Source organism: Rhizobium sp. 0TCS1.26, assembly GCF_050455525.1.
GTDB lineage: Bacteria > Pseudomonadota > Alphaproteobacteria > Rhizobiales > Rhizobiaceae > Neorhizobium.
Genome location: NZ_JBCIYV010000003.1, coordinates 683,527 through 793,569, shown reverse-complemented (window position 1 = coordinate 793,569; position 110,043 = coordinate 683,527). Strand labels below are relative to the sequence as shown.

Sequence of the window (110,043 nt, the reverse complement as noted above, 5' to 3'; positions counted from 1 at the left end):
CAAAACCATCAGGACCAAACCGTAACCCGGCCCTCAATCAGCATCAGCCAATCTTATATGATTTCTTTCCAAGAAAATCCCGAAACCTTCAGGTTTTCTCCAGAACGAAAGACTTCGTCGCTTGCAGCGCCGCCGCCCTCGTCAGTGATCGGGGTTATAGATCCACACTTCCCACACGTCAACAACCACCGTCGCAAAAACTTCAGAAAATTCGTAAGTGGCTGATTTCTAATAACTATTAGAGCTTTCGAACTGACGCTCGCTGGTTGATGCGCACGGCATTGGCCGGCAGACGCCTGTCTTTGTCATGTCGGCACCTGTTTGCGTGTCGACAAGACGGCCGGGCTCTGGTTGCTGCCGCCGTCGGGCGCCATACTCCGCGAGCCAGATGCCGAATGGCGGCCGCAAGAGGCCGCTGCGACGACATCCGCTTGACGGCCACGATCGCCGCCCGCCACAAAGGGCCGCAACACGCACCCGCCAACCTGCAAGGACTTCCCATGCCATCGCCAATCGCCTTCGTCAGCCGTATGAACCGCACCGAGGAGGATGACTGGCTCGACGTGCTGCGCAAAGCGATGCCCGACGAGCGTATCATGCCATTCCGCGATCTGACGGAGGATGAAAGGCAGATGGCCGAGATCGCCATCGTCGCCAATCCCGATCCGGCGGAGATCTCCGCCCTGCCCGGCCTTTCCTGGATCCACAGCCTGTGGGCCGGCGTCGAGCGGCTGGTGCTGGAGCTCGGAGCCACGGCGCCGCCGATCGTCCGGCTCGTCGATCCGGAACTGGCTCGCGTCATGGCTGAAGCGGTGCTTGCCTGGACATACTACCTGCAGCGCGACATGCCGGCCTATCACCGCAGCCAGGCGGCCCGCCGCTGGGATCCCCGTCCCTACCGGCATCCATCGACCGTGCGGATCGGATTGCTGGGCCTCGGTGCGCTTGGAACGGCGGCAGCGTTACGCCTGCAGCAAGCGGGGTTTCCGGTTCAGGGCTGGAGCCGGACCCGCAAGGATCTCCCGGGTCTGACGCTCCACCATGGCGAAGACGGTTTGGCCGCCCTTCTCTCCGCGAGCGACATTCTCGTCTGCCTCGTGCCCCTAACGGCGCAGACACGCGGCCTGCTCGACAGGCAGAGGCTCTCGCTGCTGCCGGAGGGCGCCTCTCTCATCAACTTCGCGCGGGGCGCGGTCATCGTCGCCGACGATGTTCTCGATGCACTGGACAACCGGCATCTGGACCATGCCGTCCTCGACGTCTTCGAACGGGAGCCGCTGGAGGCAACGGCACGCTTCTGGAGCCATCCGCATGTGACGGTACTGCCGCATATTTCGGCGCCGACCAGCCCGACGACCGCAAGCGGCATCGTCGCCGGCAACATCCGCGTCTGGCGACGCAACGGCACGCTGCCGACCACCATCGACATGCAGCGGGGGTATTGAGCGCCCGATCAAGTTGCGGCCGGACGTGTAGAGCCCCACAAATCTCGACATTGCCAAGCCTTCGACATCTGATGCATCATCGCAGGATCCAGGCCGAAAGGATCGGCGATCGGGGCGGTGCTGCAGATGTCTCTTCTTGCCAAGCTTTTCACCGTCCTCGGCGCCAAGGGCAAACGGATCGGCCGTCTCCTTGCCACGGCGGTGCTTGCCGCCTTGCCGCTCCTCATGCCCGAGCCAGAACTCCGCGCGCAAACCGACGCGGCGCCGATCACCATCATGGTCGGCCCCGGGCAGGATGCCGCCGGGATCGACGCGGCGGTCAAGGCGGCGGGCGGATCCGGCCGGCCCGTCGTCCTGCAGTGGCAGGAAACTGGTGGGACGAACAAAGCTGCCGCAGCGGAGGATCGGCCGCAGCCGGTGGTCGCCGTCGACGGGATGTGGATGCTGCGCGATCTGCTGAGCGCGCTGAACCGCGGCACCGCCCGGTCGATCGCCGGGATCGCCGGGCTGCCGGCCGCCTTCAGCTCCAGTTGGAGCATGCTGTCGGCGGAAAGCGACGGCCCAATCGGCGCACTCTTTGCAGCGTTCGGTGCAGCGGCGGGCGGGCTCACCGTCGCCTGGACGGTGCGCGCCCTTCTCGCGACCGCATTGCGGCGCTCCGTGCTGCATCACCGTTTCTGGATCGCCATGGTCCGGCTGACTTGCGACGCAGTTGCCGTCGTCGCCTATGTCGCGGTGGCCCATGCGCTGCTGCGGCAGCTTCTTGCGCCCGAGACCCTGTCCCGTCAGGTGGCTTCGTCGCTGCTCTGGGTGCTTGCCGGCACGTTGACCTATGCGGCGATCGGCCGGCTGCTGTTCACCCGCAACGGCGAGACTCTGCCGCCGCTTCTCGATATCGACCATGCGCGGTGGCATTTTCGCATGCTCGTCGCCTACGGGACGCTGAACGCCTTCATCGCCAGTTCCGTACAACTGGCGGACGTGCGCATGGTCGATCCCGTTGCTGCCGACAGCTGGCTCTTCCTCACGGCCTCCATTCTGACGGTGCTGAAGCTCTGGTGGTTCATCGCCGGCCGCCATGACATCGCGCGGGTGTTCGCCGGCCGGGAGACCGGCTCGGCGCGCCGGCTCATCGGTTCGGCGCTCGCGACCTTCTACATCGTCTCGGCCGTTGCCATCTGGATCGCCGGCCTGCTGGTCGCCGGCACGTCGCAGAACGGCGTCTGGGCGCGGGCGGCGGGGGCCATGCAGTTCATCGTCGTCGTCGTCCCGATCCTCGACCTCGGCATCGTCTCGCTGCTCGGAGCCATTGCACGCCGCCGCGAACGCAAGAGCGGCCGAGACCTTGCGACGCTCCTGCTCTGGAGCCTGCGCATGCCGATTGCCGGAGCCATCTGGATCGCCGGCCTGCACGTTGTGGTCCTCCTCTGGCAGCCGCTGATGATGGGCGCCTCCGCGCTCGTCACCGGCTGGCTCGTCTGGCTCGAACATCTGAGCCTGGCGCTGATCGTCAGCTGGAGCATCTGCAGCTTCCTGTTCGGCTATTTCGAAACCGTCGCGCCGGCAGCAATCGTTCTGCTTCCCGGCCAGCAGGAGGATCTTCCGCCGCCCGGCACCAGCCGGATCGCGACCATACTGCCAGTGGTCCGCAACCTGATCCTCGGCGCCGTCCTCGCGATCGCCGGTCTGGTCGTCATCTCTTCGGCCGGCGTCGACGTGACACCTCTGCTCGCAGGCTTCGGCGTGCTGGGGCTGGCGCTCTCCTTCGGCTCTCAAACGCTGGTGAAGGATGTCGTATCGGGCATCTTCTTCCTCGCCGAAGACGCCTTCCGGATCGGCGAATACATCGATACGGGCAAACTGATGGGAACCGTCGAACAGATCTCGCTGCGCTCCGTCCGGCTGCGGCATCACAACGGGCCGATCCACACCATCCCTTTCGGGACGATCACCTCCGTCACCAACTTCAGTCGCGACTGGGGGACGATCAAGTTCGAGCTGCGCTTCGAACCGGATGCGGATCTCGAACTTATCCGCAAGACGGCAAAGAAGGTGGGGCTTGGCCTTCTGGAGCATCCCGACTTCGGCAATGATTTTCTCGTTCCGCTGAAGATGCAGGGAATTCAGGCGGTAACGGAGAGCTCGATGGTGGTCAGGTTCAAGTTCACCTCGCGGCCCGGCAACCCAAGCCTCATCAAGCGCGAGGGAATGAAGCGGCTGCTGACGGCGCTCAAGGAGGCCGGCCTGCCGCTGGCCTCGACTGCCGTCGTCGTCCGCTCCGGCACCGGTCACGTGACCGAAAATGCCGCGACGGCCGCTGCCTCCACCGTCATCCCGATGCCCGCCAACCAGGTGTGAGCGGCTAAGGCTGTCGACGGCAGCAGGCGGGTTTTGCGGGCGCCGAGGGCTTCGACTGCGCCTCTACTGCGCAAGGCGCACGAGACGGAACATTGCCGCGCCTGCCGAGTTGCTTTCGTTCGATGCGCGGGTCCGGACCTGCCGCCGGACGATGAGCCATGCCTTCCTGCACTCATATCGGCTGCAACACTCTCCGACCCGCCTTTGCCCCGATGCGATACGAGGAGAAGCATGATGGCCGATCAGGAAACCGTTCACTACGATGGACCGGCGGGCGGATGGGGGTCGTTGCGCGGGATAACCTCGATTTTCGGCAAGGAATGGCCAACGCCCGGGGCACTTGAGACACTGGCCCGGCAGAACAAGCCGGGCGGCTTCATGTGCGTCTCCTGCGCCTGGACGAAGCCCGCCGATCATAGCGGCTTCGAATTCTGCGAGAACGGGGCGAAAGCGACGCTGTGGGAGCTGACCACACGCCGATGTCGGCCGGAGTTTTTCGCCAAGCACACGATCAGCGAACTGCGCGACTGGTCGGATCACGACCTCGAACAGGCCGGACGCCTGACGCATCCGATGCGGCTCGACCGCACGCAGGACCGCTACGTTCCCTGCTCCTGGGAGGAAGCGTTCGAGGCAATCGGCGCCGAGTTGAAGACGCTGAGGGAGCGGGATCCGAATTCGGCGGTCTTCTACGCATCGGGCCGTGCGAGCCTGGAGACATCCTATCTCTATGCCCTCTTTGCCCGCCTCTACGGCACCAACAACCTGCCCGACAGCTCGAACATGTGCCACGAGACGACGTCCGTGGCGCTCAAGAAGGTCATCGGAGCACCCGTCGGCACATCGGTCTTCGAGGATTTCTCCACCTGCGATGCAATCTTCTTCTTCGGCCAGAACACCGGGTCCAACAGCCCGCGCTTTCTTCATCCCTTGCAGGAAGCCGTCAAGCGCGGCTGCAAGATCGTCACCTTCAACCCGGTCAAGGAGAAGGGCCTGGTGGCGATGGTCAATCCGCAGAGCCCGACCGAGATGCTGACCGGTCATGAGACGCCGATCTCCTGCCAGTATCTGCAGGTGAAGGCAGGTGGCGACATCGCCGCCCTCATGGGCCTGTGCAAGCACGTGCTTTCCAGGCACGAGGAAGCGCAGCAGCAGGGCCGCAGCGTGCTGGACCGGCCGTTCATCGAGAGCCACACGTTGGGCTTCGACCAGTTTGAGCAGAAGGTGAAGGCGACGAGCTGGGAAGAGATCGAGCGCAATTCGGGCCTCACCCGCGAGGCATTGCAGGCGGCCGGACAGGTCTATGTCGAGGCGGAAAAGGTTATCGGCATCTACGGCATGGGCCTTACCCAGCAGGTGCACGGCTTTGACAACGTCGCGATGTTCGTCAACCTCCTGCTGATGAAGGGCAATATCGGTCGCGACGGAACCGGGATCTCGCCGGTGCGCGGTCACTCGAACGTCCAGGGCCAGCGAACCGTCGGTATTGCCGAAAAGCCGGAACTGGTGCCGCTCGACAAGCTGGCCGAGCTCTACGATTTCGACCCGCCGCGCGACAAGGGCGTCAACACCGTCGAAGCCTGCGAGAAGATCTTGAGCGGCGATATCAAGGCCTTCATCGGGCTCGGCGGCAACTTCGTCCGGGCCATCCCCGAGACGGAAGCGATGGAAGCGGCCTGGCAGACGATGCGGCTGACCGTGCAGATCGCCACCAAGCTGAACCGCAGCCACCTCATCAACGGCGAGACGGCGTTTCTCCTGCCGTGCCTTGGCCGCTCGGAGGAGGACATGCAAACAAGCGGTCCGCAGATCGTCAGCATGGAGGACAGCCTCAGCTGCATTCACGGATCGATCGGCAGACGCAAACCGGCGAGCGACGAACTGCTGTCGGAAATGGCAATCGTTGCCGGCATTGCCAAGGCGACGCTGCCCGCCAATCCGAAGGTGAGATGGGACGAGTGGGTCGGTGACTATTCCATAGTCCGCGACCTCATCGAAGAAACCTATCCCGAAGAGTTTCGCGCCTTCAACGAGCGGGTCTTCACGCCCGGTGGCTTCTACAAGGGGAACTCGGCGCGCGAGCGGATCTGGAAAACCGAGAGCGGACGGGCCGAATTCACCGTGCCGAAGGAGCTTTCGGCTGCGGGCTTCGAGGACCGGGCCGGTCGCTACCGGCTGATCACGCTGCGCAGCAATGATCAGTTCAACACGACTATCTACGGCTACAGCGATCGGTTGCGGGGCATCGAGGGTACCCGCTCCGTGCTGCTCATCAATCCCCAGGAGATGCAGCGCGCCGGCCTGCGCGAGGGACAGGTTGTCGGGCTCGAATCCGATGCGGATGATGGGCGCAAACGCTATGTCGGCGGCCTGAGCGTGACGCCTTTCGACCTGCCGGACGGCTGTCTCGGGGGATACTATCCGGAACTCAATGCGCTGATCGCGCTGTCGCATCACGACGTGCAGTCCAAGACCCCGGCGTCGAAGGCGGTGCCGGTGCGGATCGTCACCTAACGACGCGAGCCAAACGTGGCGGTGTCAGCCGCGCCACCGACCGACGCTGTGACCAATGCGGCGGCCGATCTGCATCATCGATCGCAGCCGGCGGAATAGCGCCGGTCGAGCCTTGATCTCCTGCTTGGTTCGGCTGGCGATGCGACGCGAGGCAACGATCAGGCGTCCCTTGGCCGTCATCGGCCGTGACAGAGAGAAGAGCTGTCGCGGCTGACCGCCGAAGCCGGGCTTGTAAGGTGCCTCGCCAACGGAAAAATCCATCGTCGAGATGCCGTTCTGGCGGGACCAGCGGATGAACCGGGCGATGGTCGCCATGCCCGGCGAGCACGCCGACCACTGACCGCCGGCCATCGTGATCACCGTCAGGTGAAAGACCGAGCCGTGGACGAGCCCGTAGGCGGTGGCGATCCACTCGCCGTCGACCGAAAGGCCGAACACGTGAGCGGGGCCCCGCCCGCCGAGGCTTGTGCCTGCCGCATTCCGATAGAAATCGCGCACCGCCGGCAGCGCCAGCAGATCGTACCGCCCAAGTTCCCGAAAGCGCTCGGCGCGCTGTTCGAACATGACGTGCATCAGTTCATCCAGTTCATCCGGAGTCGATGCGTGTCGAAAGCCGACCTCCCCCTGCTCACTCATGCGGCGGTCGGAGGTCTTCAGGATACGTCGGGTCTGGCTGTTGGCAAGTCGTGCGACGATCGTCTCGGGATCGCCGTCGATCGGCGTATCGTAGCTCGTCATCGGGCTGGCGCTTACCTGCGGCAGCAGAGCGAGCGGGTTGGGGATGCCGCCGATGCTCGCCGGGATCTGGTCGATGATGACAAAGTCGGCCTTCGGCAGGACGTCGCAGATCGCCTGCCAAAGCGCCTGCCCGTCTTCCGGCGCGATCGACAGACCGGCAGCAAGAACCGGCGCGCTGAGATCAGAAACACCGAGCGAGAGGAACTCGATGGCCTGCCAGCTGCGCCGTCGAATGCGGCAAAGCGGCAGCAGCATGAGTGGTTCGCCGGTGCTGCGGTCGCAGATCTCGATCACCAGAACTTCGGCACAGGCCGGCTGAGCGAGGTGATCGGCGATCGCCTTCATCCAGTCGTAGTGCTGGAACGCCGTCGCCCGGCCGCTCGCTTGCATGAGCCGCCACACGGTCTCCACGGATGCCAAGCTGGTGTGGCATCGCGCAACGAACGACCGTCTCGTCGGAATCTGCCGATCGCGACGGACGGTGGCCGTCTGATCCTGAAGCATGGCTCCACCTGATTATCTGGGCACGGGCATTTTCAGCCGGTAAACATCCATAGCGTGTACCGCAGGATCATTACGATACCCTTATCGTGTGGAGGTGCGGTGGTTTCGAAAGGCCTTCCAGCGCGGAGAAAAGGCGGACCCGTCGATAAACTCTAGGTTACCGGCGCTGTTCAACGAATGCAGCCGGCGGCCGGGCCAGACCGGCCCCGGTTCCAGCAGGGTCTCCACCGTCTGCTCGAAGCCACCGTCATCGAGCCGGGTCACCTGCGCCAACGCAAGTGCCGCACCGTAACCTCGACGGCAGTCCTGCACGGGGCGGTAAAGGCTTCCGCCGCGTTCCACCATTCTGCCGGCTGGCCGGGCCGAGGCGATGTCGATCATCACCGGGTTCTGCCGGTGCGGTGTCCACGGGCCGCGGAAATCTGGCGCCGACCACAGGTGCAGCGCATCGGAAAACGCGCCTCCTCCATCGCGAACGGTAGCAAACATCCACCGGGTCGCGCCGCGGCGTATGATCGTCGCGTCGCTGGCGACCACCCCGGACACCAGCACCGCCTCTCGCACCCAGCCACCCGGAAAAGCTGTCGAGCGCAGGAGCTCGATCGTGCCGTTCCCGGAGGTTTCCGGGATCATCCAGATCTCGCCCTCCTCCTCGAAGACGAACGGATAGGAAAGATGGCAGTCCATCTCCAGGACCGGCACCGGGGTACCGATGGGACCCGACGCGCCGAACGGGACGGCGGAGATAATCCCCTTGCCCAGGCTATGCTCGAAATCCTCGACGAACAGCGTCACCTGCCCCTGGTGCAGCAGCGGCACCGGGTCTGCGTAGAAGCGACGGCCGTCGTCGGGAAGATCGTGCCACCCGGTTTGCGGGTGCGCCTTGAGATCGAACAGGTCGCGGCCATCCGTCTGCCGCCAGCCGACGCGCCAGTGCGGGGAGTTGTAGCAGAGGCGGTAGATCTGCTGGACGATCCGCCGCGCCAGCTTCTTTGCCGCGATCGCCGCGAGATTGCGGGGCTTTCCGCCCGCAGCGGTCACCTGATCGACTTTCCCAGGCGGAGTCGGTAGCGACGCTTGGCAGGAGCCTTGCAGTGCGGCGACGATCATCGTGGTGCTGCGCGCCAGCATGTCCTCGAAGCTTGCGAGCGCGACGCCGCCATATTCGGTTCCCAGCCGACCGCTGGCAATGATCCTGCCATTGTCGCTGAGTTCAGCGGTTGGCGTGCGACCATCGAGGATGGCGTCGATCAGGCCGGCCTGGCCGATGATCCCGTCATAGGACAATGACCACACGGGCCGGCCATCCGCTGGCGCACCGCCGCAGAGATCGAGCACTACATCGACGGGGGCGTCCGTCAGGGACACCAAGCTCGTCAGCAGGTCGACCGGTACGCGAGACGCGTCACGATCGCGTGGTCGGCCGAAAATCGTCGCCTCCAGCAGGAACAGGCTTTCGAGCCCGGCCGGGAGTTCCGCCTGCTGCGGCAGCGCCGATGCCGGCACCAGTTCGACAGACACCGCCATATCGGGCAGAGCCTGCAGCCGCTTCACCAGCGAGACATGCCATCGTCGCACCGTCTCGCTCTCGCAGCGTATCCGCACATGCATTATCGCGTCCCCCAATCGATATGCCCGCCGCTCCCTGCGCTCAGGGTGCGGTTACTCCATCGCACGCGCCTCGACGTACCGCTGCTGTCTGCCGATCAGCCGCCGCTTGACGGTCATCCAGCAGAGGCCGAAGAAAACCGCTTCCGAGACAACCGCGCCGGCAAGCGAAAGAGCCGGCGTCGTCAGGGCCAGCAGTGTTGCGATGCAGACCAGCCCGATGACGGCTGCGACGAGGTTGATGATCGCCAGCGTCCAGAACGCGCTCATCGTCTCGAGGACGATCCGCGGCATCGAGTAGGCGATGAGCAGGATGGAAATCAGCCAGGCGGAGATGCCGATGGTCTGGATCGACGCATCCAGGAAGGTCTCGGACTTGATATAGGGGGCCAGGAAAAACACGAGGCCGCCATAGACGAGACATCCGAGCGACAGCAGACCGGACCACACCAGCGCGTGGTTCCAGACCTTCCGGTACTCCCCACGGCCGATCGAGGCTGAAATCTCCGGCTGCATCATGTTGTCGAAGGCCGTGGCAACGATGCGCAGCGGCGCGAACAACGTGATCACCGCGGCAATCGGCGCATAGGCTGCAGGGCCGGCCATGCCGGTGACAAGCAGCCCGATCGCCTGCCCCTGCAGAAGCGAGGTGCTGACATAAAATACTGTCCATCGCAGCTGTGGCCAGAGCCGCATATACCGCTGCCGGACCGTCCGCCGCAGGCTGACGCGCAGCCTCGTGCGGGGCAGCACCAGCAGCAGCAGGATCCCGACGCCATTGGCGAGCGTCAGCCCCTCGAAGATGCCGCGCAGCACGTTTTCGGCGCGAAGGACGATAAGCGCCGTCATCGCGCAGCCGAGGATGGTGAAGGACAGATCGCTGCAGCTGACGATCCACTGGCGCTTGCGCGCAAACGAGGCGGTTCGCAAATGGCTGCGCAGCGCCCAGAGCGCGACGAATGCGCCGCCGAAGATGGCGCCGTCCGCACCCCATATTTTTAGGAGGGCCCCGGCCACGAGCGCAAACAGCAGCGACAGCAGAAGCGCGCCCGAACCGAACGCCACATCGTAGGCGTCGGCCTGCCGGCGCGTCGTGCTGCGGGCGATCCAGATGCTGGCCGGCACGGCCGTCAACGATCGGATATAGGCGACGCCGACGCCGCCCATCACCATGCTGATCGCGAAGATCCCGTAGTCGCGCGCCGAAAGGACATGCAGCAGGTAGATGTTGAGGGCGAAGTGGAAGCCACTCTGAAGCGCCTCGCCACTGACCATCAGCGCCAGCCGGCGGATGAGGAGCAGGATCTGCCCGTTCATGGCGCTCTCCCCTGTACTTCGTCGGAAAGCGATGCGGCAGGGCGCCGTCTGCGCCGAGCAAGGTTCGCCGCGACGGCCGCCGTGATCCGTTCGGCAACCGCATGCTTGCTGAACAGCATCTCATAACGCCGCCGACCGGCGACAGCCATCTCGCCGAGCGGCCTCGGATCGGCGATAATCGTCTCCAGCCTCCGGCGCAGGGCGTCGACATTGCCCGGCGGCACCGTCCATCCCGTCTTGCCGTCGTCTACGACTTCCGTCAGCCCGCCGATGGCGGAGGCTACCGGCGGACGCCCCCAGGCCATGGCCTCGATTGCGACACGACCGAGCGATTCCGGCCGGCGGGAGGGAATGACAACGATATCGGCCCAGCGATAATGGTCGGATGGATCGGCGTCGAACGGCTGCAGGTCCACCCGCTCGCCAAGGCCAAGAGTGTCGATCCGCCGTTGCAGCTCACGCTCCGGCTCGTCGCTTTCGAAGGCGCTGCCGACGATCCGGAGCTGCAGCCGAGACCGCATGGCCGAGTCCATGCCGGCAACCGCGTCGAGCAGCACCTCCTGCCCCTTGATCCGGTTGATGCGACCAAGCATCAAGACCCGAAGCGGTCGGCTTCCATCATAGGTGACAGGTTCAGGCGCTGCCGGTCCCTCGACGCCATTGTAGATCACATGCGTCGGGACCGATTTCGGATCGCCAAAGGTGCGGCTGGTGGCATTCGAGTTGAAGATCAGCTCGGAATGGCTCCAGCCGAACAGCCCGCCCAGCACCTTCAGCGCCAGCCCTTCGGGGATTTCGTGGATGTGGAAGATCGCCTTGCCGGGATAGAACCGGGCCGCCAGCGCGTAGTCGACGATGACCGAGGTGTTGACGTAAACAAGATCGAAACCGGCGAGGCGCCGCGCCGCCCGCAGAATGGCAAGCGGCAGCCGCGCAGCATCGACCGTCACCAGTCGCAGAAACGCCTTGCGACGCAGGACCCAAAGGGGTTCGAAGACGATGCGCGTCGCATGCGGGGTCAACAGGTCGACGATGGGACCGCTGCGCGGCAGCACGACCTCGATCTCCGCATCCGGATAGCCGGACCGCAGGGCTTCGACACTTTCGGCAAAGCTGCGGTCGGAGCCATAAAGTTCATAGCCCTGATGGATGCATGCAATGCGCATATTGGTCTCACTTTGAAACAGCGGCTGGCGTCTTCATCTGACCCGTCGCAAAATCCGTGCCTGGTACGATCCTTGCAACTTTCTCAACCAGCAGCCGCTAATGTCCCATTGATGAACGTGTACGTGAGAAAGTTGAATCAGCCATGAACCAGTTCAAACCGTCACTGCTCATTCTTGGCACACGCGGCGTCCCGGCTTCGCATGGCGGTTTCGAGACCTTTGCCGAGAAGCTGGCGCTCTATCTTGTCGAGCGCGGCTGGCATGTCGGCGTCTACTGCCAGGACGAGGTGGAAACGGTGACGCAGGAGGTCCGCAGCGAGACCTGGCGCGGCATCGAATGCATCCATGTGCAGGTGGCGTCCTCGGGGCCGCGGGCGACGCTGGAATTCGACTGGAAGTGCGTGAGGGATGCAGCCCGGCGCACCGGTGTCTGCCTCGTGCTCGGGTATAACGGGGCGATCTTCCTGCCTTATCTTCGCGCCAAGGGCCGGCCGATCATCACCAATATGGACGGCATCGAATGGAAGCGTGCCAAGTGGAGCCTTCCGGTGAAGACCTGGTTCTGGATCAACGAGTGGATCGGCGCCTGGAGCTCCCATCGTCTTGTCGCCGATCACCCGGCCATCGCCGATCACCTTGCCACCCGCCGCAGCCGCAAGGCGGCGGTGATGATCCCCTATGGCGGCGTGGCAGTGACAGAGGCACCCGAAGATCCGGCGCGCCATCTGGGCCTGGTGCGCGGCAACTATCTGATCTCGATTGCCCGCATCGAGCCGGACAACAATATCCTGACACTCGTCGAGGCCTTTTCGCGTCGCCGACGCAACGCGCGCCTGGTGGTGCTCGGCACCTTCGTCGAAGGCAATGCCTACCATCAGGCGATCCTCGATGCCGCGAGCGACGAAGTGCTGTTCCCCGGTGCCATCTACGATGCCGGAGCGGTTCAGGCGTTGCGTTTCCATGCCCGCGCCTATGTCCACGGCCACACCGTCGGCGGCACCAATCCCTCGCTGGTCGAGGCGCTTGCGGCCGGCAACATGGTGATTGCCCACGACAACCGCTACAACCGCTGGACCGCCGGCGATGCGGCTCTCTATTTTACTGATGCCGACGCCTGCGAACGCTGTTTCGATGTTGCGTTGCAGGACGATGCTCTCGTCGCGACCTGCCAGGCAGCCGCACGAGATCGCGCCCAATCCACCTTTCAGTGGGACGACATCCTTGCCACCTACGAGCAGGAATTCTTGGCTCTGGCGGCACGCCGCAGCGTTTCCGCCGCGACGGTCGACAAGACGCAGCCGGTGGCCGAGTGACCGTCAACGCCTCGCGCCGAACCTTCGTGTCCGGCGCGGCGGCCACGCTCGCTGCGAGCATCGTCCCGGCTGACTCCTTCGCAGCAGGCGGCGCCAAGGGTTTCCCGATCCGTCGCGGCATCAACCTCTGGCCGTGGTTTTCGCTGACCCGCGAGTTCGCCGCGCCCCGGCGGGACTACGACTGGCCGCCGTTCCAGACGCAAAGGTCTGTGCCGACGCCACGTGACCTGCAGCGACTGCGCGCTGCGGGCTTCGATTTCGCCCGGCTGCCGATCGACCCCGGCCCGTTCCTGGCGATGCGCGGCCGGCAACGGCGCGACCTCCTCGACATGCTATCCAGGGCCGTCGATACGGTGCTCTCGGCAGATCTGCGCCTGGTCGTCAATCTTCAGTCGAACGAGGCCACGCACTACTGGAACTCCGGCAACCTCACGGCGAGTGTTGATGCACCTGAGTTTTTAGCCTACCGGGAACTGGTTGCCGATGTCGCCGAGATCCTGTCGCGGCATTCCGCAGACCGAGTAGCGCTGGAGCCGGTCAACGAGCCGTCGCAGGCCTGCGGTTCGGCGGAGTGGGACAAGGTGCAGCGGCAGTTGCTGACCACCGCGCGCAGTCATGGACCGAACCTGATGCTTGTCGCGACGGGAAGCTGCGGCAGCATGGTCTCGGGTCTCACGGCGCTTGACCCAGCGCCGCTCGAACTGCTGGCGCCGCTGATCTACACCTTCCATTTCTACGAGCCCTATCTGTTCTCGCACCAGGGCGCACCGTGGATGACGGAACCGGTCTACCGCGCGCTGAACCAGGTGCCCTGGCCGGCAGCGGCGGGTTCGCTGGAGGTAACGCTGGCTGCCGTCGGGGCCCAGATGGAGGCCGATGGCGAGCGGACGGCGGCTCAGAAGCGCGCAGCCTTTGCGGAGACGGAAAAGGTGCTGAAGGTCTATTTCGATGCGCAACCGGACCGCGGCTTCGTCGACGGATACCTGTCGCAGGTGGCGGCCTGGGGAACCAGCCACGGCATCACGCCGGAGCGCATCCTGATGGGCGAGTTCGGCGCCTTGCGCTCCGACGACCGTTACGTTGCAGCACCAACGCCGGATCGTGCACGCTATGTCGAGGACGTTCGCCGGAGCGCCGAAGCACTAGGATTTCCATGGGCGTTCTGGAACATGTTCGACGGCATGGGCGTCGTGTCAGATGACGTAGACCGACGATTTGACCTGCCGATCGTGAGGGCGCTGGGGCTCACCGACGCACGCTGAGCGGCGGCACCGGCCTCACCGTCGAGGCGTGGTACATGCACAGGATGATGACGCAGAACTTGGTCATCAGCGTCGTCTTCGAGGCAATGCTTTCGGCGGTGTTGATGATCAGCAGCCAGACGATCATCGGCAGCCAGACCCCACGCAGGCACTGGCGGCTGATCTCATACATGAACAGTCCGAAGCCGACCGTCAGCAGCAGCGTCACGAAGGCGCCCTGGTAGAGCGTCATGCGGATGATCGGGTTCTCGATCCCCCATTCCAGCCCGTAGATGCGCCGCAGACTTTCCAACAGGTCGAGCGGTGGGCCGATGATGATCTCGCTCACCGAGAAATGGTCGAACAGCTCGAACATCAGGATGCGGGCGTTGGCACTCCCGCCGTCAGAGACGAAGCGGCTGGCAAAGGCATCGAAAAAGCCCTGCGAGATGAGGAAGACCAGGACCACAGGCGCAAGGCTGACGAACAGGAACACCATAGCCGCTGCCGGCAGGCTGACCCGCCCACGGCGCAGTGCACGGCCCGACTGCCCCAGCGCATACACGCCACCGAAGAGCAGCGTGAGCACGAAGGCAGTCCGGCCGCCGAAGGCCACCAGTGCGGCGAGTTGCAGTCCGATCATGGCCAGCCGCCTCGCCTGCGTCAGGTCCTTGGCGCCGCTGATCAGCGACAGGACATAGCAGGCGGTGACGGCCGCATTGATAAGCGGATGGCCCTGCAGGGCGGACGATCGCAGGTCCGTTTCAAACGCCTGTCCGTCAAAGCGGAACGGAAACAGCAGGTGCTTGGTGGCGAATTCGAAGAGGCCGAGCAGCGCATTGACGGTCATGATCGCGTGGATCACCTGCCGCAGCCGCCTCATCAGCCGGTCGTCCGCGTCCGACAGCAGCAGGACGAGGAAAGTCGCGCCCATGAACGTATCGACCAACCCTGCCATGTTCGGCCGCTGGCGCAGGATGACGAAGACGAGGATCACCGTTGTCAGCGCCAGCAGCAGCGCCGTCGACGGCCGCTGGTCGGCAACGTGAGCGACATATCGCAGCGGATTGCCGAAGGTGCAGGCGCGCCAGCCAAAGATGATGAGGGTGATGTAGGTTGCCGGGTGGATCTTGGTGGCCGCGCTGCCGGAGAGGCCGTCGTAATTGTAGCCCAGCACCCAGAGCACACCGCCCGACACCGACAGCAGAACGACGACGGCGAGCGCCAGGCCCTGCCGGGTGATCGCATCGAGCCCCGACCGACGGATGCGTTCGCTACCGTAGCCCTGAACTGCCTGGACCGTCCGCTCTACCATGGCCGCATCACGACCTGATCGAGCCGTCGACCAGCAGGATACCGGTCAGCCTGTGGCCCATCAGGTCGGCTGCCTGCGCCAGGGCTTCGGCGTCTTTCAGGCTCGTCACATTCTTTTCCGCGACGAGCACTACGGCATCGACACTGGCGACGAGCGGCGCCGTCTTCAGGTTTTCAGACAGGATGCCGCCATCGATCACCACCAGATCGAACATCCGGTGTGCCTGGCTCAGCATCTTGTGGGCATTGGCGCGGCTGTCGCTCTCCTTCAGCATCTTGCGGGCACCACCGCGGCGCATGTAGGCGATGTTCTGGCCGAAGTGGAAATGGATGGCATCTGTCATCGCGCAGTCGCCGGCAAGTACGTCGAGCAGGCCGCGGTCGGCGCGGCCGTCCTGGTCCATGTTGGCGTCGATGACGAGCACACGCTCTCCACGGCTGGTGGCGTGGATGCCGAGCAGTCCGACGAGCCGCAGCCGCTCGGCCGTATCCCTTGCGCCGGAGGTTAGCAAAAGGCTCGGCGGGGTGCCGGCCGCCGAGGACGGTAAACTGCCACCGTCGAACAAGCGACGCAGCGCAAGCCCGATCGAACCTTCGAGTCTGGGGCTGATCGTTTCCTCTTCATCCCCAGCACCGCTACTGGCGCGTCGCCGCAGACTGTAGAAGCGACGGCGCCGCCTCCGGCCTTCGCCGGGGATGATGCCGATGACCGGCGCACCAAGTGCCGACTGGAGCTGCGACGGCGACAGCACGGTCGGCGAGACAAATTCCGCCATCAGAGCGAGGCCGGCGCCAAGGCCGAGACCGCCGAACATGGCGCCCGCCAGCAGCAACGGCACCGGCGGCCAGCTCTTCTTCTGGGCCGGCAGCGCCTCGGTAATGATGCGGGCATTGGTGTTGTTGATTGTCACCTGCTCGCGGGTTTCCTGTGCCCGGGTGAGGAAGGATTCGTAGATCGAACGGACGGAATCGAGATCCCGTTGCAGTTCGCTCAGGCGCACGGAGGCCTGCGACTTCGACGTCAGCTCGCCCTCGAGATCGCCAACCTTGCTCGACAGATCCTTCTCGTTGGCAAGTGCGCGCTGATAATCTGCAGACACCGACGCCGAGATGCGATCGAGCTCCCGGGAGATCAGTCGCTGGATGTTAGCGAGCTGCGACTGGACTGCGATCATCGACGGATGGGACGCACCGAGCTGCGTTCGCAGGCTCGTCGCCCGCTCCTCGAGCGCCGCCTCCTGGCTGCGCAGCTGGGTGATGACGGAGGATTGGATGGCCTCCGACGTGGCGCCGGAGGAGAGCCCCGTATCGCGCTGCGAGCGGATCTGGTCCACCTGCGCCCGAAGCAGTGCGCTACGGGCACGGGCCGCCGTCAGCTGATTGTTGAGGTCGGTCATCTCCTGCTCGCTCACCAGCCGGCCGGAAGACATGACCAGATTGTTCTGCTGCCTGTACGTCTCGACGGCATTGGCGGACTTCTGCACCTGGTTGCGCAGTTCTTCCAGCCTTGAGACGAGCGCGTCCGATGCCTGTCCCGCCGCCTGCGACCTTGCCGACGCCTGGTCCTGCAGATAGGCGCCGGCGACCGCGTTGGCGAGCCGTGCTGCCTTGCGTGCGTCGGTGGAGGTGACTGTGACGTCGATGACGAGCACCTTGTCGGCCCGCTTGACGGAGAGACGCCGGCGCAGGGCATCGATGGTCTTCACCATGGCCGCCTGCCCGTCCGTTGCCGTATCCCCGGAACCGAGGAGACGGCCAAGCAGGCCCTGGCGATTGAACTCGGGATCCTGCGTCAACTGTGTCGCCTCTACAGCGCGCATCAGCACGCCCGTCGACTGGACGACGCTCACCTGGCTTTCAACCTGCGTGATCCCGCCGTCGGCAGCGACCGAGCTCTGGTAGAGATCGTTGCGGACAACCTGCAGATCGCGCGGATCGATGAGGATTTCGGCGGTCGAGGAAAATTGGGGGGCCGTCAGCATTCCGTACAGGAGAGCGACAAGGGTCAGCATCGCCGCGGTGCCAAGGATCAGCCAGCGGCGATGGAGAAGGATGCTCTTCAGATCGTTCAGCTCGACCATCGAACTCCGGTCCGGCTCTTCCCGGACCAGAGGCGGCCTTACCGCGATGTGAAAGCTGTTTGACATGAGAGACCCTACCACGCGTCGCGTTTGCGGCATCGACACCCAGTATCGACGAGAGTTCTGAATATTTCATTGTGCCGCCCGGCAATCGTGTCGAAGCGGGACACCCTGCCGCTATTGCACTCTCGTCCGGATCCGCAGCGCCATCTCGCGAACGCGTTCCAGATAGACCGCACGTGCTGCTTGCGGGGTCAGGTTGTGGTCGGCATCTGGAATGAACTCGATCGCGACATTGCTGAAGCGGTTCAGCTGGATGCCGTCGTCGCCGAAATGGTACCGCAGGTGGTCCAGCCCGACATCGCCGCAGCTGTAGAGGAGCGAGACCTGGACGCGCCGTTCGCCCAGCGTTTCGAATGCTTCATAGACGGAGGCGCGCTCGGCCGAACGCGTCAGCGACAGGCCGAACCTCGACGACATCTGGTATTCGAGCTTGCCGAAGACCGCCGCGGCGACGTTCCGGGCCGAGTTGCGGATGTCGATCTCACCGCGCAGGATGCGGCCGATCGCTGCGCCGCTTAACATCTTGCGCCAATAGGTATCGATGCTTTGCGGCATCGACCGAAGGTCGTCCTGCAGCGGCTTCGTCTCGTCCCAGTGGAAGGCGTAAGGGTTGACTGCGACCACGCCCTCGATCCGCTTTTCCGCAAGTGCGCTACGGAACGCCAGATAGGCTCCGCTGCAGCGTCCGACGGCAACGGCCGGAAGCAGCGATCGGGCTTCGAGAAAATCGAGGGCTTCCGTGACATCCGCCTGCTGCTCGCGGGAATAGAGGACCTGCAAAGGAGCGCCCGTTGCCGCCGGACTGTCGGCGACATTGGCGCAATCGAAGCGCAGCGAGGCGATGCCGGCGGCCGCCAGGCGCCGCGCCGTCAGCGCCGTCAGCCGCCCCCATCCGGAATGGCGATCGTAGGCAGAGCCGAGAAGGATGACGGTCGCGCCGCGGCGTTCTCCAACCGGCTCGCAGAGCACGCCGCACAGCCGTTCCGCATGGCCGAAGCGCACGGGACGCTCAGAGAAGTCCGGTGCCCGGAGAACCGGCTCGGCAGGCGGATTAAACGCCGAGGCGACGGCCGCCAGAGGCGCCATCGCCGGTGCCTTGTGCCGGTCGACCCACTCCACCAGCGTCGCGATCACCTCCTGTGGAATGCGCGAGGTGGTCGGGCTTGCGATCAGCGCCTCGTAGCCGTCGAAGGTCCGTCGCTCGATATGTCGCGCTTCGGCTTGCAGATGCTCCAATAGCGCATCGCCACCGGTCTGTTCGGGCCGCTCTAGCAGAAGATAGTCGATTGGACGCGCCGGCGCCGAGTCCACGAGCTTCAGCTTTCCGACGGCAGAGGCAATGCCGGCCGGCATGACGAGCCCGGCGATGGCAACGCTCCCGGCAGGAGCGCGATCGACATCCCTCAGTTTCAGGCTGTCGTCGACCACCGTCGACCAGAGTGCCAGTTCCCGCAGATAGGCGCGGCCGTAAACGACGGGCGCCAGCAGGGCGACGCCGTCGAGGTTGTCCATCCTGTGCGACACTTGAAGCGACAAGGCGGCGCCGAGGCTCTGGCCGATCAGGAGCACGCGCTGGTGCCCGAACGATCCCAGCAGACGCGCCGCATCCAGCAGTGCCTCATGCCAGGTACCGATCGCGGTCTCCTCTTCGGCAGGGTCCAGAGCGTCGCCCGTGCCGGGATAGTCAAAGCGCAGGCTTGCCACACCGTGAAGCGCAAAGCGATCGGCGAGGATGCGGAAGAACTTTCGCGTCGACAGCTCCTCCAGCCCCCATGGCGCCGCAAACAGCACGGCGGTCGCCGATGGCGCGATGATACCGGCGGGCGGGGTGTAGAGGCCGACGGTACCGCCGAAGACGACGGGCTTTGCCGCCGACGGCTGGAAATCTGCCGCCGTGGCTGCATCCAGGCGTCCGGATGGGCCGAGAGGCCGGGCCGAAACCATCCCATCCTGTTGGTGCGGGTTGCGCCGAGAAGCAAACGTCATGTCGTTCCAGAACCTATCCCTGTTCGCCGAATTCTCACCCGAGGAAGAGCCGAGTCCTGCCGGTGGCGATACTGCAGGCCTCAGGCTAGCCGACAATCGTTAGGCGCACCTTTCGCAGACTCTTAAAATGCAGGGGACACGTGGTTTTGGGACAGGCTTGACTGCAGCATCGATGGTGAACCGAGCCCGGAAGATGATCCTCGATCGGCCATCGAACAGGCGATGACGCTCGAATAAAGCCGCAGAATAGATGCCGGCGCTTGACAGCAGCGGGCGAATTTGATGGCTACCTGCCAACGTTCAAATCGCCGCGATGGAAGTATCTCCGTCGCCGCCCGCAATGAGTGCGACATGCAGGACCAACTGGCCGAACATTCGACTTTCTACACCAGATGGCTTCACGAGGAGGCGTTGCCTCTCTGGCGACACTTCGGCTTCTCCGGTCTTGTGGGTGGCTTCTGCGAAACCATGGATCTCGACGGACAGCCTACGTCTTCTCCTCGACGGGCGCGCGTCCATCCTCGCCAGGTCTACTGCTTCGCCGAGGCCGGCTGCCGGGGCTGGAGTGGTGACTGGCAGACCGCGTCTCGGGAAGGCTTGAATCATTTCGATCGAACCTACCTTCTGCCAGACGGCTTCTACGGCGCGCTTGCGACGGCGAGTGGTGAACTGATCGATCCGAGCTTCGACCTCTACAACCAGGCTTTCGCCATTCTGGCATTTGCCTACACGGCGAAAGCCAATCCCGACACCACGGCGCTGATGGCGGATCGCGCGTCGCGGATGCTACAGGCGCTCAAGGTTAGTTATTCGCACCGGGAACTTGGCTTCGAGGAGGCAAATCCGCAGCGCCTGCCCCTCTGCTCAAATCCGCACATGCATCTTTTCGAGGCAAGCCTCGCCTGCGAAGTGCAGCCCGGCTTCGATAGCGCTGCATGGGCGGCGCTGTCCGACGAGATCGCATCTCTTTGCCTCGATCGGTTCATCGATGGCACGAATGGTGGGCTGCGGGAATTCTTCGACGCCGACTGGATGCCTTTCGGCGGGCCGAAGGGCCGGATCATGGAGCCCGGTCACCAGTTCGAATGGGCCTGGCTTCTTACTCGGTGGGCAGAGCGGCGCGGCCGGCCGGATGCATTTGCGAAGGCTCGCCGCCTCTTCGAGATCGGCGAGACCTACGGGATCTGTAACGAACGCAAGGTTGCCGTGATGGCTCTGAACGACGACTTCAGCGTCGCCGACCCGATCGCGAGGCTTTGGCCCCAGACCGAATGGATCAAAAGCGCCGTGCGACTGGCGCTGATATCCGAGGGCGAGCAGCGGGAGCGCTACCTCGCCTCGGCGGTGCGCGCTTGCCGGGCTTTCGACCAATTCCTCGCGGTTCCGATGAGCGGGCTATGGCGCGACAAGATGCGGGAAGATGGATCATTCATCGAGGAAGCCGCGCCCGCCAGTTCATTCTACCATATTCTCTGTGCGATCTACGAATTGGACGATTGCGTTCGGGCGCTCTCTTGACCTCGGCCGGCCTCTGTCGCTTTAAGGGGCGGCTCACTAACGCTAGCGACGTCGCCAGCCTCGACCCTGCGGAATCAATAAGGATAGCGTCATGAAATTCGGCACCAGCGGACTTCGCGGCCTCGTCACCGACCTGCAGGGACACGCGTCGGCACTCTACGCAACCGCTTTCGGCCGCTATCTTCTCGATGCGGGCCTGGCGAAGCCGGGTGACCGAGTGTTCGTTGCCGGTGACTACCGACCCTCGACGCCCGACATCGCGGCGACCTGCATGGGAGCCCTTGCACGAACGGGCCTGGTGGCAGTTGATTGCGGGGCCATCCCGACGCCGGCGCTTGCCTGTTACGCAATGGCTCGCGGCGCCGCCAGCCTGATGGTGACGGGATCGCACATCCCGGCCGACCGCAACGGCATAAAGTTCTATCGGCCGGACGGCGAGATCGACAAGACCGACGAACAGCGGATCAACCAGATCGCTGCGGAACTGAGCGATGCGATCAGGGACCTCACACCGGGAGGCGGTTCGGACGAATCATCCGCGGCCATGGAGAGCTTCCTCGCCCGTTACCGTACGATGCTGGGCAAGGATGGTCTCTCTGGCCTGAGGATCGGCGTCTATCAGCACAGCAGCGTGGCGCGCGACGGCCTGGTCGACATCCTCGCAGGCTTCGGAGCGGACGTTATTGCGCTCGGGCGCTCCGAAACGTTCATCCCGGTGGATACCGAGGCCGTCTCGGCCGATACCATCCAGTTGCTCGCCGGCTGGAGCGCCGAGCACCGGCTGGACGCCATCGTCTCGGCAGACGGCGACGGTGACCGGCCGCTCGTCGCAGACGAGAACGGCGCGCCGCTGCGGGGCGACCTGCTCGGCCTGATCGCGGCGAAGTTTCTCGGCGCCTCGGTGGTCGTGACCCCGGTGACATCCAATTCCGGCATCGAAGCTTCCGGCGCCTTTGAGGTCATCCGCACGAAGGTTGGATCGCCGTTCGTCATCGATGGAATGAACATGGCGACTGCCGCCGGGAAGTCGGCGATCATGGGTTTCGAGGCCAATGGCGGCGTTTTGACCGCCTCGTCGTTTCAATCGGGCGCGACGAACCTCGGCGCGCTGCCGACCCGCGACAGCTTCCTGCCGATCCTCGCCTGTCTGGCGCTGGCAAAATCCGAGGCGCGACCGCTCTCCGCCATCGCCTCCGCGTTCAACCTGCCTTTCGCTTCTGCAGACCGGCTGGAGAATTTCCCCGTCGACACGAGCGCAGCGTTCATGACGTTCCTGCGCGGCGGCGCGGACAATCTGGGCAGCTTCCTCCGTCCGTTGGGAGAGGTCCTGTCGACCAGCGACATCGACGGGTTGCGCGTCACGCTGTCGGGCGGACGGACCATTCATTTCCGCCCCTCGGGCAATGCTCCGGAGATGCGCTGTTATGTGGAAGCGGCCGACGAGACCTCATCCGCCGCCCTTCTTAGTCAGGGCTTGACGATGATCCAGCAGTGGGCCGCAAACCGGCATTGATGACACCTTTTCTTTCTTGGAGACGCTCGTGAGCCAGAAAATCATCCCCGTCATCATGGCCGGTGGCAAGGGAACGCGCCTGTGGCCTCTGTCACGTTCCAGCGCGCCCAAGCAGTTCATCAAGGTGGTGGACGACAAGACGCTGTTCCAGGAAACGCTCGAACGCGTTGCCGACCCGGCCCTCTACGAGGCGGCGGTGGTCATCACCAACCAGGACTTCCGCTTCCTCGTCGCCGAACAGGCCCGGGAAGTCGGTGCAGCACTCTCAGGCATCCTCCTGGAGCCGGTAGCGCGCAATACCGCGGCCGCCATCGCAGCGGCTGCGTTCTTCCTCAGCGACCGCTTCGGCGAGGACGCGGTTCTGCAACTTCTTGCCTCCGACCACGAAATCGACGCCGGCGAGGAATACCGGCGCTCGATCCGGATCGCCCGCGAAACGGCCCTGACCGGCAAGATCGTCACTTTCGGCATCACGCCGACGGAGCCGGCCACCGGCTACGGATACATCGAGGGCGGCGAAACGCTCACCTCGGGCGCCCGGGCGGTAAAGCGCTTCATTGAAAAGCCGCCGCTTGCGAAGGCTGAGGAAATGCTCCGCGACGGCGGCTTCTACTGGAATTCCGGCATCTTCATGTGCCGCTGCGACCTGCTGCTGAGCGAAATGCTGGAATTCGCATCGGAAGTTCATGCCGCGGCCAAGGGTGCTGTGGAACATGCCACCCTCGATCTCGATTTCGCGCGCCTCGATCTCGACTGCTTCGGCAAGAGCCCCGACATCTCCATCGACTACGCGATCATGGAGAAGACGGAGAAGGCAGCGGTCGTGCCGTCCACCTTCCCGTGGTCCGATCTCGGCAGCTGGGACGCGGTCTGGAAAGTCGGCGAGCAGGACGATGCCGGCAATGTCGTCATCGGCAATGCCACAGTCATCAACTCCTCCAATTCCCTGGTCCTGTCGAGGTCCGTGCACCTGGCGGTCCAAGGCTTGAGCGACGTCGCTGTCATCGCCAGCGAGGACGCGGTCTATGTCGGCCGGCTGGAAGACAGCCAGGAGGTTGGCAAGCTGGTCAAGCGTCTCGCCGCCGATCCATCGACGGCAGATTTGACGGAAACTCATCCTACCTCCTACCGCCCATGGGGTGGGTACACCTCGCTCCTCTCTGGCGACCGGTTCCAGGTGAAGCGTCTCTTCGTGCTGCCGGGCAAGAAGCTCTCGCTGCAGCGCCACTATCACCGCTCGGAACACTGGGTCTGCGTCAGGGGCGTGGCGGAAGTAACGATCGGCGATACGGTGACTTTCCTGCGCGAGAACGAGTCGCTCTACATCCCGCAGGGCGAGATCCACCGGCTGTTCAATCCCGGCAAGATCCTGCTCGAGATGGTGGAGGTCCAGACGGGCTCCTACCTGGCGGAAGACGATATCGTTCGCGTGGCCGACGAGTTCGGCCGATAAGTCTCGGCGGGGAGGACGCGAGCCCGACCTCGTAGGTCGGGCTGTGCATGTGCAAAGGCCCGCGCCCGCTGATTGTCAGCCGCGCCCAAGGACCTTGTTCAGCAGGTAGGATCCATAGGCGCTCTTCCCATATGCCTTACCCAGGTTTTCCAGTTGCTGGGCGTCGATAAAGCCCTCTCTATAGGCGATCTCTTCAGGGCAGGAAATCTTGAAGCCCTGCCGGCGCTCAAGCGTCGCCACGAATTCCGATGCATCCAGGAGGCTGTCCGGCGTGCCGGTATCCAGCCAGGCGTAGCCGCGCCCCATCTGTTCGACCGAAAGCTTGCCGCGTTCCAGATAGATCCTGTTGACGTCGGTGATTTCCAGCTCGCCACGCGCCGACGGTGTGAGGCCGGCGGCGATCTCGATGACGTCGCTGTCGTAGAAATAAAGCCCGGTGACAGCCCAGTTCGATTTGGGGTTGGCGGGCTTTTCCTCGATCGAGACCGCCTTCATCGTTTCGTCGAAGTCGACGACGCCATATCGCGACGGATCACTGACATGATAGGCGAACACGGTTGCACCACTCTCGCGGCGCATGGCGCTCCGGAAGAGGTCGTTGATGCCGTGACCATAGAAGATGTTGTCGCCGAGGATGAGGCAGGAGGGGCTGGAGCCGACGAAGTCAGCGCCGATGACATAGGCTTGGGCCAGCCCATCCGGCGACGGCTGCTCGGCGTAGGAGAGGGAAATTCCCCACTTCGATCCGTCTCCCAGCAGCGCTTGGAAGTTGGGCAGGTCGGCGGGCGTCGAGATGATCAGGATGTCGCGGATGCCTGCCAGCATCAGCGTCGACAAGGGATAGTAGATCATCGGCTTGTCGTAGATCGGCATCAGTTGCTTCGACGTCACCAGCGTCATCGGATGCAGGCGCGTGCCGCTGCCCCCGGCCAGGATGATCCCCTTCATGCGCTCCCCCTCAACTCGCTGACGAATTGCCTTGATCCCGCAGCAGCCGTTCGACCACCTCCGCGGTCGATTGCCGCCAGTCCGGCAGGCGGATGCCGTGCGCGCTCTGCAGCCGGCTGCAGTCGAGCCTGGAATTCGCGGGCCGGCGGGCCGGCGTCGGATAGGCGCTCGACGGGATCCGGTCGACTTTTGCCGACGGACCGCCGGACGCTGCCGAGACCCTGAATATCTCCTCGGCGAAATCGGCCCAGCTTGCCTCGCCGGCGCCCGCCATATGGAAGACGCCCCGCAGGGACGCATCGTTGCTTTCCAGAAGATTGGCGGCGACGGCCAGCACACAGTCGGCGATATCCAGCGCAGACGTGGGATTGCCGACCTGATCGGCGACCACGTTGAGCCTGTCTCGCGTGGCTGCGACCCCGATCATGGTCTTGACGAAATTGCGCCCGAACGGGCTGTAGACCCAGGCGGTGCGCAGGATCACGACGTTGTCCGAGCTTGCCAGGATACGACGTTCGCCTTCCAACTTGGTGCGCCCGTAGACGCCAAGCGGCGCGACCGGGTCGGACTCGAGGTAAGGCGCCTGCTTGCTGCCATCGAACACGTAGTCTGTCGACAGGTGAATGAGCGGAATGCCACGCGCCGATGCTATGCTGGCAAGAGCAGCCGGACCATCGGCATTGACGGCCATGGCCTGCGCCTCCTCGGTTTCCGCCTGATCGACCGCCGTGTAGGCGGCGGCCGACACGATGAGATCGGGCTCGACGCGTGAAATGACCGCCTCAAGCCTATCCGGCTGCGCGAGATCCAGCATCGGACGACCGGACGCGATGATTTCGATGTATGCGTCGACTTTGCCACGTTCGACCAGCGACTGAACCACCTGTCCCTTGCTGCCGGTGACCAGATAGCGTCTGCGGCTCATGGCGTCGCTCCAGCCAGCGTCAGGCCGAGACGTTCGCCCGCGTAGCCTTTTCGCAGGGGCGCCCACCACCATTCGTTATCGAGGTACCAGCGCACGGTTTTCTCGATGCCCGCATCGAAGTCGTGGCTCGCCTTCCAGCCAAGCTCGGTCTCCAGCTTGGTGGCGTCGATTGCATAGCGCGCATCGTGTCCCGGACGGTCGGTGACGTAGCGGATCAGGCTCTCGTGCGGACGGTTCACCGGACGCAGGTGGTCCATCAGCCCGCAGATGCTCCGTACCACGTCGATGTTGCGCCGTTCGTTGCGCCCGCCGACATTGTAGGTCTCGCCGATGCGGCCCCGCTCGGCAATGATATCGAGCGCACGGGCATGATCCTCGACGTAGAGCCAGTCGCGGATGTTGTCGCCGCTCCCGTAGACGGGCAGCGGGTTGCCATGCAGGGCGTTGACGATCACCAGAGGAATGAGCTTTTCAGGAAAATGATACGGACCGTAGTTGTTCGAGCAGTTCGAAACGACCACTGGCATGCCATAGGTGCGCGCCCATGCCTTGGCGAGATGGTCGGAAGCAGCCTTTGATGCCGAATAGGGTGAGCTTGGATCGTAGGGTGTCGTCTCGCTGAACAGGCCGTGGTCGTCCAGCGAGCCATAGACCTCGTCGGTCGAGACATGCAGGAAGCGGAAAGCGTCCCTCGCCGCGCCGCTGAGCGTCTGCCAGTAGGCACGCGCGCATTCCAGCATGGTAAAAGTGCCGATGACGTTCGTCTCGACGAACTCCCTCGCGCCCGTGATTGACCGATCGACATGGCTTTCCGCTGCCAGATGCATCACACGGTCGGGCCGGAAGTTTTCGAACGCCTCGCTCACTGACCGCCCGTCGCAGATGTCCGCCTGAAGGAAGCGGTAGCCGCTATTGCCATCGATAGCCTTCAGCGACGATAGCGTTCCGGCATAGGTTAGCTTGTCGATGTTGAGAACTTCATAGCGCTTGTCGAGCACCAGATGGCGGACGACGGCAGATCCGATGAAGCCGGCGCCGCCGGTCACAAGTACGCGCATGGCCCCTCCTCATTCTCCGTAGGTGAACAAGACCGGCAGATCGGCAAGCTGCGGCTGATGCTTGTCCTTCTCCGACAGGATTGCTGACCGGGCCTCCACCGGCCAGTCGATGCCGATCGCCGGGTCGTCCCATGACAGCCCGCGATCATGTTCGAAGCTGTAATAGTCCGTCACCTTGTAGCTGACGATCGTGTCGGGCATCAGGGTGCAGAACCCGTGCGCGAAGCCGGGCGGCAGCCATAGCTGGTGCCCATTGGCACCCGTCAGTTCCGTCGCGACATGCTGCCCGTAAGTCGGCGATCCGTGACGAATGTCGACAGCGACATCCAGAAGCGCGCCCGCAACGCAGGAAACCAGTTTGCCCTGCGCCTTCGGCGGCATTTGAAAATGCAGTCCCCGGACGGTTCCGACTTCGGCTGAGAGAGATTGATTGTCTTGCACGAAGTGGAAGGGGCCGGCCTCGAGCTGAAACAGGTTCTCGCGAAACGTTTCCATGAAATAGCCACGGCCGTCGCCGAGCTTCTTCGGCCTGACCAGCAAGATCTCTGCTATCTTCAACCTGTCGATCTGCATGGTCATCCCGGGGTCAGCAAAGTGGAGGCGCACTGGAACAGGTGCGGTTCGTCGTGCTGGACTTTAACACGCGGAACGTAGATTGGCCGGGGTTTCCCATAGTGCAACGCGGCTATCTGTCGACATGGTAAACTAGCGAGATCTCCCGCCCTCCGGGCGATGACGCTCGGCGCGCTGCCCAGCAGCATCAAACTGATGCAGATTATAGATCGCCATCGGAGGCGAGGAATCTTGCGCAATCCTGATTGATGATCGCATAAATTATGATCATCTGCATATTAATTGACCCTGACGCTCTTGCAGTCACTTGGCATCTGTGGAACACTCCAGATCGCGAGAAGCAGATGGATTTATCTTCTGCTATTTGAACCCGGCCCTTGTGGTCGGGTTCTTTTTTCCCCGAACGGGCGCATTCAATGTTGCCGGGACACGATCTCCAGTAATCCTCACTAAACTTGCCGCTGATCTGTCTATACGCAAAGCACCGCGAGGGATGTCTGGTCTTCCAAGCCTGACAATTCCTCGCCCGCGACCCAGGCGCGGTTCGCGCACACGGTGTGCCAAGCTCCCTTTATCTTTTCCTTACATCCCGGTGCTGCCTTCAGCATCGAAACCTGACCTGCTTCAGGCCTACTTCTCCGCCATCACAACTGGAGAAATGATGATGCCCGACTTCATCTTCCTGGCGATTGGCTGCGGCACGCTTGTCGTGCTGGCCGCCTATGCCCGCGCCCTCGACCGGCTCTGAGGCGATCGGCATGTTCGAACCGCTTCTCGGCCTCGCCGTTGCCGTCGCACTCGGCGGCTATCTCGTCTTCACCCTCATCCGCCCAGAACGCTTCTGAGCCCCGGGAGAATTTCCAATGACCATCATCGGGTGGCTGCAGATCAGCCTCCTTTTCGTCGCGGTGCTCCTCGTCGTGAAGCCTCTCGGGCTTTACATGGCGCGGGTGTTCGGTGGCGAACGCACCTTCCTGTCGCCGCTGCTCGCTCCCGTCGAGCGCGGCCTTTACCGCGCATCGGGCATCGATCCCGCCAGGGAGCAGAGCTGGCTTGGCTACACGATGGCAATGCTGGCCTTTTCGCTGGTCGGCGTCGCCTCGCTCTATGCCATCCTGCGCCTCCAGGCATTTCTGCCGCTCAACCCGCAAGGGTTCGCGGCAGTCCCCGCGGATCTTGCCTTCAACACCGCCGTCTCGTTCGTCACCAACACCAACTGGCAGAATTATGCCGGCGAGGCGACGATGAGCCACTTCAGCCAGATGGCCGGCCTGACGGTGCATAACTTCCTGTCTGCGGCCACCGGCATGGCGCTCGCTGTCGCCTTCACCCGCGCGCTTGCCCGCTCGAAAGTCTCGACGCTCGGCAATTTCTGGGTCGACATGACGCGTGCGACGCTGTTCGTGCTGCTGCCGCTGGCGGTGGTGGTGACGATCGCCTTCGTCGCCATGGGCCTGCCGCAGACGCTTGACGCTTCGGTTACAGCAACGACGCTCGAAGGCGCCCAACAGGTCATCTCGCTTGGCCCCGTTGCCTCGCAGGAAGCCATCAAGCAGCTCGGCACCAATGGCGGCGGCTTCTTCAACGTCAACGCCGCCCACCCGTTCGAAAACCCGACGGCCTGGTCAAACTATCTCAACATGTTTGCCATGCTGTCGGTCTCGGCAGCGATGGTCTACACCTTCGGCCAGATGGTCGGCAACCGCCGCCAGGGCTGGGCTCTGCTTGCGGCAATGAGCCTGCTGCTGGTGGGTGGGGTCGCGGTAACCTACTGGGCCGAAGCCGGCGGCAACACGATCCTGACAGCCATTGGCGTCGATCCTGCCATGGGCAATATGGAAGGCAAGGAAGTCCGCTTCGGCCAGGCGATGACCGCACTCTATGCGGCTGTCACCACCGGCCTTTCGGATGGCGGTGTCAACGGCATGCACGGCTCGTTCACCGGCATCGGCGGACTTGCACCGATGTTCCTGATCCAGCTCGGCGAGGTTCTGCCGGGTGGCGTTGGCTCCGGCCTCTACGGAATGCTGGTCTTCAGTCTTCTGGCAGTGTTCGTCGCCGGTCTGATGGTCGGCCGCACGCCGGAATTCCTCGGCAAGAAGATCGAGGGCCGCGAGATGAAGTTCGCCATGCTGGCGGTGCTCATCCTGCCGCTGGTGATCCTCGGCTTCACCGCCGTCTCCGCCCTGCTGCCCGTCGCGGTGGCAAGCGTCGGAACCGCCGGGCCGCACGGACTGTCGGAAATCCTCTACGCCTACACCTCGGCTGCCGGCAACAACGGCTCGGCCTTCGGCGGGCTCACCGGCAACACCCTCTGGTACAACACGACGCTCGGCATCGCGATGCTGCTCGGCCGCTTCGGCTACGTCGTTCCGGTGATGGCGATTGCCGGCTCGCTGGCCGCCAAGATCAAGGTACCGAACTCTTCGGGGACCTTCCCCACCGACGGACCGCTCTTCGTCGGGCTGCTGATCGGCATCATCCTCATTCTCGGTGGCCTGCAGTTCTTCCCGGCGCTCGCCCTTGGCCCGATCGTCGAGCACCTTGCCATGCTCGCCGGCCAGACCTTCTGAAGGAATACGCAATCATGTCCAAGGACCATCAGGCCCAAAGCCTGCTCGACCCCTCGATCCTGCTGCCGGCGGCACGTGATGCCGTGCTGAAGCTCGACCCGCGCCAGTTGCTGCGCAACCCGGTCATCTTCGTCACCGAGGCGGTGGCGGCGGTGGTTTCCATCCTTTTCCTGCGCGACCTTGCCGTCAATCCGGCAGAAGCAGCGTTCTCCGGCCAGATCGCTGCCTGGCTGTGGTTCACGGTGCTGTTCGCCACCTTCGCCGAAGCCGTCGCCGAAGGGCGCGGCCGAGCGCAGGCCGACAGCCTCAAGAAGACGAAGTCCGAACTCGTCGCGCGACGGCAAATTGCCGGCGGCAGGATTGAGACCGTTCCCGCCAGCAGCCTCAAGATCGGCGACATCGTGCTGGTCGCCGCCGGCGAACTCATTCCCGGCGACGGCGAAGTCGTGGAGGGTGTCGCCTCCGTGAACGAGAGCGCCATCACCGGCGAATCTGCTCCTGTCATCCGCGAATCCGGCGGCGACCGCTCTGCGGTGACCGGCGGGACGCAAGTACTGTCCGATGAAATCCGGGTGAAGATCACCGTGGCGCCGGGGTCGAGCTTCGTCGACCGGATGATCGCTCTGATCGAAGGCGCCCAGCGACAGAAGACACCCAACGAGATCGCTCTGTCGATCCTGCTGTCGGGTCTGACGCTGATCTTCCTGTTCGTCTGCGTGGCAATCTGGGGACTGGCCGGCTACTCCGGCACGATCCTGTCGGTCACGGTTCTGGCCGCGCTGCTGGTGACGCTGATCCCGACGACGATCGGCGGCCTGCTGTCGGCGATCGGCATTGCCGGCATGGACCGGCTGGTGCGCTTCAACGTCATTGCCACCTCCGGCCGTGCCGTCGAGGCCGCCGGCGACGTCGACACGCTGCTGCTCGACAAGACCGGCACGATCACCTTCGGCAACCGCATGGCAAGCGACTTCATCCCAGCTCCAGGTGCCTCGGCAGCGGAACTCGCCGAAGCGGCTCTGCTGGCAAGCCTTGCCGACGAGACGCCCGAGGGCCGGTCGGTGGTCGCCCTTGCCACGGGTGAGTTTTCGCTCCCCATGCCGGATGCGCGCTATGACGCAGTCATCGCATTCACCGCCGAGACCCGCCTGTCGGGCATCGACAAGGACGGTCGTCGCCTGCGCAAGGGTGCCGTCGATGCGGTGCTGAGATTTGCGGGCATGACCGAGCAGGATGCGCCGCAGGAGTTTCGCCGCGCCGTCGACATGGTTGCCCGCAGCGGCGGCACGCCGCTGGCCGTTGCCGATGGCGACCGCCTGCTCGGCGTCATCCACCTCAAGGATGTGGTGAAGCCCGGCATCAAGGAGCGTTTTGCCGAACTGCGCGCCATGGGGATCCGCACCGTCATGGTCACCGGCGATAATCCGGTGACGGCGGCGGCGATCGCCTCGGAAGCCGGCGTCGATGATTTCCTCGCCCAGGCGACACCGGAGGACAAGCTCGCCTATATCCGCCGCGAGCAGCAGGGTGGGCGGTTGATCGCCATGTGCGGCGACGGCACGAACGACGCTCCTGCGCTCGCCCAGGCCGATGTCGGCGTTGCGATGCAGACCGGCACGCAAGCGGCCCGCGAAGCCGCCAACATGGTGGACCTCGATTCCAGCCCGACAAAGCTGATCGAGATCGTCGAGATCGGCAAGCAGTTGCTGATGACGCGCGGATCGCTGACGACCTTCTCGATCGCCAACGACGTCGCCAAATACTTCGCTATCATCCCGGCGCTGTTCGTCGCGACCTACCCGGCACTGGCCGCCCTCAACGTCATGCAGCTTGCCTCGCCTCAATCGGCAATCCTGTCGGCGGTCATCTTCAACGCGCTGATCATCGTCGCCCTCATTCCGCTGGCGCTACGCGGCGTCTCCTACCGTCCGTCCGGCGCCGCAGCCCTGCTTCGCCGCAACCTCCTCGTCTATGGCCTCGGAGGTCTCCTTCTGCCGTTCGCCGGCATCAAGGTGATCGATCTGGCCGTCAGCGCCCTCCATTTGGTGTGATCATGCTCAACCAACTCAGACCTGCCCTCGTCCTCACCGCCGCCATGACAATCGTCACAGGCCTCGCCTACCCGTTTGCCATGACCGGCATCGCCGGAACGCTGATGCCTGCCCAGGCAAGCGGCAGCCTGGTCGAGAAGGACGGGACGGTCATCGGCTCCAGCCTCATCGGCCAGAGCTTCGCCTCCGACCGCTACTTCTGGCCGCGCCCGTCGGCCACCGGTCCCGACCCCTACAGCGCCAATGCCTCTTCCGGCTCCAACCTCGGCACGACTTCAGCCAAGCTGCGCGACCGCGTCGCAGCCGACGTCGCCAAGTTGAAGACCGCCGGGTCCCCCGCTGCCGTCCCGGGCGACGCCGTCACAACATCGGGCTCGGGCCTCGACCCGCATATCTCCCCCGACTACGCCCGGATGCAGGTTGCGCGGGTGGCCGGCGCCCGCAGCCTGGCACCCGCGGCGGTCGAGGAGCTTCTGGCTCGTCAAACGCAGGGGCGTGATCTCGGCTTCGTCGGCGAACCACGTGTTAACGTGCTGCAGCTCAATATGGCGCTCGACAGTCTTTAGACTTGAGCGGGCCGCGGCGGTAAGACTGAGCCTGAACGCAGCCAGATGTGAGGACGGGAATGGCGCAGGACGATCGCGCGGATCATCGCAGGCCTGACCCCGATGCGCTGCTTGCCCTGGCGGATCAGGGCCGCCGGGGAAAGCTTACGGTGTTTCTCGGCGCCGCCCCCGGCGTCGGCAAGACCTATGCGATGCTGTCGCGCGCCAGGCGGCTGAAGGCCGACGGCATCGATGTCGTCGTCGGCCTTGTCGAAACGCACGGCCGCAGCGAGACCGCCGGGCTGCTCGACGGCCTGGAGGTTCTGCCGCGCATGCGCGTCGCCCATCGCGGCCGGATGATGGACGAGTTCGACCTTGATGCGGCGCTCTCGCGCAAGCCGCATATCCTGATCGTCGACGAACTTGCCCACTCGAACCCGGACGGCAACCGGCATCCGAAACGGCACCAGGATATCGAGGAACTGATCGACGCCGGGATCAACGTCTGGACGGCGCTCAATATCCAGCACCTCGAAAGCCTGGCGGACCTCGTCGCGCAAATCACTGGCGTCACGGTGCGCGAGCGGGTTCCGGATATCGTGCTGAAGCGCGCCGACGAGGTTCTGCTGGTCGACCTTCCACCGACCGAACTGATCGAACGGCTGAAGGAGGGCAAGGTCTACCTGCCCGAGAGCGCGAGCCGGGCAGCCGATCGGTTTTTCCGGCTCGGCAACCTGACGGCCCTGCGCGAACTGGCGTTGCGCCGCACGGCGGACCGCGTCGACGACCAGATGGTCGACTACCTGCGGCAGAACGCCATCGAAGGACCGTGGGCGACCGGCGAGCGGCTGATCGTCTGCGTCGGGCCCGATGAGGTTTCGGAAAAGGTGGTGCGCGTCGCAAGCCGCCTCGCATCCGGCCTCAACGCCCCCTGGATCGTCGTCTGTGTCGAGCGGGCCGACCGCGAGGCGGAAAGCCGAGGCAGCCTCCAGCGCATCGACGAGATCTTCCGTCTGGCCGAACAGCTGGGTGCCGAGACACGGCGGATCATCGGCACCGACTTCGTCGAGGAAATCCTCCGGCTGGCGCGCCGGGAGCATGCCACACAGATCGTCATCGGCGCCAAGCGTCGGCGCAAGTGGGCGCGTCTCCTGTCGCCGTCGCTTCCGGAAGAGATCACCCGTCGCGCCGGCGGACTGGGCATTCACCTGGTGACACCGGACCGGCGGGAAAAGCCGATCCGAAAGTCCCCGCACCCGCGCCTCGCAATCTCTGACCTCTGGAGACCGGCTGCCATCGCCATCGCCCTGGTGGCGACGACCACGTTCGTCGGCACGACGATCGACAGGTTCGTCCATCTGCCCAACATCTCGCTGCTGTTTTTGCTGGCAGTTCTCGGGTCGGCGATGCTGTCCGGCTACATCTCGGCGCTTGTCGCCGTCGTCCTCTCGGCGATGTGCTACAACTTCTTCTTCATCGCACCATTCCACACCTTCACCATCGCCGCCCCGCACGAGGTGTTTGCGCTGTTCGTGTTCTTCGCGGTCGCGGTGATTGCCGGCGGCTTTGCGTCGCGCATCCGCGAACAGGCAGATGCTGCCCGCCTTCGGGCGACGGCGCTGCAGTCGCTGCACGATTTTTCCCGCAAGTTGTCGGGCACGGACAAGCCGGAGCAAGCGATCTGGGCCGCCGTTTCGCAACTGCAGGCAAGCCTGAGGCGCAATGTCGTGATGCTCCTGCCGGAACGTGACGACCTGCGGATAGCTGCTGCCTGGCCGCCCGATACGGAACTCGACATTGCCGACGTGACGGCCGCACGCTGGGCGTTCGACAAGCAGGAACCGGCCGGGCGCGGCACGGGCACGCTTCCCAACAGCCGCTTCGAATTCCGTCCGCTCGCCGGCCCGCATGGCTCGCTTGCGGTCTGCGGCATAGAGCAGACGGAGGCTCGGCTCGACATCACGGCGGAACGCGCCCTGTCGGCCATCCTCGACCAGACGACCATCGCCATCGACCGCGCGCTGCTTGCCGAGAAGAACCTCGCACAGGCGGCACGGATCGAAGGCGAGCGCTACCGCGAGGCGCTGCTGTCGTCGATCTCGCACGATCTCAAGACGCCGCTCGCGACAATCACCGGCGCTGTCACCAGTCTGCGGGAACTCGGCGAACGAATGACCGCGGAAAGCCGCGACGACCTGCTCCAGTCGATCGAGGAGGAAGGCGGCAGGCTCAGCCGCTTCGTCGCCAACCTGCTAGACATGACGCGCATCGAAGCCGGCACGCTGAAGCCGAAGCGCGACTGGCTGGATGTTGCCGACGTCGTGCAGTCGGCGGTCGAGCGGGCGAGGAAGTATTCTCCGGGGCACGTCATCCAGACAGGACTGGCGAGCGGCCTGCCGCTGATCGAGGGCGACAGCGTGCTGCTGGGCCAGGTGCTGTTCAATCTCCTCGATAACGCCGTCAAATACGGCGGCAGCGAGCCCGTGAATATCTATGCTCGGCTGGAAAACGGCGCCGTCGTCATCTCCGTCACCGACCTCGGCCGCGGCATTCCGGCGGATGATCTCGACCGGGTCTTCGAAAAGTTCTATCGAAGAGGCCGATCCGACGGACGCGCGCCGGGGACCGGCCTCGGGCTGTCGATCGCGCGCGGCTTCGTCGAGGCCATGGGAGGCCGCATTCATGCCGAGAGCCCCGCTGTCCGCAAGAAAGGAACCCGCATCGTGATGCGTTTCCCCGTCGAGACGACGAAAGTCGGCGGAGAGGTCGCCTGATGCTGGGTCGCATACTGGTCGTCGACGACGAACCGCAGATCCAGCGTTTCCTGAAGCCGGCGCTGGCGGCTGCCGGCTATGAGGTGGTGGAGGCGGCAACCGGTGCCGAGGCCATCAAGGCAGTCGCGACATCAGCACCGGATCTCGTCATTCTCGATCTCGGCCTGCCCGACATGGACGGCAAGGATGTCATCGCCAGCCTGCGCGGCTGGTCCGACATCCCGATCGTCATCCTCTCGGCGCGCGACCGCGAAAGCGAGAAGATCGCAGCCCTCGATCTTGGTGCCGACGACTACGTGGAGAAACCGTTCGGCATCGGCGAATTGACCGCCCGGGTCCGCACTGCCCTGCGCCACCGCGGCAAGACCGAGGCACTGCCGGCAATGATCACCAGCGACGGGCTGGTGATCGACACGCTGCGTCGCCTGGTCTCACGCGGCGAGGAGCGTATCCGCCTGACGCCGAAGGAATACGATCTGCTGACCCTGCTGGCACGTCATGCCGGGAGGGTCGTGACCCACAAGACGCTGCTCACCTCCGTCTGGGGACCTGCGCACGGCGACGACCTGCATTACCTTCGGGTATTCATCGGCCAGTTGCGGCAGAAGATCGAACGCGACCCGACGAACCCGGCAATCGTGCGCACCGAGCCCGGCGTCGGCTACCGGCTGAACGCCGATCAGGAATAGCATCAAACCTATCGACAAGCATCTTCTAAAGTTCCATTATGCGACCTCGATCGAGAGATGAAGACAGGCCGGAACCCAGGGGAGCACCCGACCGTTTTGTTCTAACCTCGTCATCGGGACGACCCGTCGTGTCGAGCGCAGGAACCAGAGCTGAACGGATGAACACGAGCTTTCGAGAAACAATTTCGCTGGAGGAGCGTCTGGCGCTCTTCGACTATGCCTTCGACAACGCCCCGATCGGCATCGCGATCGTCGATACGCAGGGCCGGATCCTGCGCGGCAACGCGAGCTTCAGCCGCATGGTCGGGCTGTCGGAGAACGAGGTCTATCTGAAGCCTTTCCGTGACTTCACGCATCCGGATGACGTCGACGCCGATCTGACGCTCTTTTCCGAGGTGATGGACGGTCTTCGAGACGGCTACACGATGGAGAAGCGCTACATCCGGCCGGATGGTGAGATCGTTCACGCGCGACTCAACGTCGTCGCGATGCGCGACAAGGCCGGCAAGGTCACCCGCTTCCTGTCGCAGATCGAAGATGTCAGCGAACAGAAACGAGTCGAACTGGAACTTGTCGAGCGGGCGGCGCAGTTGGAGCTGGCAATCACCGCGCTTCGCGGCGGCTTCTGGCACATGGATCTCGCAACGCACGTGTTCGAAACGTCGCACCGGCTGTCGCAGTTCATCACCGGTGTCGACGCCAAAAGCCTCGATCTCGATCAATATCTTGAAAGGGTGCTGCCCGAGGACATACTGGCCACCGATCTTACGCCGCTTATCTCCGGTGAGGTCGATCACTCGGTCGTCGAATATCGGCTGATCACCGAGAGCGGCGAGCGGTGGATGCGCTGCGACCGCCGTCTGCTGCGTGACAGCGCCGGAAAGCCGCTGCGCGTCGTCGGAGTGGCGATCGACATGACCGAGGAACGCCGTCGCCTCGAAAGCATGCAGCAGAACGCCGAGACCGATGCCTTGACCGGGCTTCTCAACCGCCGCGGCCTGCGCAGTTCCTACCAGCAGATGCAGTCGATCGATGGATTCGGCCTTCTGGTCGTCGACCTTGATGGCTTCAAGCAGATCAACGACCGGCATGGTCATCCGGCAGGCGATGCCGTGCTTGTCGAGGTCGCCCGCCGATTGTCCAGCCTCGTCCGCAACGGCGACGCCGTCTGCCGCACCGGCGGCGACGAATTCATCCTGATCATCCCGGGATCGGCAACGGTGATCGAAGAAATCGCCGCCCGTGTTGTCGAGGGCGTTCGCCCGCCGATCGCCATCGGCACCGCCGAGGTCAGCGTCAACGTGTCAGTCGGCGGAACTTGGAGCCCGGACAAGACGGGTGATGTCGAGGGACTGATCGGGCTTGCCGACAAGCAGCTCTACGCCGCCAAGGCAGCGGGCAAGGACACCTGGCGCATCACCGGTGCCGAATGAATGAGCTTTAACAAGGCTGGCCCTGCTGCAAGCGGGCGCGGCAAAATCAGCCGGCGCGATCGGCATTCGCCGCCGATGTCACGTAAACGCGCGAGTGGGAGTTGGCTCCCGGATCCTGCACCAGATACAGCGCGACCGCGACGCCGGCCATGATCACCATCAGGGTTGTGAGAAGAAACCCGTAGCCGTCGCTTTTGCGATCCTGATCGGCATACATCTCCCGAGCCTCCTTTAAGAACGGATAGGACGCAGGGAGCCTGCGTCCTATCCGACAGCGTCAGTTGATGACCTGAACAACCTTGCGCGACGAAGGTTCGACGATGACGCGCTGATCGTTGACGACTGCGTAGCCATAGCTCGGGTTTTCCGGAACCGGCGTCACCACGACGGCGGTCGGCAGCGGCTGGCCGACGGAGACGCGTTCCTGAACGATCACGCGTTCGGTCGGCATCGGCGCTTCGCGAACATAGGTAACGACCTGCTGCGGCGGCGGGTCGATGGCAGTCCCGGCGACGGCGCCGATTACGCCACCCACGGCAGCACCAACCGGTCCGCCGACGATAGCGCCGGTTACCGCGCCGCCCGCGGCGCCATTGACGGTCGACTGCTGAGCCTGGGCAGCACCGGCGACAAGCGCACAAGCGCCTGCAAGAATGATGAGATGCTTTTTCACGGTACAAATCCTTTCTTGGTTCGACGCTGTCACGTCGTGCGTGATGAACGGCAAAAGCCAAAAAGCGTTCCCGCAAAACCGCGCATTTTGCTCCCGACTCGACCTTTGTTCGCATGATCGATCGTGGACGCAACCCATTTCGCGCGAGGGTCCCGAAGTGTGGTTCGAACCGGCGCGAAGGCTAGCAAAGTCCCGCCGCAACTGCCGGAACAACAGCATTCGGTGCTGGTTACGAGCCAGAACAGCAGAAGGAGCCCGATCATGTCATTGAAGGCCATCGCCTTTAACGCGACGCTCAAAAGCACTGGAAACACGCCGTCCTCGACCGACCGCATGCTGTCACTGATTGCTGCGGAAATGGCAAAGGAGGGCGTGCTGACGGAGACGATCCGATTGGCAGACCACGACATCAAGCCCGGGGTCAGTTCCGACGAAGGTCCGGGCGATGCATGGCCGCAGTTGCGGCAGAAGCTGCTCGACGCCGACATCCTGATCTTCGGGACGCCGATCTGGCTCGGCCAGCCTTCCAGTATCGCCAAGCGGGCGCTGGAGCGGATGGATGCCTTCCTGTCGGAACTCGACGATCAGGACCGGATGGTCAGCTATGGACGGGTCGCAGCCGTCGCCGTCGTCGGGAACGAAGACGGTGCCCATCACGTCTCGGCGCAGCTTTACCAGGCGTTGAACGACGTCGGCTTCACGCTGGCGCCGAATGCCATTGCCTACTGGGTCGGGCAGGCGATGGAGAGCACCAACTTCGTCGATCTCCCAGAGGTGCCGGATGCTGTCAGCAGTACGGTGAAGATGCTGGCGCGAAATACCGTGCACCTGGCAAGGCTGCTCAGGGACAATCCGCTCCCCAGCCTCAAGTGATCGCTCAACGGCGATCGTCGCGCTGGCGCCAGAGCAGCCGCTCGACCATCATCAGCCCGGTGGAGACGAGCAGCGCAAGCGCCGCAACGAGGATCCCGCCCTGCAGGATGAAGGCGTAGTTATAGGTCTGCAGGCCGGCAATGATGACTTCGCCGAGCGTCTTGGCGGCGACCGTCGATCCAATGGTGGCGGTCGCCACACCGATCACCGCCGACAGCCGCACGCCGGCAGCAATCAACGGCGCGGCAAGCGGCAGCTCCACCTGCACCAGCCGTTGCCAGCCTGTCATTCCCGAGCCACGGGCGGCTTCAATCACGGCACGCGGCGGATGGCTGAGCGCCGTCAGCGCGTTTTCGAACACCGGCAGCAAACCGTAAAGAATGAGGGCGATCAGCGTCGGTTTCTCGCCGAAGCCGAACACCGGAACGGCGATCGCCAACACTGCCACCGGCGGAAAGGTCTGTCCGATCGACACGATGCTGCGCGACAGCGGCAAGAACTCGGCGCCGAACGGGCGGGTCACCAGCAGCGCCATCGATACCGCGACAAGCGTGGCGACAAGCGTCGCGACAAGAACCGTCCCGAGATGTGCCACCGTCAGCCACAGGAGACTGTCCTGATTGTAGATCGCCGGGGCGTTGGGAGGAGCAAGCGGCGCCAGCACCGGCTCAAAGCTGTTCGGCGACAGCAGGAAGGCGATCAGCAGGACCGCGACGACGCCGCGCAGCAGCCTTGGAACCCACTGCCTCATCGCTCCGCCGCCGCATGCTGCAGGAGGCTTTTCAACGTGACGCGGCCAAGCGGTGCGCCCTCCTCCGAGACCACCGGCAACGCATCGCGTCGCGACCAGATGAGCTCGGCAAGCGCATCCTGCTGGGTGCTTCCGGCGCCGATTGCCGCGCCTTCGGCTTCACCGGCCTCCACCACATCCGCGACCTTGCTGATTGCCAGCAGGCGGAACGGCCGCTGGCCGTCTCCGACCATCGTGCCGACGAAATCACTCGCCGGATGGCGGACCAGATCGACAGGCTTGGCGTACTGGATCAGCCGACCCTGATCCATGACGGCGATCATGTCGGCAAGGCGAAACGCCTCGTCCATGTCGTGCGTCACCAGCACGATCGTCGTTTTCAGATGCTTCTGGATGGCAACGAGATCGTCCTGCGCCTTGGCTCGGATCACCGGATCGAGCGCCCCGAAGGGCTCGTCCATCAAGAGCACGTTCGGCTCGGCCGCAAGCGCCCGAGCGACCCCGACCCGCTGCTGCTGGCCCCCGGAAAGTTCGTGCGGGTAGCGCCCGGCGAACACACCCGGCTCGAGCTGGAAGAGCGTCAGCAGTTCCTCGACCTTGTCCTTGATCCGGGAGGTGCCCCAGCCGAGCAGCCGCGGCACGGTCGCGATGTTCTCCGCCACCGTGCGGTGCGGAAACAGGCCGTGTCCCTGGATCGCATAGCCTATCCGACGGCGCAGCACGTATCCCGGGATAGAGCGATTGTCTTCGCCGTCGAGCCTGATCGAGCCGGCGCTCGGCTCCACCAGCCGGTTGATCATCCGCAGCAGCGTCGTCTTGCCGGAACCGGATGTCCCGACCACGGCGGCGATGCTCCGCGGCGCGATGGTCATCGAGACGTCGTCGACGGCCGGCAGCGCCCCGTAAAGCTTCGAAACCGCATCAATCTCGATCATGCTCGGACGCCCTGTTCTGGAATGCGCGAGACCGTGTCAACGATGGCATTCATGATGGTCGCTGCAGCGAAGGCAAGTGCGACGGTTGGCAGTGCGCCGAGCAGAACGAGGTCAACCGCCATCTGACCCAGCCCCTGGAAGACGAATACGCCGAAACCGCCACCGCCGATCAGTGCGGCGATGGTGGCCATGCCGGTATTCTGCACGAGAACGATCCGGACGGCGGTGAGGATCACCGGCAGCGCCAGCGGGATCTCCACCTGCAGGAGCAGTTCCGACCGGCTTAATCCGATGCCTCGCGCTGCGTCACGCGTTTCGGCGGGAATGCCGGCGAGACCCGCCACCGTGTTGGCGACGACCGGCAGCAGCGAATAGAGGAACAGCGCGAAGAAGGCCGGCGCCGCGCCGATGCCGGCGACTCCGATCGCCGACGCGCCGGGAATGTTGGCGGCGATCCAGGCGAAGGGTGCGATCAGCAAGCCGAAGAGCGCCATGGAGGGGATTGTCTGGATGACGTTGAGGAGATCCAGTATGCCCTTTCGCAGCGGCGGCACGCGGTGACAGAGAAGACCGACAGGAAAGCCGACGACAGCTGCCGCAACCAGAGAGCCGATCGCCAGGGACACGTGGCGCATTGCTTCGCCCCAGAAGCTGTCGGCGCGCGAGGCGTATTCCTTCATCACCGACAATCCGTCGAGGTCGCCGCTCAGTTTCAGACCTGCGAACGCGGCAACCGCCAGCCCGAGAAGAACAATCCGCAGCAGCGGAGACGGACGCAGTCTCGCAAGCGCGTCGATCGTCATCAGCGAGAAGGCAAACAGCAGGAGCCAGAATCCGGATGCGGGTGAGACGCGCGCATAGGGATTTCCAGCAGCCGCGAGAAAATCCGCCGCCTGACCGATGGCCATGAAGAGCGTCAGCAGTGCCGCGAGCCCCGCAGCCAGTTTGAGCCATGCCGCGGCGCGAAGAAAAGCGATCAGCGCGGCAGCGGCAAGCAGCACCGACACGAGAACCAGCGCCTGCGCAGGCAGCGCTTCGGAAAGCGCCCGCGCCTGCCCCTGGACGATCCGGTTCGGCTTCAGCGTCGCGAACGGCGCCCAAGCCATGCCGTAGATCACCAGCAGGGTGAGAAACGCACCAAGCTTGTCCGGTCTCAGCCTCAACCCGCCCTTCCCCCTGCGGTTTCAGGGTCCAGGCCGGCGCCTACGATAGGAAGCCGGCCAGGACCCTAACAGCACACGTTACTTCAGCAGACCGTTTTTGGTCAGGAAATCCTGGGCCACGGCCTTTGCCGGTTCGCCGCCCAGCTGGACCCGGCCGTTCAGATCCTGCAGCGTCTTCAGGTCGAGCTTCTCGAACACCGGCTTCAGCAGCGCTTCGATTTCCGGATGCTCCTTCAGCACCGCTTCACGGATCACGGGCGCCGGCTGATAGACCGGCTGGACGCCCTTGTCGTCTTCCATGACGAGCAGGCCGGACGGCGCGATGCCCCCATCGGTACCGTAGACCATGGCGGCGTTGGCGCCGTTCGTCTGGTTGGCCGCAGCCGCGATGGTCGCAGCCGTATCGCCGCCCGAGAGCGTGATCAACTGGTCGGGCTTGAGTGCAAAAGCATAGGTGGTCTGGAAGGCCGGCAGCGCTGCTGCCGAATTGACGAATTCGGACGAGGCAGCAAGCACCACTTTTCCGCCGCCCGCGACATACTTGCCGAAGTCCGACAGGGTCTTCAGGCTGTTCTTGTCAGCGATGTCCTGACGCACGGCGATTGCCCAGGTGTTGTTGGCGGTGGAGGGCGACAGCCAGACAAGCTTGTTCGCCTCGTAGTCCATCTTCTTGACGCTCTCATACGCCTGAGCGGCATTCTTCCAGGCGGGATCTTCCGGCTTGTTGAAGAAGAACGCGCCGTTGCCGGTGTATTCCGGGTAGATATCGATTTCGCCGGCAATGATCGCCTTGCGGACGACGGGCGTCGCGCCGAGTTGGATCTTGTCGGTGGTCTGGATTTTGTTGGCGTTGAGCACGGCGACGATGATGTTGCCGAGCACGCTGCCTTCCGTGTCGATCTTCGACGACACGACCACCTGGGCCTGTGCCTGGGCGGCGGCGAATGGAGCGACCACGCAGGCCACAGCAAGGATCTTTTTAAACGATAGCACTGTTTCTCTCCATCTGTCCTGAGCGGGTTTGATCGATTCCGGAAGCATAGGTGACGGTGATGTAGGGCGCTTCCGGCGCAAGACGAGTTCCCGTCAAAGGATTCTCTGCGTGCGCATTGGGATAGGCAATAGGTTGCTCGCAAACCCCTGCCGGAACCACCATCTATGAAGTAGCGCACGGGTCTCGCTCTTCTGCTCCGCCCGGCGCGCACAAAGCCTTTGATTCTCGCGCCGCGATAGGATTTCATCCGCCAAACCGGTCCGCAGTCTCCTTGTCACCATGGTGAGGACAGGAACGGTGAAGATCGCCGTCACGCCGTGGTCGAACTTGCAGCGCGTCTCCTTGTTGGGCCAAAGTCCGGGCCGGCTGAGGAATGGGTAAGGTTTTCTGGATAGTCTGATGGAGCGGGAGATGTGTTGAATGCGACATGACAGACAGTAGCTTTCAGATGAAGTTTTGGGGTGTCCGCGGCAGCGTGCCGGTATCGGGCCCGGAATTCGCGCGTTTCGGCGGCAACACTCCCTGCATCGAGGTTCGTTGCGGCAACAATCGCCTGCTCTTCGACGCTGGTTCCGGCATCCGGGAGGCGGGCCTCGACATGCTGGCGGACCAGACGACCGACGTCGATCTGTTCTTCACCCATTCGCACTATGATCACATCATCGGCCTGCCGTTCTTCAAGCCCATCTACAACCCGGCAATCACCGTCAACATCTGGTCGGGGCACCTCGCCGGGCAGATGACGACGCAGAAGCTGGTCAAGCAGTTCATCAGCCCGCCGTTCTTTCCGGTGCGGCTGGATATCTGCAAGGCATCCCTGGCGTTCCATGATTTTCGCGCCGGCGACATCCTGACGCCGCGGCCGGGCATCCACATCAAGACGTTTACCCTCAATCACCCCGGCGGCTGCATCGGCTACCGCATCGAATGGGGCGGCAAGTCGCTGGCGCTGGTCTTCGACATCGAACACCAGCCGGGCGTGCTCGACCCGACGGCGCTGGAGCTGATGGCCGATGCCGACGTCGCGGTCTACGATTCGGCCTTCACCGAATCCGAGATGGACCGCTATCGCGGCTTCGGTCACTCGACCTGGGAACAGGGCGTCAAGCTCGCACTGGAGGCGCGGACGAAGCGGCTGGTGCTCTTCCACCACTCGCCATCCCGCACCGATGGCGAACTGGCGCTGCTGGAGCGGCTGGCTCAGGAAGCCTTCCCCAACAGTCTCGCAGCCAGCGACGGGATGCTGCTCGACATCACCTGATCGGTGGATCACTGCGCATACGTCGTCCTTCCTGGGCGGGCGCCAATCCCGGCCTGCCCGAAATCCGCGACAATGTCGATTTACAGGCTTTCGGGAAACTGCCATTCGTGGCGGAAGATCATCGATCTTCAGAACCGGAGCACATGAGCGCATTCGCCAAATGGATACCGCTTACGGAGCGCCGGTTGCGCCGGGCACGGCTGGTTTCGGGACTGATCATCTATTCGTTCCTTCTGATGCATATGAGCAACCACGTCTTCGGGCTCATGTCCGTCGAGGCGGCCGACGACGCGCGTCCGATCTTCCTGTTCATCTGGCGAAACCCGCTCGGAACCACCGTCCTCTACGGCGCCTTCCTCATCCATATCGGCCTGACGCTTCGCTCGATCTACGTGCGGCGCAGCTTCGTGATGCCCAAGGGCGAGGCGCTGCAGATCATTCTCGGCCTGGCGATCCCGGTGATGATTATCGATCACATCCTTGCGACGCGGGTCGCCTCGCAGCTGTTCCGGCTAAGCGACAGCTACGAGACCGTCGTTCACCTGCTGTGGACGAAGTCGCCGATCAGCGGGTTGCGCCAGGCGATCGCCCTGGTGATCGTCTGGATCCACGGATGCATCGGCATTCACTTCTGGCTGCGGCACCGACACTGGTACCCCTCGGTCTGGCCGTGGTTCCTGACGCTTGCCATTTTGCTGCCGGTTCTGTCGCTGCTGGGCTTTGCGCAGATGGGCCGGTCGATGACGAACCCGACGTTCATGCTGAGCGGCTTTCCGGGCGGCTACTATGATCCGACGGTTCTGCCGGCGAATGCCGATAGCCAGCTGCAGATGATCCGTATCGCCGTCTATTGCAGCTTCGCCGGCGCGCTGCTGCTGGTCTTCGTCCTGCGCGGCATCCGCTGGTTCGGTGAGCGCGCCCATCTGGTGACCATCCACTATCCGACCGGCGAGGCGATCAGCGTGCCGCGCGGCTACACCGTACTTGAGGCAAGCCGCCTGGCCGGCAAGCCCCATTACGCGGTCTGCGGCGGCAAGGGCCGCTGCTCCACATGCCGCGTGCAGATCATCGCCGGCGAAGAGTCACTGCCGCCCGCCGAACCGCTCGAACAGAAGACCCTCGACCGGATCGGCGCCGGCAGCGGCATCCGGCTCGCCTGCCAGCTGCGGCCGAGCGCCAGCCTGACGCTTGCTCCCCTGCTGGTCGCCATGCCGGAACGGGCCGTAGTCGCCGAGGGATATGAATCCGTGCCCGGCCGCGAGCGCGAGATCGCCGTGCTGTTCTGCGACATCCGCAATTTCACCAGTCTGTCGGAAGCCCGCCTGCCCTTCGATATCGTTTTTCTGCTGAACCGCTATTTCGCCGTGGTCGGCCATGCCGTCGAGGCGTCCGGCGGGCGCATCGACAAGTTCATCGGCGATGGCGCCATGGCGCTGTTTGGCATCAGCGGTTCTGCGGCTGACGCCTGCCGGCAGGCGCTGGACGCAGCCGTCGCAATCGCCTCCGGCATAGACGAGCTGAACCGCCAACTGGCCGACGAACTGACGACGCCGTTGCGGATCGCCATGGGCATCCATGTCGGCCCGGCGGTCGTCGGAACCATCGGCTACGGCGCAACCCAGAGCCTGACGGCGATCGGCGATACCGTCAACGTCGCAAGCCGGCTGGAATCGGCGGCAAAGGAATTCGACTTGCCGCTGGTGATCTCGGAGCCGGTCGCTGAACTGTCGCAGATCGACGTCTCGTCGCTTGCGCGACGTGACATCGTCATCCGTGGGCGGTCGGTGCCGCTCAAAGTCTTCGCGTTCCACTCGGCCGGCGAACTGGCTCTGTTGCAGACATCAGCGAATAAAGTCCGGCAGCCCGACCGCGTCTGATGCGCAGCCCCCCGCGCCGTGCTAGCATCGGCACATGCGCACGATGGATGACGACGACTTCTACCAGTCCTTGCCGGTGCTTCTTCGCTTCGAGGAGCTTGCGGATGCGGCAAGCTATGCGCCTCTGCCGTCCGGATGGGTTCTAGCGCTCGCCGATATCGTCGGGTCGACCCAGGCCATCGCTCTCGGTCGGTACAAGTCCGTCAACATGGCGGGTGCCGGCGTCATCTCCGCCGTCCTCAACGCGCTCGGCACCCAGGATTATCCGTTCGTCTTCGGCGGCGACGGGGCGATGATCGCATTCCCCGGGTCGAGAACGGACGACGTGGGTGGCGCATTGAGCGCTGTTCGCGAATGGGCAGCCAGCGAGCTCGACCTGACGATGCGCGTCGCGCTGGTGCCGATCGAAGCCGTTCGAACCAATGGTTTCGACGTGGCGATCGCCCGCTTCGGCCCCAGTCAGCACATCTCCTACGCGATGTTCGACGGCGGCGGCACGAGCTGGGCGGAAGGCGAAATGAAGGCCGGCCGCTACCACGTTCCGGAAGGCCAGGCATCGGCGCCGGACCTCACCGGGCTGTCCTGCCGCTGGAGCCCGATCCCGGCGCGTAACGGCGAGATTGTGTCGATCATCGTCAAGCCCGCCTCGCCGCAGGCGGCACCGGCGTTTCAGGCACTCGCAGCCGCGCTGATTTCCGTGATGTCGGAACAGAGCCGCGACGGCCATCCGGTGCCCGAAGACGGGCCGCAGGTCGGTCTGATGGGCGGCGGGATGGCGCTCGAAACGTCAGCGGCGGCACCGACGGCCGGCGCGCGCCTGTCGAAGCGGCTCGTATACCTGCTGCAGATCGGCATCGTCTACATTTCGCATCGCTTCAACCTGTCGATCGGGCGCTTCGATGCCCGCCGCTATACGCGGGAGATCGCCGAGAACTCCGATTTCCGCAAGTTCGACGACGGTCTGAAGATGACCGTCGATGTCGACGAGCCCCACCGGCAGCGGCTGGAGGCGCTGCTGGAGCAGGCCGAACGCGACGGCATCTGCCACTACGGTCTGCATCGCCAGAACAGCGCGCTGATGACGTGCCTGGTTCTCAACCCCATGAGCCACGATCACATGCACTTCATCGATGGTGCCAGCGGCGGCTATGCCTATGCGGCAAGCAGCATCGCCGAGAAGCACTCCGGTGGCGCGAACAGGTTCAGCATGCCGGCCTGAGGCGCTCATGACACGATTGTCACAAGATCGGCGCGGCAGCCTTGTCTTTGCCACACAGAGTTCCGATCTAGATGTCCTGGCTGCCCGCCGCGGATCGTCCATCGATCGAAGCAGCGACGGTTTTCATGTCTCCGGCGCCAGGCGCCGATCGCAACGCAGGCTCCGCCGATGACCCGTACCGCTGGAAATGTCTCGACCATCTTCATGGACAATGTCGCGGACTGGCTGATCCGCAACGCGCTGGCCGGCCAGCCGCTGGAAGAGATCATCCGCGGCTTCTGCGATCGTATCGCTGCCGCCGGCATGCCGATCGTGCGCGTGCACCTGACGTTTTCGATGCTCCATCCGCTCTACGACGCCCTCGGTTTCACCTGGCGTGCCAAGAGCGGGCTGACGGTGGAAGGATACCGGCACGACGCCGGCAGCCCGGAGATCTTCCTGCGCAGCCCCTACTACCAGCTTCTGAGCAACGATCTCGACTACCTGCGTCGCCGGGTGCCGAAGGAAGGCCCTTACGAGTTTCCGGTGTTCGAGGATCTGCAGGAAGACAAGGTCACCGACTACATCGCCTTCATCCAGCCGTTCGGCGAACAATCCGTCCAGGGCATGATGGGCTCGTGGTCGACCGACGCCAAGGACGGCTTCAGCGACGACATGATCGCCGCCCTCCAGCGCATCCAGAACCATCTGGCGGTGGCGGCGAAGATGGCGGTGCTGGACAAGCTCGCCAACAACATGCTGACCACCTATCTCGGCGGCGATGCCGGCAAGCGGGTGATGAACGGCCAGATCCGCCGCGGCGACGGCGAGACCATCCGCGCCGCTCTGGTGATGGGCGACATGCGCAGCTCGACGATCCTTGCGGAGAAGGAAGGCCGGCAGGTCTATATCGATACGCTGAACGACTTCTTCGACGCCATCGCCGCACCGTTCAATCGCAACGGCGGGCAGATCCTGAGTTTCCTCGGCGACGGCTTCCTGGCCGTCTTCCCCTGCGATCGGCACAGCGAACCGTCCCGCCAAGCCTGCCAGGCGGTGATGGCCGCGGTGACCGTGGCGCGCAGCCGGGTCGCTGATCTCAACCGCCATCGCCACGAAAAGGGGCTGGCGAACATCGAATACGGGCTCGGCCTGCATGTCGGCAACGTCATGTTCGGCAATGTCGGCCTGCGCGACCGCCTGACCTTCTCTGCCTTCGGCTCCTCGGTGAACGAAGTGGTGCGCCTGCAGGAACTGACGAAGAAATACACAACCGACGTCATCGCCAGCAAGGCATTTTCCGGTTACGCGCGTGGCGACTGGTCGATGCTTGGCGTCGAAAAACTACGTGGCGTGCGCCAGAAGGTGACGATCCTCACGCCGGATACGGTGCAGAAGTCGCTCACCTCGGACGTGCGTGTAGAAGAGGCCGTCGCCGACCTGCGCCGCAATGCGCTGTCGGAAGCCGAACGGCTGATACTCCTGCACCGCGACAGCGCGCAGGGCGGCCAGAAGCGCCAGTCAGCCACCTGGTTGAACCGGCTGCTGCCCTGACCGGCGCCAGCCGCCGGGGCATTCCGCCGAGGTGGTGAGAGGCGGCCAGCTCCTTTGCCCCCGGTTGTTTTCCCGGCGGTCCGTGTGCAGCGCTTTTTTCGATTGCTTTCCCGCCCGGACGCGGCTCAAATCGGCAGGCTTGCGTCACGGGACGGAGCGGACTGAAGCACCAGGCCAACGAGGATATGTCTGACCCGGATGGAAAAAAGCCTCACGCGTTACATCTGGTCCAATACCTATAGTCAGCAAATCTGGATCCTGCTCGTCGTCGCAGCGTCGATGATTCCCTACTTCCTCGCCTTCGATCTTCCCAAGCAGATCGTCAACGGTCCGATCCAGGGCCAAGGCTTCGAGGATGTCGCCGCCACCAAGCCGTTCATGGACATTGCCTTCGACCTGCCGCTGGTCGGGCATCTTCAGCTGTTCGACGGGGTTGAGCTTGACCGTGTGGAGACGCTGATGGCACTGAGCGGCGTCTTCCTGGCGCTGGTCGTGCTCAATGGCCTGTTCAAGTTCTATATCAACACGTTCAAGGGCCAGCTCGGCGAACGCATGCTGCGGCGCATCCGCTTCGAGCTCGTCGACCGGATCCTGCGTTTCCCTCCCATCTACTTCAAGCGCGTCAAATCGGCGGAGATCTCGTCGATGATCAAGGACGAGGTGGAGCCACTCGGCGGCTTCACCGGCGACGCCTTCGTCCAGCCGGCGCTGCTCGGCGGCCAGGCGCTGACGGCGCTGTGCTTCATCATCGTGCAGAACTTCTGGCTCGGCATGATCGCCGCGGGCATCGTCTGCGTGCAGGCAATCATCATCCCGCGCATGCGCAAGCGGCTGCTGGAACTTGGCCGGCAACGCCAGCTGACGGCACGGCAGCTTTCGGGCCGCGTCGGCGAGATCGTCGACGGCATCCACACCATCCACGGGCACGATACATCAAACCTCGAACGGGCCGATATAGCCGCCCGCCTGGCGCTGATCTTCACCATCCGCTACGACCTCTACCAGTGGAAATTCCTGGTCAAGTTCATCAACAATTTCCTCGCCCAGCTGACACCGTTCCTGTTCTACGCGATCGGCGGCTACCTGGCGCTCCAGGGACGGCTCGACATCGGCCAGCTGGTGGCGGTGATCAGCGCCTACAAGGACCTGCCGGGGCCGCTCAAGGAACTCATCGACTGGGATCAGGCGCGCCAGGACGTGCAGGTGAAATATGCGCAGGTGGTCGAGCAGTTCGATGTCGACGGCCTGGTCGCACCGCAGGTGCAGGACGTGGTTGCGACAGCCATTCTGCCACTCTCGCATCCGCTGGTCGTCTCCAACCTGACGCTTGCCGACGACAGCGGCGCACGGCTCCTCAATCACGTCTCGCTGGAGATCGAACCGGACGAGACGGTCGCTTTGGTCGGACCGAATGGCGGGGGCGCCGAGGCACTGGCCGAAGCGCTCGGACGGATCGTCTGGCCGATGTCGGGAAGAATCACCATCGATGGCAAGGACATGCTGGAGCTGCCCGAATCGGTCACCGGGCGGCGCATCTCCTTCGTCTCGTCGGACGTCTACTTCTTCCACGGCACGCTTCGCGACAACCTGCTGTACGGGTTGAAACATGCGCCGCTGACCGAGGTGGAATACGGCGGCGCAAAGGCCCGCGGCTACAAGCGCGGGCTGATGGAATCGCAGCGTTCCGGCAATCCGGTGCTCGATCTCAACAGCGACTGGATCGACTACTCGGCAGCCGGCGCAAGCGGACCCGACGATCTGCTCAAGGTCATCCGGCCGGTGCTGAACGCCGTGCTGATCCTTCAGGACATCTTCGACCTGGCGCTGCGTTCGCAGGTGGACGTCGCATCGCATCAGGCGCTGACGGATCGCATCGTCGAAGTGCGCTCGGCGCTGCGGCGGCGCCTCGAGGACGAGGACCTGCAGGATGTGGTCGTGCCCTTCCAGCCGAGCGAGTACAACAGGCACGCCACGGTCGGCGAAAACCTGCTGTTCGGTACGCTGAAGCCGCTGGTGACGCGCCGGATGCTGGCGACCCATCCGCATTTCCGGGCGGTGATGGCCGAAAGCGGGCTCTCCGACGAACTCTATCAGGTCGGGCTTGCGATCGCAGAGAATGCCGTCGAGCTGTTCCGCGACCTGCCGCCCGACCACCCCTTCTTCAACCAGCTGACCTTCATGACGCCGGACGACCTGCCGACCTACGAGGCACTGCTGCAAAAGCTGCAGGGCACGACAGTCGACGAGGCATCGTCGGAGGATCGCAGCAGCATCATCCGGTTGAGCTTCTCCTACATCGAACCGCGGCATCGCTTCGGCCTGATGACCGAGGAGCTGATGGCGAAGATCGTCGCGGCACGGCAGCAGTTCTACAACGACATCCCGCAGGATCTCGCCGACAACATCGAACGCCACGACCCGCAGAAGTTCTCCGATTCCGCCTCGCTGATGGACAATGTGCTGTTCGGCCGGCTGGCCTATCAGGAGGCCGACACCTCGGACCGCATCCGCCAGATCATCCGCGACATCTTTGTCGAGCTGGATCTCGAGGACAATGTCCTGTCGATCGGCCTCGATTTCGACGTCGGCGCTCAGGGACGCAGGTTGACCAACGTCCAGCGGCAGAAGCTCAATCTGGCACGGGCTCTCTTGAAGCGCTCCGACTACTTCATCTTCAACCGGCCGCTGTCGGCACTCGACCAGCGCGTCCAGAACGGCATCGTCTCCCACATCCTCAACGACCTGCACGAGGACGGAAAGCGTCCGTCGATCATCTGGGTGCTGCCGAATACGGACTGCGCAGAACTTTTCGACCGTATTGTTGTTCTTGAAGGTGGCAATCTTGTCGAAACCGGCAGTTTCGAGGAGCTGAAGCATCAAAATGGGATGTTCAAGCAGCTACTATCGTAATATCGTTTCTTGGGGCAGGGAAAGGTAGAGTGCGATGCTATTGAAGGATGAGGTCGACATGCTGCGGCGCGTGCCGCTGTTTTCGCAGATCGCGCCGGCCAAGTTGAAGCTGCTTGCATTTGCTTCGGAACGTCTGAGCTGCCGCGAAGGCCAGAACCTCTTCCGCCAGGGCGATGCCGGCGATGCGGCCTATGTCATCCTGTCAGGCCATGCCGATGTGCTCGTACAGGCGCCGAGCGGCGAGTTGAAAGTCGCCGAACTTGAGCAGAACTCGATTGTCGGCGAGATCGCCATCCTTTGCGACGTGTCGCGTACGGCGACCGTGCGTGCGACGACCCGGCTTGAGGTGCTGAAAATCAGCAAGGAGAACTTTCTCGAGCTGATGAGCGACTTCCCCGACATGGCGGTCGAGATCATGCGGGTACTGGCCGACCGTCTCAACCAGACCACCGCCGAACTGACGGTTGCCCGAAGCCGCGAACCCAGCCTGGCGACCTGAACGTATCGACCCGCCGACGCCGCCGTTGATCCGCTGGATCCGCCGGAGGCTTGTCCACGAGCTTTGAAGCGCGTTGCCCGTCGATCGGTTCTCCCCCAGGATTTCCAAGCCTTGTAGATCTGCGTGTTGATCACGTTCCTTTTATGTTCTAATCCTCGTCCGATGATGCGGATGCAGGAACAGCAATGAGCGCGGCCTATCTCGACAAACTCAACGACCGGCAGCGGCTGGCCGTCGAGCATGGCATTTCCGAAGGCGGCGGCGCCAGCGCAAGACCGCTGCTCATCATCGCCGGCGCCGGCTCCGGCAAGACCAATACGCTGGCGCACCGGGTGGCCCACCTGATCGTCAACGGCGCCGATCCGCGCCGCATCCTGCTGATGACCTTCTCGCGCCGGGCCGCTTCCGAAATGAGCGGGCGCGTACAGCGCATCTGCCGGCAGGTGCTCGGCGCCAATGCGTCAGTCATGACGGACGCGCTCGCCTGGGCCGGCACGTTTCACGGCATCGGCGCGCGGCTGCTGCGCATGTATGCCGAGCAAATCGGGCTCGACGTGGATTTCACCATCCACGACCGCGAAGACAGCGCCGACCTGATGAACCTCGTCCGTCACGAACTCGGTCTGTCGAAGACCGACAGCCGCTTTCCGACCAAGGGTACGTGCCTGGCGATCTATTCGCGCGTCGTCAATTCCGAGAGCAGCATCCACGAGGTGCTGAAGACCTCCTATCCCTGGGTTGCCGGCTGGGAGGCGCAGCTGAAGGAGCTGTTCGCCGCCTATGTGGAGGCCAAGCAGATCCAGAACGTCCTCGATTACGACGACCTCCTCCTCTACTGGGCGCAGATGGTGTCGGATCCCGATCTCGCCGAAGATATCGGTGCCCGCTTCGACCACGTGATGGTCGACGAATATCAGGACACCAACCGGCTGCAGGCGTCCATCCTGCTGGCGCTGAAGCCAGATGGTCGCGGCCTGACGGTGGTCGGCGACGACGCGCAGTCGATCTACTCCTTCCGTGCCGCAACCGTCCGCAACATCCTCGATTTTCCAAAGTCGTTCCCGGCAGACCATGCGGACATCGTGACGCTCGACCGGAACTACCGCTCGACCCAACCGATCCTCGCCGCCGCCAACGGCGTGATCGATCTGGCACGCGAGCGCTTCACGAAGAACCTCTGGACGGAGCGCGAATCCGAACAGCGGCCGCTGCTGGTCACGGTGAAGGACGAGACCGAGCAAGGCGCCTACATCGTCGAGCAGGTGCTCGCCAACCGCGAGATCGGCATGACGCTGAAGAACCAGGCGGTGCTGTTCCGCTCTTCCAATCACAGCGGCGCACTGGAAGTGGAACTGACGCGCCGCAACATTCCCTTCGTCAAGTTCGGCGGCCTCAAATTCCTCGACAGCGCGCATGTGAAGGATCTGCTGGCAACGCTGCGGTTCGCCCAGAACCCGCGCGACCGGGTGGCCGGCTTCCGGCTCCTGCAGATGCTGCCCGGCATCGGGCCGCAGACCGCCGGCAAGATCCTCGACACGATCACCGCCGATGCCGAGCCGCTGATGTCGCTTGCCGAAATCCCGCCGCCGCCGAAGACCGGCGAGGCCTGGACCTCCTTCGTCGAACTGGTCACGACGCTGCGCAAGGCCGATGCCGGCTGGCCCGGCGAGATGGAGGCGGCGCGCCTCTGGTACGAGCCGCATCTCGATCGCATCCACGAGGATGCCGATACGCGCAAGGCCGATCTGCTGCAGCTGGAACAGATCGCCGCCGGCTACCATAACCGCGAGCGTTTCCTCACCGAGCTGACGCTCGATCCGCCAGATGCGACGAGCGACCAGGCGGGCGTGCCGCTTCTCGACGAGGACTACCTCATCCTGTCGACGATCCATTCCGCCAAGGGCCAAGAGTGGCGCGCGGTGTTCATGCTCAACTGCGTCGATGGCTGCATCCCCTCCGACCTCGGCACCGGCACGACGGCGGAGCTCGAAGAGGAACGCCGGCTGCTCTATGTAGGAATGACGCGCGCCCGCGACAGCCTGACACTGATCACCCCGCAGCGCTTCTTCACCCACGGCCAGAACAGTCAGGGTGACCGCCACGTCTATGCTTCGCGGACCCGTTTCATCCCGGCCACCTTGCTACAGTTCTTCGAAACGACGAGCTGGCCGAAAGTCAGCGCCGCCGCGTCCGAGCGTAACGCCCGACAGATCCGTATCGATGTCGGCGCCCGCATGCGGTCGATGTGGAAGTAGCACCATGGGGTCTGCAGCCGCTCCCATGACGAATGACGCGCAGACGCCGACCACAGACGTAGGCGGCGGCCGGCAGAGAAAGATCATCCATGTCGATATGGATGCCTTCTATGCATCCGTCGAGCAGCGCGATGATCCGAGCCTTCGCGGCCGGCCTGTCGCCGTCGGCGGCGGAGAGGCACGCGGCGTCGTCGCGGCAGCCAGCTACGAGGCACGCACGTTCGGCGTCCACTCTGCAATGGCCTCCGTCACCGCCAAGCGCCGCTGCCCCGACCTCATCTTCGTGCGGCCGCGCTTTTCCGTCTACAAGGAGATATCCGAACAGATCAGGGCGATCTTTGCAGAATACACGCCGCTGATCGAGCCGCTGTCGCTGGACGAGGCCTATCTCGACGTGACGGCGAACCTGAAAGGCATGGAGTTCGCCACCGAGATCGCCGAGGAAATCCGCGCCAAGATCAAGGCCGAGACCGGCCTCACCGCCTCGGCTGGCGTCTCCTACAACAAGTTCCTCGCCAAGATGGCCAGCGACCAGCGCAAGCCGGATGGGCTGTTCGTCATCACGCCGCGAAACGGCCCGGCTTTCGTCGAGGCCCTGCCGGTCAAGAAATTCCACGGTGTCGGTCCGGCGACCGCCGAAAAGATGAAGCGTCACGGGATCGAGACCGGCCTCGACCTGAAGTCGAAGCCGCTTGCCTTTCTGAGCCAACATTTCGGCAAGGCCGGACCCTATTTCTACGGCATCGCGCGGGCGATCGACGAACGGCAGGTCAGGCCCGACCGGGTGCGCAAATCGGTCGGTGCGGAAGACACGTTCGCCGAAGACATCCATGGTCTGGAGGAGGCTGTCGAGCGCATCGCACCGCTGATCGCCAAGATATGGGGCATTGCCGAGCAGAAGGCATTTCGCGGCCGGACGATCACCGTGAAGATCAAGTATGCCGACTTCCGCCAGGTAACCCGCAGCCGCTCGAGTGAACTGGCCTTCGCCGGTCCCGATGAAATCGCAGAGATCTGCCGGCGGATCCTCGAACAGGAATTTCCGGTGGAGAAAGGTGTCCGGCTGCTCGGCGTGACACTCTCCCACCTCACCGCGATCGAGCCCGGTGAGCCGCAGCAGTTCCGCCTCTTGCTATAGCCGGGACCTGACGCGGAATTGAGGAGACGGCGATCCGCTAGCTGCCGATCTCGATCACCACACGGCCGCGGATCCGTCCCTCGACGATCTCTTCGGCGACCCGCGGCAAGGCCGACATCGGCTCCACAACCATCAACTCTCGCAGGTGATCGTGATCCAGGTGCCGGCTCAGCATGTCCCAGGCTTTCAGACGTTTGGCGATCGGCGTCATCACAGAGTTGATGCCAAGCAGCGCCACGCCGCGCAGGATATGCGGCAGCACGGTTCCCGGCAGATCGGCTCCGCCTGCCAGTCCGCAGGCGGCAACGGCGCCACCGTAGACGGTCTGCGACAGAATGTTGGCTAGCGTTGTCGATCCGACCGAGTCGACCGCGCCGATCCACCGCTCCTTCTGCAGCGGCGGCCCTTTTTCGCTCAATGACGCACGATCGATGAAGCCTGCCGCACCGAGCTTGCGGAGATAGTTGTGCGTCTCAGGTCGGCCCGTCGACGCCGTAACATTGTATCCCTTGGCGGCCAGCAGGCTGATCGCGATCGAACCGACGCCTCCGGCGGCCCCCGTCACCAGGACCTCGCCACCCTCCGTGCCAGCCATGCCCCAGTCCTCGAGTGCATCGACGCAGAGGGCGGCGGTATAGCCGGCCGTGCCGATTGCCATGGCCTCCTCCAGGGAAAATGCCTCCGGCAGGGAGATCAGCCATTCCGGCTTGAGGCGCTGGAAGCGGCTGAAGCCGCCGGCCTCGGTTTCCGACAGACCCCATCCGTTGACCAGCACCTTGGTCCCCGGCTTCCAGGCATCGCTGCGGGATTCGACGACCGTGCCCGCAAGATCGATCCCCGCGATCATCGGCAGCGTCCGGGCAATCTTGCCCTTGCCGGTGATCGCAAGGCCATCCTTGTAGTTGACGGTCGAGTAGGCGACCTCGACCAGCACGTCGTTGTCCGGAAGATCGGAGAGCGTCAGGTCGCGAAATCGCCCCTGCGGTCGCCCCTCGACCATATCGATCACCATGGCCTGGAATGTCTGTGGCACCGTCTGATCTCCTCCATCATCTCGCGGTCGTGGCGCGCCGATGTGCGGCAGCCGCCAGCTGCATGATCGTCAATCCCGATGCATCCGTCCATGGCCGACCAACGAGATATAGACGGGCGCCTTTCCGGTGATGACGGACACGAAAAAGGCGGCCGGGTTAGCCGGCCGCCTTCGTTGGTTTTCAGTTACAGCAGATGGCCTTAAGCCAGCTCGAACCGGTCGGCGTTCATCACCTTGGTCCAGGCGGCAACGAAGTCGTCGACGAACTTCTTCTCGTTGTCCGACTGGGCGTAGACTTCCGCCAGGCCGCGCAGCTGCGAGTTCGAACCGAACACCAGGTCAACGCGGGTTGCCGACCACTTTACCGCACCGGTCTTGCGGTCGCGGGCCTCGAAGAGGTTCTCGGCCGGGGTGACAGGCGCCCATGCGGTGCCCATGTCGAGCAGGTTCACGAAGAAGTCGTTGGTGAGCTGGCCCGGGCGGCTGGTGAACACGCCGTGCTGCGTGCCGCCGTAGTTGCCGCCGAGAACGCGCAGGCCACCGACGAGGACGGTCATTTCCGGCGCGGTCAGGGTCAGCAGCTGCGCCTTGTCGATTAGCAGTTCCTCCGGCGAAATGGTGAACTCCGCCCTCTGGTAGTTGCGGAAACCATCGACGACCGGCTCCAGAACGTCGAAGGAATCGACATCCGTCTGCTCCTGGGTGGCATCCGTGCGGCCCGCCGTGAAGGGAACCTCGACCACGTGACCGGCGGCGCGAGCGGCACTTTCGACCGCAGCAGAACCGCCCAGCACGATCAGATCGGCAAGCGACACCTTCTTGCCACCGGCCTGCGCCGCGTTGAACGCAGACTGGATCTCTTCAAGCTTGGCCAAAACCCGGGCGAGCTGCTCCGGCTGGTTGGCCTGCCAGTCCTTCTGCGGCGCCAGGCGGATCCGTGCGCCGTTGGCACCGCCGCGTTTGTCGGAACCGCGGAAGGTCGAGGCCGAAGCCCAAGCCGTCTGCACGAGTTCGGCAGAGGTCAGACCGCTTGCCAGGATCTGCGCCTTGAGGTTGGCGATATCCTGCGCATCGATGAGCGAATGATCGACGGCCGGGATCGGGTCCTGCCAGATCAGATCTTCGGCCGGCACTTCCGCGCCGAGGTAGAGAACCTTCGGGCCCATGTCGCGGTGGGTCAGCTTGAACCAGGCGCGGGCGAAAGCGTCAGCAAACGCAGCCGGATCCTGATGGAAGCGGCGGGAGATGGCTTCGTAGGCGGGATCCATGCGCATCGCCATGTCGGCAGTGGACATCATGATCGGCACCTTCTTCGAAGGATCCTGGGCATCGGGTGCCATGTCCTTCTCGGCAAGGTTCCGCGCGTGCCACTGGAAAGCGCCGGCCGGGCTCTTGACGAGTTCCCACTCGTAGCCGAACAGCACGTCGAAATAGCCCATGTCCCAGGCGATCGGGTTCGACGTCCAGGCGCCTTCGAGGCCGCTGGTGATGGTGTCGGATCCCTTGCCGCTCTTGTAGGTGCTCATCCAGCCGAGGCCGAGTTCGGCAATGCCCGCACCTTCCGGCTCCGGACCGACATGGGCGGCGTCGCCCGCGCCATGCGTCTTGCCGAAGGTGTGACCGCCGGCAACCAGAGCGACGGTCTCCTCGTCGTTCATCGCCATGCGGGCAAAGGTGTCGCGGATGTCGCGCGCCGATGCCAGCGGGTCGGGATGGCCGTCGGGGCCTTCCGGGTTGACGTAGATCAGGCCCATCTGCACGGCAGCGAGCGGATTTTCGAGCTCACGATCACCGCTGTAGCGGCTGTGTTCCTTGTCGCTGGTCGCCAGCCATTCGCGCTCGGCACCCCAATAGATGTCCTCTTCCGGTTCCCAGACGTCGGCGCGGCCGCCGCCGAAACCGAAGGTCTTGAAGCCCATCGATTCGAGAGCGCAATTGCCGGCGAGGATCATCAGGTCGGCCCAGGACAGCGAGTTGCCGTACTTCTGCTTGATCGGCCACAGCAGGCGACGTGCCTTGTCGAGGTTGGCGTTATCCGGCCAGCTGTTGAGCGGAGCGAAACGCTGCGTACCCGAGGTCGCGCCACCGCGACCGTCCGCCGTGCGGTAGGTACCGGCGCTGTGCCACGCCATCCGGATGAAGAACGGCCCGTAGTGACCGTAGTCGGCCGGCCACCAATCCTGGCTGTCGGTCATCAGCGCCACGAGGTCCTGCTTGACGGCCGCAAGATCGAGACCCTCGAAGGCCTTGCCGTAGTTGAAGGCGGTGCCCATCGGGTTCGACAGCGCCGTGTTCTGGTGCAGGATGCGAAGGTTGAGCTGGTTGGGCCACCAGTCGCGGTTCGACCGCATCGAAACGCTCGTTGCCCCGTGAACGACCGGACATTTGCCGGCAGCACTCGTCTTGGTTACATCCATCTCAATCTCCAATGGTTGTCTTGATTGTCCGACCATCCATCACGCGGGTGACGGTCGTGTGAAACATTTCATCGCACCGGAGGCCCCCGCCCCGCAGTCGATCATCTTCATCAACCCAGCTATAGCAAAGCCCCATGATTAGTGTAAGCAGGATAAACTGATCGCCTTGATAGGCTGAGGTTATGAGAAACCTGACACTCCGGCAGCTCCGTTATTTCGAGGCGCTTGCCCGGCACCGGCACTTCGGCCGGGCAGCAGAGGCCTGCGCGATATCGCAGCCCGCGCTTTCCGTGCAGGTAAAAGAGCTCGAGGAAAGTCTTGGCGTGGACCTCCTGGAACGCGGCGCCCGACAAATCCGCCTCAGCCGCTTCGGCGAGGAGTTCGTCGGCCGGGTACGGGATATCCTCCGCTCGGTGGACGAACTGGAAGACCTGGCGCGCGCCTCGCGGCACCGTCTGCTGGGGCGCCTGCGCATCGGCGTCATTCCGACGATAGCGCCCTACCTGCTGCCAAGGATGATCGCCGACCTGATGGCCGAGCATCCGGGGCTCGACATCCACGTTCGCGAGACCGTGACGACCAGACTGATCGAGGAGCTCTCCGAGGGCAGGCTCGATACGGCAATCGTCGCGCTGCCGGTCTCCGAGCCGTCACTGATGGAAGTTCCGCTCTTCGAGGAACCCTTTCTGCTGGTCCGGCCGGTTGCCGATGCGGACAAGCCGGTGCCGAGCCGGGCAAAGCTGCGCGAGATGCGGCTGCTGCTGCTCGAGGAGGGTCACTGTTTTCGCGAGCAGGCTTTGTCCTTCTGCACTGCCGAGGCGGGCGTGTCCAAGCCGAGAGAATTGCTCGACGGCAGTTCGCTGTCGACCCTCGTCCAGATGGTCGGGGCGGGCATCGGCATCACGCTCATTCCGGAAATCGCCGTCTCCGTCGAAACACGGTCTGCCGCGGTGGCGACCGCGCGGTTCGACGATCCCCAGCCGTCACGGCGGATCGGCATGATCTGGCGGCGCACCAGCCCCATCGCCCGCCAGCTCGGCGAGATCGCAGATCTCGTGCGGACATCCGCCGCAACCCTGCAGGCGTCGGCGACACCTCATCCGTAGCGGGTGCGGCCAGGCCCTCACGCAGTTTCGCCAGAAGGGCTTTCGGGAACGCGTTTCGGTTGTAAACCTGCCACACCTCAATAAGCATTGTTAACTGTGGAACGGGTTTTTCCCGCCTTGGCACACTGTGTCAATTTTTTGTCAACGCGTTCTCCCTGACAATTCGCCCGCGAGCTTTCGAGTGTCGCAGGGGAAGGGTTTGGGCAATGCAGTCCAGGTTAAATGCCGACCGAACCAGACGCAGCGGCGCCTCGCTTCCGTGGCGCGGGTCGCTGTTCGGCAAGGTGACAGCCTTCCTGCTGGCAGCCGTTGCGCTCGCCTATGTGTCCGGCGCGGCAACGGGCTGGCTGATGATGGAGCGCAGCCAGCGCGAGGAGTGGCGCCGTCAGGCTGAGATGAATGCCCAGGTGGCAAGCTCGGCACTTCGGAGCATCTACACCTTCGTCACCGTCGACTTGGCCGGCAGCGGGCAGATCATGCGGATCATCTCGGATCGTATGATCGGCGACGACCAGTCGGTACTGGATACCGGCTTCATCCCCGCCGATGTCCTGGCGCTTGCCAGCATCCAGACGAAGAACGATGTCTGGCTGTTCCGTTATGAGGCAACCGACCAGACCTTCTACAGCATTGCCGAAAGCAGTGGCGCCGAACAGGATCTTCCGCTTCTCGATCCGGGGGCCGTGCGAAGCAACTCCCTCGGACGGATCTTCACCGGCTTCGCGACCATTGGCGACGAGGAGAGCTTCATTGCCTTCCTGCCGATCGAGACCACCGATGGCAAGCTTCTAGGCGCGGTCGCAGCGAGTATCGGCACCGCCGACCAGTTACTGGCGACGCGCAGCGCTTTCTATCGCAACTCGCTGATGCTGCTGGCGATCATCATGCTGGCCACCGGCGCGACGATCGTGCTCGTCATGCGCCACATCTTCCGGCCGGTGCCGGCGCTCATCGACGCGCTGAAGCGGATCGCCCGGGACGATACCGGCACCGTCACGCCGTTCAGGCGGCGCAAGGACGAGATCGGCCAGCTGGCCAGCGCCATCGAGACGCTGCGCGAGGCCGTCGTCGAGCGCGAACACCTGCGCAAGGTGCGTGAGACGGCCGCGCAGATGGAACATCTCGCCCATCACGACCCGTTGACCGGACTGCCGAACCGCAGCTACCTGCAAAAGGCACTGCTGTCCGCACTGGCGGAGATTGCCGCCGACGGCACGGCGCTCAACGTCATCCTGTTCGATCTCGACCGGTTCAAGCCGGTCAACGACACCTATGGCCATGCCGTCGGCGACCAGGTCCTGATCATGACCAGCGAACGCGTCCGTTCGCTGATCGGTGACGACGACGTGCTGGCACGTCTAGGCGGCGACGAGTTCGCCCTCATCCAGAGGCTTCCGGCCAACACCCGGGCTGGACAACGGCTGGCGCGACGGATCCTCGAAGCCGTGTCGCAACCTTACCGGATCGGAGACCTGACGCTGGAAATCGGCACCAGCATCGGCATCGCCTCGGCGCCGGTGCATGGCAACAACCCGGCCATTCTCCTCAACAATGCCGACCTTGCGCTCTATGCCTCCAAGGCCGCCGGTCGCGGCACCTACAGCGTCTTCCAGAAGGGCATGACGATGCCCAGTTCGGCGCGCGCGACGCTGGAGGCAGAACTGGTTCAGGCTCTGGCGCAGGAACAATTCGAAGTTCACTACCAGCCGATCATGGATCTGAGAAGCGGCGTCACCAGCGGCTACGAGGCGCTGGTTCGCTGGCGACACCCTGAGAAGGGGCTCGTTCCGCCAGGCCTGTTCATCTCCGTTGCCGAGGAGTGCGGCCTGATCGCCGAACTCGATCGATGGGTGATGAAGCGCGCCTGTATGACGGCAGCCAGGTGGGACAACGGCCAAACGGTCGCCGTCAACGTCTCGGCCATGGAGATGCGGCAGGAAGACCTGCCGCAGCGCATCCGCGCGGCGCTGGATGCCAGCGGCCTGCCCGCCCATCGCCTGGAGATCGAGCTGACCGAATCGCTGCTGCTCGACCATGCCCAGGCCTTGCCGACGATGAACGCGATCCGTGCGATGGGCGTCGGTATCGCCGTCGACGATTTCGGCACCGGCTATGCGACGCTCGCCTACCTGGCCGACCTCCCCTTCACGCGCATCAAGCTCGACCGGCGTTTCGTTTCGGCCATTGAGACCAGCAGCGACTGCCGCAGCATCGTCACGAGCACGATCAGTCTTGCACATCAGCTCGGGATGAAGACGACAGCCGAAGGCGTCGAAACAAGGGGCCAGGTCGAACTCCTCAAGGTCTTCGGCTGCCACTCTGCGCAGGGATATTATTTCGGACGACCGGAAATCATGCCGATCAGCACCAATCCAGTACTTTCCCAGGCGGCGGCTGCCGCTATCCGATAGCGAAGGATCGAATGCCATGCTTTGCCAGACACTTCGACTGCTTTATCGCTTGTCCCCAACCCTCCGGCACCGCGACCTCAGCAGGGCGTGGGGGTTCTGTCTCTCCCTCATCTTCCCGATGATGTTCAGCGCCGGCATCGCCAGCCCCTCCGCTGCCGACCAGCATCCGGACACCCTGAAAAAGATCCGCGAGAAGGGCGTCATCGTCATCGGCCACAGGCTGACCGAGGTTCCCTTTTCCTACGTCATCGACGGCAAGCCGGCCGGCTACTCCATCGAACTGTGCCATCGCATCGTCGATGGACTGAAGGCGAGCCTCAAAGTGCCGGAGATCGCCATCGAGTATGTTCCGGTGACCGCGGCCACCCGCTTCGTGCTGATCAAGGCCGGGAAGATCGACATGGAATGCGCCGCGACAACCAATAATGCCGAGCGCCGCAAACTTGCCGAGTTCACCTACCCGCACTTCATCACGGCGACACGTTTCGTCGCCAAGGCGAACGCGCATCTCGACAAGGTCGCCGATCTTGCCGGCCGAAGCGTCGCGGCAACCACCGGCACCATCAACCTCGAGCAGCTGAACGCCGTCAACCGGAGCCGCGGCCTCAACGTCTCGGTGCTTCTCAACAAGGGGCACAAGGAGGCCTTCGACATGGTCGAGAACGGCCGCGCCTCGGCATTCGTGATGGACGACATCCTGCTCGCGGGGCTGGTAGCGGCCGCCAGCGACCCGAGCGCCTTCACCATTTCCAGCGAGACGCTCAGTCCGCCCGAACCCTATGGGATCATGCTGCCGTCCGGCGACCTGGCCTTCAAGACCGAGGTCAACGCCATCCTGAAGCGCATCTACACAAACGGCGAAATCACCGCCATCTACGATCGCTGGTTCCAGTCGCCGGTGCCGCCGGATGGTTTCAACATGAAGCTGCCGATGTCCGACGAGCTGAAGTCCTTCATCCGGGAGCCGCGCGAATATGATCATTGAGCGTCTCTTAGCAAAACCATCCAGCAGCGGCGGCATCCGCCCGGCGATGCGCCTGATGCTTCTACTGCTCCTCGGAGCGATTGCCGGCGCTGACAGTGCCGGCGCACAGGCACCGACCTCGACGATCGACCGGATCCGGGAAACCGGCGTGATGCGCGTCGGCTACGGCACCACTGCGCCGTTCTCCTTCAAAGAGCCCGACGGCAGCATCGCCGGCTACTCGATCGATCTCTGCAACGAGCTCGCCCGCGAAATCGCCGGCCCGATCGGAGTCGGCACGGTGCGCGTCGAATACGTGCCGCGAACGCCGGCCAACCGCATCCAGCTTCTCAACGATGGCGACATCGACATCGAATGCAACGCCAGCACCAGTTCGCCGGATCGCCGCAAGGTGGCCTCGTTCGCGCCGCCGCACTTTATCGCCCAGACCCACTTCGTGACGCTGAAGAAATCCGGCATCCACACGATCGACGATCTGCGCGGCAAGACGGTGAGTGTCGTGCTGGGCACCGTCAATGTCGGGCAGATCCTGCAGTTTTCGCGCGACAAGAAGCTGGGGCTCGCAGCCGTACCGGTGGCGGATGTCCAGGCTGCCTTCGATCTCGTCGAGGACGGCAGCGTATCGGCCTTCGCCATGGATGACGTGCTTCTGAGGAGCATGGCGATCCGTACCGGCAACCCGGATGACTACGTCATCTCGGACGAACCCCTGGGGGATCCGGCGCCTTACGGTTTCATGACGCGCATCAACGACCCGGCCTTTGCCACGCTGGTCGCCGACAGCCTCGTTCGCATCTACAGGGGAGCGAAGATGATGGAGATCTATGACAAGTGGTTCATGCGGCCCATTCGTGGCGGGCGCTACAGCCTCGACCTTCCGATGTCGGACGACCTGAAGGCGGCAATGGGCATTTCCGCACGCTAGAAGTAGCGGCGACGGCTGCACCCTTCGCTTGGAAGGATGCAGCCGTGGTGCTCAGCCTTCCGGCGTCAGGGTAACCGAGGTACCGGTTGCCGCGACGTTGAGGCCCAGCTGGCCGGTGACGCTGACTGTCTGCAGGTGGATCGAGCCCGAGGTTCCGCCGACCAGGATGTTGGTGCCGACACCGGCGCCGACGGTCGCTTCAACGGAGGCGCCCTGGTAGAGGCCACCGAGCGAGCCCTGGTGATAGCCTGCAGTCGGTGCAAACACAGCCCAGATCAGCCGGCTGCGGGTGGTGAAGCCAAGATCGACGCCCATCTTGCGCACGACGCCCGAGTAACGATCTAGCGGCTCACCGCCCATCGTCGAGGTGAAGACGCATTCGGCTTCCTTGGCCGAGCCAAGCACGTAGCCGACGCCACCGCCGACCGAGCAATCCAGATAGCCGATCCGGACGCCGCCGCGCTGATCCGATTCAGCATATCTGGGTGCGCGGTCGCGCGAAACGAGATCTGCGGAAATAGCAGCGCCAGCGCTGGTCATGACAGGCAGTGCACAAACTGCTGCTGCGAGAATCCTGTTCATCGAAAAACTCCTTTGATGCTGTCGCTGCCTGAAGGCGGCGGTTGTCCAAGCCCGCAGCGACGTGTTCATTAACGCGCATGGCAAAAAAATGATCCATGACTTTCGACTCCGGGGCAAAAGCTGCCTGTTTTCCCTGTCACGCAGAGGCCGGAAGATCAGTTCCGGATCCGCAGATCGGGCTCGGCGCTGCCCTCCATGATCGCCATTCCATTCGGCAGGTCGTTGCCGTCCAGCTTGTGGCGGATGTCCTCCTCGGAAAGCCCGAAGCCGTCCCAGCGGGCGCGCAGACGGCGGCGCAGATCCTCCACGTCCACCTCGACCAGCACTGTCATGTCGAAGATCGGCTTCAACCGGTCCCACGGCGCCTGACGCATCAGCAGGTAATTGCCCTCGCAGACGATGATGCCCGTCTCCCGGCGGATCAGCCGCCCACCGGCTCGGGCAATCTCGATCGCCCGATCGAACACCGGCACCGCCACGACATCGTCGCGATTGTCCTTCAGCCGTTCGAGCATGTGGCGCAGGCCGTGAGCGTCGAAGGTATCGATCGCGCCCTTGTGCGACAGCCGACCCATCTCGGTCAGAACCGCGTCGTCGAAGTGGAACCCGTCCATCGGAAACACGGCGGCAAGCCCGGGCCGCTCGCAGTTGATTTCCTCGACAACCGCGTCGGCAAGCGTCGACTTGCCGGATCCGGGCGGGCCGGCGATCCCCATCATCAGTCGATCGCCGTGATAGCGGTTCAAGAGACTACTCGCGAGCGTCCGCGCATTCCGATCAAGTTCTGCCACGATGCCATCCAATTCGATTGTCCGCGCCCGGATCATCTGGGGTTCGGAACGTTTCCCTGCAAGGCAGAGCCGCCGTCACAGATCAAGCGCCAAGCCGATCTGCAGGCGCCCGAGCCGGCAACGCCACGCCCTCACCGCGCGGATCATGGGCGCCGCTCAGGCTCCCGTCGTCCTCTATGCGGATAACGCCGGCCTGGCCGAAGAGCGGCGACAGAGCCGGCAGCTCGACAACCGAGTGCCCTCGTCTTTCCAGTTCCTGCTGGGTCCCGCAGCCCATCGAGGCTTCGAGCTTCAAACTGTCGCGCGCGTCGGAAAACGTCTTGCCGAGCAGGAAACGCGGCTCGGCCAGCGCCTGCTCCGGCGTCATCTGCCCGTCGATCAGCGCTGTCAGGACCACCGCAAGCGTCTGCGGCTGGCCGTCGGCGCCCTGCGTTCCGTAGAGGAGATGCGGCCGATCCTGCTTCAGCGCTATGCCGGGATTGAGCGTGTAGAACGGACGCTTGCCCGGAGCCGCCACATTGGGATGTCCCGAACGAGTGGAGAAGGCGGCGCCGCGGTTCTGCCAGAGGATCCCCGTATCGCCGATCACCGTACCGCTTCCCCAGTCGAAGTAGGTGCTTTGCAGCACGCTGGCTGAGCGACCGTCGCGGTCGGTCACGGCGAAGAACACCGTATCGCCGTGCCGATGGGCGTGCGGCCATGGCATTGCGGCGTGCATGTCGATCCGGCCGGCGCGCTCCGCCAGGTGGTCGGGCTCGAGCCGTTCGGAATAGTCGATGTCGCTGCCGTCCGGATCGGCGATGGTATCCCGATCGAGAAACGCCTGCTTCACCGCCTCGACCAGCAGATGGATCCGATCCGTGCGGCCGCCGGGCATGTTCTTGAGGTCGAAATTCTGGAGGATGCCAAGGATCGACAGGGTCGACAGTCCTTGCGTGGGCGGTGGCGGTGCCAGCAGCGTAAGGCCGCGATACACGATCGACAGCGGCATTTCCTCGCGTGTGGCGGTCGCGGCGAGATCGGCAAGTCTGAGTGGCGAGCCTGCATCGGCAAGACCCTCCGCAATACGGCGAGCGAGGGGACCGTCGTAGAATGAGCGCAGCCCGTCCGCCTGCATCTGGCGCAACACCGAGGCAAGCTCCGGCTGGCAGAAAGGGCCTGACTTCCGCCGATGATCGAAGACATCGGAAAAACCGCGCCAGGCATCAATCTCCGACGCACGAAACTCCAGCCAGAAGGTCTGCGACCGCGTCGGACGATAGCCGTTCTCGGCAAGATCGATCGCCGTGCGCAGAAGGTCACGGATATCAAATGACTGCGACCAGTGTCTCGCCGCGTAGCGCAGCGCATGGTCCCAGCTGTCGACGGCGCATGCGGTGGTGAGGGTCGAGCCGGCGCCCCGCAGCGGGATCGGCGATGAGAGATCGGGCAGCCGGGTCGCTGCCTGACCGATACCAAGCAGCGAGGCACGTCGTCCCTCGCGGTCCGCTACCAGCCAAACGGCATCGCCGCCAAGCCCGCAGAAATGCGGCATGACGACGGTCAGGGTCGCGGCGGTCGCCACTGCCGCTTCGATCGCATTGCCACCCTTCTTCAGGACGTCGACGCCGGCCTGCGTCGCCAGCGGATGTGGACTGGTGACCATTCCGGCTGCTGCGTCGAGCGGACGAGGAGAGATGTGCATGCGAAAAGGCTTTCGTTGATTTCGGCGACGGTCATCGGCCGTCCGGCGGTCCATGCGGTTGTGCGCGACATCCGGCGGGCTGCCAAGCACGGATCGAAGCTCGCGCGTCAGGCGACGCAAAACTTGTGCTTCCGCAATCGGCGGCGAGCGGGTTACAGAAGAAGCGGCCCCTCGTTCTGTCCAGCGGATCCCTGCATGTCGATCACCCCGCTCTTCGATGTCATTCTCAGCCATGCCCGCCTGTGGCCCGAGACGATCTTGCGTGATATCGGCATATACGATGGACGCATCGCCGGTCTGGCGCCTCCCGGCTCGCTCACCGCCCGCGACAGCCACGATCTCGGCGGACGGGTCGTCGTGCCGGGTCTCGTCGACACCCATGTGCATCTGGACAAGGCATGCCTCATATGCCGCTGTCTCGATGCTGGTGGCGGCCTGAAGGGGGCTATCGCCGCCGTATCGCAGTTGAAGCGAGAATTCACCGTCGAGGACGTGTATCAGCGCGGCGCCCGCGTGCTGGAAATGGCGATAGCCAAGGGGACGATGCACATGCGCACGCATGTGGAGGTGGATCAGCGGGCCGGCCTGCGCAGCTTCGAGGCAATCCGGCAGTTGAAGCGCGATTATGCCTTCGCGCTCGACCTGTCGATCTGCGTCTTTCCGCAGGAAGGCCTCACCAACGATCCGGGCACGGAGGCGCTTCTGGAACAGGCGCTGGCGGACGGCGCAGATCTGCTGGGCGGATGCCCTTATACGGATAGCGATCCGTCGGCGCAGATGGAGCGGCTGTTTGCGATGGCCAAGGCCCACGATGTCGATCTCGACTTCCATCTCGATTTCGATCTCAGTCCGGATGGCTCACATCTGGAAGAGATCTGCCGCCGCACGATCCGACAGGGCTATGGCGGCCGGGTCGCCGTCGGCCATGCGACCAAGCTTGCGGCGATGGACACAGCGGGCTTCGAGAGAAATGCTGCACTGCTACGCGATGCGGGCGTGGCGGTGACCGCCCTGCCCTCCACCGACCTCTACCTCAACGGCCGAGATCAGGGGTTCCGTGCGGTTCGTGGCGTGGCACCGGTGCACCTGCTGGCCGAGCGCGGCATCACCGCCTCGATCGCAACGAACAACGTCCTCAATCCGTTCACGCCCTTCGGTGATGCTTCGCTGCTCAGGATGGCCAATCTCTACGCCAACATCATGCATCTCGGCCCAACGGATTTCTGGATGTGCATGGATCTGGTGACGAGGCTTCCGGCACGGCTGATGAGACTTTCGAATTACGGCCTGGACATCGGCGCCTCGGCCGATCTCGTGGTGCTCGATGCCACGGATCCGATCGAGGCGTTCGGCGGGCTCGCCGAGCCGCTGGCCGGCTTCAAGCGCGGGATCAAGACCTTCGAACGTACGGCGGCGCGCCTCATCCGGCCGTGAGCGCTCGCTGCGACTATGCCCGCGTCCGCAGGCCGTCCATCAGCAGCCCGATGAGGCGGTGGGCGCGCGGCTTCCAGTCGGGAAGGTCCGACATCGAATATATACCGGACAGGGCGTGCAAGAGGTCGGTGGTGTCCATGTCGCTGCGAATGAGGCCTTCAGCGGAGGCCTTGGCGCGCAGCCCCTCCATCGCTTCGCGGATCCGCGACGTCCCTTCGGTAAACAGGTCGGAATTGGCGCTCATCAGCGCCTTCAGGCTTTCGGCCATGCCGCGCTTGGCGGCGATGTAGAGGACGAAGCGGGCCATCCACTCCTCAAGCGCCACGTCCGCCGGGCGCGTGGCGGCAAGATGTTCGGCCGCCGCCGCCAAGCTCTCCAACTCACGCCGATAGACGGCCTCCACCAGATGCTCGCGCGTCGGAAAGTGCCGGTAGAGCGTGCCGATACCGACACCCGACTGCCGCGCGATATCCTCCAGCGAGGCGTTCGTGCCTTGCGCGGGGAACACCTTCGCCGCAGTTGCCATCAGCTTCTCACGGTTGCGCAGTGCATCGGCGCGCGGCGCCTTGACTTGACCGCCATGCGTGACAGGCTTGCGCTCCGAGCCGGGTTGGTCTGACGACAATAAATGTTCCGGTCACGGTTGAGGGACTTGACGCACGCGTCGCAGTCCCTAGGTTAATCGGAGGCGCCTCCGTTTGTTGAGGCGCTCTGTCCGCTTTTAATGCATGCGGCAGCGGCATTCCATGAAAACCTTCCAAGGCCACGGCTCTGGCGAAGGATACCCCGAATTCAGAATGACGAACCACTCAACGGCTAACCGCGATCAAGGCAGGAACCGTCATGACACGAACCATTCCTCTGACCCTCAACATCAACGGCAGCCCCCATGAGCTGCAGGTCGAGCCGCGCGTCACGCTGCTGGATGCGTTGCGCGAACATCTGAACCTCACAGGCACCAAGAAGGGCTGCGACCAGGGTCAGTGCGGCGCCTGCACCTGCCACGTGGATGGCGAGCGCGTCCTCTCCTGCCTGACGCTGGCAGCCCAGGTCGAGGGGCACCAGATCACCACGATCGAGGGATTGTCCACCGGCGACGGCGCGCTGCACCCGGTCCAGGAAGCCTTCCTGCAGCATGATGCCTTCCAGTGCGGCTACTGCACGTCGGGCCAGATCATGTCCGCCGTCGCCTGCATCCGCGAAGGTCATGCCAGCTCCGACGACGACATCCGCGAATACATGTCCGGCAATCTCTGTCGGTGCGGAGCCTATAACAGCATCGTGTCCGCGGTGCGCGAAGCAGCGGAGGCAGCCCGATGAGAGATTTTTCATACCAGCGCGCTTCTTCGATAGACGAAGCCCGTCAGGCAAGCCTCCAGGCAGGCGCCATGCTGCTCGCGGGCGGCACGACGCTGCTCGACCTTGCAAAATGCGGCGTCACCGAACCGGATGCCGTCATCGACATCAGCCATCTCGACGGTCTCGACCTGATCACGTTTGACGGAAATGGCGCGACCATCGGCGCGCTGGCCAAGATGAGCGCCGTCGCGGATCACGCCGATATCCGGTCGCGGTTCCCGGCCGTTGCGCAGTCGCTGTCGCTCGCCGCATCCGCCCAGCTTCGCAATATGGCGACGATCGGCGGCAATATCCTGCAGCGGACGCGCTGTACCTATTTCCGCGATCCGGTTGCCTTCCCCGCCTGCAACAAGCGCAGTCCCGGCTCCGGCTGCTCGGCGCTCGGCGGCATCACCCGCAACCACGCCGTCCTCGGCACGAGCGACGCCTGCATCGCCAGCTATCCGGGTGATCTGGCGGTGGCTCTCGTGGCTCTCGATGCCACCATCCACATCGGCGACCGTCGCGTAGCGGCCGAAGACTTCTTCCTGCTGCCCGGCGATACGCCGGATCGCGAGACGGTGCTCGGGCGCGGCGAGATCATCACCGCCGTCGGCATCCCGTCTTCCGCCGCTGCGCACAATTCGGTCTACCTGAAGGTGCGTGACCGTCAGTCCTACGAGTTCGCCGCCGCCAGTGCGGCGGTCGGCCTGGAGCTGGACGCAGACGGCGTGACGATCCGCGACCTGCGCGTCGCTCTCGGCGGCGTCGCGACCGTTCCCTGGCGGGCCCGCGCCGTCGAAAGAGCCTTGACCGGCCAGCGTCTGGACGCTGAAGCGGTCAATGCCGCCAGTCTTCTCGCCATGGAGGGGGCCGTCAGCCACGGCGACAACCGCTACAAGATCGATCTGGCACCGCGTGTCGTCGCACGCGCCATCCTCAGCCTGGGAGGCATCGCATGACCATCATGGAACCCCGCAAGCATGGCGACGCATCGGATGGCATGGTCGGCGGGCGCATGTCGCGCTTTGAAGGCAGCCTGAAGATCACCGGCGCCGCCACCTATGCGCTCGAATATCCGTTCGACAATCTTGCCCACGCGGTGCTGCTGCAGAGCACGATTGCCGCGGGCCGGGTCGTGTCGGTCGAGACGACAGCAGCGCGTGCCGCACCCGGCGTGCTGATGGTGCTGACTCCGGAGGATGATCTCGGCCTGAAGATGGCCGGCGACTGGTTCGGCACGCCGCCGGAAGACAAGCCCTACCAGCCGCTGCCGCGCGAGGTGCAGTTCAACGGCCAGTCCATCGTTGCCGTCGTCGCCGAAACGCGCGAGCAGGCTGTCGAGGCCGCAAAGCTGATCACCATTACCTACGATGAGACTGCGTCGGTCAAAAGCATCGACGACCCGAATGCCGGCGAAGGCAAGCTGATGGACAATCTGACCGTCGGCTGGGGCGATGCGGAGGCGGCGCTTGCCGCAGCCCCCGTCAGCATCGAGGCGGAATATGCGACGCCGCGCGAATATCACGTGGCGATGGAACCGCACGGCCTGACGGCGGAGTGGAACGGCTCCGAGTTGACCATCTGGGAACCGAGCCAGTGGTCGCACGGCATGGCGCGCATGTATGCCGAATGGTGCGGGCTGCCGAACGAAAACGTCCGGATCATTTCGCCCTTCATCGGCGGCGGCTTCGGATCCAAGGGGCAGCCGCTGGCCTATGGCGCGGTGGCCGTTGCGGCAGCAAAGCGGCTTGGCCGTCCGGTCCGGCTTGCTGTTACCCGGCCGCAGAACTTCACCAGCTATGGCGGGCGCGCCGCGACCCGGCAGAAGATCGCGCTCGGTGCCACGCGCGACGGCATCCTGCAGGCGATCGTCCACCGCGGCGCCAGCGAAACCTCGATCTATGCGGACTATCCCGAGCAGACCGGCGCTGCGACGCCGATCCTCTACAAGGTCGAGAATTTCTCCTCGCAACACCGCATCGTGCCGGTCAACAGCGTCACGCCCGGCGCGCTTCGCGGCCCCGGCAAGAACCCCAGCGCCTACGGCATCGAATGCGCCATGGAAGAGCTGGCCTACAAGCTCGACATGGACCCGCTGGAACTGCGCCTGAAGAACTATGCCGACCATGACTACCAGTCCGGAAAACCCTGGTCGACGCGCCGTCTGCGGGAAGCCCTCACCGAAGGCGCTGAAGCCTTCGGCTGGTCGCGGCGCAGTCACGCACCGCGCTCCATGCGCAAGGGCAAGCAGCTGATCGGCTGGGGCATCGGTTGCGGCACCTTCCCGGTCATCCGCGCGCCGAGCGATGCCATCATCCGCATCCTTGGCAACGGTCGGGTGGAGGTCGTAAGTGGCTCCATCGACATGGGCCAGGGCACCTATACCATCCTTGCCCAGACGGCTTCCGAAGTGCTCGGCGTGCCGACCGACCAGATCGACGTCAAGCTCGGCGATTCCCGCCTGCCGGGTTCGGCAATCGCCGGTGGCTCGATGCTGGCCGGCTCGATCACCGGCGCCGTCCACAAGGCGGCGACGGCGGCACGTGACGAACTGATCGGACTTGCACTCAGCGACGCCAACTCGCCGTTCCGCGATACCGGCTCGAACACGCTCAGCCTCACCGGCGGCCGCATCGAGGCGGCGCGCGGCGAAGGACCGTCGCTCAGCCTTGGTGATCTCATGGCGGCACTCGGCCGTGACGAGATCGAAGTCCGCCGAAACACGCTGCCCGCCGGCGCGCAGAGTGCCCAGGAACAGCAGCAGGCCTGGACAACGATGGCCAAGGTGCAAGGGCCGACGATGGGCGACTATTCGATGCACAGCTGGTGCGCGCATTTCGCCGAAGTCGTGGTCGACGAGGACTTTGGGACGGTGCGTGTGTCGCGCATGGTCTCTGCCTTCGACTGCGGACGGCTCTACAATCCAAAGCTGGTCGAGAGCCAGTGGAAGGGCGGCATCATCATGGGCATCGGCCAGGCGCTCCTGGAAGAAGGCCTTATCGACCCGCGCAACGGCCGGACCGTCAACAACAATGTCGGCGATTACCTGGTGCCAACCAATGCCGACATCCCCGACCTGCAGGTGATCTCGGTCGGCGTGCCGGATTACGAGGCGTCCGTTCTCGGCGGAAAGGGCGTCGGCGAGGTGGGGATTGTCGGGGTCGCCCCGGCGATCGCCAACGCCGTGTTCCACGCCACCGGCAAGCGCATCCGCGACCTGCCTATCACGCTCGAAAAGCTGCTGTAAGACAACAAAAAGGGGCGGTGCCCGACCGGCACCGCCCCTTTCTTCATTAAAGCTGAGACTGAGCGCTCAGGCGCCGGCGCCGGCCTGCTTGCGGGCAAGCCGCGCGCGGATCGATTCGACGTCGGCGCGCGGCGTCGCGGCAAACAAGGTGCGCGTATATTCGTGCTTGGGGTCGGCGAAGACCTCTTCCCGCGTCCCGTATTCGACGGCTTCCCCGTAGTACATCACCATCACCTCGTCGGCGATGTAGCGCACGACCGACAGGTCGTGGCTGATGAATACGTAGGTGAGGTTGAATTCCTCCTGCAGGTCGGCCAGCAGGTTCAGCACCTGGGCCTGGATCGACAGGTCGAGCGCCGAAACCGGCTCGTCGAGCACCAGCAGCTTCGGGTTCATCATCAGCGCACGGGCAATCGCGATACGCTGGCGCTGGCCACCGGAGAACATGTGCGGGTAGCGGTTGTAGTGTTCCGGCGCCAAGCCGACCTTCTTCAGCATGTCGCGCGCACGGTCGCGGCGTTCCGCACTCGAAAGGTCGGTGTTGATTGCCAGCGGTTCGCCCAGAACGTCGCCGACCTTCTGGCGCGGGTTGAGCGAGCCATAGGGGTTCTGGAAGACGATCTGCACCTTGCGGCGCATTTCCGCCGTCAGATGACCGGGGCGCGTATCGACGGTCTTGCCTTCGATCAACAGTTCACCCGCCGTCGGCGGATCGATGAAGGTCAGGATGCGGGCGAGCGTCGACTTGCCGCAGCCGCTTTCACCGACAATGGCGAGCGTCTTGCCGGCGTCGAGCTTGAAGGATACGCCCTTGACCGCATGCACGACCCTCTCCGGTTTGAACAGGCCCTGCGGTACATGATAATCCTGCTTGATGTTGCGGATTTCCAGCATCGGCGTGGCAGTGGTCTGGCTCGTGGTGGCGTTCATCGTGCATCTCCGGCCAGTTCTTCGGCGGCCATGAAATCGGAGACCGTGCTCAGGCGGTCACCCTTGGCATTGTCCGGCAGGGCCGAAAGCAGCGCGCGCGTGTAGGGGTTCTTCGGCGCTTCGAAGAGGGTCAGCACGTCGGCTTCCTCCATCTTGCGGCCCTTGTACTGGACGATGACCCGGTCGGCGGTTTCGGCGACGACGCCCATGTCGTGGGTGATCATGATCAGGCCCATGCCATGCTCCGCCTGCAGCGCCATCAGCAGGTCGAGGATCTGCTTCTGGATCGTCACGTCGAGCGCGGTGGTTGGTTCGTCGGCAATCAAGAGCTTCGGATTGCAGGCGATCGCCATGGCGATCATCACGCGCTGACACTGACCGCCGGACATCTGGTGCGGGAAGTGGTTGAGCCGCTCGGCCGGGTTCGGCAGGCCGACCAGGTTGAACAGTTCGACGGCGCGGGCGCGTCGCTCCCTCTTGCCCAGCCCCATGTGGATGCGCAGGACTTCCTCGATCTGGAAGCCCACCGTGAAGCAGGGATTGAGGCTGGCGATCGGCTCCTGGAAGATCATCGCCATATCCTTGCCGATCAGCTTGCGCCGTTCGGAATCCGCCAGGTTGCGGATGTCGCGTCCCTGGAAGAGGATCTTGTCGGCGGTGATCTTGGCTGTCCACGGCAAGAGGCCCATGACGGCGAGCATCGACACGGACTTGCCGGAGCCGCTTTCGCCGACGATCGCCAGCACGTCGCCTTCGTTGACCGTCAGCGATACGCCGTCGACTGCCTTGAACCAGCCGGTTGCCGTCTCGAATTCGACGGTGAGGTTTTCAATCTCGAGAAGTGCCATGATCAGGACCTCTTCATCTTCGGGTCGAGCGCGTCACGCAGCCCGTCGCCCATCAGGTTGATCGCCAGCACGGTGATGAGGATGGCAAGCCCCGGGAAGGTCACGACCCACCAGGCGCGCAGGATGAACTCGCGTGCTTCGGCAAGCATCGTGCCCCATTCCGGCGCGGGAGGCTGCGCACCCATGCCGAGAAAGCCGAGTGCTGCCGCATCGAGGATGGCGTTGGAGAAGGACAGCGTCGCCTGGACGATCAGCGGCGCGGTGCAGTTCGGTAGGATGGTGCGGAACATCAGTCGGATCGGACCGGCGCCGGCAAGCCGCGCGGCGGTGACGTAGTCGCGGGATTTCTCGGCCATCACGGCTGCGCGCGTCAGGCGGACGAAATGCGGCTGCAGCGTCAGCGCAATGGCGATCATGCCGTTGGTCAGGCTCGGCCCGAGGATGGCGACCAGAACCAGTGCCAGCAGCAGCGACGGGAAGGCCAGGACGATATCCATCAGGCGCATGATGACGGTGTCGACCCAGCCGCGGAAATAGCCCGCAATAAGGCCGACGAGGATGCCGCCGGTGAGCGACAGCGTCGTCACGAAGAGACCGATGAACAGCGAATACTGGGCGCCGTAGATGAGCCGCGAAAGGATATCGCGGCCGACCGGATCGGTTCCGAGCAGATAGGAGATGCGACCACCTTCCAGCCATGACGGCGGCAGAAGCACGGCATCGCGATACTGCTGGAACGGCGAGTGCGGAGCGATCAGCGGCGCAAAGACAGCGACGATGACCAGCGCGACGAAGACAAAGAGGCCGATGACGGCGCCGCGGTTTTCAGAAAAGTAGTACCAGAATTCGGCGAGCATCTGGCGGCGCATCGCACCGCTGCTGACCGGCTGGTTCTGAGTTGTGTCTGCCATGGGATTTTCTCCTTCTTAGTGGCGGATACGCGGGTTGATGAGACCGTAGAGCAGGTCGACGATCAGGTTCACGATCATGATGATGCCGGCGATCATCAACAGGCCGCCCTGGATGACCGGGTAGTCGCGGCGGAAGACACTGTCGACCATCCACTTGCCGATACCCGGCCAGGAGAAGATGGTTTCCGTCAGGATGGCACCGGCGAGCATGACGCCGATCTGCAGCCCGATGGTGGTGATGACAGGGATCAGCGCATTGCGCAGCGCGTGCAGGCTGACGACGCGCAGCGGCGACAGGCCCTTGGCGCGGGCGGTGCGGATGTAGTCCTCCGACAGGACTTCGAGCATGGCCGAACGCGTCTGGCGGGCGATGACAGCAAGCGGAATGGTCGCCAGCACGATCGACGGCAGGATCAGGTGGCTGACGGCCGAGGTAAACGCGCCTTTCTGTCCCGACAACAGCGAGTCGATCAGCATGAAACCGGTGACCGGCGGGAAGAAGAACATCAGCGACATGCGGCCCGAGACCGGCGTCCACTGCAGGATGCCGGAAAACAGGATGATCAGCAGCAGGCCCCACCAGAAGATCGGCATCGAATAGCCGACGAGCGCGATGCCCATCATCGACTGGTCGATGGCCGAGCCGCGCTTGATGGCGGCAATCACGCCGGCCGGGATGCCGATGACGATGGCAATGAGGATGGCGCAGAAGGACAGCTCGACCGTCGCCGGGAACAGCGCCAGGAACTGCTTGAGGATCGGCGTCTTCGAAACGATCGACGTTCCGAAATCGCCGGTCAGCACGCCGCCGAGATAATCAAAATACTGGAGGAACATCGGCCGGTCGAGGCCGAGCTGGGCGCTGATCTGCGCGTGGCGCTCGGGCGACATGACGCGTTCGCCGGACAGCAGCGCCACCGGATCACCGGGCAGCAGCCGGATGAAGGCGAAGGCGATGATCGAAACCCCGATGAAAGTCGGGATCAGTACGGCGAGACGCCGCAAGAGAAAGCCAAACATGGATGGACCCATTTATTGTTATTTGTCGGGCTATGGCCAGCGACGGTCTCGTCCGTCAACCAGGCCATTCCGGGATCGACGGCGGTTCGGCGTCGATCGTGAGGAAAAGCCGCGGGGTCATGTGCCCCCGCGGCCTGCAATGCATCGGGCTGCCGATTACTCGGTGATGTCGACGTTTTCGAAGGTGAAATCGCCAAGCGGGCTCTGAACGAAGCCGGTGACTTCCTTGCGCATCGGAACGATGGACAGGGAGTGGTCGAGGGTCGCCCAGGGAGCTTCCTTCTTGAAGATGACCTGTGCCTCTTCGTAGAGTTTGGTGCGTTCAGCCTGGTCGGACGTGACCTTGGCCTTCTTCACGAGCGCATCGAATTCCTTGTTGCACCACTGAGCGCGGTTGTTGCCGCCCACGGCTTCGCAGCCGAGCAGGGTGTCGAGGAAGTTGTCCGGGTCGCCGTTGTCGCCGGTCCAGCCGAGCATGGCGGCACCGTCGCGGTCCTTGGCCTTCGAACGCTCGAGATATTCGGCCCATTCGTAGGAGACGATCTCGACCTTGACGCCGATCTTGGCGAAATCATCCTGGATGATTTCGGCAGCGCGACGGGCGTTCAGCATGTACGGACGCGATACCGGCATCGCCCAGACCTTCATCGACAGGTCCTTGACGCCGGCGTCGGCCAGCATCTTCTTTGCGGCGTCGAGGTCGTAGGTGTCGTCTTCGATCTTGTCGTTGTACGACCACATCGTCGGCGGGATCGGGTTCTTGGCAGGCGTTGCCATGCCCTGGAACACGGCGTCAACGATGGCGCTCTTGTTGATCGCCTTGTTGAGAGCCTTGCGGACTTCCGGCTTGTCGAACGGAGCCTGCGTGGTGTTGTAGGCGAGGTAGGCGACGTTGAGGCCTTCCTGCTCCATCACCTGCAGCGACGTGTCGGACTTCATCGAAGTGACGTCGGCAGCGTTCGGATACGGCATCAGGTGGCATTCGCCGGCCTTCAGCTTCTGGTAACGCACGGCAGCGTCGGTGGTGATGGCGAAGACCAGATCGTCGATCTTCGGAGCGCCGCCCCAGTAGTCGGCGTTCTTCTTGTAGCGAATGACGGCATCCTGCTGGTAGCCGACGAAGGAGAACGGACCGGTGCCGAGCGGCATCTGGTTCAGCTGAGCCATCTTTCCGTCAGCCTGCAGCTTGTCTGCATATTCCTTCGACATGATCGAAGCGAACGGCATGGCAAGGTTGGCGAGGAACGGTGCTTCCGAGCGGTTCAGGACGAACTTCACCGTCATGTCGTCGACCTTTTCGATCGACTTGATCAGCTCGGGGAAACCCATGCCGGCAGAATATTCCCAGGAGGTGCCCGGTACATACTGGTTCCAGGGATTTTCCTTGTTGATCTGGCGATCGATCGAGAACACCACGTCGTCAGCGTTGAGGCTGCGCGTCGGGGTGAAGAATTCGGTGGTGTGGAACTTGACGTTCTGACGCAGCTTGAAGGTGTATTCCGTGCCGTCGTCCGATACGGTCCAGCTTTCGGCGAGACCAGCGACCGGCTTCGTGGTGCCCGGTTCGAATTCGAGCAGGCGGCTGTAGACCGGGTGGGCCGAAGCGTCGAAGGTGGTGCCGGCGGTGTAGAGGCCGGGGTCAAAACCTTCCGGCGAACCTTCCGAGCAGTAGACGAACGTCTTGGCGCTGGCGGCGGTCGAAAGGAAGGAAGCGGCGAGCAGTGCCGCAGCAAAGCCAAATTTGTATTTCATTGAAATCTCCCATCGGCTGGCTGCGAACCGTTCCGCACCGGCCGTTGCACGATTGAGAACCCCACGGCTTCTGCAGTCTCCGCTGCATGCCCCGCGGCACCTTTTGGTCGATCCCGTTCCCGCTCTGCCGCTCGGCAAGAGCATGTGGAGAAGGCCCGGACCGGCCGGCACGAGGTACGTCATATCCAAGCGCAAGGGCTTGTAAAGCCTCAGGCGTCTTTCTGATGTGAACGATGACACTTATTTCCATATTTCGGTTCGAAATGCAAAACTCCAGCTATCACGGGGAAATAAAATTGCGTGACTGGCCGACTGCAACGATTTCAGTTCTTCCACCACGCCACAGATGAGGATGAGATTCCACCCACCTCCTTCCACCGGGAGCTTCCGGAGGGCGCACTGAGAGCTGTGCAAGCCGCGCCGCACTACCCGGCGGACCGACGGGCCCTATAACAAGAGCGATCTGTAGAGCTCGGTCGGAGACAATATGCTGGAACCCGAAACCATCACCTTCCCTGCCAGCGACTGGGTGCCGAACCACCCGCGACTGCCAGTATTGATCTACCGGCAGGCTCTTTCAGGTCCGTCGGCGCAGTTTGCCGATCTCCTCGAGGAGAGATTTCTAGCCTGCGGCTGGCAAGGTACCTGGCGCAACGGCATCTTTCCCTACCAGCATTACCACACCGGCGCCCATGAAGTGCTGGGCGTCGCCCAGGGTCACGCGCGCGTGCTGATCGGCGGGCCAAATGGTTCGGTGCTCGAGGTGAAAGCGGGCGACTGCCTGGTGCTTCCGGCAGGTACCGGTCACATGAAGCTGGAAGCGACCGGCGACTTCCTGGTCGTCGGCAGCTACCCTCCAGGACAGGATGCCGATATCCAGACAGAGGCGCCGGACACGGCGCAGCAGCACCGCATCGACACTCTGCCGCTACCGAAGGCGGATCCACTCTTCGGTGCCGATGGGCCGCTGGTGCGGCTCTGGACGGACGGCTCCTCCCCCGCCTGAACGGCGCCCTGGGGGCCGCGCCCCTGCTCTCTACACGTCCGCGAAACGACTTGCCTTCTCAGCCCCGGCGTGTACGACTGACACGTCGGCGTTGAGGAGCGTCGACAGACGTTTATGGGTTGGGAGGACCTGCAATGCTGATTTCCGGCATCATTCTGGCATTCTGTTTCGCGTTCGGCGGCATCGCCTATTTCCGCTGGCGCGACGGCGTCTGATCGATATGCACGCCATCTTCGGCCAGCGCTAGCCGCACCCAACCTACGCCCGCCTCCCGCAGCAGCCATCAGACAAGCCCGCCCCGCGGCGGGCTCTCGTTCGATATGTCGTACGCGAGGTGGATCAGTTCTGCTTGGCGTCGAACAGGTGGCGGAACTGACGCGGCTGGCAGCGCAGGTACTGATCGGCAGCGGTTACCGTCTCGCCGAAATGGGCGGCGGCGTGCCACGGCCAGCGCGGATCGTAGAGGATAGCCCGGGCGATGGCGATCAGGTCGGCATCCTGGTTGTTGAGGATGGCCTCTGCCTGTTCGAATTCTGTGATCAGCCCCACGGCGATGACGGGGATTTCGACCGCCTGCTTCACGGCACGCGCCAGCGGCACCTGATAGCTCGGTCCGACGGGGATATCCTGATGCGCCGCAAGACCGCCGCTCGAGACGTGGATGGCGCTGCAGCCGCGCGCTTCGAGGGCGCGGGAGAACTCGACCGTCTGCTCGATGTCCCAGCCACCCGCCGCCCAGTCGGTGCCGGAAAGCCGCATGGTCACCGCCCGCTCCGACGGGAAGGCCTCGCGCACCGCGTCGAAGACCTCGAGCGGGAAGCGCATCCGGTTCTCCAGCGATCCGCCGTATTCGTCGGTGCGCTGGTTGGCGAGCGGCGAGAGGAACTGGTGCAACAGATAGCCGTGCGCCCCGTGGATCTGGACTGCGTCGATGCCGAGCTCCGCCGCACGACGTGCAGCGTCCACAAAACCGTCGCGGATGCGGGCGAGGCCCTGCTTGTCGAGAGCCTCCGGCGCGTCATAGATGTCGCGGAACGGGATGCTGCTCGGAGCGACGGTTTTCCAGCCGTCTGCGTGATCGGGGGCCAGCTGATGACCGCCGTTCCACGGCTTCTCGGTCGACGCCTTTCGCCCGGCATGGCCGAGCTGGATGGCGATCGGCATGTCCGACCAGGCCCGGACGCCATCCAGCACCCGGCCCATCGCCTTCTGCGTGGCATCGGAATAGAGGCCGACGTCGCCGTAGGAGATCCGGCCCTCCGGCGTCACCGCCGTCGCTTCAATGGTGAGGATCGCCGCGCCGGACAGCGCCAGATTTCCAAGATGGATCAGATGCCAGTCGGTCATCTCGCCCTCAACGGCCGAATACTGGCACATCGGCGCGATGACGATCCGGTTGCGCAAATGCAGGTTTCCCAGCTCGAACGGTGTGAAAAGTCGCGTGCCGGTCATTGAGCGTCTCCGATTATGGTCTGTAATTGAGCCGTGCGATCGCCTGGCGACGCATGCGGTATCAGCAAGCACTAGCCGGCGGCCTGCATAGGGACTTGTACATTCGCAGGGCAAACGTCCAGATCCGTCTGGAAATCGTGTTGCAATTTTTTGAAGGTTCGCCGATCCGGCGGGCGGATCCTGAACGGCGCAATGCGCGCAACGTTGGTCGGCCGAATGTGTTTGGGAAGCTCGCGCGTACGCAATACAAAACGCGCGTGTTATCTCTGCGCTCGAATCTCTAAAGGTAAGGTAAACGGAACATATAATGGACAGCGTAACGATCGAAAATCGCAGCGATTTCGCCCAGTGGGCGATCGAACGGGCCAGTGCCATCGTCGCCGATCAGGGCGGCAACCTTGCCTTGGCGGCACGCGACGAAAGCGACGAGAAGGTCGCCGATACCGCAAACGCCCTCGGTCAGGCGATAGTCGATGTGCTTCTCGAAGTGTTCGACGGACTGGTGCCGCAGGACTGAAGGCCCGACCAGAAACAAAAAAGCCTGCCGCGGGAGGAGGTGCGGCAGGCTTCTTGAACTGCGACCAGCGGCTGGGAGGAGGAGTGCCGCCGATCCTGCGAATGACCCTGGGAGGAGGAGTGAGCCATTCGCGCCATGAACTTCGCGGGAGGAGGTGCGAAATCCATTGACTGTAAGATGCCACGCCGCGTGCCCATTGAGTAGGCAGTTAAAGCGCATGCCTGCCATGCGCCATGCACGTAACACAATGCCAATTTGGCGATCGAAGCGGAGGCGACCTCTACCAAAGGCTTCAGATGCCATGGCCCCCGTCATGCATGCACATCAGGTCTGAGCCGTGCCGTTCCTTCAGCAGCGAAAGGATTGCCGTTCGGCGGGGCTCACAGCATAGCTATGATCAGCAAGCGTCCGCAGCAAGGCTCAGCGATAGCCGTTCAGCATGTCGCGGATCTCGGCCAGTCCCCGGCTCGCATCCTTGTTACCGGTCTCAGCGGCGAACTCGAACACCTTCCAGGCGTCGTTGTACATGCTGAGGCTCATGTAGCTGTAGCCGCGAAGCACCGCGAGATCCGCCGGCTCGTCGAGCAGCTTGGCGCGCTGGTCGAGGTAGACGAGTGTCTCGCGGTAACGCTTGGCATTGAAGGCGCTGACAGCACGGTCTGCCAGGATCACAGTCTGAAGTTCGGCGGAGCGCTCCGGGTTCTGCGGCGACTGCGTCGCGGCAATGGCCGCCTGGTTGGTAAGGCCGAGGCGCAGATAGGCAAGGCTGAGGCCGTAGGCCGCATCTTCCCGCACGCGCTGCACGGAGCTGCGCGATCCCAGTTCGAACGCCTGCGATGCCTCCAGCGGACGGTTGAGATCCATCAGGCACCAGCCATGTGCAACCGACTGCTCCGGAGAGCTGGACGGCGACTGGCCGAGCGCGCATCCGGCCGTCCGGTTACGCGTCGTCGTGGCGGGCGCAGCCTGGCGAGGTGCTGCCATGGAGCGGCGGGGAGCCGCCGTCTGAGCGGCCGGCTGGCGAACCGTTTCGGCAACCGGCCGCGCCACAGGCTGGGCGACCGGTCGAGGCGGCGGCGCGACCTGTGCGGTCTGCTGCGGCACATAGGCAAGCTGTCCCGGATTGACCGGAGGCTGATTGCCGACAGCAAGGCCGAGATTGGCGATGCGCTCGGACTTGCCGGACCAACTGCGACGCAGGTCGTCCACCGCGGCGCGGTTGTTGAGCTGCTGCTGCGTCAGCGCAAGCCCATAGGCGGAGGGTTCGTCATCGGCCTTCCAGGACAGCGCCGTCTGGAACCAGCGAATGGCGGCCTCCGGCTGGTCGTAGGCGCGGGCATACCATCCGAACTGCTGCGCGGTCGGTACGTAGCGCTTCTTCGTCACTTCAGCGGCGACGCGCTGCAGAACAGGTGCCTGGATCGTTGGCGGCGGGTCACCGGCGAGCAGGTTGGCGGTTGCCGCCAGATAGGTCGAATTGGAATCTTCGGATTCGTCCTTCCAGCGGAACATCACCTCTTCCGCTTCGGACGACGCGTTGCGGGCGATCAGCGTCAGGGCCAGTCCCTGGGAGGCAGACGCGGTGTTTGTTTTCTCTCGCGAGGCGCGGAACCACTTCTCGGCCTCCGCCATATTGTCGTGGCGCAGCTGATACCAGCCGAGCAGCATGCTGTCGCTGCCGGTCGTATCGGCCTGGGCCAGTCGCTGCAGACGTTCGATGTAGATCGGGTCGAGGACGATTTCAGGCCGCCGGTTCGCTTCGGCCACAAAGGCACGGGCCAGATCGTCACGTATCGGATCGAACTCCTTCACACCGTCCGCGCTGGTCTGCTCGAGCGCCAGAAGCGGTTGGACCTCGGCATAGGAGAGCAGCGACGCCGCCCTCTGGATCGTCGCCTGCCGCTCCTGCGGGTTCTCGCAGGTCTTCAGAATGAAGCTGTAAGCGTCCTGGCCACGCGCGGTGCGGTTGGTGCGGATGAAGGCCTCCGCCACACGCCACAGCACGTCGACCTCGGCGCAGCTGAGGAGACTTGGCGTTCCGGCGCCGACATTGACCACCGTGTCGTACTGCTTGAGGTTCGACGCATTGATCAGGCGGACGCGCGCCTCGGCGACATCCAGCCGCTCGAGCAGATCCGCCGGCGGCTGCCATGCCTGCTCGGCGCTCTGCCGTTCGGCAACCGCGCGCCGCACCTCGGCATACCGCCCCTCGGCGTAAAGCCGCCACATGTTTTCAAGCTGCGCATCGCGAAGCGGCGGCACGGCCAGGGGATCGGCCGGCGGCTGCCAGTTCGGATAGAGCGCCCGCAGACGCGCGATTTCTGCCTGCAGCCGCGCGGTGTCGCCACGCGTCGCGAAGTAACGCAGCGCACTCTCATCGACCTGCGGCGAGGCACCGGCAGGCGCCGTGCCACTTGCGGCATCGCCCGTAGAGGGTGCTGCCGGCGAAGCCTGAACCAGCTCCTCGGCATCGAGGACTTCTGGCGGGACGGACGATGCCGGCTTCTGCAGTTCACGGATTTGCTCGACCAGGCGCTGCGTGTTGGAATCCGGTTCAGCGGCCGCCACGCGGATATATTTCATCGGAGAGGGTGCCAGCCGCTCGTTCGGGCCGGCAGCAAGAGCCGTGCCGGATGCCAGCAGCATGGACAGGAGGATGAGAGGTGGCTTCACAGACACTGTGGATAGTTCTCCCTGACAAACGCCAGTCCAAGCAGCTGAAGCGTCGATGGGTAATAGAGCACGGGGTTGAACTGCTGGACGGCGGTTCCGAGCTTCGTTCCGTCGGTTATACAAGCGGCGATATGGTTAATGATCTGATAACCGGGATCATCGAGACGCTCTTTCACGCGGCCGCCCGGGATATCGACGATCCCCACGCCACCCGTGTCGTCGGCAGACCAGCCGCGACTGAAGCGGTCGAGCAAGGCCTTCTCGGTCACGCCGCCGCGCATCAGGTAGAGCGGAATGCGCAGCGCGTTGTAGCCATATTCCGCCGGAAAGCCGGCAGCCAGCTTCGGCGCAGTGGCAAGGCTCACCCATTCGGACGGAAGGCGTGACGGACCCAGCTGCACGTCATGCATGAGGCGCAGACCCTCGTCCGACAGTTCCGACCATTTCTCCGAGGGCGCCAGAAGAGCGAGCACCGGGAAGGCCTCGAAAACCCAGTAGGACGGGTTGATCACCGGCCCGTCGTCGCGGTGCTTCTGGTCAAAGCCTTCGGCTGCCGGCAGCAGGATTGTCCGGCCTCTCCAGGTCACGACGAGGTTGCGCAGCACGGATTTGGCGATGCTCGATGCCTCTGTCACGTAGACCGGCTTATTCCAGTGCGACCCCGCCAGCGCCAGCGCATAGGCAATGAGGATGTCACCATCCGAGGCATTGTTGACATCCGTCACGTGCGGGCTGGCGTCCGGTTCCCATCGCCAGGCCGCAAGCCCGTCGTCGCGGACCAGCAGTTCAGTCCGGGTAAACGACCAGATCTGCTCGAAACCTTCCGGATCGTTGGCCAGATAGGCGAGCAGCAGGCCGTAGCCCTGCCCTTCGGTGTGGCTGACATTGCCGTTGCCATTGTCGACGATGCGTCCCGAACCATCCAGGAACTTCGCCTTGTAGGCGGCCCACATCTCGGTCGGCAGCGCACCTGCCTGTGCATGGCCAGGGCCCGTCGAGCAGGCCAGAGCCAGAAGGAAAGCCGCCACGGCTGCGAAATGCTTCCTCACTTGCGCCTCCCGAACTTCGACAGAAGCGACGACGTGAACACGCCCAGCAGCATCAGCAGCACAATGAGCGCGACCGAGTAGATCAGGATGTTCGTCGACAGCCAGTTTGCCATCACCATTCGGTAGTTGTCGAGGGACGCCGGCGCCGTCTCGATATAGGAGACGCGGCTGACGGGAAGTGCCGCCATCGTCTGCGCCTTCTCGTTATAGGCGACCAGCCGCCCCGTAACCTTCTGCCAGTTCTCCGGCATGGTCACCGCTTCGACGCCGGAACGCAGGGTTCCGGTGTCCGGCGCCGTCACCACGGTCCAGGTTCCGTTGCCGGCATCGCCGCGCGACTGGGCCAGGATCAACGTCTGGTTGGCGGTCGGCTGGAACGGCTGCTCGGCGCTGGGCAGGACGCTCAGCCTGTCGAAGGACATGTCGAAGTTCCGCTCGAACCAGTCGCGCGCGCCGCTGATCCGGCCACTCAACGCTCCGCCGCCGAGCTTGGCGCTCCAGTCGTCGATGCTGGCCGAAGAGGTGGCCGCCTGCGCCGACTGCGCCTGTCCGGGACGCCATGCGGCAGCGTTGTTGAGCGGCAGGTTCACCTGCTGCAGGGCCTTTTGCGGGATCTGCGAGATTGGCCCGATGAACACCGCGTCGCGGTTGCCGAAGCTGCTGGACGGTGCTGCCGCATCGATCTTGATGACGCGCCCGGCCATGACCGAGACGCGCCCGAAGAAGGTCGAGGCGATGCTCAGCATGTCGGGATCCAGACGATCGAGTGCTACCAGGACCGGCTGGCTCGTCGCGGTGTTGTAAGGGTAGCCTGTGCCGGCCAGCGCCTCGAGGTTGGGCGACCGACCGATGCGGGCAAAGTTCGGCATCGAGAATTCGGAGGTGTCGAAGAGCGCGAAACGCGGCGTCGTGGATGCGGAGGATCCCGGCACACATGCCTGGTCTTCCGGTGCATTGATGACCACTTCGAGCCCGATCGAATTGACGCCGGCGCGCATGTGGCGCAACGGGATCTTGACTGCCTGGTGGCGCAGGACACCGCCGCTGCGGGCATAGAGCGGCGTGCTCGAGGCTATGTTCTCGTTGACGTAGACGTCGATGTGGCTGCCGGGCTGGACGCTTTCGGTGAACGCGGCGTCAACCAGCAGTTCCGCCTCGCCATAGGCATTGGCATAGAAATCGGCAGGAACGGCAACGCCAAAGTTCAGGCGCATGCGACGGCCGGAAAACTCGGTGGTCTGCAGGCCGAACTGCGACAGGGGCAGCTTCTGGCCGCCGAACAGCAGCGGCGCATCCGGGGCCGACCACCGCTGCGTGGTGATCACGTCGCGCCGGACACCGCTCGGCCGGTCGGCGCTGGCGATGACTGTGTCGATCGCTCCCTCGATGTTCGCCCAGGAAGGCCCGCTGATGACCATCACGCTTTCCGACGATCCGGATGGCGAGGCGATCGCGGTCACCGCTGCGGATTGCGCTGCGGCCGGCATGGCCGGTAGCAGGGGCTGCAGTTCGGCGAATGTGCCGACATACAGCGTCATCTCTCCAGGCTGGCTGGGCTCCGGCGTGCCGGTGCGATAGTCGAACGACAGACGCGGCAGGCCGGACAACAGCGACAGCCCCTGGCTCAGCCGGATGAGTGGATTGGTAGACACAGACTGGCCGAGTGCCGGCGCGACGATCCGCAACCTGGTACGTCCGGAAGCATCGACACCGAGCGCCTTCACCGCTTCGGATACGGAGGAGGTCTGGGCGACGGCGCCATCGAACGACAGGAACGTCTGGTCGGGCTTCACCGTCGTCCAGAGGTCGTAGGTGGAGCGAACGTCGCAATCCGTGCGGTGCCGCTGATTGACGCGGAATTCGATGAGATTGCTGCCGCTCTGCAGCAGGCCCTGTGGGACCCTGAACTGCGTGGAGCGGACGTTCTCGGACGAATCCACAGGCATCTCGCCCACCGGCCGGTCGTTGACCAGCACCTGCAGGCGCGAAGCCTCAGGTGCTGCGACGATCGAATTCTGGAAGCCCACATGGAAGGTTGCAGCAGCGGCCGCCTGTTCCGGCGTCAGGTAGACGGAGAAGCGGCTGCGATCCAGTTCGCCGGTCAGCGTCAGCGTGTCCGATGGGATGAGATAGCGACGATCGGCCGGCGATACGTCCGCCGTCTGGCGTGTCGGCGGCGCTGTGGCGGGCCTTGCCTCCTGCGAGACCGGCTGTGGCTGGACCTGGTTCTGCGCCCGCTGCGGCACTGCCGGTTGATCCGGCGTCGGAGCGCCTGCCTGCGGCCGGGACACGGTCGGCGTTATCGACGTCGGCCGTGGCGGCGGCACCAGGGTCGGCGGCGACGGGCGCTGCGGGGTGTTCAACTGCGGGATGACGAGCGGCGGGGCTGCCGGCGCCTGCGGCGGCCGTTCACCGGACATGTCGAAGGTCGGCACCTGGGCGAGCGCTGCGGTCTGCGACAGATGCACGAGCGTCAGCAGCGCAAGGGAGGTTGTAACAAGCCTCATGTCAGTTGCCCCCCGCCTTGCTGTGTTTGCGCCACCGCCACAAGCCGACTGCCCGCGTGAAATACACAAGACCGCGCGCCGTCTGATAGAGGGACAGCCACAGGAACCATGCAGTGCCGCGCAGCAGCCCCGGATTGCGCCGCCGCGACCGCTGAAAATCCTCCCACTGGCTCGAATTTGCAAAGATCAGGTCGGCGATCCAGCGATGGTCGGACGGCCCGTCCGGACGATACTGGCAGCCGACGGTGGTGACGTCGCCGGCAGATTTGCGACTGCGGATGAAGATCGGCAGCAGCGCCGTCTGTTCTCCGTGATGGGTCTTGAAGCGCAGCACGCCCTCGCCGCCGACCTCGATCAGTTCCATGTCCCGGTTGAACACGTCGATCCGGGCACCGCCGACCGAGACGTCCTCGATGGAGGCCGGATACCAGTTGCCGTTGAGGCCGAATTCGCAGCGACGACGCACCCTCACCCGGCGCGACGAGGAATGCTCCTTGCGTTCGGAGACGACGCCCAGCGCGCAGCCGGCCATGACCAGGTTGAGCAGGTTCCAGCAGCCGACGACGATCGTCACATCGGCTTTGTAGGGCTCCGTGTAGATCCGGTAAATGGCGACGATCTGGGCCACCACCAGGATTGCGAAGATGACGAAGAACGGCCGGGCGATTTCCGACAGGCGGCTCGAAGAGACGGATTCGTCCTTCGCCGTTACCTTGAACGTCGGCCGCCGCGGGTTGAGGATGACCGAGACCACGGCCGGTAGCAGATGGACGGTCTGGACGTATTCGTAGAGTTCCGAGATCCACGGCCAGCGGAACGAGCCGTAGAGGTAGTTTTGCATGGTCATGTTCACGGCGATGTAGGCCAGCGTATAGCCGAGGAATTCGCCGCCGGATGCCGTGAAGATCTCAAGGTCGAAGAACAGGTAGAAGAACGGCGCGATGAGGAAGATCGCCCGCGGGAAAGGGAACAGCCAGAACAGCGTCGAGGACATGTAGCAAAGGCGCTGCGGCAGGCTGAGGCCGCTCTTGAAGAGCGGCATGCGGAAGCGCAGGATCTGCATCATTCCCTGCGCCCAGCGACTGCGCTGGCCGATGAAGCTGGCAAACGTGGTCGGCTGCAGGCCGGCGATCAACGGCTTGTCGACATATACGCTGTTCCAGCCGGTGCTGTGCAGCGCCAATGCCGTCTCGCAGTCCTCGGTGATGCTGATGCCGCTGAAGCCGCCGGTCGATTCCAGGGCACGGCGACTGAGAACAGCGGCCGAGCCGCAGAAGAACGCCGCGTTCCACTTGTCCAGGCCCCGCTGGATGATGCCGTAGAACATCTCGTTCTCGCTCGGCATCATGTCGAAGGTTTCAAGGTTGCGTTCCAGCGGATCGGGATTGATGAAGAAGTGCGGCGTCTGCACCAGGAAAAGCTGAGGATCCTCTTCGAAATAGCCCACCGTTTCCAGCAGGAAGTCGCGGGCCGGCGCATGGTCGGCGTCGAAGACAGCGACCAGTTCGCCCTTCGACTGGCTGAGACCGTTATTCAGGTTGCCGGCCTTGGCGTGCTCGTTGCGCCCGCGCGTCAGGTAGGTGACGTTCATCTCGCTGCACAACTGCTGGAGGACCCGGTGGCGTTCCTCGGCCGCCTCCGCCTCGATCAGCGACGGCGAGTTGCGCTTCTGCAGCGTGCCGCCGTCGTCGAGCAGCCAGACCTGCAGCTTGTCGGCCGGATAATCCATAGCCTTTGCCGCCGCCAGCGTATTGGCAAGCAGCGTCACGTCCTCGTTGTAAGTCGGAACGAACACATCGACCAGCGGGAAGCGCTTCTGGCTGGCGGCGCGGGACGGCCGCGAGGGCAGCGGCGTGGCGACGATGAAGAGGCTGAGCGCAAGCATCAGGACGCTGTACAGCTCCGCCAGGTACAGCAGGAAGCCCGGAATGAAGCTTTCGATCTGCGAAATCGGCGGCAGTGTTTCCGTAGTCCGCCAGTAGACGTAGCGCAGAACGATTGCCGTGCCGAACGCCAGCGCGATCAGCCGCCAGATCCCGTCTCCCTTGAGGATCTTGATGACCCACATGAGCGTCACCACGCCAATACTGACGATCAACTGGGTTTGCAGATTGACCGGCAGCGTTAACAGAAAGACGGACGCAACGATGACCAGGGTCCATACGGCGAGGGTCGGCACTTTACCCATTCTCATTCCTTTGGCAGAATCATTTCGCCGTTCGAGCAGTGACGTCCGTCGTCAACAGGAAGAAGCGTTGCCCCCGCCCGTACAGCCGGGCAGCGGGATCGCAATTGTGGTGGATGAGCCGGAGGCCGCTGCGCGCGGCACCTGCTGCGCCCCGGTGCCGCTCGGCAGCGTCGAGGTGTCCGGCATCGGCACCATGACGGCCGGAACGGCCTGCGGCCGATAATCGACCGGCTGAGGCGCCGTCACCGCTGGACGCGCGACTGCGCGCGCCGGCGGGCGAACGACGACGGAGTTGGTCGTGACGTCCCGCGGCTCGCCGATGCGTCCGCTGTCGAGCCAGCCTCTTGGGCCGGGATAGATGTTCTCGCGGCCCGAAATGGTGTCCTCGTCGGCGCCGCGCGGTACTCCGTGCGGGTTCCAGATCGCCCCGACGAGCGTGCCCGTCAGGGTGTAGCCATACATGACGTTTAGCAGCTGCCGCTCGGACGCGTCCGTATCACACAGGCGCATGCGCACCTGGATCATCCCGAAATTGCGGCCGATGGCGAGCGGAGTGCTGCGCGAGCGGATCTGCTGCCAGGCGAAGACGCAGGTATCGCCGGCGGTCGAGCGCCCGGTCGCATAGCTGAACGGACCATAGCCGTTCTGCAGCAGCCGGTTGGTTCGTCCCAGGCGAACGCCCGGGATGGCGCGCGCCACTTCGCGGGAAATGGAGCTGTCGGAGATTGGCGAGTATGAAGCGCTGGACGTCGTCGCCATGGACCCCGGTTCGCCGAGGAACTGCACCCTGAAAAAGTTCTGGCCCGCCACCCGCGCCGTCGTCGCCAGCAGCACGGTCTGTTCGACGCCATTCGAGTACGGCTTCTGGATCACGCCTCGCACCGCCGGTCCACCAGGTGGCGGAACGACCAGAGCCTTCTCCGAGGTGACAAGCTCCGGCGCAGCCGGCTGCTGCACGCCGCCGGTGGTGCTGCAGCCGCAGGAGAGTGCCAACACGAACAACGCGCATGCCTTCCTAAACCTGTCCGTCGATATGATTGACACGGATCTGGACGCCTTTCTCATCGATATCTCGAACAGCCTGAAGAGCTTTCAGTGGAAATGGTGAATTAGAATATCATTAACTTCAAGCATGGTTAATGCTCCGTTAACAGGCGGTTACGGAGGGGACAAGAAGCTGCCAGTTGTGCGGGAAACGATCGATTGCGTCTGTGCCTGACGACTTTCCCATGCGAGGGGCAGAAGCAAGGCCGGATCGACCGGACTGTCATGGTCTTAATGCCGGCGAATCAGGCTGGGTCAATACGCTAACGCCTTCCTCAGTGCCGGGCATCCAGAGCAGACCCTCAAGATCCGTAGCCGCAACGGACGCCCGGGTCGTCAACGCCGGCGATCTGACGTAACACTTGTCTGGCGGCAGCGCCCGGCCGCTGCGGGACTGGCGCTAAGGAGGGTCACATGTCCTACGGATTTCTCGATGTCGCCGTCACCCCGAGCGTTCGCGCTGCACAGGCAGAGATGGGAGCCGACCACATCTGGACCGACTTCAAAGGCCACCGCGAGCACGATCGGTTCGGCCGCAACGAAGCAGCGTTCATCGCCGATCGCGACACCTTCTACATGGCTTCGGTCTCGGAAACCGGCTGGCCGTACGTCCAGCACCGCGGCGGACCGCGCGGTTTCCTCAAGGTCATCGACGACCAGACGCTGGCCTTTGCCGACTATCGGGGCAACCGTCAGTATATCAGCACCGGCAATCTGGCCGCCAACGACCGGGCCTGCCTCTTCCTCATCGACTATCCGCGACAGGCACGCCTGAAGATCTACGCGCATGTCGCGAAGGTGTCGCTCGATGCCGATCCGGCCCTCACGCAAGCCGTCACCGATCCCGGCTACGGGGCACGGCTGGAGCGGATCTTCCGGCTCCGGCTGAAGACGTTCGACTGGAACTGCCAGCAGCATATCACGCCGCGTTTCGCGGAAGACGAACTGGCGCAGGCGATCCGTCCCTTGCGCGACCGTCTTTCTCAACTGGAGTCGGAGAACGCGACACTGCGCGCCCGGCTGGATGCTCTCGGAGAGAAATGATGGAAGCGCCCGGCAGCGCTTCAGTCGGTCGAAAGCACGACGTCTTCCAGCGGCAGGCGGATATCGCAGACGACGCCATCTTCCGGGTATGAGATGCTGGCGTCGCCACCGGCGGAGAACTTCATGCTGCGGGTGATAACCGTGTGACCGAAGCCCATCCGCTGCGGCGTGGCGACCCTCGGGCCGCCGCTTTCCTTCCACCGCAGGTGGATCGTCGCGTCATCCTGCGAGGAGGCGATGTCGATGCGGACGTTGCCGCCGGCATTGGAGAGCGCACCGTACTTGGCGGCATTGGTCGCCAGTTCGTGGATCACCAGGCCGAGCGCGATTGCCGCCCGCGGCGAGACCGCATAGTCCGGGCCGTGCAGGACTAGGCGCTCGAACGAGCCGAGGATATGCGGCGCGAGTTCGGCGCGGATGATGCTGGCAAGCGGCACCGGCTTCCAAGACCGTTCGGCGAGAAGATTATGCGTGGCGGCAAGCGCCTGGATGCGACTGGCGAACGCCGCCTGGAAGCCCTGAACGGTATCTTCCGTCGAGGCGGTGCGCTTGGCGATCGACAGCACCAGCGCCAGCGTGTTCTTCACCCGGTGATCGAGCTCGCCCATCAGCAGCAGTTGCTGTTTCTCGGCAGCCTTGCGCTGCGACAGGTCAACCATCGCCACCACACAGCCGACGATGTTGGCGCCAAGCTTCAGGGGTGCGGCGCTGATCAGCAGGTCGCGGATGCGCGGTGCGTTCGGTGCATGGGCTTCGAGACCCTGCACCGGCGTGCCGGCCATTGCCAGCGACAGGAAGTCGTTGCCCTGCATCAGGCCGGTGGTGCCGGCGATCGTGATGTTGAATGCATCATCGAAGGGCAGTCCGATCGGATCGCGCGAGGCGATCCCGCCGACCGCCGCGTTGGCATGGGTGACGATGCCGTCGAGATTGCAGACGATAACCGCCTCGTTGGCGGAGGCGATGATGGCATGCGCCGCCCGCTCGGATTCCTGCGCCGCAATGGCGCGGATGCGGTGGGTGATGTCGGTGAAGGTCGCTGCAACGCCGTGGTTGACGCCGAGCGCCAGCGGCGCCGCCGACACCAGGATGTGCCGCTCCTCGTCGCCGATCGACGTGCTGATCTCGCAGGTTCCTCGCGCCGAACGCGCCTGTTCGACCAGCGCCTGCACGGCATCCCGGTCGGCGGGCGACAGAAGATCGACAAGCTCGATGCCGGCAAAGCCTTCTTCCTGCTGTCCAAGCAGTTCGGCCAGCGCCTTGTTGGCATAGATCAGCCTGCCGGCGCCATCGAAGGCTGCCGCACCAGTATCCATCGCCTCCATGAAGTCGCGGTAGGATTCCGTCCGCCCTTCGAGCGTGAACACCTCGTCCTCGTTCTGCGGATTGCGCATGACGAGTGCGTCGACCTCACCTTCGCGGATGGCGCGCAGCGTCTCCTCGGCCTCTTCCAGCCGGCGACGAAGCTCCGATTCGACCCATTCCCGATTGTTCTGATCGCGGCCGCTGATGGTCATGCGTCAGCCACCGACCTTCAGATGCACCAGAACCTTCTCGATGTCGGAAAGGTCGCCGATGATCTTGCGGATCGGCGTCGGCAGTTCGCGAACCAGCGTCGGGATGGCGACGATGTTGTGTTCGCGGGCCAGTTGCGGCTGCTGCCGCAGGTCGATAACTTCCACCACGTATTTGCCCGGAAGATGTTCCTCGCAAATGCGCTGCAGGTTCTCGATTGCAGCGGTCGACTTCGGTGTCTGGCCAGCTACGTACAGTACGAGTTTCCGTGGGGAGCCCTCAGTGGCTTCATCGCTCATCATTCATCCTCAACCGCTCAGACCACGGCTTTTCATCATTTCCTGGCGATCTGAACTGAACTGTTCAGCGTCCTGCTCTTCGAAGGCAAGCTTGCGCCGCATCTCCGCTTCATCTGCTTCCAGCTGCGCCTGGAGCGCGGCAATCTGCGCCTGCGTCTGCCGGCGACGGTTGTCCAGTTGCTCGCGGATCTGCACAATTTCGCCGTCGCGCCTGGCCTGCTCGCGACGATCCCGCGCTTCCTGGGCCCGACGTGCCGAACCGGTCAGCGCGCGTCCCTCGCCTACATAGGGCAGCAGCAGCTGAATTCCGTTTTCCGTCATCACGAATTCGCGCACCTGATTGGAATGGGCGGTGCCGCGCGCCTTCAACAGATAGAGCTCGCGGTTGAATTCGCCACTCGCCTCGCGGTTCAGCAACAGGATCCAGGCATCCATCAGCGACGACAGGCCAACTTCGGTCTCGGTTGCACCGTCGGCCGAGTGCATCAGATGCGTAAAGACGGCGGTGATGCCTTGCGATTTCAAGGCGTCGACCATGCGCAGCAGCATTGCCTGCACTTCCCCGAGCTCGCCGGAGCCCATGAAGGCGGAGATCGGATCCAGCACGACGATCGACGGCTTGACGCGCATGATCTCGCGCAACATCACCGCCAGGTGCATTTCCAAACTGTAGAAGGTCGGACGGGCGGCCACGTAGTGCAGCGCGCCTGAATCGAGGTGCTGCTGCAGATCGATGTTGATGGAGCGCATGTTGCGCACCGATTGCGCCGCTGATTCCTCAAACGAGAAGTAGACGGCGCGTTCGCCGGCGCAACATGCGGCATCGACGAAACAGGCACCAATCGTGCTCTTGCCGGATCCCGCCACACCGCTGATCAGGATGCTGCTGCCGCGATGGAAGCCGCGCCCTTCGAGCATTGCGTCGAGATCGTCGATCCCGCTCGCAATCCGTTCGTCGAAGACCTTGTGGTTGAGGCCGAGCGCGCTCACCGGCAGGACGCTGAAGCCGTCCTTGTCGATCAGGAACGGGTATTCGTTCGTACCGTGCGCCGTGCCGCGATACTTGACGATCCGCAACCGGCGCGTGGAAATCTGGTTGTGCACCCGGTGATCGAGCAGCACGACGCAATCCGACACGTATTCCTCGAGACCCTGGCGGGTCAGTGTGCCGTCGCCGCGTTCGCCGGTGATGACCGTGGTCAGCTCGCGTTCCTTCAACCAGTCGAACAGACGGCGAATTTCCGCGCGCAGAACGGCGGGGTTCTGAAAGGCGGAGAACAGGCTTTCGATCGTATCCAGGACGACGCGCTTGGCGCCGACCTGGGCGATCGCCAGTTCCAGGCGCAGGAACAGACCTTCCAGATCGTAATCGCCGATCTCGGCGACTTCCGCCGGGTCGACGGCGATGTGGTCGATCAACAGCTTGTTGTCGGCGATCAGATCGTCAACCGAAAAGCCCAGCGAGGCGACGTTGCTGGCGATATCGACCGGACGCTCCTCGAACGTCACGAAGACGCCCGGCTCGTCGTAGTCGCGGATGCCGTTGATGAGGAACGTCGTGGCAAACAGCGTCTTGCCGCAGCCCGCAGAGCCACAGATGAGGCTGGGGCGCCCGGTCGGCAGGCCGCCGAGCGTCAGTTCATCAAATCCGTCAATGCCGGTCGGCGACTTGTTGATACCGGTTTCCACAGAGTGCCCCATTCAAAATATCGACGTCGTAGTGCCGTCGGTGCGGCTGCACAAGCTTCGACCGTTTATCACGTCACGCACGTGGCGCAAGCCTTCGAGGTCACAGGTAGATCCATCGCCAGACTGGCGAAGAAAAAGCCCGTAAACCGCGAGTTTCTAGAGCGAGGCACCGTCTGATCCAGTCGCAACGAATACAATACGCGACTCGCAGTCAGGTTCCGGTCGCTGGCGTAAACCTGGCTGGGAGAGTCTCTTCGATCAACGCCGAAACGATTCGGATGCTTCAGGATTTCAAACTCTTCCGCGGCTTGAAGCCGAGAAGGAGAGACTTGAGTTCCGGCTCTCGCACGCGCCTGGCCGCCTCGGCGATCGGCACCCACTCCAGCAGTCGCTCCCCCTTCTCCTTGTAGGTCCCCTCCGTTCCCGTCACGTGGATCTGGAAGACGTCGACGATGTAGGGAACGACGTCCAACTGATCGAGCGGCTTGAGGTAGGTGTAGCGACCGACGGGACGCTTGCGCACCGTACCGCGAATGCCGGCCTCCTCCCACGCTTCAATCGACGCCACCTCGTGAGGCTTCCTGTCCTTCATCGGCGACCCCTTGGGGATCACCCAGCGCCCGCTGCGCCGCGAGGTGATCGTCAGCACCTCGAAACCGCCCTCCGCGTCGGCCGCGCGAAAGCAGAGAGCTGCGTATTGCTGGCGGAACGGAGCGGTGAACAACTTGTGCGGAACGTGCGCCAATTGCGTCAGCAATCGCTGTGTCTCGTCCGCCGGAGGCTTGGGTGTCTTGCTTGCCATGCTGGATATGCCGTGTGGGTTTGTCTTTTTTGATATTGTCTCGATTGCCCGCGAGCATTTATGACACATTTATGACAGTCAGGCGCAAGATGAAGGCCAGCCCCGCATGATGAATGTTTTTCGCAAGTTGATGCCGCGGGAGGACAAGTTCTTCGAAATGTTCTGCGAGCACTCACGCACCGTGGTTGCCGCGGCACAGGCTCTGGAGCAGGTTTTGAACGGCACGGATGTCGAGCGGAACTGCGAGCGCATCGTCGAACTGGAGCACAAGGCCGACGACATCACCCGCGACGTGCTGCTTGCGGTGCGCCGCAGTTTCATCACGCCCTTTGATCGCGGCGATATCAAGGACCTCATCCAGTCGATGGATGACGCGATCGACATGATGCACAAGACGGTGAAGACCATCCGCCTGTTCGAGCAGCAGAGCTTCGACCCGCTGATGCAGCAGATGGGATCGGAAATCGTCGCGGCGGCCAAGCTTGTCGCTGAAGCCATCCCGCTGCTCGACAAGGTCGGCACCAACGCGCAGCGCCTCGCCTCGATTGCCGAACAGGTGACCGTGGTCGAGGGCCGCTCCGACGACCTTCACGACCAGGGCCTTAAGGACCTGTTCCGCCGGCATGGTGGAAAGGGCGGCCAGGGCGATGCGATGGCCTACATGATCGGCAGCGAGATCTATGGCGAGCTCGAGAAAGTGGTCGACCGCTTCGAGGACGTCGCCAACGAGATCAGCGGCATCGTCATCGAGAACGTCTGATGGATGCGACCCTCGCCCTGCCGCTACTGCTTGCCCTGATCGGCATCGCGCTGTTCTTCGACTTTCTCAACGGCCTGCACGATGCGGCAAATTCGATTGCCACAATCGTCTCGACGCGGGTGCTGCGTCCGCAGTTCGCCGTCGCCTGGGCGGCCTTCTTCAACTTCATCGCCTTCCTGTTTTTCGGCCTGCATGTGGCCGAAACGCTTGGCACCGGCATCATCGATTCGGCGATCGTCTCGCCGCAGGTGATCTTTGCGGCGCTGATGGGGGCGATCATCTGGAACATCGTCACCTGGATCTACGGCATCCCCTCAAGCTCCTCACACGCTCTGGTCGGCGGGTTGCTGGGTGCAGGCCTTGCCAAGGCCGGCTTCAGCTCGGTCGTCTGGTCGGGCGTTGGCAAGACCGTCGCCGCCATCTTCCTGTCGCCGGCGATCGGCTTCTTCCTGGCGCTGGTGCTGGTGCTCATCGTCTCCTGGATGTTCGTTCGACAGACGCCGTTTGCCGTCGATCGCACGTTCCGCGTCATGCAGTTCATCTCGGCGTCGCTCTATTCGCTCGGTCATGGCGGCAATGATGCGCAGAAGACGATGGGCATCATCGCCGTGCTGCTGTTCAGCCAGGGGCATCTCGGATCGACCTTCTACGTGCCGTTCTGGGTGGTCATCTCCTGCCAGGCGGCAATGGCGCTCGGCACGCTGATGGGCGGCTGGCGGATCGTCCACACGATGGGCTCGAAGATCACCCGCCTCAACCCGATGCAGGGTTTCTGCGCCGAAACCGGCGGCGCCCTGACGCTGTTCGGCGCGACATGGCTCGGTATACCCGTGTCGACGACGCACACGATCACCGGGGCCATCGTCGGCGTCGGCGCCGCCCGGCGTGTTTCTGCCGTCCGCTGGGGGCTGGCTGGCAACATCGTCATCGCCTGGATCGTCACCATGCCGGCGGCCGGCATCATCTCGGCATTGTTCTTCCTGCTGGTGGGGCTGATCTCCTAGCGTCAGCCGCATCTCCAGAAGGAACCCCGCCCGGCTCGCCGGCATTGAACCGGCGGAAATCCGAGCGGTAATGCATGTCCACCAGTTACCCGAACACGCCGGACGGCCGATACTTCGTCGTTCGCGGCCGCCTCTGGCGGCGCAGCAATCCGGCCCTCGACGAGGAGACGCGGTCTCGGCTGGTTCGGGACCTGATGTCGGCAAGGCGGGCCGTGCGCGATGCCAAAGGCGACAGCATGGCGACGACTGAGGCCCGGCGGCGGGTCGATGCGGCCAAGGTCGCGCTTGGCGAACGCGGCTCCGTGTGGTGGGACGACGGCGCGCCGGACTTCAACCGCCACATGGCGAAGAACACGCCCTATGCAGACTGGTTCGACAGCCTCTGATCGGAAGGACCATGGCAGGTGTCAATGCAGCCGACATAGTCCGGCTGCAAATCTCCTAGCCTTGCATTACCGCATCCAGCGCCGCCTTCAGCTCTTCGACGCCGTGCGGCTTCGGCAGCAGGGCGGTTCGCGACGGATCGTCTAGATCCGGTCCGCGATCGGCGCCCGTCGCAAAGACGATGCCGATCTTCGGCCAGCGCTGCCGCACCTGGATGCAGAAGTCCTCGCCGGACATGCCCGGCAGGCCGAGATCGCTGACGACGATGTCGACAGCCTGCGTCTCCAAATGACCAAGAGCCTCCTCCGCCGATCCGGCCTCCAGCACGTCGCAGTCGAGGTCGGCGAGCATGTCGGCCGTTGCCATGCGGATGAGGCCGTTGTCCTCGACGAGCAGGACGCTCAGCCGCCGTTCTTCGGCAGCCCTCGGCTCGGAAAGCCGCGCGGCCTTGGCCGGCGGCGGTGCGGCCGCCTTCGCCTCGGCGATCCGCATCTGCTTCTCGTTGTTGAGAACGTGCCGGATCTTGCGAGCCAGCGCCTCGCGCGTATAGGGCTTCGACAGCAGCTGCACGCCCGGATCGAGCCTGCCGCCGTGAACAATGGAGTTCTCGGTATAGCCCGAGGTGAACAGCACGGCGATGTTCGGCAGCCGCTCCTTGGCTTTGCGCGCCAGGTCGGCACTCTTCAGCGGCCCGGGCATCACCACGTCGGTAAACAGCATGTCGATCGGAATGCCACTCTCGACGATCGTCAGCGCGGCGCTCGCCTCCGGTGCCTTGAGAACGCGGTAGCCGAGTTCCTGCAGCATCTCCACGACAGTGGACCGCACACCCTCGTCGTCCTCGGCAACCAGGATGGTCTCGTGGCCACCCTCGACAGGCGTGTCGCCCGGCGTGACATCCAGATCCTCCTGCTGCGTCGAACGCGGCAGGTACATCCTGACCGTCGTTCCTTGCGCAACCTCGCTGTAGATCTTCACGTGCCCGCCGGTCTGCTTGACGAACCCGTAGACCATCGACAGGCCGAGGCCGGTGCCCTTGCCCTCCGGCTTGGTGGTGAAGAACGGCTCGAAGACCTTCTCGATCAGGTCGGCCGGCATGCCCGACCCGGTATCCGTGACCGAGAGCACCACATACTGGCCCGCCACCACGTCTTCGTTGTTTTTCGCATAGGCGCTGTCGAGTACGGCATTGCCGGCTTCGATGGTGAGCTTGCCGAAGCCATCCATGGCGTCGCGGGCATTGATCGCCAGGTTGAGGATGGCGTTCTCGATCTGCATCGGGTCGACAAGCGTGTTCCAGAGGCCGGCCAAGACGACCGTTTCGACTTCCACGCCGTCGCCGATCGTCCGGCGCAACATTTCGTCCATGCCGCGGATGAGACGGCCGACATTGACGACCCGCGGATCGAGCGCCTGCCGTCGACCGAAGGCCAGAAGCTGCGATGCGAGCTTGGAACCCCGCGCCACGCCGGCGAGCGCATTGGTGATCCGCCGCTCGGCGCGCTCGTTGCCGGAGACATCCTTGGCAAGCAGCTGCAGATTGCCGGCGACCACCTGCAGGAGGTTGTTGAAGTCGTGGGCGACACCGCCGGTGAGATTGCCGATTGCCTCCATCTTCTGCGCCTGCTGAAGGGCGATCTCGGTCTGTCGCAAGGCTTCAGCCGCCTCGCGCTCCTCGGTCACATCCCGGCCGACGGCATGGATGTAAGCATCGTCGGGCACCGCCGTCCACGAGATCGTGCGATAGCTTCCGTCCTTTGCCTGGTAGCGGTTCTCGAACGAGAACGTTGTCACGCCTTCGCTGAGCTTGCCAACTTCGGCTAGCGTGCTGTCCAGGTCGTCCAGGTGGATGAGGTGCATGAAGGAGCGCCCGAGGAGCTCACCCTGGTCCCATCCGAACACCGTACTCCATGCGGGATTGACGGCGACTATCGTGGCGTTGAAGTCGGCGACCAGCATGATGTCCGTCGACAGGCGCCACATCCGGTCGCGGTCGGCGGTGCGCTCCGCCACGCGCTGCTCGAGAGTCTGGTTCAATTCCTCAAGCTTGGCGCGCGTTTCGCGCAGTTCCTCGACATCCGTGTTGGTGCCGATCCAGCGAACGATACGGCCAGCCTCGTCCCTGACCGGGACGCCGCGCGCGATGTGCCAACGATGGACCCCATGCCTGTCGAGCAGCCGGTATTCCATCTGATAGGAGCTGCCGTTCGACCGGGCGTCCGCCCAGGTTTCCAGCGTCGCGAGGCGGTCGTCGGGATGGACGATTTCCAGCCAGTCGTCTCCGCCGAGGGAACCTTGCGGCCTGCCGGAAAATTCATAGGTCCGATCGTTGAACCATTCGATCGAGCCGTCCGGGCGCGCTGTCCAGATGTGATTGGGGATGGCCTGCGCCAGCGCCCGGAACCGCGCTTCGCTGTCGCGCAACTCCCGCTGTGCCAGGCGCCGCTCGGTGACGTCCTGAACCACACCGACAAAGCGAACGACGTTGCCGTCCGCGTCATATTCGAACTCACCGCTGCGGGCGATGACGCGCTTTTGTCCGTTGTCGGCGCGCCGGATCCGGTATTCCACCTTGAGAGGCGCCGTCGCCGACTTCCGCGTATCGGGATTGGATGCGACGTTCTGGTCTTCTTCGACGACCAGCGCCTGGATCGTGTCGATCGGGATGGCCTTGGACGGCGTAAGGCCGAAGATCTTGCAGAACTCGGCGGTCGGTCGAAGCACGTTGTCCACGAGATCGAGAGAGAAACCACCTACGCCGCCAGCCTCCTGGGCCCGACGCAACCTGGCTTCGGTCTCCTCCAGTGCCTGCGTCGCCAGATGTTCCACGGTCCTGTCGCGCAGCACCTTCACCAGCCCGACCGGACGACCATCCTCGTCCAGAAGGGGGCTGATCGAGCCGCTCGCCCAGAACCGGTCGCCGGATTTGTGAACATGCCAGCGCTCGTGGTGCGCCGTGCCGACCTCCAGGGCTTCATTGATCGCGTCATGGGGCCGCCCGCCGGCGCGGTCTTCTGCCGTGAACAGCAGATCCCAGTCGCCACCCACGACCTCTTCCTTCGTCCAGCCGAAAATCCGCCGCGCGCCTTCGTTCCAGCGCAGAATTCGGCCGTGGAGATCTAGGGCGAGGATTGCGTAGTCGGTAGCGCCGTCAAGGATCTGACGGCTCTGCGCCTCACTTGCCTTGAGAGCCTCCGTGACGCTCACACGATCCGTCACATCGGCGCCCTGGACAAAGATACCGATCACCAGTCCATCGCCGTCGGAGACCGGGTGGTAGACGAGGTCGACATATTTGCGCTCGACGCCGGCATCCGCGGATGCCCGGAAGTCGACCGGCATCGCCCGTCCCTCATATGGCTTTCCGGTCCGGTAGACCTCGTCGAGGATCTCGAAATAGCCCTGCCCGCGAAGATCGGGAAGCGCGTCGCGCACCGCCTGGCCGACCAGATCGCGGTGTCCGACCAGTTGCCGGTAGGAGGCGTTGGTCAGCTCGAACACATGCTCGGGTCCGCGCATCATCGCGATGAAGCCCGGCGCCTGCTCGAACATGCTGCGCAGGCGTTCCTGCTCCCCCTGGCGCCAGCGTTCTGCCCTGACCTTCGCGCTCGTCTCGATGACGATCGCCAGCACGCCGCAGGGTCGGCCGTCTTCGTCCATCACCGGCGAGTAGTCGAGGTTCATGAAAACCTGTTCGGGCTGTCCGCTGCGGTGCAGCGTCAGCTCCTGATCCTCGTAGGCAAGCGTTCCGCCGGCGAGCACGACCTTCATGACGTTGTCGTTGAAATCGGCGACTTCCGGCCACCCCTCGCGGACCTTGGAGCCGAGAAGGCGTGGATGCCGGCCTCCGGCGAAGATCGAATAGGCGTCGTTGTAGATCATCACGCCGTCCTCGCCCCAGAGCGTGACGATCGGCACCGCAGAATTGAGAATGGTCGTCGTCGTCACCTTCGCCGCCTGCGGCCATTGCGAGGGTGGGCCGAGCGAGGTGGACGTCCAGTCGAAGCTCCGGATCAGCCGGGCAAGCTCGCCGTCATGCGCGAGGAAATCGAAGTCGGTGGATGTCATGGGATTCCGGGGCCATTGCGTGTGCCCTATGTAGGGGAAACCCGTCTTCAGGGGAAGCTTGATGCCCAAATAAGCGCGGCCGCGGGCGGCGGCATCGCGAACGTGCGAGGCGGACCGGTCAGCGGGATCAATGCAGTCCGTCAGCCGATCCCGGTCCGAACAGAGCGAGGGCGATCTTGCCCAGCTCCGTCGGCTTTTCGCAGAGCGCAAAGCCGGTGAATCTGACCGGGATCACCGAGGGATCATAGCCCGTGGCGAACACGAACGGGATGCCGCGCGTTTCGAGTTCTTCGGCAACCGGAAAAACGAACTCGTCGCCGAGATGCACGTCGAGGATCGCTGCGTCGACCCGCGAGGTATCGATGAGCGAAAGCGCCGTCAGCACATCTCCGGCCGGCCCGACCACCAGGGCTCCCGCCGCCTGCAGGTTGCGCCTGGTTTCGTCGGCGAGAAAGTACTCATCCTCGACAATGAGGATGTGCCGGCCGGCAAAGAGGTGGATATAGCTTTCCATCAATGTGCACCTCTCCGGACAGTGCCATGACTGTCAGCTCTGCATCTCCATCAGAAGACGGGTCAGTTCCAGCTCGTCGCACGGCTTGGTGAGGCACGGCGCATCGCGAAAACTGTCCGGCATCGATCGACAGTCATACCCGGTCAGGAAGACGAACGGCACGTGGCGTTTCACCAACATGTCGGCGAATGGATAGACCATATCGCCGCCAAGCTTCACGTCGAGGATCACCGCGTCCACCGAAAAGGACGGATCCTGCGAGATCTCCATGGCCCGATCGAGATTGGAGACCGGGCCCAGAACCGTTGCCCCAACTCCTTCTAGCGCGGTGACCAGACTGGAAGCGGTGAGATATTCATCTTCGACGAGAAGATAGGAGCGACCTGCGAGAACTGCTTTATGCGACATTTCCATACCTCAGAGTTCCGCTAACTGGCCACCGGACGATTAGTTGCCGGGGGTTGAACGGACCGAGGTGAAGGTGGGGATCGGCTGGCGAATGTCGTCGCGAAGTCCGTTTCAGGCTTTGGACAGCCTCAACTCGCCCAGAGCGCCGACATCGACGGCCATGTCGCGGTAATCCCGCATGCGGAAATGCGCCACGTCGGCGGGTATGGAATGGGTCGCCGTCACCACCACGACACCGGCCTCCATGCGTTCCGCGGCATCGATGCCCGCATGCGCATCCTCGAAGACCACGCAATCCTTCGGATCGAAGCCGAGCAAGCGGGCAGCCTTCAGATAGCCTTCCGGATCCGGCTTGCCGTTGACGACATCATCCGAGCAGATCAGCACCTTCGGTACTGGAAGACCGGTGGCGGCAAGCCGCTTCAGGGCGAGCGACCGCACCGCCGAGGTGACGATCGCCCAGCGCTCCGGCGGCAGACCGCTGAGAAATGCCGCCGCACCGGGGATCTCGACGATCCCGTCGACGTCGTCGAGTTCCTTTTGCAGCACGATCTCCGCCTGCTCCTCGGCATCGAGGCCCGGTATCGCTTCGCGCCGGATGACCTCGATGGCGCGCACGCCGTGCAGGTTGCGCATGAAGGCTTCCGGTTCGATGCCGTGTTCCACCGCCCATTCCCGCCAGACGCGTTCGACTACCGCGATCGAATTGAGGAGCGTGCCGTCCATGTCGAACAGGAAGGCATCATAGGAGCGGGCTAGAACTGCGTCGTCTGCGGCGGTCATCAGGTTCGTCATAGGCATGTCCCGGAGAGTGATCGGGCCTTTCGGCGCTTAGGCGGAATCGCGCAGCATGATGGCGGCATTCAGCAGGATCCGCTCGTCGGCTGGAAATTCGTGTTTCGTCATCGCGGTTTCACCGAGCTTGGACAAGAGCAATTCGGTCGCCAGCCGGCCGATCTCGCTGTAGTTCTGCGCGACCGTGGTGATGGGCGGGCAGGAATAGCGCGACAGCGGATGATCGTCATGGCCGGCGATGCGCAGATCGCAGTCCGCCCCCCGCCCGACCTTGAGACGCGATTGGTAGGCGGCGGCGATGGCGCCGAACGCAACGCGATCATTGGCGCAGAGGATCGTGCGGCTCGGAAAACCTCCCCGCTCCTTCAGCGTCCGCAGCGTCTCCTCGTAACCGAACTTTTCGAAATCCCAGTCGCGCGTCTGCGACAGCGGGATGATCTGCGGCTCGAGATCAAGTTGCGTCATCGCCTCCACATAGGCGATCTGTCGGCTGGTCGCATTGTTGTTGACGCCCGGCATGCCGACATAACAGGGCGGCTCGCCCGACCGGCACAGGTAGTCGACGATCAGCTGGAAGCTTTGCCGGTTGTCGGTGCCAACGAACGGCGACGTCTCGTCGAGCGGCGAATCCACGTAGATCAGCGGGATTGCCCCACCCAGCTGCGCCAGCGTCTGATGGTGCGACTTGACGCCCAGGGGCGCAATGATCGCACCTGCGACGTTCATCGACTTGAGTGTTTCGATCGCCCGCTGCTCGAGCACCGGGTTGCCGTCGGAAGACAGCACGAAGGCCAGCAGGCCCGCCTCGTTCGCCAGCAGTTCCACTCGGCGCGTCAGGGCCATGTAGAACGGGTCGGTGGAGTTCGGGATGATAATGCCGATGATGTTGCTGCGGCGGCGATTGAGGTTGACGGCGAACATGTTCGGCCGGAAACCGGATTGCTCGACTGCCGCCTCGATCCGCTGCCGCGTCTTGCTGCGCACCGACGAGGGATCGTTGAAGTATTTCGAAACGGTGGGGCGCGACAGGCCGACGAATTCGGAGAAATCCTCCATCGTTTTGATCGTCGCTTTCTCTACCATCAAGACTCCCTGCGTACGGCTGACATTCAATCGATTAGAAAAACGGGCCGATCCGGCTCGCCCGGAGCCGGATCATAGGCGTATTCAGAAGTTCGGCACAACTGGCCCCACGCGAGCCTACAGCTTGCAGGCGCTGAAGTAGATTTCCAGCACAGCATCGACCGAGGCGATGGCGAGATCATGCGCGAACGGCTTCGTCACGCCCTGGCGGACGCGCGGATAGCTCGCCTGGAGATACTGGCTGATCAGCGTTTCGGGGATCTCGACGCCTTCGAGCGTTGCGAACAGGGAGCGTACCGCGGCGTCGATTTGAGGATGCGGCCAGTAGTAGCGGATGCGGTCGCTATAGCTGAAATGGCGCTGAAGGCGCTGCTCCTCGGCCGGGCCGTGATAATACTTCTCCCAGTTCTTCGGCTCCTGAGACAGCACGCGCTCGGTCACCTCGATGAGGCTTTCGCTCCGCTTTCCGGGATAGAGGAACGCGGCGATGCGATCGAGCCCGTAGAGTGCTTCGCGCAGCGCAAACGTCAGGCCGGGACCGACCTTCAGGATGGCGAACCCGTCGCTTACCAGCGTAGTAAGCGCGTCCTCGGTCTGGTAGTCCGTCGAGTGGGCTTCGAAGACGAAGCCCGGGATTTCGGTCAGTGCCGCGCTGAGAGCACGCGCCGCCGGCGGATCGTAGGCGATGACGTTCTGGTTGCCGAATTCGACGCCCGGCTGCACCACCACGCCGATCGCCCGGGAGAAGGCATCCGTGGCGCCGGCGCGCTCGAAGGCCTGCCGGTGAATCGAAACGGTTTCGAGTGCTGCTGCCGGCTTGGTCACCTCCAGCACGTCGAGCTCTTCCATGGCTCCGCCGGGGATCGGAACCTCGGTGCCGATGATGTAGACCGGCTTTGGCCCACTCATGCCGGCGATCGCCTGCTCGGCAGCCGCGGCAAGTGTTGCCGCACGCTCAGCGGTCAGTGCGTCCGGCAATGCCACCGGCTCGCCCAGGCAGCCCATGCTGGTGTCGAGATGCAGCTTGATGAAGCCAGCTTTCGCATAGGCTTCGATCATCGCGACAGCCTTGGCCATCGCTTCTTCCGCGGCCAGATTTTTCCACGGGTTCGGCCCCAGGTGGTCGCCGCCGAGGATCAGCCTGTCGACCGGGAAGCCAGTCTTTGCAGCGATCTGCTCCACGAAGGTGCGGAAGTCGGACGGCGTCATTCCCGTATAGCCGCCATCCTGGTTGACCTGATTGCAGGTCGCTTCGATGAGCAGGTGCTGACCTTCGCGAAGAGCACGAAGCATCGCCGCCTCGATGACCAGAGGATGCGCTGAGCAGACGGACGGGATGCCGCGCGGACCCGGCCGGGTTTTCCAGTCGGCAATGTCGAGAAGCGGGTTCTGGCTGGTCATGCCTGTTTCCTTGCTGCGGTTGCGATGAAATCATCGAGTTCGGCACGTGTCGATGCGCCCTCCATGGGGCCGGCCTTGGTGACCGCCCGGGCGCCGGACGCATTGGCAAGCTCCAGCGCCGCCGCCGGGCCCATGCCCGCCAGCCAGAGCGTCACGAAGGTCGCACCGAAGCTGTCGCCGGCGCCGGTCGGATCGACTTCCGTCACCTCGAACCCGGGATGGGAGATCGTCCGGCTCCCGTCGAAATACGTCGCGCCGGCTTCGCCGCGCTTCAGGACGATCGCCTTGATGCCACCCTCCAGGAGCTCTTCGACCGCACCCGTCTCGGTTTTCGCGGGGGCAAACAGGAACAACTCCTCGCCGCTCGGCAGGAATATGTCCGTCTTTGCGAGGACCGCAGACAGCGCCTCGCGCATCCCCGGGCTGCCGAGAATTTCCGGGCGAAGGTTGGGGTCGAAGGAGACCGTTCCGCCCTTCGCCTTGACCGTATCGATCGCCGTCAGAATGGTCTGGATGACACTCGGCGCATAGAGCGCGGTGCCCATCACATGCACATGCGTACAGTCGTCGAGCAGCTTGCGCGTCTGGTCGTTGAGAGAAATCTGGCCGCAGGCGCTGTGGCGGATGTTGAAGACGAAGGCCCGGCTGCCATCCTCGCGGTAGCGCACGAAGGCGCTGCCGGTGGTTCCCATCGGGTCGACTTCGATGCCAGAGACATCGACGCCGTCGGCTCTCAACCGATCCAGGTTGACGTGGCCGAAGTCGTCATCGCCGACCCGCGAGATGATGGCGCAGGCCTGGCCCAGCTTGCCGACCTGGTCGATGAAGATCGCCGGAGCGCCCGACGGGAAGGGCCCGATCAGCGGCACGGGCGCGCGAAAGCCGTTGCCGCGTTCAGTGGCGATGATCTCGACGAGGATTTCGCCGATGGTAAGGATCTTGCTCATGAAAATACCGTCGCGAGAGAATTACTGTTTGGCGCGCTTGGAGCGGACGTCGAGCCAGACGGCGATGAGAATGACCAGCCCCTTGACGATCAGCTGATAGAAATACGGGACCGACAGCATGTTCATGCCATTGTTCATGACGCCGATGATCAGCGCCCCGATGAGCGTACCGACCATGGTGCCGACGCCGCCTGCAAGGCTGGTGCCGCCGAGCACGGCTGCCGCGATGGCGTCCAGTTCGTAGCTTGCACCTGCATTGGTCTGCGCCGACAGGAGCCGAGACGACAGAAGGATGCCGCTGATCGCCGCCATGATGCCCGAGATCATGAAGATGGTGATCTTCATCCGGTCGACCTTGATGCCGGAATAGAGCGCTGCCTCGCGGTTGCCGCCGATGAGATAGGCACGTCGCCCGAACGTCGTCTTGCTGAGCAGGATGTGGTTGAACAGGAAGAGCGCCACAACGATCCAGATGATGATCGGCAGGCCGAACACGCTGTTGGCGCCGATCGCCATCCAGCTTTCATCGAGGATCATCGCCGGCGCGCCGTTGGTCGGCAGGCTGACGAGGCCGCGATAGATGCCCATGGTCGCGACCGTGACGATGAACGAGGGGAGCAGAAGTTTCGCCGTCAGCGTGCCGTTGACCAGGCCCAGCATGGCGCCGGCGATCAGCGTCAGGAGAACGGCCGGCACAAAGCCGAGACCGAAGGCGAAGCACTGCGCTCCGACCATGCCGGCGACGGCGATGATCGAGCCGATCGACAGATCGATCTCGCCGAGCAGGATCACCCAGGTCATGCCGAACGCGGCGATGGCGATGACCGCCACCTGCTGCAGGATGTTCATGAAGTTGGCGATCGACATGAAGCGCGGGTTCACGACGGAAAAGATCACGCACAGAACGATAAGCGCGAGGAAGATGCCGCCATACTGCTTCATGATCTTCCTGAAGGCGGCTGCGGATTGGCTGGTCTGGGTCATGAAGAGTGTCCCGTCGCGAATGACATGATGGTTTCGGGATTGAGGTCGTGGTCGGTGGCGATGGCGATCTGGCGGCCTTCGCTCATCACAACAACGCGGTCGCTCATGCCCAGCACCTCCGGCAATTCGGAGGATACGAGCAGGATCGCGGTTCCCTCGGCCGCCAGCTGGCGGATGATCTTGTAGATTTCGAACTTGGCGCCGACGTCGACGCCACGGGTCGGCTCATCGAGGATGAGGACCTTCGGCCGTGTCAGCAGCCACTTGGCAAGCACGATCTTCTGCTGGTTGCCGCCGGAGAGCGAGCCCGCCGGCGTATCGAGCGATGCCGTCTTGATCGACAGACGCGCAACTTCCGCATCGGCCTCCATACGCTCGCGGCGGCGGCGCAGAAACCCGAGCCGTCCGGCAAAGCTGGAGAGTGCCGCCATGCTGATATTGCTCTCGACGCTCTGGCTGAGCACGAGGCCTTCTTCCTTGCGGTTTTCGGTGACGAAGCCCAGGCCGTGGGCGATCGCATCGACGGGCGAGGCCAGATGAACACGCTCGCCGTTGAGACGAACCGTGCCGGCTGTCCGCTTCATGCCGAAGATGGCGTTCATCACCTCCGACCGGCCGGAGCCGATCAGACCGAAGAAACCGAGGATCTCGCCCGGCCGTACATCGAACGCGATATCGGCGAACTCGCCATCGCGCGTCAGATTGTCGACC

Annotated in this window: 86 protein-coding genes and 1 pseudogene (1 of these 87 only partly in view); 40 read left to right on the top strand and 47 right to left on the bottom strand. The window is 63.9% G+C overall.

The genetic code is table 11. From position 1 onward, the window contains the following. The 4 genes from AAIH46_RS17640 to AAIH46_RS17625 all read left to right on the top strand — a co-directional run. A partial coding sequence (locus tag AAIH46_RS17640; RefSeq protein WP_430307315.1) for a hypothetical protein occupies nt 1-225 on the top strand: 225 nt, incomplete at its 5' end. Between the two features lie 275 nt (nt 226-500). Next, entirely contained in the window at nt 501-1,445 is a 945-nt protein-coding gene (locus AAIH46_RS17635; protein WP_430307314.1) for a 2-hydroxyacid dehydrogenase, read from the top strand. A 126-nt stretch (nt 1,446-1,571) separates the two neighbouring features. Then, the gene (locus AAIH46_RS17630) at nt 1,572-3,803 is read left to right on the top strand and encodes a mechanosensitive ion channel family protein (RefSeq protein WP_430307313.1); all 2,232 of its coding nucleotides are present in this window, start codon (nt 1,572-1,574) and stop codon (nt 3,801-3,803) included. A gap of 234 nt (nt 3,804-4,037) precedes the next feature. Next, nucleotides 4,038-6,317, top strand: coding sequence for an FdhF/YdeP family oxidoreductase (locus AAIH46_RS17625; protein ID WP_430307311.1), 2,280 nt, complete (start codon nt 4,038-4,040; stop codon nt 6,315-6,317). A gap of 24 nt (nt 6,318-6,341) precedes the next feature. Here the strand turns inward: AAIH46_RS17625 and AAIH46_RS17620 are convergent, their stop codons facing one another. The 4 genes from AAIH46_RS17620 to AAIH46_RS17605 form a co-directional block, all read right to left on the bottom strand. Next, on the bottom strand, nt 6,342-7,445 hold the full coding sequence (locus tag AAIH46_RS17620) for a GNAT family N-acetyltransferase (protein WP_430307309.1): 1,104 nt from the start codon (nt 7,443-7,445) through the stop codon (nt 6,342-6,344). Nucleotides 7,446-7,640: 195 nt separating this feature from the next. Further along, on the bottom strand, nt 7,641-9,113 hold the full coding sequence (locus AAIH46_RS17615) for a glucosamine inositolphosphorylceramide transferase family protein (RefSeq protein ID WP_430307308.1): 1,473 nt from the start codon (nt 9,111-9,113) through the stop codon (nt 7,641-7,643). Nucleotides 9,114-9,221: 108 nt separating this feature from the next. Continuing rightward, nucleotides 9,222-10,484, bottom strand: a complete 1,263-nt coding sequence (locus tag AAIH46_RS17610) for a hypothetical protein (protein ID WP_430307307.1) — start codon at nt 10,482-10,484, stop codon at nt 9,222-9,224. Next, nucleotides 10,481-11,650, bottom strand: a complete 1,170-nt coding sequence (locus AAIH46_RS17605; protein ID WP_430307306.1) for a glycosyltransferase family 4 protein — start codon at nt 11,648-11,650, stop codon at nt 10,481-10,483. Before AAIH46_RS17605 ends, AAIH46_RS17610 begins: the two co-directional genes overlap by 4 nt. Before the next feature lie 143 nt (nt 11,651-11,793). Here AAIH46_RS17605 and AAIH46_RS17600 point away from each other — a divergent pair, with 143 nt between their 5' ends. Together AAIH46_RS17600 and AAIH46_RS17595 are read left to right on the top strand one after the other, a co-directional pair. Next, nucleotides 11,794-12,963, top strand: coding sequence for a DUF1972 domain-containing protein (locus tag AAIH46_RS17600; RefSeq protein ID WP_430307305.1), 1,170 nt, complete (start codon nt 11,794-11,796; stop codon nt 12,961-12,963). After that, nucleotides 12,960-14,225, top strand: coding sequence for a glycoside hydrolase family 5 protein (locus tag AAIH46_RS17595; RefSeq protein ID WP_430307304.1), 1,266 nt, complete (start codon nt 12,960-12,962; stop codon nt 14,223-14,225). The genes AAIH46_RS17600 and AAIH46_RS17595 overlap by 4 nt, the downstream gene beginning before the upstream one ends. On the opposite strand, the gene AAIH46_RS17590 is transcribed toward AAIH46_RS17595, so the two are convergent. The 3 genes from AAIH46_RS17590 to AAIH46_RS17580 all read right to left on the bottom strand — a co-directional run bounded on the left by AAIH46_RS17590 (nt 14,209) and on the right by AAIH46_RS17580 (nt 19,648). Further along, nucleotides 14,209-15,519: a VpsF family polysaccharide biosynthesis protein gene (locus tag AAIH46_RS17590; RefSeq protein ID WP_430307303.1), complete on the bottom strand. Its 1,311-nt coding sequence runs from the start codon at nt 15,517-15,519 to the stop codon at nt 14,209-14,211. The genes AAIH46_RS17595 and AAIH46_RS17590 overlap by 17 nt on opposite strands. A gap of 7 nt (nt 15,520-15,526) precedes the next feature. After that, complete coding sequence (locus tag AAIH46_RS17585; RefSeq protein WP_430307302.1) at nt 15,527-17,599, bottom strand: GumC family protein; 2,073 nt, start codon at nt 17,597-17,599, stop codon at nt 15,527-15,529. 177 nt (nt 17,600-17,776) lie between these two features. Beyond that, nucleotides 17,777-19,648, bottom strand: coding sequence for a serine aminopeptidase domain-containing protein (locus AAIH46_RS17580; protein WP_430307301.1), 1,872 nt, complete (start codon nt 19,646-19,648; stop codon nt 17,777-17,779). A 351-nt stretch (nt 19,649-19,999) separates the two neighbouring features. On the opposite strand from AAIH46_RS17580, the gene AAIH46_RS17575 reads away from it, so the two are divergent. The 3 genes from AAIH46_RS17575 (at nt 20,000) to AAIH46_RS17565 (ending at nt 24,132) form a co-directional block, all read left to right on the top strand. Further along, nucleotides 20,000-21,166 (top strand): AGE family epimerase/isomerase, encoded by a 1,167-nt coding sequence (locus AAIH46_RS17575; protein ID WP_430307300.1) that lies wholly within the window; start codon nt 20,000-20,002, stop codon nt 21,164-21,166. Nucleotides 21,167-21,257: 91 nt separating this feature from the next. Further along, nucleotides 21,258-22,679, top strand: coding sequence for a phosphomannomutase (locus AAIH46_RS17570; RefSeq protein ID WP_430307299.1), 1,422 nt, complete (start codon nt 21,258-21,260; stop codon nt 22,677-22,679). Nucleotides 22,680-22,707: 28 nt separating this feature from the next. Continuing rightward, nucleotides 22,708-24,132, top strand: a complete 1,425-nt coding sequence (locus tag AAIH46_RS17565; protein WP_430307298.1) for a mannose-1-phosphate guanylyltransferase/mannose-6-phosphate isomerase — start codon at nt 22,708-22,710, stop codon at nt 24,130-24,132. Nucleotides 24,133-24,207: 75 nt separating this feature from the next. Here AAIH46_RS17565 and rfbA read toward each other — a convergent pair whose 3' ends face one another. Genes rfbA through rfbC form a run of 4 tightly spaced genes read right to left on the bottom strand, consistent with a single transcriptional unit; the run spans nt 24,208 to nt 27,636 of the window. After that, nucleotides 24,208-25,080 carry a glucose-1-phosphate thymidylyltransferase RfbA gene (rfbA, locus tag AAIH46_RS17560; RefSeq protein WP_430307297.1) on the bottom strand — a complete coding sequence of 291 codons (873 nt, stop codon included), beginning with the start codon at nt 25,078-25,080 and terminating at the stop codon, nt 24,208-24,210. A 10-nt stretch (nt 25,081-25,090) separates the two neighbouring features. Then, on the bottom strand, nt 25,091-26,005 hold the full coding sequence (gene rfbD, locus AAIH46_RS17555) for a dTDP-4-dehydrorhamnose reductase (RefSeq protein ID WP_430307296.1): 915 nt from the start codon (nt 26,003-26,005) through the stop codon (nt 25,091-25,093). Continuing rightward, nucleotides 26,002-27,063 carry a dTDP-glucose 4,6-dehydratase gene (gene rfbB, locus AAIH46_RS17550; RefSeq protein ID WP_430307295.1) on the bottom strand — a complete coding sequence of 354 codons (1,062 nt, stop codon included), beginning with the start codon at nt 27,061-27,063 and terminating at the stop codon, nt 26,002-26,004. The genes rfbD and rfbB overlap by 4 nt, the downstream gene beginning before the upstream one ends. 9 nt (nt 27,064-27,072) lie before the next feature. Further along, complete coding sequence (gene rfbC / locus AAIH46_RS17545) at nt 27,073-27,636, bottom strand: dTDP-4-dehydrorhamnose 3,5-epimerase (protein WP_430307358.1); 564 nt, start codon at nt 27,634-27,636, stop codon at nt 27,073-27,075. Between the two features lie 722 nt (nt 27,637-28,358). On the opposite strand from rfbC, the gene kdpF reads away from it, so the two are divergent. From kdpF to AAIH46_RS17505, 8 genes and pseudogenes are all read left to right on the top strand, one after another. Beyond that, complete coding sequence (gene kdpF / locus AAIH46_RS17540) at nt 28,359-28,481, top strand: K(+)-transporting ATPase subunit F (protein WP_430307294.1); 123 nt, start codon at nt 28,359-28,361, stop codon at nt 28,479-28,481. A gap of 18 nt (nt 28,482-28,499) precedes the next feature. Further along, nucleotides 28,500-30,209: a potassium-transporting ATPase subunit KdpA gene (gene kdpA / locus AAIH46_RS17535; protein ID WP_430307293.1), complete on the top strand. Its 1,710-nt coding sequence runs from the start codon at nt 28,500-28,502 to the stop codon at nt 30,207-30,209. A 14-nt stretch (nt 30,210-30,223) separates the two neighbouring features. Continuing rightward, on the top strand, nt 30,224-32,260 hold the full coding sequence (gene kdpB / locus AAIH46_RS17530; RefSeq protein ID WP_430307292.1) for a potassium-transporting ATPase subunit KdpB: 2,037 nt from the start codon (nt 30,224-30,226) through the stop codon (nt 32,258-32,260). A 2-nt stretch (nt 32,261-32,262) separates the two neighbouring features. Further along, the gene (gene kdpC, locus AAIH46_RS17525) at nt 32,263-32,826 is read left to right on the top strand and encodes a potassium-transporting ATPase subunit KdpC (RefSeq protein ID WP_430307291.1); all 564 of its coding nucleotides are present in this window, start codon (nt 32,263-32,265) and stop codon (nt 32,824-32,826) included. A gap of 59 nt (nt 32,827-32,885) precedes the next feature. Beyond that, nucleotides 32,886-35,579: an ATP-binding protein gene (locus tag AAIH46_RS17520; protein ID WP_430307290.1), complete on the top strand. Its 2,694-nt coding sequence runs from the start codon at nt 32,886-32,888 to the stop codon at nt 35,577-35,579. Continuing rightward, nucleotides 35,576-36,268 (top strand): response regulator, encoded by a 693-nt coding sequence (locus AAIH46_RS17515; RefSeq protein WP_430307357.1) that lies wholly within the window; start codon nt 35,576-35,578, stop codon nt 36,266-36,268. Before AAIH46_RS17520 ends, AAIH46_RS17515 begins: the two co-directional genes overlap by 4 nt. Before the next feature lie 38 nt (nt 36,269-36,306). Continuing rightward, a pseudogene (locus AAIH46_RS17510) lies at nt 36,307-36,828 on the top strand (PAS domain S-box protein); the annotation flags it as partial. A 72-nt stretch (nt 36,829-36,900) separates the two neighbouring features. After that, on the top strand, nt 36,901-37,701 hold the full coding sequence (locus tag AAIH46_RS17505) for a GGDEF domain-containing protein (protein WP_430307356.1): 801 nt from the start codon (nt 36,901-36,903) through the stop codon (nt 37,699-37,701). A 46-nt stretch (nt 37,702-37,747) separates the two neighbouring features. Here the strand turns inward: AAIH46_RS17505 and AAIH46_RS17500 are convergent, their stop codons facing one another. Together AAIH46_RS17500 and AAIH46_RS17495 are read right to left on the bottom strand one after the other, a co-directional pair. Next, the gene (locus AAIH46_RS17500; RefSeq protein WP_430307289.1) at nt 37,748-37,918 is read right to left on the bottom strand and encodes a hypothetical protein; all 171 of its coding nucleotides are present in this window, start codon (nt 37,916-37,918) and stop codon (nt 37,748-37,750) included. Between the two features lie 60 nt (nt 37,919-37,978). Continuing rightward, on the bottom strand, nt 37,979-38,374 hold the full coding sequence (locus tag AAIH46_RS17495) for a DUF1236 domain-containing protein (RefSeq protein ID WP_430307288.1): 396 nt from the start codon (nt 38,372-38,374) through the stop codon (nt 37,979-37,981). A 261-nt stretch (nt 38,375-38,635) separates the two neighbouring features. Here AAIH46_RS17495 and AAIH46_RS17490 point away from each other — a divergent pair, with 261 nt between their 5' ends. Next, nucleotides 38,636-39,247 (top strand): flavodoxin family protein, encoded by a 612-nt coding sequence (locus AAIH46_RS17490; protein WP_430307287.1) that lies wholly within the window; start codon nt 38,636-38,638, stop codon nt 39,245-39,247. 4 nt (nt 39,248-39,251) lie between these two features. Here AAIH46_RS17490 and AAIH46_RS17485 read toward each other — a convergent pair whose 3' ends face one another. From AAIH46_RS17485 to osmF, 4 genes are all read right to left on the bottom strand, one after another. Next, nucleotides 39,252-39,998 (bottom strand): ABC transporter permease, encoded by a 747-nt coding sequence (locus AAIH46_RS17485; protein WP_430307286.1) that lies wholly within the window; start codon nt 39,996-39,998, stop codon nt 39,252-39,254. Next, the gene (locus tag AAIH46_RS17480; protein WP_430307285.1) at nt 39,995-40,933 is read right to left on the bottom strand and encodes an ABC transporter ATP-binding protein; all 939 of its coding nucleotides are present in this window, start codon (nt 40,931-40,933) and stop codon (nt 39,995-39,997) included. Before AAIH46_RS17480 ends, AAIH46_RS17485 begins: the two co-directional genes overlap by 4 nt. Next, entirely contained in the window at nt 40,930-42,096 is a 1,167-nt protein-coding gene (locus AAIH46_RS17475; RefSeq protein WP_430307284.1) for an ABC transporter permease, read from the bottom strand. The genes AAIH46_RS17480 and AAIH46_RS17475 overlap by 4 nt, the downstream gene beginning before the upstream one ends. Nucleotides 42,097-42,174: 78 nt before the next feature. Then, a complete protein-coding gene (gene osmF / locus AAIH46_RS17470) occupies nt 42,175-43,089 on the bottom strand; it encodes a glycine betaine ABC transporter substrate-binding protein OsmF (protein WP_430307283.1) in 915 nt (304 codons plus the stop codon). A 428-nt stretch (nt 43,090-43,517) separates the two neighbouring features. Here osmF and AAIH46_RS17465 point away from each other — a divergent pair, with 428 nt between their 5' ends. The 8 genes from AAIH46_RS17465 (at nt 43,518) to dinB (ending at nt 55,782) form a co-directional block, all read left to right on the top strand. Continuing rightward, complete coding sequence (locus AAIH46_RS17465) at nt 43,518-44,351, top strand: MBL fold metallo-hydrolase (protein WP_430307282.1); 834 nt, start codon at nt 43,518-43,520, stop codon at nt 44,349-44,351. Nucleotides 44,352-44,494: 143 nt separating this feature from the next. Beyond that, on the top strand, nt 44,495-46,228 hold the full coding sequence (locus AAIH46_RS17460) for an adenylate/guanylate cyclase domain-containing protein (RefSeq protein WP_430307281.1): 1,734 nt from the start codon (nt 44,495-44,497) through the stop codon (nt 46,226-46,228). 34 nt (nt 46,229-46,262) lie between these two features. Beyond that, nucleotides 46,263-47,447: a DUF3095 domain-containing protein gene (locus tag AAIH46_RS17455; RefSeq protein ID WP_430307280.1), complete on the top strand. Its 1,185-nt coding sequence runs from the start codon at nt 46,263-46,265 to the stop codon at nt 47,445-47,447. 168 nt (nt 47,448-47,615) lie between these two features. After that, entirely contained in the window at nt 47,616-48,980 is a 1,365-nt protein-coding gene (locus AAIH46_RS17450) for an adenylate/guanylate cyclase domain-containing protein (protein ID WP_430307279.1), read from the top strand. A 198-nt stretch (nt 48,981-49,178) separates the two neighbouring features. Next, complete coding sequence (locus tag AAIH46_RS17445) at nt 49,179-51,890, top strand: ABC transporter transmembrane domain-containing protein (protein ID WP_430307278.1); 2,712 nt, start codon at nt 49,179-49,181, stop codon at nt 51,888-51,890. Nucleotides 51,891-51,924: 34 nt separating this feature from the next. Beyond that, complete coding sequence (locus tag AAIH46_RS17440) at nt 51,925-52,389, top strand: cyclic nucleotide-binding domain-containing protein (RefSeq protein WP_430307277.1); 465 nt, start codon at nt 51,925-51,927, stop codon at nt 52,387-52,389. A 185-nt stretch (nt 52,390-52,574) separates the two neighbouring features. Beyond that, on the top strand, nt 52,575-54,644 hold the full coding sequence (locus AAIH46_RS17435) for an ATP-dependent helicase (protein ID WP_430307276.1): 2,070 nt from the start codon (nt 52,575-52,577) through the stop codon (nt 54,642-54,644). A 25-nt stretch (nt 54,645-54,669) separates the two neighbouring features. Beyond that, nucleotides 54,670-55,782 (top strand): DNA polymerase IV, encoded by a 1,113-nt coding sequence (gene dinB, locus AAIH46_RS17430; protein WP_430307275.1) that lies wholly within the window; start codon nt 54,670-54,672, stop codon nt 55,780-55,782. Nucleotides 55,783-55,819: 37 nt separating this feature from the next. Here dinB and AAIH46_RS17425 read toward each other — a convergent pair whose 3' ends face one another. Both AAIH46_RS17425 and katG read right to left on the bottom strand, forming a co-directional pair. Further along, nucleotides 55,820-56,815, bottom strand: a complete 996-nt coding sequence (locus AAIH46_RS17425; RefSeq protein ID WP_430307274.1) for an MDR family oxidoreductase — start codon at nt 56,813-56,815, stop codon at nt 55,820-55,822. 200 nt (nt 56,816-57,015) lie between these two features. Further along, a complete protein-coding gene (gene katG, locus AAIH46_RS17420) occupies nt 57,016-59,232 on the bottom strand; it encodes a catalase/peroxidase HPI (RefSeq protein ID WP_430307273.1) in 2,217 nt (738 codons plus the stop codon). Between the two features lie 182 nt (nt 59,233-59,414). On the opposite strand from katG, the gene AAIH46_RS17415 reads away from it, so the two are divergent. The 4 genes from AAIH46_RS17415 to AAIH46_RS17400 all read left to right on the top strand — a co-directional run bounded on the left by AAIH46_RS17415 (nt 59,415) and on the right by AAIH46_RS17400 (nt 64,659). Next, nucleotides 59,415-60,338, top strand: coding sequence for a LysR substrate-binding domain-containing protein (locus AAIH46_RS17415; protein WP_430307272.1), 924 nt, complete (start codon nt 59,415-59,417; stop codon nt 60,336-60,338). A 206-nt stretch (nt 60,339-60,544) separates the two neighbouring features. Beyond that, the gene (locus AAIH46_RS17410) at nt 60,545-62,749 is read left to right on the top strand and encodes a putative bifunctional diguanylate cyclase/phosphodiesterase (protein ID WP_430307271.1); all 2,205 of its coding nucleotides are present in this window, start codon (nt 60,545-60,547) and stop codon (nt 62,747-62,749) included. Between the two features lie 118 nt (nt 62,750-62,867). Beyond that, nucleotides 62,868-63,734, top strand: coding sequence for an amino acid ABC transporter substrate-binding protein (locus tag AAIH46_RS17405; protein ID WP_430307270.1), 867 nt, complete (start codon nt 62,868-62,870; stop codon nt 63,732-63,734). A gap of 55 nt (nt 63,735-63,789) precedes the next feature. Further along, nucleotides 63,790-64,659: an amino acid ABC transporter substrate-binding protein gene (locus tag AAIH46_RS17400; RefSeq protein ID WP_430307269.1), complete on the top strand. Its 870-nt coding sequence runs from the start codon at nt 63,790-63,792 to the stop codon at nt 64,657-64,659. A 51-nt stretch (nt 64,660-64,710) separates the two neighbouring features. On the opposite strand, the gene AAIH46_RS17395 is transcribed toward AAIH46_RS17400, so the two are convergent. The 3 genes from AAIH46_RS17395 to AAIH46_RS17385 all read right to left on the bottom strand — a co-directional run bounded on the left by AAIH46_RS17395 (nt 64,711) and on the right by AAIH46_RS17385 (nt 67,677). Then, nucleotides 64,711-65,241: a DUF992 domain-containing protein gene (locus tag AAIH46_RS17395; protein ID WP_430307268.1), complete on the bottom strand. Its 531-nt coding sequence runs from the start codon at nt 65,239-65,241 to the stop codon at nt 64,711-64,713. 155 nt (nt 65,242-65,396) lie between these two features. Continuing rightward, a complete protein-coding gene (locus tag AAIH46_RS17390) occupies nt 65,397-66,032 on the bottom strand; it encodes a nucleoside/nucleotide kinase family protein (RefSeq protein ID WP_430307267.1) in 636 nt (211 codons plus the stop codon). A gap of 82 nt (nt 66,033-66,114) precedes the next feature. Next, on the bottom strand, nt 66,115-67,677 hold the full coding sequence (locus AAIH46_RS17385) for a gamma-glutamyltransferase family protein (protein WP_430307355.1): 1,563 nt from the start codon (nt 67,675-67,677) through the stop codon (nt 66,115-66,117). A gap of 234 nt (nt 67,678-67,911) precedes the next feature. On the opposite strand from AAIH46_RS17385, the gene AAIH46_RS17380 reads away from it, so the two are divergent. Beyond that, nucleotides 67,912-69,150 (top strand): amidohydrolase family protein, encoded by a 1,239-nt coding sequence (locus AAIH46_RS17380; RefSeq protein ID WP_430307266.1) that lies wholly within the window; start codon nt 67,912-67,914, stop codon nt 69,148-69,150. Nucleotides 69,151-69,163: 13 nt separating this feature from the next. Here the strand turns inward: AAIH46_RS17380 and AAIH46_RS17375 are convergent, their stop codons facing one another. After that, entirely contained in the window at nt 69,164-69,775 is a 612-nt protein-coding gene (locus tag AAIH46_RS17375) for a TetR/AcrR family transcriptional regulator (RefSeq protein ID WP_430307265.1), read from the bottom strand. A gap of 218 nt (nt 69,776-69,993) precedes the next feature. On the opposite strand from AAIH46_RS17375, the gene AAIH46_RS17370 reads away from it, so the two are divergent. Genes AAIH46_RS17370 through AAIH46_RS17360 form a run of 3 tightly spaced genes read left to right on the top strand, consistent with a single transcriptional unit; the run spans nt 69,994 to nt 73,738 of the window. Then, nucleotides 69,994-70,470 carry a (2Fe-2S)-binding protein gene (locus AAIH46_RS17370; RefSeq protein ID WP_430307264.1) on the top strand — a complete coding sequence of 159 codons (477 nt, stop codon included), beginning with the start codon at nt 69,994-69,996 and terminating at the stop codon, nt 70,468-70,470. Continuing rightward, nucleotides 70,467-71,450, top strand: coding sequence for an FAD binding domain-containing protein (locus tag AAIH46_RS17365; protein ID WP_430307263.1), 984 nt, complete (start codon nt 70,467-70,469; stop codon nt 71,448-71,450). Before AAIH46_RS17370 ends, AAIH46_RS17365 begins: the two co-directional genes overlap by 4 nt. Beyond that, nucleotides 71,447-73,738 carry a xanthine dehydrogenase family protein molybdopterin-binding subunit gene (locus AAIH46_RS17360; protein WP_430307262.1) on the top strand — a complete coding sequence of 764 codons (2,292 nt, stop codon included), beginning with the start codon at nt 71,447-71,449 and terminating at the stop codon, nt 73,736-73,738. The genes AAIH46_RS17365 and AAIH46_RS17360 overlap by 4 nt, the downstream gene beginning before the upstream one ends. Before the next feature lie 66 nt (nt 73,739-73,804). Here AAIH46_RS17360 and AAIH46_RS17355 read toward each other — a convergent pair whose 3' ends face one another. The 5 genes from AAIH46_RS17355 to AAIH46_RS17335 form a co-directional block, all read right to left on the bottom strand. Beyond that, nucleotides 73,805-74,668, bottom strand: coding sequence for a dipeptide ABC transporter ATP-binding protein (locus tag AAIH46_RS17355; protein ID WP_430307261.1), 864 nt, complete (start codon nt 74,666-74,668; stop codon nt 73,805-73,807). Then, a complete protein-coding gene (locus AAIH46_RS17350; protein WP_430307260.1) occupies nt 74,665-75,516 on the bottom strand; it encodes an ABC transporter ATP-binding protein in 852 nt (283 codons plus the stop codon). The genes AAIH46_RS17355 and AAIH46_RS17350 overlap by 4 nt, the downstream gene beginning before the upstream one ends. Before the next feature lie 2 nt (nt 75,517-75,518). Next, entirely contained in the window at nt 75,519-76,427 is a 909-nt protein-coding gene (locus AAIH46_RS17345) for an ABC transporter permease subunit (protein WP_430307259.1), read from the bottom strand. 15 nt (nt 76,428-76,442) lie between these two features. After that, the gene (locus tag AAIH46_RS17340) at nt 76,443-77,447 is read right to left on the bottom strand and encodes an ABC transporter permease subunit (RefSeq protein ID WP_430307258.1); all 1,005 of its coding nucleotides are present in this window, start codon (nt 77,445-77,447) and stop codon (nt 76,443-76,445) included. Nucleotides 77,448-77,603: 156 nt separating this feature from the next. Then, a complete protein-coding gene (locus AAIH46_RS17335; RefSeq protein ID WP_430307257.1) occupies nt 77,604-79,199 on the bottom strand; it encodes an ABC transporter substrate-binding protein in 1,596 nt (531 codons plus the stop codon). A 487-nt stretch (nt 79,200-79,686) separates the two neighbouring features. On the opposite strand from AAIH46_RS17335, the gene AAIH46_RS17330 reads away from it, so the two are divergent. Further along, nucleotides 79,687-80,205: a cupin domain-containing protein gene (locus tag AAIH46_RS17330; protein ID WP_430307256.1), complete on the top strand. Its 519-nt coding sequence runs from the start codon at nt 79,687-79,689 to the stop codon at nt 80,203-80,205. Nucleotides 80,206-80,544: 339 nt separating this feature from the next. On the opposite strand, the gene AAIH46_RS17325 is transcribed toward AAIH46_RS17330, so the two are convergent. After that, nucleotides 80,545-81,657, bottom strand: coding sequence for an NADH:flavin oxidoreductase/NADH oxidase (locus tag AAIH46_RS17325; protein WP_430307255.1), 1,113 nt, complete (start codon nt 81,655-81,657; stop codon nt 80,545-80,547). Between the two features lie 307 nt (nt 81,658-81,964). Between AAIH46_RS17325 and AAIH46_RS17320 the strand changes: the two genes are divergently transcribed. Then, entirely contained in the window at nt 81,965-82,174 is a 210-nt protein-coding gene (locus tag AAIH46_RS17320; RefSeq protein WP_430307254.1) for a hypothetical protein, read from the top strand. A 420-nt stretch (nt 82,175-82,594) separates the two neighbouring features. On the opposite strand, the gene AAIH46_RS17315 is transcribed toward AAIH46_RS17320, so the two are convergent. The 5 genes from AAIH46_RS17315 to bcsN are packed head-to-tail and all read right to left on the bottom strand — an operon-like array spanning nt 82,595 to nt 91,587. Next, complete coding sequence (locus tag AAIH46_RS17315) at nt 82,595-84,820, bottom strand: cellulose synthase (RefSeq protein ID WP_430307354.1); 2,226 nt, start codon at nt 84,818-84,820, stop codon at nt 82,595-82,597. A gap of 23 nt (nt 84,821-84,843) precedes the next feature. Then, a complete protein-coding gene (locus tag AAIH46_RS17310; protein ID WP_430307253.1) occupies nt 84,844-85,896 on the bottom strand; it encodes a glycosyl hydrolase family 8 in 1,053 nt (350 codons plus the stop codon). Continuing rightward, the gene (locus tag AAIH46_RS17305) at nt 85,893-88,403 is read right to left on the bottom strand and encodes a cellulose biosynthesis cyclic di-GMP-binding regulatory protein BcsB (RefSeq protein ID WP_430307252.1); all 2,511 of its coding nucleotides are present in this window, start codon (nt 88,401-88,403) and stop codon (nt 85,893-85,895) included. The genes AAIH46_RS17310 and AAIH46_RS17305 overlap by 4 nt, the downstream gene beginning before the upstream one ends. A gap of 1 nt (nt 88,404) precedes the next feature. Continuing rightward, the gene (gene bcsA, locus AAIH46_RS17300) at nt 88,405-90,591 is read right to left on the bottom strand and encodes a UDP-forming cellulose synthase catalytic subunit (RefSeq protein ID WP_430307251.1); all 2,187 of its coding nucleotides are present in this window, start codon (nt 90,589-90,591) and stop codon (nt 88,405-88,407) included. 51 nt (nt 90,592-90,642) lie between these two features. Continuing rightward, nucleotides 90,643-91,587 (bottom strand): cellulose biosynthesis protein BcsN, encoded by a 945-nt coding sequence (gene bcsN / locus AAIH46_RS17295; protein WP_430307353.1) that lies wholly within the window; start codon nt 91,585-91,587, stop codon nt 90,643-90,645. A gap of 462 nt (nt 91,588-92,049) precedes the next feature. Between bcsN and AAIH46_RS17290 the strand changes: the two genes are divergently transcribed. Next, the gene (locus tag AAIH46_RS17290; RefSeq protein ID WP_430307250.1) at nt 92,050-92,679 is read left to right on the top strand and encodes a pyridoxamine 5'-phosphate oxidase family protein; all 630 of its coding nucleotides are present in this window, start codon (nt 92,050-92,052) and stop codon (nt 92,677-92,679) included. A 20-nt stretch (nt 92,680-92,699) separates the two neighbouring features. On the opposite strand, the gene AAIH46_RS17285 is transcribed toward AAIH46_RS17290, so the two are convergent. The 4 genes from AAIH46_RS17285 to AAIH46_RS17270 form a co-directional block, all read right to left on the bottom strand. Further along, entirely contained in the window at nt 92,700-94,196 is a 1,497-nt protein-coding gene (locus AAIH46_RS17285; RefSeq protein ID WP_430307249.1) for a sensor histidine kinase, read from the bottom strand. A 3-nt stretch (nt 94,197-94,199) separates the two neighbouring features. Further along, a complete protein-coding gene (locus tag AAIH46_RS17280) occupies nt 94,200-94,493 on the bottom strand; it encodes a circadian clock KaiB family protein (protein ID WP_430307248.1) in 294 nt (97 codons plus the stop codon). A 9-nt stretch (nt 94,494-94,502) separates the two neighbouring features. Beyond that, complete coding sequence (kaiC, locus tag AAIH46_RS17275) at nt 94,503-96,194, bottom strand: circadian clock protein KaiC (protein ID WP_430307247.1); 1,692 nt, start codon at nt 96,192-96,194, stop codon at nt 94,503-94,505. A gap of 271 nt (nt 96,195-96,465) precedes the next feature. Then, complete coding sequence (locus tag AAIH46_RS17270) at nt 96,466-96,984, bottom strand: NUDIX hydrolase (protein WP_430307246.1); 519 nt, start codon at nt 96,982-96,984, stop codon at nt 96,466-96,468. 106 nt (nt 96,985-97,090) lie between these two features. Here AAIH46_RS17270 and AAIH46_RS17265 point away from each other — a divergent pair, with 106 nt between their 5' ends. The 3 genes from AAIH46_RS17265 (at nt 97,091) to AAIH46_RS17255 (ending at nt 99,134) form a co-directional block, all read left to right on the top strand. Next, complete coding sequence (locus AAIH46_RS17265) at nt 97,091-97,744, top strand: DUF47 domain-containing protein (RefSeq protein WP_430307245.1); 654 nt, start codon at nt 97,091-97,093, stop codon at nt 97,742-97,744. Beyond that, nucleotides 97,744-98,748: an inorganic phosphate transporter gene (locus tag AAIH46_RS17260; RefSeq protein ID WP_430307244.1), complete on the top strand. Its 1,005-nt coding sequence runs from the start codon at nt 97,744-97,746 to the stop codon at nt 98,746-98,748. The genes AAIH46_RS17265 and AAIH46_RS17260 overlap by 1 nt, the downstream gene beginning before the upstream one ends. 74 nt (nt 98,749-98,822) lie before the next feature. Next, a complete protein-coding gene (locus AAIH46_RS17255; RefSeq protein WP_430307243.1) occupies nt 98,823-99,134 on the top strand; it encodes a hypothetical protein in 312 nt (103 codons plus the stop codon). Nucleotides 99,135-99,189: 55 nt separating this feature from the next. Here AAIH46_RS17255 and AAIH46_RS17250 read toward each other — a convergent pair whose 3' ends face one another. The 9 genes from AAIH46_RS17250 to AAIH46_RS17210 form a co-directional block, all read right to left on the bottom strand. Next, nucleotides 99,190-103,200 (bottom strand): PAS domain S-box protein, encoded by a 4,011-nt coding sequence (locus tag AAIH46_RS17250; RefSeq protein WP_430307242.1) that lies wholly within the window; start codon nt 103,198-103,200, stop codon nt 99,190-99,192. A gap of 127 nt (nt 103,201-103,327) precedes the next feature. Then, entirely contained in the window at nt 103,328-103,714 is a 387-nt protein-coding gene (locus AAIH46_RS17245) for a response regulator (protein ID WP_430307241.1), read from the bottom strand. A gap of 33 nt (nt 103,715-103,747) precedes the next feature. After that, nucleotides 103,748-104,122, bottom strand: coding sequence for a response regulator (locus tag AAIH46_RS17240; protein ID WP_430307240.1), 375 nt, complete (start codon nt 104,120-104,122; stop codon nt 103,748-103,750). A gap of 111 nt (nt 104,123-104,233) precedes the next feature. Continuing rightward, nucleotides 104,234-104,917 carry an HAD family hydrolase gene (locus AAIH46_RS17235; protein ID WP_430307239.1) on the bottom strand — a complete coding sequence of 228 codons (684 nt, stop codon included), beginning with the start codon at nt 104,915-104,917 and terminating at the stop codon, nt 104,234-104,236. A gap of 36 nt (nt 104,918-104,953) precedes the next feature. After that, nucleotides 104,954-105,973, bottom strand: coding sequence for a LacI family DNA-binding transcriptional regulator (locus AAIH46_RS17230; protein WP_430307352.1), 1,020 nt, complete (start codon nt 105,971-105,973; stop codon nt 104,954-104,956). 144 nt (nt 105,974-106,117) lie between these two features. Further along, the gene (locus AAIH46_RS17225; protein WP_430307238.1) at nt 106,118-107,401 is read right to left on the bottom strand and encodes a D-tagatose-bisphosphate aldolase, class II, non-catalytic subunit; all 1,284 of its coding nucleotides are present in this window, start codon (nt 107,399-107,401) and stop codon (nt 106,118-106,120) included. Further along, nucleotides 107,398-108,348 carry a tagatose kinase gene (locus AAIH46_RS17220; RefSeq protein WP_430307236.1) on the bottom strand — a complete coding sequence of 317 codons (951 nt, stop codon included), beginning with the start codon at nt 108,346-108,348 and terminating at the stop codon, nt 107,398-107,400. Before AAIH46_RS17220 ends, AAIH46_RS17225 begins: the two co-directional genes overlap by 4 nt. Nucleotides 108,349-108,369: 21 nt before the next feature. After that, nucleotides 108,370-109,332: an ABC transporter permease gene (locus AAIH46_RS17215; protein ID WP_430307234.1), complete on the bottom strand. Its 963-nt coding sequence runs from the start codon at nt 109,330-109,332 to the stop codon at nt 108,370-108,372. Beyond that, nucleotides 109,329-110,043: the end of a sugar ABC transporter ATP-binding protein gene (locus AAIH46_RS17210; protein ID WP_430307232.1), read on the bottom strand. The gene runs 800 nt beyond the window's last position; the window shows 715 of its 1,515 coding nt (coding positions 801-1,515); its start codon lies off the right edge, out of view — the gene reads right to left on this strand; it ends in the stop codon at nt 109,329-109,331. Before AAIH46_RS17210 ends, AAIH46_RS17215 begins: the two co-directional genes overlap by 4 nt.

Excerpts from the sequence above, each read along its gene's own strand:
- AAIH46_RS17415 (WP_430307272.1), top strand. The coding sequence starts at position 59,415 with ATGAGAAACCTGACACTCCGGCAGCTCCGTTATTTCGAGGCGCTTGCC.
- AAIH46_RS17465 (WP_430307282.1), top strand. The coding sequence starts at position 43,518 with ATGACAGACAGTAGCTTTCAGATGAAGTTTTGGGGTGTCCGCGGCAGC.
- AAIH46_RS17580 (WP_430307301.1), bottom strand. The coding sequence starts at position 19,648 with ATGACGTTTGCTTCTCGGCGCAACCCGCACCAACAGGATGGGATGGTT.
- AAIH46_RS17370 (WP_430307264.1), top strand. The coding sequence starts at position 69,994 with ATGACACGAACCATTCCTCTGACCCTCAACATCAACGGCAGCCCCCAT.
- AAIH46_RS17220 (WP_430307236.1), bottom strand. The coding sequence starts at position 108,348 with ATGAGCAAGATCCTTACCATCGGCGAAATCCTCGTCGAGATCATCGCC.
- AAIH46_RS17270 (WP_430307246.1), bottom strand. The coding sequence starts at position 96,984 with ATGGCAAGCAAGACACCCAAGCCTCCGGCGGACGAGACACAGCGATTG.
- AAIH46_RS17405 (WP_430307270.1), top strand. The coding sequence starts at position 62,868 with ATGATGTTCAGCGCCGGCATCGCCAGCCCCTCCGCTGCCGACCAGCAT.
- AAIH46_RS17260 (WP_430307244.1), top strand. The coding sequence starts at position 97,744 with ATGGATGCGACCCTCGCCCTGCCGCTACTGCTTGCCCTGATCGGCATC.
- AAIH46_RS17360 (WP_430307262.1), top strand. The coding sequence starts at position 71,447 with ATGACCATCATGGAACCCCGCAAGCATGGCGACGCATCGGATGGCATG.
- AAIH46_RS17355 (WP_430307261.1), bottom strand. The coding sequence starts at position 74,668 with ATGAACGCCACCACGAGCCAGACCACTGCCACGCCGATGCTGGAAATC.
- AAIH46_RS17335 (WP_430307257.1), bottom strand. The coding sequence starts at position 79,199 with ATGAAATACAAATTTGGCTTTGCTGCGGCACTGCTCGCCGCTTCCTTC.
- katG (WP_430307273.1), bottom strand. The coding sequence starts at position 59,232 with ATGGATGTAACCAAGACGAGTGCTGCCGGCAAATGTCCGGTCGTTCAC.
- AAIH46_RS17290 (WP_430307250.1), top strand. The coding sequence starts at position 92,050 with ATGTCCTACGGATTTCTCGATGTCGCCGTCACCCCGAGCGTTCGCGCT.
- rfbC (WP_430307358.1), bottom strand. The coding sequence starts at position 27,636 with ATGCAGATCGACAGGTTGAAGATAGCAGAGATCTTGCTGGTCAGGCCG.
- AAIH46_RS17245 (WP_430307241.1), bottom strand. The coding sequence starts at position 103,714 with ATGGAAAGCTATATCCACCTCTTTGCCGGCCGGCACATCCTCATTGTC.
- AAIH46_RS17600 (WP_430307305.1), top strand. The coding sequence starts at position 11,794 with ATGAACCAGTTCAAACCGTCACTGCTCATTCTTGGCACACGCGGCGTC.
- AAIH46_RS17490 (WP_430307287.1), top strand. The coding sequence starts at position 38,636 with ATGTCATTGAAGGCCATCGCCTTTAACGCGACGCTCAAAAGCACTGGA.
- kaiC (WP_430307247.1), bottom strand. The coding sequence starts at position 96,194 with ATGGGGCACTCTGTGGAAACCGGTATCAACAAGTCGCCGACCGGCATT.
- AAIH46_RS17520 (WP_430307290.1), top strand. The coding sequence starts at position 32,886 with ATGGCGCAGGACGATCGCGCGGATCATCGCAGGCCTGACCCCGATGCG.
- AAIH46_RS17240 (WP_430307240.1), bottom strand. The coding sequence starts at position 104,122 with ATGTCGCATAAAGCAGTTCTCGCAGGTCGCTCCTATCTTCTCGTCGAA.
- AAIH46_RS17435 (WP_430307276.1), top strand. The coding sequence starts at position 52,575 with ATGAGCGCGGCCTATCTCGACAAACTCAACGACCGGCAGCGGCTGGCC.
- AAIH46_RS17380 (WP_430307266.1), top strand. The coding sequence starts at position 67,912 with ATGTCGATCACCCCGCTCTTCGATGTCATTCTCAGCCATGCCCGCCTG.
- AAIH46_RS17225 (WP_430307238.1), bottom strand. The coding sequence starts at position 107,401 with ATGACCAGCCAGAACCCGCTTCTCGACATTGCCGACTGGAAAACCCGG.
- AAIH46_RS17585 (WP_430307302.1), bottom strand. The coding sequence starts at position 17,599 with ATGGTCGAGCTGAACGATCTGAAGAGCATCCTTCTCCATCGCCGCTGG.
- AAIH46_RS17350 (WP_430307260.1), bottom strand. The coding sequence starts at position 75,516 with ATGGCACTTCTCGAGATTGAAAACCTCACCGTCGAATTCGAGACGGCA.
- AAIH46_RS17395 (WP_430307268.1), bottom strand. The coding sequence starts at position 65,241 with ATGAACAGGATTCTCGCAGCAGCAGTTTGTGCACTGCCTGTCATGACC.
- dinB (WP_430307275.1), top strand. The coding sequence starts at position 54,670 with ATGACGAATGACGCGCAGACGCCGACCACAGACGTAGGCGGCGGCCGG.
- AAIH46_RS17315 (WP_430307354.1), bottom strand. The coding sequence starts at position 84,820 with ATGCTGCTGGCATCCGGCACGGCTCTTGCTGCCGGCCCGAACGAGCGG.
- AAIH46_RS17325 (WP_430307255.1), bottom strand. The coding sequence starts at position 81,657 with ATGACCGGCACGCGACTTTTCACACCGTTCGAGCTGGGAAACCTGCAT.
- AAIH46_RS17340 (WP_430307258.1), bottom strand. The coding sequence starts at position 77,447 with ATGTTTGGCTTTCTCTTGCGGCGTCTCGCCGTACTGATCCCGACTTTC.
- AAIH46_RS17630 (WP_430307313.1), top strand. The coding sequence starts at position 1,572 with ATGTCTCTTCTTGCCAAGCTTTTCACCGTCCTCGGCGCCAAGGGCAAA.
- rfbD (WP_430307296.1), bottom strand. The coding sequence starts at position 26,005 with ATGAGCCGCAGACGCTATCTGGTCACCGGCAGCAAGGGACAGGTGGTT.
- AAIH46_RS17265 (WP_430307245.1), top strand. The coding sequence starts at position 97,091 with ATGATGAATGTTTTTCGCAAGTTGATGCCGCGGGAGGACAAGTTCTTC.
- AAIH46_RS17330 (WP_430307256.1), top strand. The coding sequence starts at position 79,687 with ATGCTGGAACCCGAAACCATCACCTTCCCTGCCAGCGACTGGGTGCCG.
- AAIH46_RS17410 (WP_430307271.1), top strand. The coding sequence starts at position 60,545 with ATGCAGTCCAGGTTAAATGCCGACCGAACCAGACGCAGCGGCGCCTCG.
- AAIH46_RS17635 (WP_430307314.1), top strand. The coding sequence starts at position 501 with ATGCCATCGCCAATCGCCTTCGTCAGCCGTATGAACCGCACCGAGGAG.
- kdpC (WP_430307291.1), top strand. The coding sequence starts at position 32,263 with ATGCTCAACCAACTCAGACCTGCCCTCGTCCTCACCGCCGCCATGACA.
- kdpA (WP_430307293.1), top strand. The coding sequence starts at position 28,500 with ATGACCATCATCGGGTGGCTGCAGATCAGCCTCCTTTTCGTCGCGGTG.
- AAIH46_RS17500 (WP_430307289.1), bottom strand. The coding sequence starts at position 37,918 with ATGTATGCCGATCAGGATCGCAAAAGCGACGGCTACGGGTTTCTTCTC.
- AAIH46_RS17365 (WP_430307263.1), top strand. The coding sequence starts at position 70,467 with ATGAGAGATTTTTCATACCAGCGCGCTTCTTCGATAGACGAAGCCCGT.
- AAIH46_RS17480 (WP_430307285.1), bottom strand. The coding sequence starts at position 40,933 with ATGATCGAGATTGATGCGGTTTCGAAGCTTTACGGGGCGCTGCCGGCC.
- AAIH46_RS17460 (WP_430307281.1), top strand. The coding sequence starts at position 44,495 with ATGAGCGCATTCGCCAAATGGATACCGCTTACGGAGCGCCGGTTGCGC.
- AAIH46_RS17620 (WP_430307309.1), bottom strand. The coding sequence starts at position 7,445 with ATGCAAGCGAGCGGCCGGGCGACGGCGTTCCAGCACTACGACTGGATG.
- AAIH46_RS17255 (WP_430307243.1), top strand. The coding sequence starts at position 98,823 with ATGTCCACCAGTTACCCGAACACGCCGGACGGCCGATACTTCGTCGTT.
- AAIH46_RS17400 (WP_430307269.1), top strand. The coding sequence starts at position 63,790 with ATGCTTCTACTGCTCCTCGGAGCGATTGCCGGCGCTGACAGTGCCGGC.
- AAIH46_RS17455 (WP_430307280.1), top strand. The coding sequence starts at position 46,263 with ATGCGCACGATGGATGACGACGACTTCTACCAGTCCTTGCCGGTGCTT.
- AAIH46_RS17570 (WP_430307299.1), top strand. The coding sequence starts at position 21,258 with ATGAAATTCGGCACCAGCGGACTTCGCGGCCTCGTCACCGACCTGCAG.
- kdpB (WP_430307292.1), top strand. The coding sequence starts at position 30,224 with ATGTCCAAGGACCATCAGGCCCAAAGCCTGCTCGACCCCTCGATCCTG.
- AAIH46_RS17230 (WP_430307352.1), bottom strand. The coding sequence starts at position 105,973 with ATGGAGGATTTCTCCGAATTCGTCGGCCTGTCGCGCCCCACCGTTTCG.
- AAIH46_RS17250 (WP_430307242.1), bottom strand. The coding sequence starts at position 103,200 with ATGACATCCACCGACTTCGATTTCCTCGCGCATGACGGCGAGCTTGCC.
- AAIH46_RS17605 (WP_430307306.1), bottom strand. The coding sequence starts at position 11,650 with ATGCGCATTGCATGCATCCATCAGGGCTATGAACTTTATGGCTCCGAC.
- AAIH46_RS17445 (WP_430307278.1), top strand. The coding sequence starts at position 49,179 with ATGGAAAAAAGCCTCACGCGTTACATCTGGTCCAATACCTATAGTCAG.
- AAIH46_RS17625 (WP_430307311.1), top strand. The coding sequence starts at position 4,038 with ATGGCCGATCAGGAAACCGTTCACTACGATGGACCGGCGGGCGGATGG.
- AAIH46_RS17610 (WP_430307307.1), bottom strand. The coding sequence starts at position 10,484 with ATGAACGGGCAGATCCTGCTCCTCATCCGCCGGCTGGCGCTGATGGTC.
- AAIH46_RS17440 (WP_430307277.1), top strand. The coding sequence starts at position 51,925 with ATGCTATTGAAGGATGAGGTCGACATGCTGCGGCGCGTGCCGCTGTTT.
- AAIH46_RS17305 (WP_430307252.1), bottom strand. The coding sequence starts at position 88,403 with ATGAGGCTTGTTACAACCTCCCTTGCGCTGCTGACGCTCGTGCATCTG.
- AAIH46_RS17215 (WP_430307234.1), bottom strand. The coding sequence starts at position 109,332 with ATGACCCAGACCAGCCAATCCGCAGCCGCCTTCAGGAAGATCATGAAG.
- AAIH46_RS17320 (WP_430307254.1), top strand. The coding sequence starts at position 81,965 with ATGGACAGCGTAACGATCGAAAATCGCAGCGATTTCGCCCAGTGGGCG.
- AAIH46_RS17385 (WP_430307355.1), bottom strand. The coding sequence starts at position 67,677 with ATGGTCACCAGTCCACATCCGCTGGCGACGCAGGCCGGCGTCGACGTC.
- AAIH46_RS17590 (WP_430307303.1), bottom strand. The coding sequence starts at position 15,519 with ATGGTAGAGCGGACGGTCCAGGCAGTTCAGGGCTACGGTAGCGAACGC.
- rfbB (WP_430307295.1), bottom strand. The coding sequence starts at position 27,063 with ATGCGCGTACTTGTGACCGGCGGCGCCGGCTTCATCGGATCTGCCGTC.
- kdpF (WP_430307294.1), top strand. The coding sequence starts at position 28,359 with ATGCCCGCGCCCTCGACCGGCTCTGAGGCGATCGGCATGTTCGAACCG.
- AAIH46_RS17450 (WP_430307279.1), top strand. The coding sequence starts at position 47,616 with ATGACCCGTACCGCTGGAAATGTCTCGACCATCTTCATGGACAATGTC.
- AAIH46_RS17505 (WP_430307356.1), top strand. The coding sequence starts at position 36,901 with ATGGATCTCGCAACGCACGTGTTCGAAACGTCGCACCGGCTGTCGCAG.
- AAIH46_RS17575 (WP_430307300.1), top strand. The coding sequence starts at position 20,000 with ATGCAGGACCAACTGGCCGAACATTCGACTTTCTACACCAGATGGCTT.
- AAIH46_RS17285 (WP_430307249.1), bottom strand. The coding sequence starts at position 94,196 with ATGACCATCAGCGGCCGCGATCAGAACAATCGGGAATGGGTCGAATCG.
- AAIH46_RS17345 (WP_430307259.1), bottom strand. The coding sequence starts at position 76,427 with ATGGCAGACACAACTCAGAACCAGCCGGTCAGCAGCGGTGCGATGCGC.
- AAIH46_RS17235 (WP_430307239.1), bottom strand. The coding sequence starts at position 104,917 with ATGACGAACCTGATGACCGCCGCAGACGACGCAGTTCTAGCCCGCTCC.
- AAIH46_RS17485 (WP_430307286.1), bottom strand. The coding sequence starts at position 39,998 with ATGAGGCAGTGGGTTCCAAGGCTGCTGCGCGGCGTCGTCGCGGTCCTG.
- AAIH46_RS17280 (WP_430307248.1), bottom strand. The coding sequence starts at position 94,493 with ATGAGCGATGAAGCCACTGAGGGCTCCCCACGGAAACTCGTACTGTAC.
- bcsA (WP_430307251.1), bottom strand. The coding sequence starts at position 90,591 with ATGGGTAAAGTGCCGACCCTCGCCGTATGGACCCTGGTCATCGTTGCG.
- rfbA (WP_430307297.1), bottom strand. The coding sequence starts at position 25,080 with ATGAAGGGGATCATCCTGGCCGGGGGCAGCGGCACGCGCCTGCATCCG.